This is a genomic window from Salmonella sp. 32020114201800008SM (assembly GCF_017572025.1).
In the GTDB taxonomy this organism is placed as follows: Bacteria; Pseudomonadota; Gammaproteobacteria; order Enterobacterales; family Enterobacteriaceae; genus Salmonella; species Salmonella enterica.
Map to the genome: position 1 here is coordinate 57672 of NZ_JAGEQM010000007.1, position 114568 is coordinate 172239.

The window sequence follows — 114568 nt, forward strand, 5'->3', positions numbered from 1 at the left end:
CTCCAACATCAATGCATTTAATTTAACTTGCTGATTAGATGAAAACGCTGCAGAAAAGTTCTCTTTAGTAACCTCTAACTCCAACAACCGAGTCTTAGCCATAACAATGGTTAACTCATTAAAATTATCAACAGCCTCTCTTCCTTTTTTAGCTAGCTCTCCAATCTCTAGCTCCACAAATCCTAATTTAGCTTTTGCCGTATTACTTTCAATAAATCTACTAAACAACATATTTATAGGACGATATAAAATACATAGACCAAAGATGAAAGCAAACGGCCATGTGGAAATAGTTTGTAAAATCTGAATAAACTGTTGCATATTGTCACACAGATGTACTAATTTTGAGCGAAATACTCTACTAATAATTTTTCTAAGTCAATGATTAATTGTTCATTAACTCCCAACAACTTTCTACATGGATACTTAATAGACATATTAATTCGTTGAATACGTTCTCGCAGGCCGTAGTGATGAACACGGGCAATACGCTGCACCTTGCCAGCAAACTGCACGCTGGCAGAATCGGCGCTGGCGGCAGTTTTCAGGTATTTTGTGGTGCGCAGCTTTGCAAACATCTGGCGTTTGATGCGGCCTTTTTTACTGCGTGCTGTTGCCCGTCGCGGCTCATAACTGCTGCCATCTGGATTGCGCTGCATCCTGATATTCTGCTGCTGTGTCCGGCGCAGTTCCTGCGCCAGCTGGCGCATCATGCGGCTTCTTGCGGCAGGCTCCAGATTCGCCAGCAAGGCACTCAGCCAGTCGTCCACCTTCTGCAATTCAGCCACGTTTCACCGTCCACATTTCTTCAGGTTCATCGGGTTCCGCTATAGCTTCAACGCTCGACACACTGCCGTCAGTGTTGACCACCACACGCTCTGTCAGCTGCAGGTTAAGGCTGATATCACAGACATCGTTGCGCAGAATATCCACCTCAAAGGTGAATAGCTTTTCCCGTAATGCCGGATTATTGATGGCATCAGGTTGGTTATCACGCAGCCACAGCAAAACCGGGGCCATCAGCAGATTCTGGTCGCCGCTGAAATCCTCTATCACCACGTTCAGGGTGTAACGATACTCCCATGACATGGAGCTGGCCCCGGTGGCAACCAGCGAACCATTATCTACAAACAGATGCAGTTTGTCCGGGTTATTACGGACATAAGGCACTGCTTTATTGAGGGCGTGGCGCAGGGATTGTGGTTTGTTCACTGTTTCGCTCCTGACACGCAATAATCATGTCCACTTTGTCTGCACAGACCGCCCAGGCGGCCTCCGTTTCATCCAGCAATGCGTTCAGATCACCGTTAGTGCGCGGCGCGGCCTGATCCAGCCGACACGGCGTCACTCGCGGACAACCACTGACGGTAAGCTGCACCTCCGGTGAATACCGGACGTTTTCGCAGCCGGATAATGTCAGCAGGCAAAGGAGTATCAGCCCAGCGGCGTAAATCCTCGTTCTCACGTTTCAGTTCCTCAATCCGGTGTTGTCGTTGTCTCAGCAGTGCGCTGGTTTGTTCAGCTTCGGCGTAGAGCCGCGCCTGCTCCCGGTTGTTGGTTTCAGCCAGAATGGACAGACCGATCAGCTGGCTGTTTTTCTTCGTCAGTTCCTGCGCTTTACTTTTCAGCGCCGCGCGCTGCGTTTCGATGGTGTGGCTGGCGCTGTTAAGCCGCCACGACTGCCAGCCCAGCGCAACGAGTGCCAGCGCCACCACTACTGCCAGCGCACGCGTCATAGTCCAGCTCCTTTAAGGCACCAGGCCATCTCCCGCGCACGGCGGTTATCCAGCCCCTGATTAAAAACACCTTTCACATAAACCCAGCGCGGCAACTGTCGGCACGCATCCGCCCAGCGCCGCTGATTGAGCAATTTCACCAGCGTGGAACTGCAGGCATTGCCCGTACCCACGTTGAAGGCAAACGACACCGCAGCGTCATACACCTTCTGCGGCGGCTGTTGCTTCATACACCTTTCCAGCGCCCGCTCCACACGCAGCACGTTGGAGATCAGCCCTTCTGCTGCCTGTCGCTCCGTAATGGTTTTGCCGGGAATGACGCCTGACGTATTACCAATGCCGTCGGTCCAGACACCCGCGCTGCACTGATACGGCTGCAGACGACAGCCTTCGTAATCGGCGATCAGTTTCAGTCCCTCCACGGAGGTGTGAAGCTGCTGAAAACCCGGCAGCGTGGCAGCAATAGCCAGCACAGCCCCGACAAGGCAGCGTTTAACGATTGATGGATTCATAGTCCTCCCGCGAGATCTGCCCGTCGCGCAGAAGCTGGTAGGCTTTGTGTTTGTAGTACCAGTTGATAGCCAGCATCAGCACACCGATCATCAGGCCGCCCAGCGTTGAGGCATCCTTGATGGACAAATCGCCCAGCCAGGCCAGCACAACGGCGATGCAATACGTGATAAAGGCGCTGATTCGCTCAAGCGTCATAATTCAGTCCCATAGCTGGACGGTCTGCACGGTGGTGGTGGTCGGAATGTCCGGCAGCTCCACCTGCAGCCCGTGAGGTAAAAAGGGGCCAAATTCGGCAAGCCCCGGATTTGCCTTCAGTACCTGCTCCGTGACACCCTGCGTGCGCCCGTAATGACGCCAGCAAAGCGCGTCCACCGTGTCATACTGATGCGCACGCACTTTCATCAGATAAGCTCCACTGTGCAGTGCGGCGCATCCTGTACCCGGCTGATGGCCCAGCGGGCGTCACGCCACAAATCACCGCTGGCTTCAGCCAGTTCCTCGCCCCGCTTCACACCCGATGCCGTGGCGTCATAGCCCTGGTAACGTTCGTTGAGCATGGCGCGTGCCCAACAGTAAACCGCGTTGAAATAGTGCTGAATGCGCTCACTTTTGCCGTCCAGCTGTTCCGCCGGAACCTCTGCCAGCGAGGCATACCCCAGCATCTGCTGGCGTCTGCGAAACTCATACAGCTCTGCGTTGACCTCCGAAATTGCCGACAGCGCAACCTGCTTTAAACGCGGCTGCGTCACCGTGCCGTCAGTGCGCATCACACTGCGAAACTCCGACAAGTCCACATCAGGCCAGAACGGCGTATTCCTGATGATTTCCGCCTGTTCCGGTGCCTGTTCTGGCGCAACAAACTTCATGCTGCTTTCTCCTGAAATAGAGGGCGGTGGACGGGGTTTTGATGTGGCAGCGCCTTTCGCCACCCCGTGCCGCCCGTGCGCGGGGGCACGTTCTGTCAGCGGCTGTCACTGCGCAGTCTGCGCTCCAGCTGCTGTTTGTCTTTTTTCACGCCACAGCGGGGATCGAGCTGTAACGCATGGTTGAGATGATTAAGGGCGGAAGCCGGATTACTTTCACTCAGGACAGCGCCAATCGCTTTATGCAGACGCGCCCGCGACTGGTCCGGCATATCCAGACCGTCTGTCAGCACCAGCGTCTGCAGCAACAGATCGGCATCAAAGCCGGTAGTGGCTAGCATTGCGCTCTGTGCCGCGTCTGCCATTTCCTCTGCCAGTACGGTCTGCACATTGCGGTTACCCAGCGGCATCACCCAGCCATGACGCAGGGCATGACGCCCGATCTCCAGCGCCCCTGCATAATCTCCGGCATCAATGCGCCACAGCATCACGTACATCAGCACGTCATCCTGTTGAGCGCCTCCGGCAGCCAGGACACCCTCCGCCCAGGCGGCGTACTTCGGCAGCAGCTCCACTTTGATTTCCGCTTTTTTGACCGTGGACTGAACGCCCTTGAGACGGCGGCGGTCTTCCGCCAGTTGCAGCAGCATCAGGTCATAGCCCGACGCGTGGCGAACGCTGCCGCCCTCGCGGGCGGCCTGTTCAGCCTGAACGCGCAGGCGATGCTGCCGTGCGGGACTCAGGCTCATGGGTTACGCTCCGGCTTCTGCTGCGGCGGCGCTGAAGTCGCCAATCTGGATGTTTTCCACCAGTGCAGCGCAGCGGTAGTCCTCAACCACATAGGCTTCGTTAACGGATTCAAAGTTTTCAATCCGGTCACGTTTCGGGTTGTCGATAACTGAACGGCGGCGGGTGTCTTCCTGCCAGTAGATGGACAGGTTATCCAGACGTGTGATCAGCAGCGCATTCGGCGGGAAGAACGGCGCACGCACGGCCTGCAGGCCCCCCATGCGCTTCTGACTGATGATCATATCAGCAGCCAGTTTTTCACTGTTTTCCTGTTCTTTGTTGACCAGCGGGAAATACTTGTCAGACAGCAGTTCACGACCGCAAATCACCACCAGATCGTCATCGTCCTGGTAGACCACGTCGATAAGCTCATTGACGGCATCCATCACCACGGCGTCCAGGTTGGCATATTCGCCACCTTTCCCGACTTTCACTGCACCCGGTGTGGTTTCACCGCCCGTGGTGGTGCTGCCCATAACATGATCCGGCGCGTCTTCGCGGATTTTCTGCAGCCAGCCTTTATTGACGTCCTGCAGCAGCGGGTTTTCAGCACGATTGGAGGTTTTGGCGCGCTTCACGCCGTTAAAGCCAATCATGATGCGGTCCAGCGCCTGACGTTTGACGATAGCGTTGCGGATACGCACCTGGAAGTCCTGGAATTTCGCCCACAGGTCCAGTTTTGCGTAGGTCAGCACCGTATCAAAGTTGGTCTGCTCGCATTTTTATTCCACGTCTTCCATCAGCGTCGGATCGGTAGGCTCGCGCTCTTTGGTGGTGGTATCGGTGGTTCCGGCAATGGTGCTGCCAACGCCCAGCCCCAGCAACTGCCCTGACTGCTCAGTGACCGGCGTGATGTTAATCAGCGTCAGGAAAGCGGCGGACTGCTGGATCTGGTCTTCCAGCGTCTGCTGCACGGACGGCTCCACGGTAAACTTGCTGGACAGTTCTTCAACCTCCACACTGTTCAGGCGCGCCAACTGCTGCAGATAAGCGTTAAAGGCAAAGCGGGTTTTCTTTTTCATCGGGTTTTATGCTCCATCAGCAATTGGTCAGGGTGCCTGTCGGTGCGTCACCGCCCGACGCGCGCTGGCGGTAGTCTTTACGGCTGTCTTCGCTGCTAAGCTTCTGCTCAAGCTCGGCAAAGGCGGCCAGCTGTTCTTGCAGGGAGGACTCCAGCTCAGAAAGGCGCTTGTCCTGTTCGGACAGGGATTTATCAGTGCGCTCGCTCAGGATCTGCTGCTCAGTAGCGACCAGCTCCACGGCTTTATGCACATCAGAAAATCTCGCATCGTCGGTCTGCTCTTTTTTGGTGAACAGCGCGGTGACGCGGGCAAAGAGGGACGGCTTTTCGTCCTGGACCTCTTCCAGTTCGATCAGCGTTTCGACAGCTTCCGAAAACAGGTTTTCGGGATTCTGCTTACGGTTCGCCAGCGGGTTATGCTCGGCGCTGGCGCTGAATGTCAGCATTTCAGTGCCCAGACTGGCGGGATCATCAGTGGCAGCCAGGCCGACCAGGTAGGCTTTGCCGGTGTCGGCAAACTTAGGGCTGACTTCCATAGATGTGAATAATTTCTGGCCTTTTTTCACCAGTTCCACCAAGGACTCCGTTGGCTCAACGTCGGCATACAGCGCCATCTTGCCTGCCAGTGGACCTTCCGTGATTTCTTCAGCAAACAGCGCCGTCACCTTGCCGTAGCGGTTAAAGGTGCTGTCCGGCAGATAAGACTTGATGTGCTCAAGGTTAATCAGCGCGGTATACACCGCCGGGTTGTAGCTGGCTGCCATCTGTTCCAGCCATTCACGCTGGATTTCGCGCCCGTCGGTGGTGGCACCCTCCACACCGATGCGGAAACGCTTTGCTTTCACTGTCATGAGCCGTGCTCCGTTAGAAAAAACTTACTGGAGCCTTATGTTTGCGGTGATGGGGGCGTGAAACAACGCGCGTCGCTTGTACGGTAGACCACACAAACCCCAGCCGGGGAAAGCCGTCAGGCAAGGCCGTATGTTTGGGCCATGAACACGACACTGACCCCCGCAGACCTCGATCCCCGTCGGCAGGCCATGCTGCTGTACTTTCAGGGATACCGCGTCGCCCGCATTGCTGAAATGCTGGGCGAGAAAGTTGCAACCGTTCACAGCTGGAAGAAACGCGACAAGTGGGGTGACTATGGGCCGCTGGATCAGATGCAGCTCACTACCGCCGCGCGTTACTGCCAGCTCATTATGAAGGAGCACAAAGAAGGGAAAGATTTCAAAGAGATTGACCTGCTGGCGCGCCAGTCTGAACGCCACGCGCGGATCGGCAAGTTTAACAATGGCGGCAACGAAGCCGACTTAAACCCAAACGTCGCCAACCGCAACAAAGGCCCGCGCCGTCAGCCGGAAAAGAATGTCTTCACCGATGAACAAATTGAGAAGCTGGAAGAAATCTTCCATTCCTCCATGTTCAACTACCAGCGCCACTGGTGGGAAGCCGGAAAAACCAACCGCATCCGCAACCTGCTGAAGTCACGCCAGATCGGCGCGACCTTTTACTTTGCCCGTGAAGCCCTGATTGACGCTCTGCTTACCGGACGTAACCAGATTTTCCTTTCCGCCAGCAAGGCACAGGCCCACGTCTTTAAGCAGTACATCATCGACTTCGCCAAAGAAGTGGAAGTGGAGCTGAAAGGCGATCCGATGGTGCTTCCTAACGGGGCCACACTGTATTTCCTCGGCACCAATGCCCGCACGGCCCAGAGTTACCACGGCAACCTGTATCTGGATGAATATTTCTGGATACCGAAATTCCAGGAGCTGCGCAAAGTGGCTTCCGGTATGGCTATTCACAAAAAATGGCGACAAACCTATTTTTCCACGCCATCCAGCCTGACACACAGTGCTTATCCGTTCTGGTCCGGTGCGCTATTCAACCGTGGGCGCAATAAAGCCGACAAGGTGGACATCGACCTGTCCCACAGCAATCTGGCTCCAGGCCTGCTGTGTGCAGACGGGCAATACCGCCAGATAGTCACCGTGGAAGATGCGGTGCGCGGCGGCTGTAGCCTGTTCGACCTTGACCAGTTGCGCATGGAATACAGCCCGGACGAATACCAGAACCTGCTGATGTGTGAATTCGTGGACGATCTCGCCTCCGTGTTCCCGCTCAGCGAGCTGCAGGCGTGCATGGTGGACAGCTGGGAAGTCTGGACCGACTTTCATGCACTGGCCCTGCGCCCGTTTGGCTGGCGCGAAGTGTGGATCGGTTATGACCCGGCAAAAGGTACGCAAAACGGCGACAGCGCCGGGTGCGTGGTGGTGGCACCGCCAGCCGTGCCGGGCGGTAAGTTCCGCATTCTTGAGCGTCACCAGTGGCGCGGGATGGACTTCCGCGCCCAGGCTGACGCCATCAAAAAACTGACCGAACAGTACAACGTGACATACATCGGCATCGACTCAACTGGCGTCGGCCACGGGGTTTACGAGAACGTGAAAGCGTTTTTTCCAGCCGTCCGGGAGTTTGTCTACAACCCCAACGTTAAAAACGCCCTGGTACTCAAGGCCTACGACATTATCAGCCACCGCCGTCTGGAGTTTGACGCCGGGCACACCGACATTGCGCAGTCATTCATGGCAATCCGTCGCGCCACCACCGCCAGCGGCAACCGCCCGACCTATGAAGCCAGCCGCAGCGAAGAAGCCAGCCACGCCGATCTGGCTTGGGCAACGATGCACGCATTGTTTAACGAACCGCTGCAGGGCGAATCCGCCAATACCAGCAATATTGTGGAGATTTTTTGATGGGAAAGAGTAAGAAGAACCGCGCTGCGTCACAGAACCAGACCCAGCATAAAAGCCAGACTTCAGCCGAAGCATTCAGCTTTGGCGATCCCATTCCTGTACTGGACCGCCGCGAACTGCTGGACTATGTGGAATGCGTACAGACAGATCGTTGGTATGAGCCGCCAGTGAGTTTCGACGGGCTGGCGCGCACCTTTCGCGCCGCCGTGCATCACAGCTCACCGATTGCAGTAAAGTGCAACATTCTGACCAGCACCTACATCCCTCACCCGCTGCTCAGCCAGCAGGCTTTTTCACGTTTTGTGCAGGACTATCTGGTATTTGGTAACGCCTACCTGGAGAAACGCACGAACCGCTTCGGTGAAGTTATCGCCCTTGAACCGGCCCTGGCAAAATACACCCGACGCGGGTTAGACCTGGATACCTACTGGTTTGTGCAATACGGCATGACCACGCAGCCGTATCAGTTCACGAAAGGCAGTATCTTTCATCTGATGGAACCGGACATCAACCAGGAGATCTACGGCCTGCCCGGTTATCTTTCTGCCATTCCATCCGCCCTGCTCAACGAGTCCGCCACGCTGTTCCGTCGAAAGTATTACATTAACGGCAGTCATGCTGGCTTCATCATGTACATGACCGATGCCGCGCAGAATCAGGAGGATGTGAACAACCTCCGCAACGCAATGAAAAGCGCTAAAGGTCCAGGCAACTTCCGCAACCTGTTTATGTACTCACCTAACGGCAAAAAAGACGGGCTTCAGATCATCCCATTGTCAGAAGTCGCGGCGAAGGATGAATTTCTTAACATCAAGAACGTGAGTCGGGATGACATGATGGCAGCGCACCGCGTGCCGCCGCAAATGATGGGGATTATGCCGAATAATGTTGGGGGGTTTGGGGATGTCGAAAAGGCGAGTCATGTATTTGTTCGTAACGAGTTAATTCCATTACAAAAAAGGCTAATTGAATTAAATGAATGGCTTAATGACGAAATTATTCGTTTTGGCGAATATAAATTAGGCAATACTTGATTAAAGCCTGTTTAAACTGGCTGTCGGAACAGCCAGTTTAAACACCGGCACCAATGAAATCGCCATATGAATCTTCTTCAAGGCTGATGTATTCTACCCTCCATTGATCCATCCGCCTCAATGCATACAGGGAGAAATGAGTATCAGCAACAGCTATGCACGTATTCAATTCTATAAGTTCTGAATGCCCCAAGGTTGGATCACCATAAAACTTATAAAACAAAGCCTTTAGATCAGAACATGTTTGTTCAGCCGCTCTTCTGGCATCGGGGCCACCTTCAGTTGCATCATAAACAACATTGATAGAAAGCTCATATGGTATGCCTTCCTCAAGATCGTTAAATCTTTCTTCGCCCAAATCGAAAAAAACTCCGATCAAATGCTCTGCGTTTGTGGCGATAATGTCCGCAACTTCTTTTTCGAAAATAAACTTTTTATCCTCGTCGTAAGCCCGCAAGCGCTCTTCAAACGAGTTAGGAAACGCTGGACGACCATACTTAGCAGCTAACCATTGCTTAAGAGCTTGTTTCTCTTCTGTGCTAATGGAGAATGCTGGATCGTTTTCCTCACAACAGAAAGCTTCTTTAGGAATGATGACTTTCCTTTCATGCCGGAGCTCTACTGCATTCTTCTTCGCACTTTCTGGATTTTCAAAACATAGATCGAGGATTCTCGGATGCTTAGCTCTTTTCATCCTGCTTGACCCCTTTTTCAAGGGGCCAAACATCAGTTCCACGTTTTTTTCTGAATTACTCTGTAAATCACAATCATGCGTTATAACTACAACTTTATGGTTCGTTTCATCAGGCTGCAGAATTCCAAGTGAAACGGCATCATCATGTTTAAGTACATGCCCCTGACGCCATGATGTTCCTCGTACCAACATAAATGTGATTTATTCCTCTACCGTTCCAGGAATTGAAATAGATGACTTCCAATCATCTGTCGGTTTCGCCTTGCTTGCTAAGTAATTGGCCGATTCAGCAGCAGCATTCATCGCTTTAGCTTCATCAATCAATACCTGAACTGCCCTATTCCAATCCTCACCTTCTTTTACTACGTCCATCAATGACTTACCATTAAATGCTTTCATTTTCACCAATAGCTTCGCATCATGGAGTCCAGCTTTGGAAAAAGAGTCAGCGACATTACTAAGGTTGGTAATGAATTGCACTTTTGAAGCATCATCAGGCTGGTTCTCCCCTGACAACCATTTATAGAGAGCCTGCCGAGTTATCCCCAAATCCTTTGCCAGTTCTGACATTGATGGAGACAGCACTTCTCGAATATTAGCTAAATGTTGGGCAACATTCCTGACATCAACCTCAGGAGAAATTGCAGGCGTGTACGTTGATTCTATGGAATCAAATGCAAACTGAACCCTTGGCTGAACATACTGACGCCATTGCTTATAAGCATTTACAGGGTATGAAGCCCCCGTACCAACTAATAGTAAAGATGCGGCGACAGCAACAACACCTGATACACATGAGCTTGACTGCAAATTTGGAGTATATCGATCTACAGAGCCTATGCTTCCGGTAGAAATTGCATACATTTTAGTCACCTCCGTTGTTTCAGTGCCATTTAGTGCGGGCAAAATCTGAAACCATGCCTTCAAATGCTTCTTTAACTTTACTATGCAACGAAAGAATCTGTTTTTCAATTAACTGCAAATCAGTTGACATGTTGCCTTCAACATAATGATCTGTATCAATTATTGCGTGCATACGATGCTCTGTGTTACTAAATCTCGGCAACGGCAGTAAACCATTAGGAATCATATCTGGCGGAAAACCTAGCTGACCATTCATCTTATGTATTCGTGAAACCATAAATCCATTAGGGATCAATGGCTCAACACATGTCTGATATACGGACTCTTGTATGGACTGTATTGGCGTCCATCCGAAATCAACACCATGAAGTTCCTTTACAAGATACTGCTCAATTGTTTCGCTTTTCTCAGGAAACACAGCATCCAAATATCGAAGCCCAATCCGACTTAACAGCGATGGCTTAGCAAATTCTAGAACTTTGCTCAGACCAAGTATCAATGACGAGATGAAAGATACATGGTTATCATAATATGTTGTATGGAACGTAATGAAATCGTTGCCTAAAACAAAACCAGATCTTCTATCTGCATCAATCATCAACCAACTTGTCACAGGCTCAAATGAATGTACCGGTGGCTCATTGGGGTTTTTTATTTCAAATTTCAACTGAGTTGTATTGGAAACCTCAAATAAAGGAAATCCCTCAACTCTTAGCGCATCTTGTATGTCTGGAACATACTTACTCATTGCAGCTATTGGAGTAAACTTTACTTGTACCAATGCATAGTAAACGGGCGCATTGGACATACGTTCGCTTTTAGTACTCATGCCGCCCTCCTTGAAATTGTTTCATCTCATATCTCTTTATCTTACTAACTGTAGTTTACACATAGGTTGACACTTTCTCCATCATTAAGTTCACTATGACATCAATAGCCAAAACTCTTACGTAATCGCTTCGGCGCGCGCTCGTATCCCCGCCACGCCTGCCCGCTTTATGTAGTGGTTTTCCTGCACCTGCATGACATAAGCAAAAGCCCGCCAGTTCTGGCAGGCCTCAGCAAAAACGATCCTCAAACGATCATGCGTTTTCATGCAGCATAGACATGCACAACATGACAATCAATCATGGGTGCTGCTATGACTTCATTTAGAAGCTAGTTGCTTCATCAAAACCTGAAATCACTGTATACGAAATAGACGAGTTATCAGCATTCGTTACCTTAAACTTAGCGCCTTTGTAAGTAATAACATCGCTGATTTTTGAATCTACAGAAAAATCAGTGGTAAATGCTGCACGAGCCATATCGTTTGCGAACTCACGGTAAGTAAACTTCATCACCCCGCCAGCATTACCATTATACTCAATTGTTTTTACAAGAGAATTATCTACTCGACACAGTCCATCAGGTACTCGTTTGATAGATATTTCAGCAGCCGTGTAAGATGTTCCATTTGGTGGTGAGATTTCATTTTTCGCAGAGTTATAGCTTACGTAATCAACATAGCCAGCAACTTGACCATAAATATTTTTTAAAGCCACAGACTGTGGGTTCTGATGATTACGGTATACGCCATTGCCAACATTACAGTAAGTACCCGCAGCAATAGATGACATAGCTCCATTAGCAGCCCCTAGCTCCAAAACATCAGTTTTTATCCCCGTTGCTGACTTGATGATTGGATTTCCCATATATGCCGTAGCTGTCTGCCCTACAGCTGGTTTGATAACCTCCACAGGAGTTCCCACAGGACGAGGTATATTTGGAGCGCAACCAGTCAAAGCCCCAGCAAGAGACATCGATAAAATAATCTTATTGGCTTTCATACATTCCCTATATATTTTTGATTTTACGGTACAACATCTTTGCTGATCATATGGTTATAGAAGGGCTTCATCAACATTTAGGTGAAATGTAAATCTTAAAACATTGGCTGGAATCACTAAACTAGTGCGCCAGCTGTCGTCCCCCAGACCTGCTGCATAATCTCCATCACTCGCTTTTTGTCTTCATCCAGTTTTAACCCACTCAGCTTGACGCCGTTGGCGCTGCCCTTGCGGATACGAATTGCTGTTTTTGGGTACAGAGGGCGCAAATTACGGTAAAGCTCGGTTTCAAGAGCGTCCAGTATGGACTGGCTAATCTTCTGCTCTTTATCGATCATTATTTCAATGCGCATACAGATTCCCTTTAACTGGTTACGTCCATAGACCTGATGTATTCATGGCTGCGAATTTTTGCCATCAGCTCGTCTGTCAGTTCGGATACCCACTGGATAGCCAGCCGCTTCTCTTCGTCGCTGCACTCACTAGCCGCCACAAGCTTGATAAAAAAATCAATGCGCTGGAGCTTCAACGACTCCAAAAGATAGTCCTGCATCTTCCCTCCTTTCACTGCTACGGAACACAATGCTGTATATATAACCACTGTTTATAATCACAGTATATTAGGAAGCTAGAAATGTAAAACTCTTTTTATCTGTCAATTAGATAGCCCTGACACCGATCAATAACAGCATAAATTATTAACCCGCGTCAGCCGTACCATTGCCGCCATCTATCATCTTCCTGCAACCGCTGGTTACGGTAAAAAATACGCAACCCAGCCCCGGATGGAATACTGCCGCCACGCAGAAGCAAATCAATCTCCGATGCACTACCTTCAAACCCTCTGGCAGTCAGTTCTGCCTTAAGCTGCAGGCGCTGCTGCTCCGAAATATTCTGTTTGTATACTGTTTTCCGCTTCGGTTTTACCAGTCTCAACCTGGCTGTAAGTTCCCGCCGTTCCTTCTGGCCCATATTGTGGAGATAATCCTGCAGTTCCTTCTCATTCATGGTTTTAATATCGGGCAGATCCCCCCCTGATTTGTTCAGATTTTCAACAGGGGGACAGTTATTGCCACGAGTCCAAGGGGCGCAAGCGCCCTGGTCGGCTGCCGCCTCCTGAACGTCAACGGCCTTACGAACCTTTTTCCACTTCATCGCGTGCGTGCAAATCTTGCCCTCTGCAATCGGGGACCAGATGCCATAGATACGGATACCGTGATCGCCGTAGGCGCTCGGTTCGTCGTTAAGCTCATAAGCTGTGCGGACAAGGTGATGTTTGCGGGGAACCAGTACACCGCCCTGTTTCATGATGTAGGTGGCAAAGCAACCTGCATCCGCAGCTGCCAGTACCGCATCCAGACGCGGATTATCCAGTACCGGCGCACCCGCTTTGCGTTCGCCTTGTACTCTCGCCGCCTGACCTGCCAGCAAGCGCAGCTCGCGGTATGCCTGACGCCCCGGAATACCAAAGAAACGAAATTGCTGGACACGGTGCAGCGATGCCCAGGCGCTGACATGCTCGGCGCTGTCACGCAGTGGTCTGCCGGTTTCTTTGCTGATTTCTTTAGCCAGCCCGCGCCCGTCGATGTTTTTGCTGATGTATTTGGCGATGTAGCTTGTCGGCGTGCCCTTGCGCGGGTTGATTAGCTCGGACTTGAAGCGCGGCCCGGTATTGGTGCCCAGCTCCTCGCGGTCTTCACGGATGGCAAACTTACGCAGCAGCGCGGTGATGGAACGACGGTCTTTTTTGCGCATAAAGCACAGAAGATGCCAGTGCACGGTGCCGTCATGGTGCGGCTCTGCAACGCGGACGCCGTACCAGCGCAGCCCGGTCTTGTGCATGGCCTTGCGGAAAGCGGCGAATGTATCAACCAGATAGTCACTGCTCTGCCGGACCGTGGCACTGGTCCACTTCGGATTAGGCCTGCCGTTGTTGAGAGTTGCGTGGAAGCGTGACGGGCAGGTGATGGTATAAAACACCGCGCAGTCTCCACGCATTTCCGCGATCAGCTCCAGCCCCTTAACACAGGCCATCATTTCATTACGGCGGTGCGCCGGGTTGCTGTTGCTGGCGTTCACCACGTCTTCCATGTCCAGCGTGTCGCCGTCTTCGTTGATCAGCTCATGCGAGCGGAAGAACTCCAGCGATTTGCGGCGCTGCTCGCGTTTGTGGATCACGGCTTCGTAGCTGACATACGGTGAGGCTTTCTTGTTGACCAGGCTGACGGCGCGCAACTGCTCCTCCCGCCACTCGCAGCGCATCTGCCACAATTTGCGACACCACCAGTCCGCGCACAGCATACGGGCCAGCGACGGTGGGATCAGTTCATAAGGCACCGGCTTACGGCGACGCTTTTTGCGGCGCAACTGCTCAAAGGCTGGCGGAATGACCTCAAGGCGCATGGCTTCTGCAGCAACCCTTTCCCATGCCTGGCGGATTTCTTCTGGTTTAACATCGTCACTGACAAACAGATCACCGCAGGCCGCATCAAGACACATGCTCATATGTGCCGCAACCAGCGTGGATAGGCGTTTGACCTGATCCTGATTCATTTCAGGGAGTACCAGCAGCCCCTCCAGCCCGTCGTCGCTCGCCATGAACCGGAAAGACGCAGACACCTGGCTGTGACGCACGCGCTCCAGCCGCTCAAGACACGGCCTGATTGTTTCGCGCAGGTAGCGGGAATAAGCTTTTGCTCTGCCCAGGCTATGGAAATATTTAATCCGTTCAAGTAGCGGCTTGCTGATATGCGCCGGTTGGGCGCCCACGTCGGCAATAATGACCAGATCGGGATTAAAACGCTGCTGCTCACGCGCCGTTTTGGCATGGCTAATCAGCCGATCCTGCTCTATTTCACGCTGGACAGGATCACGGGATTCATTGAAGAAATAGCGTTCCCAGACCTCATCGCTCAGCGTCTCACGGCGCAACTGCTCCTGCTCGTTATCCGCAGCGTAAAGAGCGATCAGGTTTGAAAGCGCAGACTCCGGCGCAACTTCCGCCGGGTCCAGATACGGGTTAACCGCTTTTTTTGGGGTATTCCATGGAAAGACCACGGCGGCCTCATTCGAACCGCCGGTGGTTGGTGCATTATGTAATGTGAATTTACTCACTGCCACGCCCGCACCTCAGTTTCCACCGAGATATCAGGACCAGACGCCAAATCAACACCAAACCAGCATGCTGATTTTGTGGCGATGATTTCTACTGCAGTTTTACTATCACCGGCAGCCACGCCCATGCTGCGCTTAGCGGTTATACGATGGCGAGTAAAATCACGATAAAGCGAACGGGTCAGAGACGTATCGCTGTTGGACACGATAACCGGATGACCTTCTGATGACCGGCGTTCAAGAATAGACGCCAGATGGAACTGATCATTCTCTGTAAAACCAGCTGTGTGATATCCGTTAAACGTGCCGTCATATGGTGGATCGCAATAGACAACATCACCCGTTTGCAGCAGTGCCAGTGTCTCGTCATAGCTGGCGCAGATAAACGTTGCGCGTTTTGCTTTTTCTGCAAATGCACGTATTTCGTTTTCAGGGAAGTACGGCTTTTTATAATTACCGTAAGGAACATTAAAATAACCGTCCAAGTTATAGCGACACAGTCCGCGATAACCATGGCGATTTAAATATAAGAAATACAATGCCCGTTCAATTGCGCCACCATGGCGCAAGTTAAACTCCTGTCTCGTCTTATAATATGCCTCTGGATCATTACGGGCTTCAAAAAGATATCTGCCCTCTTTGATGAAGTATTCAACATCATTCTTAATCACCTGATAGAGATTAATCAGGTCTGGATTAATATCCGCGACAAGATAATGAGGATAGTCTGTCTCTATCATCACAGCGCATGAACCCGCGAAAAGTTCAACCAGTCGCGGGCCTGCTGGGAGGTGTTTTTTCAGTTCTGCCATGATGGCGGTTTTATTACCCGCCCATTTCAGGATGGTGCTCATACAGCACCTCCGTTGTAGTGTTTGCCTTTCAGCTCTGCGATTTCCTGACAGGTGATGCAGCACTGCACGCCCGGAATGGCGCGGCGGCGTGCTGGCGGAATCGGTGCATCGCAATCAATGCAGAGAACACGGGAAACGCCCGGCGTTTTATTGCGGGCGGTATGGATGTGGCGCTGGCGTTCTTCTTCAACGCGCTGCTGTACGAGGTCCATTGAATCAGCCATCAGTGGATCTCCTGCGCTTCGTTCTGAATCTTCACCGCTTCTTGACGCAGCAGCTCAGCCGCTTCCGTGTGGTTAAGCTGACGTGACACGATATGGGCAGCCAAAGAGTCCAGACGTGCTGCCATCAAATCAGCGCGTCCACGGCGTTCTTCCATGCGCGCATCAGTCAGCAGCTGATTAAGGCCAGCATCATCTGGTCCGGTTTTAGTGATACGGGTTTCAATATTTCGCATTGTTGTTTCTCCTGAATTTGGGCAATAAGAAGCCCGGCGGGTTTACGCCATTAATTTCTGTTGTGGGTTAATTCGGCATGGTTAGCCGTTTTGGAAATAAGCTCACCACTGCACGAAAATGATTCATTGCTTTAATCAGTTCCCGCTTTTCGTCAGTAGTCAGATCACTAATATTGACGCTATGACGTTCTGCTGGAATCTTTGCCATATAGAATATGGCTGCCAGTGCCCTCTCATTTTGTTTATTGTTAACATCCCTTTGGTCGCGCATATCTTCAATGAACCTTTCAAGCTCCGACTCAATATTCAGGCCGAACACTTTTGCGCGTAATTCAGCAATATGATTCAACCCATCCAGGCGTTTGCCGGGGCTTAGTGGAACTGTCGCCACCGGGCCATCAATAGCCATTCTCCCTCCTATCTCGTCGTACATATACCTATTTGAAGTTGTGCCGGGAATTTTTTCACACGCCCGGCGCGTGCCTTAGTGGTAGACTATTTGCGCCAACAATCACCTACCCCTCGAAGGAGAAACCTGATGTCAGACTCTGACAACTTCCATGTATTGCCTCGTCCTGCCCCTGCACCTAAGCCAGAACCGGGGCAAGATAAAAAATAGGAATCCGGCATGACTAAACAAAGCTCCGAATATTTCCAGTTGCATTACTGCTATTACCTTGAGCTTATGACAGCGACACTTCACGGTAGGGCTGACAAATTGATGACTGCTATTCAGATTATTAGCGGTACTGCTGTCATAGCCGATACCGGGCTGGAATGGGTATTCGCTTTGCCCGTTGTTGTAATCGCAACAATTCAACTTGTGTGGCAACCCGCAATTATTTCCGAGCGTGCTAGCGTACAAAGCCGTCAGTACGGTGAATTGCTTTATGCTGGGGATGAATTGACCCCGGAACTGATTGCACAAAAATTGAAAACACTGCATCACTCTGATTCCGCACCTTTCGGTTCTTTGTTAAATCCAGCCTACAAAAGAGCAGCTATTGCATGTGGTCGGTCTGACGACACTAAGCTCAGCTTCCAGGAAAAGCTTTTCGCCTGGTTTGCAGGATGCCTGCCACGTTAAAACTTAGACGTTGTAGCAATCTCTTTTTACCTATTCCCCGGACAGCCTGCTGCCGGGGAGACAGTTCAATACATGGATGCCACTTTTTTCCGCAAGGTAAATAAATCCAGCCGTGACCGTAGTGCATTGCTGGGCTTTGCTTAACGAGAAGTGATGCAAAAGATGGTTCTCTAGTCAGCATAGCCACCTCAGATCAGACCGAATGAAGCGCCGAGGCCCGTCACGGTATCCACCGCGCTTGCCATCGCCGGGTTAGCCTGCAAACGTGCCTGTATGGAAACGGCAGCCAGTGCCATTAAGCGAGTAACAGAGTTGATGCTACTGATAACATCGCGGCGGCCTGCAGTAGTTTTCACATCACCCGATACAGCACCGGCAGCAATACGTCCGATTTCAGCAGTAGCGCTCATGACATAATGTGGCAGCTTCTCTTTTGCCACTTCGTTCATCGGTACGCATGGCAGGCAGTGAATCTGAGCCAAAAAACCGTCAACGAGCGTAGAGTCCTCAGTAAGATCGGTAAGCAGCCAGATCTCCGACGGCGTGAGCTGATGCGGTTGTTCCGGGTTCAGCTTGTTACGCAGCGTCTGGACTTTCATTCCCGCGCGTTCTGCCAGCTTCGCCATGTTGTGACGCAGCGCGAAAACCCGGCAGGCTTCGTCAAAGTGTGGATGTTTGGAAATCTTATAATCAAACATGCAAGCCCCTTAGAAAGTTCTCATAATCGAACTTACTAACCAACAATGACGCGGAAGTTGGAATGACCAAGAGACTCACGAACCTGGTCGGTTTTGTACATCAGGTACCGCAGGCTTACACGTCCTTTATTTTTTTCTTTCTTCACCATGTACTTAGCAAGCTGACCATGGTGAATTTTTTGATACACAGAGCCACGGGAGATACCTTCCCACTCCGCGAACTCAGCAGGCGTTGCCATCTCTTTTGGTACACGAATTGAAATATCAGTACTCATAGTGCAGTATCTCTTAGTTTGGGTTCGTTTTATCTTGTTTTATGTGGTTTGGTTTTGCTTTTCAAACCATGAATGGATATTAAGATCACTTTTTATATACATCAAGAGGTTTGATTATGAGTTTAATCAAGGCGGGGAATGATAGTGGTGGGCGCGATGCGATTAACAGGCTTATTAAGGCTTACAATTTCAGCTCACGACAGCAGCTCTGCGAACATCTGGAAGTATCAAAAAGCACTATGGCTAACAGATACTTAAGGGATAGTTTCCCTGCTGAATGGGTAATTCAATGCGCTCTTGAAACAGGAATTTCCCTTCTATGGCTGGCTACGGGACAAGGAGATATGTATGCGTGTGAGAACGAAGAAAGAAATCTCAAAAACGAAACCTCCGTCACGGTAAGACCACTTTCTAAAATTGTTGCTCCTAGCATCAAACATGTTGAACTGAAGAACGGTGAACTGCAGCCAAGTGATGAAATTCTTCTTGATAGCAGACTGCTCGATGGTGACTCATCCAACTCTTTATTTGTAAAAACAGCTACTGATAGCTTTGTTGTGGATACGTCTGTTAAACAAGTCAGTAATGGCTTCTGGTTAGTCGATATGGACGGAGTTAAAAGCATCGTCAAAATCGCTCGCATTCCAGGCAACAAAATTGTAGTTCACCAAGATGAAACATCATTTGAATGCTCGGTCGACGACATTGAAGCTATCGGGCGTGCAGTCAAAGTAATCAAGAGCCTCTAACTTATGAGCATCAGAAAACAGCCTAACGGAAAATGGTTGTGTGAATGCTACCCGAACGGACGGGATGGCAAACGTGTACGCAAGCAATTTGCGACTAAAGGCGAGGCCATAGCATTCGAAAACCACACCATGGATGAGGTGAACAAAAAACCGTGGCTGGGGGAGAAGGAAGATCGGCGGCATTTGTCAGAAGTGATTGATCAGTGGCATTCACTTTATGGGCAGACGCTGGCAGACCCCAAACGCCTGATGGCAAAACTCAGCATTATTTGTAATGGCTTGGGCGATCCCATTGCCTCAGAGTTAACCGCAGGCGATTTTACGAAATACAGGGAAGCACGGTTAAAAGGTGAAGTAAAAAATGAAGATGGCGTGCTTATGTCGCCAGTTAAGCCCCGTACGGTAAACCTTGAACAACGTAACCTATCATCTGTTTTTGGCACACTGAAAAATCTGGGCCACTGGTCAGCACCCAACCCGCTCGCTGGGCTACCAACATTCAAAATCGCAGAGGGCGAACTGGCGTTCCTGGCACCGGAAGAAATTAAACGTCTACTGGATGCCTGTGCTGATTCTCAGAGTCCCAGTTTGCTGATGATTGCAAAAGTATGCCTGGCAACTGGCGCCCGATGGAGTGAAGCTGAAAACCTGCAGGGCCATCAGCTATCAAAATACCGCATCACTTATACCAAGACGAAGGGCAAGAAAAACCGTACCGTGCCAATATCTCAGGATCTGTATGAAGAACTCCCCAAAAACAGAGGGAAGCTATTCACGCCATGCAGAAAAGCTTTTGAGCGTGCAGTAAAAAGAGCTGGTATTGAGCTACCAGAAGGCCAATGTACCCACGTGCTGCGCCATACCTTCGCCAGCCACTTTATGATGAACGGCGGAAACATACTGGTACTGCGCGATATTCTGGGCCACGCAGATATAAAAATGACGATGGTTTACGCTCACTTTGCCCCTGACCACCTCGAAGACGCAGTGACAAAAAACCCGCTTCACAACCTCAATTGGAAACGCTAATTTATGGCGGCATTTTGGCGGCAGGGCATTAAAAATGCGTAAAACGGACGAACACTGAATAATACTAACTCGCTGTTTTTAAACGCAATACACTGTTTTTACTATACTAAAAATGGTATGTAGGAATTTCGGACGCGGGTTCAACTCCCGCCAGCTCCACCACTTTTTAGTTGTTTGAAGTACAATGAAGTCTACTAAGCCCGCACAGCACAAGCTCTGCGGGCTTTTTTACGTCTATTGTCGTCCAGGGAGAATTGCTGAGAACTATCACTTATGGCACCCTGAATGGGACCCACTAAGAAGGGTCCAAAAACCGAGGGTCCCAAAATGGCAAAAATCGCTAAGAAGCTCACTGACACTGAAATCAAAAGCACCAAGCCAGCCGACAAAGAAATCAACTTGTTTGACGGAGATGGTTTGCTACTACGAATCGCTCCCCTCTCGAAAGGAGGAAAGAAGAATTGGTATTTCAGGTATGCAGTGCCAGTCAGTAAAAAAAGAACCAAAATGAGCCTTGGGACATATCCTCACCTTACACTGGCAAGAGCCAGAGCCTTACGAGATGAATACCTTTCCTTGCTTGCTAATGGCATTGATCCCCAAGTTCATAACAACGATAAAGCTAATGCCTTAAAGAATGCTACTGAACACACTCTCCAAGCCGTGGCAAGGAAATGGTTGGATGAGAAGGTAAAGACCTCAGGTATCTCACAAGACCATGCAGCAGACATCTGGCGCAGCTTAGAGAGAAATGTCTTTCCTGGCCTGGGTAATGTCCCTATCAATGAGATCCGACCTAAGCTCTTAAAACAACACCTTGATCCTATTGAGCAACGAGGCGTATTGGAAACTCTACGCCGCATCATTTCACGTCTGAATGAAATCTTCCGGTGGGCAGCCACTGAAGAACTTATTGAGTTCAATCCGGCTGACAACCTTGGTCAAAGATTCAGTAAACCAAAAAAGCAAAATATGCCTGCCCTTCCCCCAAGCGAATTGCCAAGGTTTATGGAATCTTTGACGAATGCGTCAATCCGGCTGGAAACACGTATGCTAATTGAATGGCAATTGTTGACATGGGTTCGTCCGGGTGAAGCCGTTCGCGCAAGGTGGTCTGATATTGATACAACCAACAACATTTGGAACATTCCTGCTGATTTTATGAAAATGAAAAAGCCTCACAAAGTTCCTTTGAGTAAAGAAGCTTTGCACATCCTTGAATTAATGAAATCAATAAGTGGGCATAGAGAATGGGTTTTCCCCAGCATTAAAGCGCCTCTTAATCATATGCATGAACAAACAGCCAACGCAGCTATTATCCGAATGGGGTTTGGAGGCGAACTTGTAGCTCACGGTATGCGTTCGATTGCAAGAACAGCGGCAGAGGAGTCTGGTAAGTTCAGAGCTGAAGTTCTTGAGGCAGCACTCGCCCACTCTAAAAAAGATGAAATTATCGCAGCATACAATCGTGCAGAATATCTGATAGAACGACAGAGTTTGATGCAATGGTGGAGTGATTACGTTCAAACTCAAAGAGTTAAAGCTATCGCTGCTTGACTGATACAGGGGATTAGCAAGAAGGATAGGGATAGCCTGGAAAGCCCATATACTGACGAATGCCCCTTAGCTAAAACATTCTCATCGGATTGAAAGCGCACATGTACATAAAACCAGTATAAAAACATAAGGTTATATAACTAAACTTTGATACGTATGCTTCCATATGTTTTTAGTGTTTGATATGGTGAAAAAAAGATACTGATGTTTTTTTATGCTTTCATTGCTTGTTTCCTTAGTGGGCTACCATATGGATTTCTTTGAAAAAACTAATGCTGACAAAAATTCAATAGGTTTTACCTATCAAGATTACGTTGCTTTAAAACATGCCTTAGAGCTTAAACCAGAAGAACACATTGGGATTGAAGTTTATGACGATCTCCATCTTGAGAGCATCGAGGGTCATAAAACTTTGGTTCAAGTTAAACATTCAATTAACAAGTCTAATATAACTAATAAAGACATAGACTTATGGAAAACATTATATAATTGGTCAGAGGCGATTAAGACCATAGGCGACAAAAGCATTAGCCTTATTTTTTACACTAACAAAGGTCTTACCTTAGAGCCTGGTATCGTGCAACTTTTGACTAACGACACTAAGGACATTGAAAAAATAAAAGATGAAATAGAAAAGATAGAACAAGATCATAAAAATAAGTCAGATGACCTCTATAAGTATATTTCTATCATAAACTCACTCGATAGCAATTCTTCTAAACGTTTATTTAATAGTATAAGTTTTCAACATAGCGAAGATGGGATCATCCGCCAAATAAAAACATTACTAAAAACATTAGCAATCCCTGATGATAAAATAGATGATGCTTTTAATTATATTTCAGGTGCTTTTTTTAAACATAAATATGATTTGGTTAAAAATCACACCAAAATAAATATAAGTTATGATGATTTTCGAAATAATTTAGGAATAGATAGGATTATTCAAATTTCAAGAAATTGTATAAATAATTTCGACCAATACTACGATTTTGAATCTGCATACCCAACTAACGTTGAATCAAAGATATCTTACAAACAACTTAAAGATTTGGATTTGAATAGCGATTCAATCGTAAAATATATAAATGAAATGGCCAAAACAGAAGCTTTCATTCAAAAATTGCAAAGCTCTGGAGATTTAACAACTCAAGAAGAAAGACTAATATATCTAAAAGCGCTTGATGAATGGCAATCACGTCATTCAGCAACGTATATACGAAGCCGTTTTACAGAAATAAATGAAGATCATCTTAATAAAGCCTTCTCTGTCTATACTGAATTGACAGGAAACTGTAATATTGTGTTGGATAAAAATCAATTACCTAAATCTATGACTACAGGAACGTTCTTGCTCCTTTCAGATAAGCCCAAAATAGGATGGCTTCAAAACTGGGAGTCAGTCTATAAATGAAAATATATAACAATGAACTTTTGGGTATATTCTCTTTGCAAGAGGTGTTATCAATAGCATCAAATATTGAAATAAGCAATGCAATGCTAATTTTACCAATTATATTTCATAAAAAAAGCTTAGATTACCTTGCACACAAGAGAACCAATACACTATCTTTTCAAGATCTACTATTAACCAAGCCCGAAATAATAGTATCCATAAATAAAAGATTCTATAATTTCCTTCCATCCTCAGTTAATTGTGTTTCATTGTGCCTTGAAAATGGAATAGCTGAATTAGAACACGGTAAATTAGCATTTAAAAACAAGTTAATATTAGATAATGCGATCCCGTTTATTGGCAAAAGAGCCGTAAAAATACAGGCAGCATCTATAAACGTTGCACGTTTATTATTAGAAGAACCACACAATATATATGACATTTGTGGAGTTAGATTATAATGCAGATTACTAATATTTTAATATGGCAAATTGATTCAACCTTGAGGAATTTAGAACTTGAGGAAAATAAGGTAAATGTAATAACAGGTGATTCTGGCAAAGGGAAATCCTCAATACTGGCTATCATTGATTATTGCCTTTTATCCTCATCATCTGATGGTATATCAAAAACAAATGTCGATAATTTTGTAAATTGGTATGGGATTAGATTAAGTATAAACGGTAAATATTTCACTATTTGTAGAAAAGCGACACACTTTGAAGAAGATGATCTAGTTTACTTTGACAAAAATGGAGACATTCCACAAATCCCTATTAACAATATCAAAAAGGATGTTTTAAAAGAACATCTGAATTATGAGTTTGGTATTAATAGTTCTCTAAAAATCCCTTATGGTGGTAGATTCATACAACAAGGGTCAAAAGTATCCTATAGATATTTTATCCCGCATTGCTTTATAGATCAAACAACACTAACTTCTTCAGAACATCTTTATTCGAAAATCTCTGATTTAAAGACAAGAGAGCGTATTGACCGAACCTTTGACATGGCTCTTGGCAGTGAAAACGCCGAAACTATGATAATGAGAACGCGGTTAGAAGAATTACAAAGGAATCTTGCTCGTATCGAATATAAACAGTCGGCTAGCAAAGACTCTTATTTCAATTTCGAAAGTGAAATAGAATCACTATACGACAGGGCGTATTATTTTGGTTTAATAAGTGAAAACAGCAAGAATGAACCAACTGTAAGTGATAAACTTGAAAATTTGAAAGCGATAGTTAATTACAAGGATATAAACGAAATCCCAGCAATTAATGAAAGAACAAAAATTGAAAAAGAACTTTTCCTCTTAAAAAAAGAACTGACAGACATTAATGAATATATAGAAACAAATACTGAATATAAGAAGTTTTTAAAAGATAACCAAGACTCTCTTTTAATAGCCAAATATCTAGATGATAATTATAGCGAAATTTTATATACAAAAAACATCTATTCAATCATTAAATCCTTATTGAACCAAAGCTCAGAGATAAAAAAGGCTATAGCCGAAAAAGGACAAAACTCACTCATATCAAAAACAAATGCTAAGAGAAAAGAGTTAGAACTTAAAATATCATCCTTGAGTAAAAAACTTGCAACTGTTAGTGATGAAAAAATCACACCAATCGAGCTTTATCGGTTCATGGGTGAACTCAGCTCTGAAATTAAACGGATAGTTGTTCTCCCTAAATATGATTATACTGATACTATAGAAAAGATAACTACTAAAATTAATGAGTTAGAAAGCAAGATAACAGATAATAATGCCTTTAAAGAATATACATTGAGTTTACTGAACGGAAAAATAAAGGAAATATTCAAACGGATGCCTTTAAAAGGATTTGAGGATGCAACTCCGATATTCAACAAGGCAAAAAAAACACTTGATTTGATAAATAAAAATCAAGTTGAAAAAATGATAGATATTGGAAGTGCTTCTAACTATATGTATGTACATGTAGCTTATTTCCTTGCACTTCACGAATTGGTAAGAGATAGAAAAGTACCGTGGGTTCCACGATTCTTAGTCATTGACCAGCCCAGCACTCCATATTTTAGTACTGCTGGTAAAAAAACTGATGACTTTGCAAGTCTTGATGCAGCCCTAAGTGAAATTAATTCTTTTGTTGAGAAAATGCGGTCTCATGGTGGTTTCCAAATAATACTGTTAGAGCATATTGAAGAGTCTTATTGGCTTGACAGAGAAATGACGAACTTTACTCTTGTTGATAATGAATTAAGAGGCAATTATGGTTTAATTCATTTCAAATAAAATCGAACAGAGATTATGAGGGCACTATGATTGCATACATAGTGCCACAGCTTATCAGCTACGAGGTTTATAACCAACATCCAGGATAAATTTTGAAAGTTCTGAACGTGTTATATCAATATCATATGCGCTGCATAACATAGCAAGTGCTTGAGCAAATTTTATTCTTATCTTTTGCAGATTTTTATACATCTTCACATTAGCATCAGCAGAATTAGAAATCTTATGAAGACTCATAAGTTCTTCACTCATAGTCAAAACCAAATTTAATAAAACTAATGAAACCGACTCATCATTGCATTTCAGCCTAACATTTTCCGTCTCTTTCTTTATTTCTTCCAGGCTTTTTATAACTGCATAAATAATTTCCTCGTCAAGAGGAGCTGTTAAGACTTTCTTTGGTTCAAGAAATTTTATATAACGTTCAATTTCAACTTTATTAGGGTTTTTCTTGATTAAATCCTTCAGGGTAATACCAGATATCGAAACACCGGAACCAATAACAGAGATAATATCCATTATGATCGACATAGATAACTCCTATCACACTCAAAATTAATTTCTCTCGAAGTATATTCCTTATCGTATTACTAAGCAAAATCAATGAGAAAAAAGTACTTTTTGCCCAAGAAAGCTGGACAGTGCTAGATAATCAAACGATAATATTATTATGATTGCTAAAACATCTACTTTCCCTTTATAAACAAAGAGTTAACTTAAATTATGGATATAAGAGAGTTTATCGGGAACTATCGAAATCATCCAGTACTGTTCATTGGAACTGGATTCAGTTTGAGATATCTGTCAAATTCCTTTGATTGGAATGGTCTCCTATCTCATATCTGCTTTGAGCTTACCGGTGATAAAGAATCTTATCTTGACATTAAATCAAAATGTCAAATAAATGGTGAGTATAAATATGAAAAAATTGCAAGCAATATAGAAAGATTATTTAACGAAACTTTATCTAATGACAGAAATGGTAAATTCAAAGAAATAAATGATATTTTCTATACTGAAATGGATAAAGGTGTTAATTTAAGTAGATTTAAAATATATATAACTAAAATATTATCAACCACTTTAATTAAAGAAGAAAAAAATGACGAAATAGCTGAACTGATAAAAATGAGAAAAAATATTGGTTCAATTATTACTACTAATTATGACACTTTGATTGAACAATTTTTTGAATTCGAACCCCTAATAGGTAATAGCATACTTTTAAGTAATCCTTATGGGTCTGTATATAAAATACATGGTTGTGTCTCTGCCCCTTCCGAACTAACGATTACAGAAGAAGATTATGACTATTTCGATAACAAATATGAACTAATTAGAGCACAATTACTCTCATTATTCATACATAATCCGGTTATCTTTATTGGTTATAGCATAAGCGATAGAAACATACAGCAAATTTTAAAGACTATTTTTTCCTATGTACCTACTAACTCAGATATAGCTAATAAAATAAGAAGTAATTTTTTACTTGTCGAATATGAAAAAGATTCACGATCTAATACTATATCTGAACACGATATATATATAGGAAATGCTACCACTATAAGAATAAATAAAATAAAGACTGATGATTACGCTTCTATATATGAAAGTTTGTCAGATTTAATCTTACCAGTTTCAGCAATGGATATTAGAAAAGTTCAAAAAGTCTGGAATGAAATAAAAAGTGGTGGGGATATAGAAGTAAAAATCACAGAAGATTTAGACCAGTTAAAAAATGGACAAATGGTATTAGCCGTAGGTTCTCATAAACGAGTCAAGTATGAGTTCCAAACCAAGCCTGAGATGATGCAAGATTATTTCAAGATTGTTGAGGAAGCAAATAAGCAATTAATTATATTGTTAAATAAACAGAAAATACAAAGTTCCCAGTTCTTTCCAATCTTTGCATTCAGTGAAATCTGCCCTGAACTTGATAATGTAGAAATTTATAAGGAACAACAAAGAAGGAAACTTGCTGATCATTTTGAGCGGACAACTGCAAACAATTGCAGCAATATTCACAATACTATTTCAGAAATTATTGAAGACAGGGCATTACCTATCTCAAAAAAAGATGACTGCATCTTTCATAGTTATTATCAAGATAGAATACAATCTGAGGATATTAAGAGTTATTTATTATCTTTCGAAGATAAAAATAGCACAGTATATAGACGATTATTATGCTTGTACGATTATAAATATTATGACATTTAAATTTCAATTAAAAAATTTGAGGCAAAAATGAATAAACTCTTTCCAATATTTTTATTATTACCTTTAGCTGTCTACGCAGAACCACCAAAGATTGTTTCTCCAATTGATCATGCGCCGTTGTTCCATGCCTGCTCCGAAAAGCAAGAAAAATTAAATATTTCAAGCAACCAATTAATTGATAAATTAGTTGCTATATATCATATAAATAGAAAGACAGCAGAAAGGGTAGTATCTCTATTAGATACAATACCTGCTGCTGCGCAACCAGGTTTTGACTGTTCGAATGTTGACACAGAATATAATAACATTCATAAATAAAGAGAAATAAAAGGCCTTCTTATTCATAAGCAGGCCTTTTACTAAAATTGACAACATGGTTAAAACATTGTAGTTATTTATCACATTAATAATAATTACAGAGGTTCACACCATGAAAATAACTAAATTACTTTTTCTTCTGACAAGCATAGCTTTCTCAACAAATAGTTTTGCTAATGAATCAAATAATCCAAGTGATGACGTGCAAGAAAAGCTTGGTTCTCAATATTCACAGATTGCTTATGAATATCTTACTTTACATAAAGATAATAATATTTTTATTGATGAGAAAAATATAAATGAAAAATATACGCAAGAAGAATTCAAAAGATTATACACTCGTCAATTTAACACGAATTACAAATATTACTCACTTATGATAAAAAATCATCCAGAAGAATTCAAAAAGAGAATTTCTTTATTAAATGAAATTAGAGAAACAAACAAACCATGTCCGCATAACGGTTTGATTAATCAATGTTTGTTTTCAAGATCTCAATTTTTAGACTTCAATATAAAATTATCAAGCATGATTTTAAATGGTGAATCAAAACCGGAGATCGACCGAATATTTAAATCAAAAAAATTAGAAGAAAAACAATTTCAATTATTGAAAAACATGTTAATTGAACAAGGCACAAGAACCAAGCTATAAGCAAGGGCTAACTCATCGAAGCGCTACGCTGCTTCTTCGAGTTCCCCTTGTTTTTTCGCCCTTTGGTTGAAAAAAATTAAAAGCAAAATCAACACACTGCGTTGACATTATTCGCATCTATTATATAAATAAATTAAGCATAAGGAGTATGCTTTTATTTAATTATATGAAAAGGAGTTCACATGACCGAAAATAATACTTTTAATAAGATCGTTGTGAGTAAGCATTCCCGTAATGGAAGCGTTAACGAAGCGAAGCTCTCACACAACCAGCTTCGTTCTCATTGCGTCAGTGTCAGATTTAATGATGAAGAGCTAACTCTTCTCAATAAGAGACGTGGCCGTCATCGTAAAGGCGAGTGGCTTCGCTTATCTTTACTTAATAAACTTCCTGCTGTCGTTCCAGCTATCAATATTGAAGCCTGGAAAATCCTTGGTGAGATTTCGCAGAAGCTAAACAAGCTTGTGGCTCATCTTGATAGCAAGAGCTATGAAAGCTCTCTGACGCAAACTGAACTCTTCGCCGTAAAGCGTCAGGTCTCAGAAATTCGCTTGCATTTAATTACCGCAGACCTGTGGAGAGCTTCCCATGAAGGGAATGCAGAAGATAAAGAGAGGTAAGAGCTTCGCTGGTGTAGTGCTTTACGCATTAAAACCAGCTTCTCATCATAAAAAAGATCCGATAGTGATTGGCGGGAACATGGATGGAAGCGCCGCTGAAGATCTGATAGTTGAATTTAATACCACAAAAGCGCTTCGTCGTGATGTGGTCAAACCCGTATGGCACAATTCGCTTCGTTTGCCGAAGAACGAAGCGTTAACAAATTCAGAATGGGCAATCATAGCTGATGACTACATGAAGCGTATGGGCTTCTCTGAAACGCATCTCAGATGCTACGTCCTACATGACGACGAAGATGGCCAGCACATCCATATCATCGCCAGCAGAGTGTCTCTTAATGCCGGAAAGCTCTACCTCGGCAGGAATGAGAACCTGGCAAGCACGAGAATAATTCAGCAACTTGAAAGAGATTACAATCTGACAAGAACCAAAGGACCGAAAGCATCTCCAGCAGCGCCCTCACCTAAACCGAAGCTCAAAAAATCCCGTAATGAGCTGATGATAGAAAAGAGAACTGGTGAGCTATGCCCTAAAACCATTATCCAAAACGCTCTGGAAGTACTCCTTGCCAATAAACTGTCAACCACTGAGTTTGTGCATCAACTTGTCGCACAAAACATCAGAGTAATCCCGAACATCGCTTCTACCGGACGCATGAACGGCTTCTCATTCGAATACGACGGGATTGCTTTCAAAGCATCTCAGCTTGGCAAAGGCTATTCCTGGACGGCTTTACAGGACAAACTCGATTATCAGCCGGAACGCGATAATGCTTTCCTGTTTAAACTGAAATCCTCTGTCAGAGAAACATCTGTTAGTGCAACTCATGATATGGCCATAACTACAGATGCTCCTGAAATCATGACAGAATACGTTAACCGCCCCATAGAAGCACTTATCCATGATAACCATAACCGTGCTGATCAGGACGAATACACTAACGCTTCTGTAAAGCAGCTTCACTTAGAAGCAGGTGCTGGTGCTCAAGAAGCGTTTGCAACCGAAGCGGTAAAAGAAGCCGCCAAGCGAAGCTATATGGTTTCAACATTCAGATGGTTAGAGACCATCCCCTATATCAATACCATTATTACCATCTTCAAAAACCTCAAAATCCCAACCCTTAAACGTCCAAGAAAACACAAAACTATCACTGGTGTGAAGATGATAGAGATAACACATCTCTCCCAAAAAAATCCTACCGAATCAGTATCCCTACCTAGAAGAGCGTCGCTTTCGATGTAAGGCTGGCAAGCCTTCTTTGATAGATACAGCACAACAGATTGATCGCTTATACCGATCGATAATCTAGCTCTGATAGTTTCAATCTATCATTAATCAGTAATCGATCGGTACAAGTGATTTGCGTTTCCTGCAAACTCAGTCAAAATGTCAATTTACAAGTGTTCATCTAATAGACTGATTTAACTAGTTTATTTTCTTATTCCAATATGAAGCAGGTTTTGAAATGGCAGATACCATCTCGTGTGTATTCCTTGATTTCTCCATAAAACGAATATGACTTCATTCAGAACACATAGGAACTTGTATGAGTATCTCCACTACGAAACACCATAACATTGGCCTGTCTGAGCACCAGCAACAAGAAATCATTACGAATGAATTCGAAGTGTTTGGTGAAACTTTCAAGTTTGCGGAGATGTTCTCTGCGACTGTCATCAGTTCCAACCCAACAAATGCTCAGATCTTGGTAAAAACAGATGATGGCGATGAAAAGCAGATTTCAGCTTATGGACTCGCGTTCAGGAACTCACACAGGATTCGTCTATATGAGCTTCGAAAGTATAGTAACGATAACTTTTGTGTCGTATATGCCGATGCGCTCATTGTTAATTTAAACACTGGTGAATATAAATTAAACTTAAACAGAAAAACTGTCATTATTCCAGCCTTTCTGACAATGCTGTTCCATAATGCTTCTACAGCATCGTATTACAGAGCAATGCCTGTTTCGAAACTATTCTCTATTATTTTCATTTTACTTTGTGCTGTTGCACTTATTTCATTTCTCACATTGCCTTGGGGCTTTAAAGATGGATATGTGTGGGATGAGCACAAGTATATGTGGTTCACATATTTCCTCTCAAGGATCGGAAGTTTCGTTTGTATTAAATGGATTAAAAGAAGAAGCGAGAGGTTTGATCATGAACTCAGAAATCTTATTGACTTACTAAAAAGTTAAAAATTATAAGCAACAAAGAGTTAGCCCGTAGATTCCTACTACGGGCTTTTAAAAGAATCACAATCCATATTTTCTTTTCTTCTCTTTGATGGATAAAGCTCTTTTTAGGGTAGAAGCCTCATGTTTCCTTCTCTCATTAATGTAGACTTTTTCGGTTCTACTGCCATTGCTCACAATGAAATCGATAAGTGAAGAACATACATGCTTCATACGCTCTTTGTTGATCAAATCATCATCCAGTTTATTTATATGACTATAATATGAAAGTAGCAGAAAGGTTAAAACAACCTCCCTGTTGGAGAAGGTCATTTTTTCGATACCACTTTGGTATTTGATATAAAATCCTGCACAAAAAAGATATGCGTTCTCTATAATTTCTTTCTCTTCAAAACCTGATTGCGTAAGTTTATCCACAAATCTATCAAGCAGAAGAAGATACCTTTCCATGAGATTAATATTTAATTTTTCCATAATATGCATCCTTGCAATTTGTTTTGTCATCCTGATATACAATAAATACCAGCATTAAATTAAAAATCAATAGTACAGTAAAAATATATTTACAGAATGTAATATTAAATTTACTTAATTATCGTTTTTTGCACGCAAAGGTTCATTTAGCTGATGTGGCTTAAGTCCATACTTATATGAATTGTACTGCCATAGTGTAAACTGTTCTTTATATCTGGTGTTTTGCTTCTTCAGAATTTCATTTTCCGCTTCCAGATTTTTTATCCTCTGTGCAGCAATTTTCAGGTTAGCAGGTTTTTTAAGAGGATTTTCATCGTGTTTTAATTTTTCCTTTTTCAATAGATATGCATTCACTATATCTTTGTGCATACTCAATGACTGTCGAGTGGGTTTCTTTCCAATATGTGGTTTTACAGATTCACATAATGAATCCCATGTTAACTTACCATTCCATGTCTGGATGGTGCTTTTAATTCTATTTATATCTTTTCTTGTTAAATGTTTTGCCATATCACCACCTATTTAATTCATTAATTTTTATAAGTTATTTTTTAATTTTTTTCGGGATCTTTTTGTCTAAAATGGACAACACTTCTTCGTAGTGAGCAACCCATCTATCGGCACCATAATGATCATCATCCACAGCATCTTTAGCCATTTGCCAGAGTGAGCGGATTTTTTTGATGCTTTGTTCTCTTTGCTGTTCACTCATTTTGCTATGCCCTACCCATCCATAATGGGCGGTTTCAGATAATTTCCTGCAAGGGGGGATGACGTAATCGTGAATACAATATCCATGAGGTGTTAAGTGAATAGCCCCACTCTCTGAATCATTAAACACTCCAGTCCCGACAGGCAGAATCTCACCAGGCTTGGGCTGGTAGCAATAACGATGATTCCCCAGCTTCAGTGTCCCGACTTTTTCAAGCATCTCTTCCTGCGAAGTATGGTTGTAGTCTCGGTTTTGCATCACACTGACTCTACCCGACCATTTTGCGATATCTAACTCTGATAATTCACCGAGATGAGCAAGTGTGTTTAGCAAATGTCTTGGCTGATGAGAACGCAGATATAACGCTTTGCCTGAATCATCCAGGTAGTCGTAACGCGCAAAGATATTTTTCATTACCTGTCTGTTTTTTCTTGCCTTCTCTATATCCTGCGTAAAGAAGTCATAGGTTGGCCTGTATAATACGTAATCAACTGTCATTTTCAGCTCATGGCACTGATGCAGATTCAAAAGACACAATGCATTGCTGTATTTCACTGATTTCTCTTCATCAAACCAGGGAAAATCCGCAGGTAATAATCCAGTTATCATTTTCCATAGTTTTCTCAGTGTGTAATGCCCGTCTTTTGGATTCAGGAACGAAGTGCCCCCGTCGAGACTCGTGCGCTTCAGTTTTTCAATACATTGCTTCTTATCATTTAGTGGATAACCAAGCGCGTGGCAAACCTGAATAGCATCAAGGGGTTTATCTTCACTTACTTCAGGGCAAAGCGAGTGTCTATAAAATTTATCCGGCGAGGATTCATACCATCCTGCAAGTGTGCGTGCGTTTTCAGACAGTCTGCGCAGTCTGCTAATGGCTTTTCTGGCAACGGGCACGATTACGTCAGGTATCCACTTGATAGTAGCACCATAGCCTTTTACGGAATAAAAACGCAGCCCATATCGCTCTACCCCGTTTTTATCATTTCGGGTAATTTCACAGTCAGCACGCAAGGCCAGTATTTCTGAGGCACGACTTGGTGAACACATCAGTAGCGCAAAAGCTGAGGCTGTAAACAGATCTCTCTCACTGAGTTCTTCATCCGGTCGGGAAAAAATTTCGGCTATAGCGAGTAAAGCTCGCTCATCCGGTAATTTATTTTTTCTGTCTTCATTTTCTTTCTCAGGAAGATAATTATTTTTAGTATGGGGTTTGACCGGATTGACCCACCCAAGGAAGCCACACTTCACAAAATGATATTCAGATAAAAACTTAGCCAGTTTTTCAATCTCATAGCCACATTTATACAGGAAATTTTTTCCATAATGCTGACCTGCAATCTGCAAAGCTTCATCAAGAACAATGACCGAAGTATTATAAACATAAGCATTCTGATGAACCTGTAAAAGTGCTTTTTCCAGGCACTTCAACACCGTTATTGCCGTACCAGGCTTTTTAACTGGGTTCAGTGCCTGCTGATATCGAATATAGCTTTTTGCAAAATCTACAAAGTTTTTATCTAACAAGTATTCATCTTTAAATGTGCCACAGCCAGTGTCCAATTTTCTAAAAATGGCAATACCTTTCCAGACAGGCGAATCCCATTTCAGCTCTGCTCCTAACACGGTTAATTTACCACGGCAAAAGCTGATAAATTCCTGAACATTTCTTTCTGCATCTAAATCGGAGTGAGATTTGAATACAATAACATTATTCATATATCACCTCTTTGTTATCAGCATTATTGTGTAATGGTCTGAAATAAATACAGCTATGACATGGTATTGTTGAAGTATCGACGCAGGATGAACATGTTTTTTTCGTCAATAAACCATGATTGCCATTGGCTCTATCCCCCTGCACTTTCCCAAGAAAAACATTAGCAAGAAAGGCCAGTTTCTTAGAAACTGCATGACTAATTTTTTCGGCATTATCGGGAAGGTTTTCAATATAAATTCCTGCACTGGCGATTGAAGAGTGATCTAACAGTTCGGCAATAACCTGTACGCTACATCCTTCACGGGCCAGTCTTGTCCCAATGGTATAACGAAGCCTGCGCGCACTCATTTTCATGGGCTGTGCCGTTTTTTCCGAAATTACATTTTCTTTTTTAATTATTTTTTTCAGGATAATATCAACAGTATGTTTTGATGCATGAAGTCTGTCAGAAACTAGTAAGTCTAAGATTTTCTCTCTTCCGACCAGCATCTTACAATGGGTTCTGTCAAGGAAAACGGGAACCTCATCTTTTTCTGCTGGCTTAAGTGCCCTGCCAATTTGAGATTCAATAAGTGCAACAGAGGCGCTGGCTTGTTGGTTGAGGATATCAAACATAGATTTATTAATATTCAATGACCTGAAAGACTGCCTGAACCCAAGACCTTGCTTAACTCTGGGAATATTTATAAGAAACCTCACTTCGCCATTGCGTGTCCTTTCTTTTACTATATCTTTCAATTTTAATGACATGATTTGCAATGGTCTTCGCCCTGAAAAACTCGCTAACAATGACGCAGAAAACTCATGCAGTGCTATTTTTTTATTTCTGTAAGCACTGTATATAGCCTGATTCAGAGTCTCATGCTCATTATCAGTCAATGCCCCTTTATCCGGGTTGTCCTGTCTTATGATATTCCCTGCTTCTTTAACTTTTAACCTTGTTGCTTTCAGAAGTGTTATTACTTTTTCATCAATGCCATAGTAGCCCAGAGAATGCCATCTGATGAAAAAACATCTCAAACTCACTAAATTCTGCATTTTCCATTTAGGCAGTGAAGCTCTGTAGTTTAAGATAACCGATTCATCAATATATTCAGGGGATACCTTACTAATAAAATCATTCATGGCATTATTTATTTTCGATACATAGCTGGGGCTATATCGGCAGGCATAAAAAGCAAGCGTATTCAGATATCCATCAATTAATTTTGATTCAAGGAGAAGTGATACTGCCTCAACATTAACAAGGCTATTTCTGTTTAATCTCCACTTTCCATCATTGATACAAAATGAATAGTCAGACTGTTTTGCTTTTAAAAATACTCTATTTTCCTGAAATTTTAAATCATTCATTAATGTATCCCTCCATCAGTTGGTTCTGCATGGCAAGAGAAGTTTTGTGAGCCTCTTCAACCAAATGCCTTCTGTTATAAATTTGCGCCGTTCCAGAACCCGTTTTCCATCCCATAAGATACGATCTGATTTGTTCTTCCTTTTCCTCCGAAAAAGTCTCATCCATCCCATCTACCACTGAGGAAAACTCATAATTCCATGTATGTCTTAATTTATGTCCTGTTAGTTCGGCCAGTTCAGGTGAAGTCTCGCTTATCATATTAATAATTTTATGATATGCAGAAAAAGACAATGGTTTTCCCTGTGAATATCCTTTTTTATATGTAATAAAGAGAAAATCGTTACCTTTTGAATTATTCACATGACGCCTATCCTGCATAATATAATTAAATAACTCAGCCATTAATGTATTGCCCACAGAAAACATTCTCTCACAAGTCTTCACAAGTGGTTGATTAACTCTTGGATCAAACTTATCATTGGGTCGTCTTTTTATTACAATCATTCCTGAAGAAAAATCGATATCCCTGATGCGAAGATTTAACAACTCTCCTGCCCTGATCCCAAAAGAAAAAAGCAGTAATATAATCAATCGGTTTCTTGACTGAACTTCATCAGCAAAAGGATTAAGTTCAGAGCCAGGTCTGACTATCTCAAATAAAATATCAAGCTGTTCTCTGCTTAATGTTTTCTCATGGATTTGATTTTTATATCCATTTTCATTTGATGGTCTTTTAATTTTTAGCTTATCAATAAAACTGTCCATTATTTTTTGATTATCTTTACTCTTAGTTCCGATTGTGTGAACTTCACACAGCCATTCAAGATAATTAATAATAACGGTCAACCTGAAATATTTTGTCGGTTCTTTAACAACACTACGCTCATGCAAAAATGTTGTTCTTTTGTCTTTGAAGTTTTTCGAAGCGAAATCAGCCAAATCATCAATTTCATTAAGATCCAGAAATTGCAACGTAGCTATTCTCTCTCTTATATCTATTCCCCTGAGAGAAAAAAATCGATATAGTAATGCCAGATTTCCACCAATAGCCTCCATCGTGTTGATCGACTTTGATCTGTTCCTGACTTGTGTAGTTATATAGAGGTTTGGATAATATAAAGGTTCTCCTGATATTTTATCTATCACATGGCAAAACCTTTCTCCACTTTCAAAAACAAAAGAATTAACGCTGTATTTTCTCATATCATCTCCTTTAAATTTTACATTTCTATATAGGTGATATATATTAATATGCAATGATATTATTTTTTGCAAAAATAATATTTTTTAATTTTATTATTTTTGTTTGAAATCAATAATGTATCAGTGAAAATTTTCGCACCTTATATAAGGTGAATCTAGTATATTTTATGTTTCCCTAATACTTACCAGTTAACCTCTGAGCCTTAGAAATACTAAGTTAACTTTAATCTGTAAATTTTACTGTAAAATATACATACCTTTTATTCATTTATTTTTTACATTATTGGTAAATTGCAGTTTTTTATATTCCAAAGAAAGGCCTTTATTAATTTAATCAGGCAACGTGCTTTCTTGAATTTTCGATAGTTAATTGAATCCATTCGTCTACTTCACTTTCAATGAAAGCAACTGCACGAGATCCAATTTTGACTGGTGATGGGAAACAGCCTTTGCTGATTAGATGATAGATCCACGCTTTACCATAACCGGTTCGATTTAGAACCTCTGGTAAACGAATAAGGCGAGTATTGTGCTGATTCATATTTTATTCCTCATTTCAGTTGCGATGGGAATTACTATATAAATGAATCAGCAGGAAAAAGACCGAAGCCGAGAACGCCAGAGCTAATGGAGGTTGGTCTTAGTCAGAATCAGCGATTTTCATCACGTCTGAAACTCTGATCTTTTTTAGGTGGTCGTTTTTGTTGATGAACAGATGAAACTGACGGATGAACGGTATACTCGCGGCCTTCAGAGCAAGGGGTCTGTCCGTATCCCTGATTTGGTGGTTCAGGCGGGTTTGTTCTTCATCATCATCATCCGTGTACAGGAGCCGGGAAAGGCGGTCTTCGGATACACGAACTTGGTGCAGGTTTGACCATACCAAGATATCAATAAGGGGTATAAGTCTGTAGTTGATGATTTTCTTAATCGTTCCATAACCAAAGCGAATAGCTTCCGTTACATCTGGTTCTATACCACGCACTTTACGCCATTGAGGAAGTGCAGCTTTGAGTGATTCAGCGATCTCTTCATCTGTCCCGTTTGCTAGGTCAATTTCGACCATGACCGTATCTCTGAACAATTTTGGCAAAACTTCCGATACAGGGCTATCGAGGAATTCTCTGTTAACAGAATACTCATCGCTTCCATCCCAGAAGAACAATGAATTTCGCAGTCCAACGATGCTGAGTTGTGCCAGTCGTTCGGTGGTTGTGAGAAAAAAGTGCGGGGGCTGATACAATGTGTCCTCTCTTGTGAGATAACCTAAATGCTTTTCTGTGATGAGAAAGGGATTTCCATTGAAGATCCTGTCGATGTAGAGGCTTACGGCCTTCGCTTCAAATTCTTCATGGTAAGGTTTGAAGAACAAGGTTCTTGCAAGTAGTTCATGATAAAGCTGCATGAGTGGAAGCTCTTCGAATCCGCGATATGTATCTATGTCCAGCCACTTCTTCACCTCTCTCGTATGCTCAACTGACCAGTTTTTCATAACAATCTCCAACAGGCGTTAGTCTTAATGTATGTAGCTAACGTAATCGACATGTTAAAGGAAGACCAATGAAATGAGTTCAGATGCCATTAGGAAGTTGAACCAAGAGGTTTGATATTTTTTGATACAGTTTGCCAACGGACTATTTTCAGGAGGTCATGCCGTTACGATTTATGGTTCCTTTATAGAACCAAAGGTAAAGCCATAAACAACAGGTATCTAGCAAATTCAATGAAATAGATATCTAGTTACAGGGACGCCAGCCCACCAAATATTGATGTACTGAAGTTCAGTAAAGTCTACTAAGCCCGTATAGCACAAGCTCTGCGGGCTTTTTTACGTCCATTGCCGCCTGGTGAGGATTGCAGAGAACCTTACGGACACTGGAGTCAAATGACGCGGTGGGTAAAGCGGCTGCGCGATGGGTGACAGGGCAAAACGCCAAAAGTCTCACCAATAACTCCTGAAAGAATTGGAATACGAGAGTCAAAGAAAATAGAACACTCACTGAGAGTCCTGCCTGGCTGGGGCAAAGCTCGCAGTCAGACTGTCGAGCATAAAGATAAGCAGTTGCCCGTGAGACGCCAGGATGTTGGGCTACGGTATCCATAGATTTGCGAAGATTCAGCAGACCTTCTTTGCGAAGCTTTAATGATCAATTCTTTTCTGTCAGCTGCTTTAAGCGTCCTGGCCGTAGTGGCACGAGCAGCGGCGAAACTATCTATGCGCTGTCGAATGGTCTCTGTTCCTCCAGGAGCAATATTTTCTCACGGAATTTTTTATTACCGTAGGCGTTATTCAGCGTAGTCCGAAGACGTGATCCTGCTCACCCAGTCAAACATAACTTGCATATGATTGCCATTGGATGTCCTCACACCAACCTGACACGCATTTACGCCTGTCGTTTTGCCAGTCAAAACCTGTCCATACTTCATATAGATTTTGATACCGACTCCCTGTTTATAGCACTTATTGCAAATCGAGAAATAATCTCTTCTCGATGGAGTATATTGCTGAAGATTAAATTCGTCAGTCGGCATCAGCGAAAGATTAAAAGCGTCATTACCTGATAATTCTTCAAGAATTGCCAGAGACTCTAATTTAACTTCAATGCGCTTATTTCCTTTAGGTTTATCCGAAGCCAGAATCAAATTTTCCCTCGGATTAAACTTCGCAATGTAGCCTATGATTATCCGGGCATTATTACTCACCAATCGAACAGGGATATCATTAAAACGTAGAAATTGAACTCGACGAGCAAGCATAGAATAATCCCGCGGCCATATTTCAGCCTCTCGCCCGTAGGAAATATCATTTACAGCCATACATTCCATAAATATATATTCATCTATGCTAAATGAAAAAGCCCCGAATTCACGGGGCTGAATAAAACGAAATAAATTAACGTAACAGAGACAGCACGTTCTGCGGGACCTGGTTAGCCTGCGCCAGAACGGAAGTACCGGCCTGCTGCAGAATCTGCGCGCGAGACATGTTGGAAACTTCGGTCGCGTAGTCGGAATCTTCGATACGGCTACGCGCTTCAGACAGGTTGTTTACGGTATTGCCCAGGTTGGTGATAGCAGAGTTGAAACGGTTTTGTACCGCACCCAGATCAGAGCGCAGCGCATCCACCTGCGCCAGCGCGGCATCAATTTTCTGCAGCGGGTTTTCGGTGGTTTTAGCGGCTGCTTCCGCCAGCTCTGGTTGTGCTTTGAAATCATGACCAGCGGCTTTGCTGGCATTGTAGGTTTTACCGTCGATAGTAACGACTTCGGTTTTACCGTCTACGCCACCCAGTTGGTTAGCCGCTGTTTTGGTAGTGCCGTCAGCAGCAGTATAACTTGTGGTTTTAGCTTTAATTGCTCCTGTCGCTTCATCGTAATCTGCGGCGTAATACTTATCGCCAGCTTTAAGCGCATAACCGCCTTCAATTGTCTTACCATTTTTATCGGTATAAGACATTTTGACCAACTCAGCGCCATTAGCATCGGTAGCGTCAACGCCGCCAGCAATTAAGGCATTTTTAGCATCTGCTGAAACAACTGCCGGTGTATCTTTTAACTCCTGTACTTCTGTTTTAGTTGTCGCACCAGCAGGCATTGTGGTTTTAGTTGCGCCAGCCGCAAGGGTTACTGTACCGTCAGTAGCAACGTTAACTTCATAATCGCCATTTTTGGCGGCATCAGCACCAGTAAAGCCACCAATAGTAACAAAGTACTTGTTATTATCTGCGTCAAATTTAACCGCACCACCGGTTACAGAAGCCGTACCATTCGTACCACCCGTAGCCGCTTTAATAGCTGCATCATCAAGACCCGATACATCCAGTGTAGTACCATTATTGGCATAAGCTTTCGTTGTTACTGCTGTATCTTTCACATCATACGCTTTCTGCACGTTCAGTGAGTCCAGACCCAGGGTCTGAGAGTTGATCTGCTTCAGATCGATATCGATAGTTTCACCGTCGTTGGCACCAACCTGGATGGTCAGGGTGTTGTCCTGCGCCAGGACTTTCACGCCGTTGAACTGAGTCTGGCCGGATACACGGTCGATTTCGTTCAGACGCTGGGTAATTTCAGCCTGGATAGAGTCGAGGTCAGACTGGGAGTTAGTGCTGTTAGCAGACTGAACCGCCAGTTCACGCACACGCTGCAGGTTGTTGTTGATTTCGTTCAGCGCGCCTTCAGTGGTCTGCGCAATGGAGATACCGTCGTTAGCGTTACGGGAAGCCTGAGTCAGACCTTTGATGTTCGCGGTAAAACGGTTAGCAATCGCCTGACCTGCCGCATCGTCTTTCGCGCTGTTGATACGCAGACCAGAAGACAGACGCTCGATAGCGGTGCCCAGTGCGGACTGGGATTTGTTCAGGTTATTCTGGGTCAGCAGCGACAGACTGTTAGTGTTGATTACTTGTGCCATAAAATTTTCCTTTTGGAAGGTTTTTGATAAAGCAATCCTCCATGAGAAAAGCGACTAAAATTCTTCCTTATCTGATGTAAAGGAGAAAATCATGGCTACTATTGGGTATATTCGGGTGTCAACAATTGACCAAAATATCGATTTACAGCGTAATGCGCTTACTTGTGCAAATTGTGACCGCATTTTTGAGGACCGTATCAGTGGCAAGATTGCAAACCGCCCCGGCCTGAAACGGGCGTTAAAGTATGTAAATAAAGGCGATACTCTTGTCGTCTGGAAATTAGACAGACTGGGCCGCAGCGTGAAAAACCTGGTGGCGTTAATATCAGAATTACATGAACGTGGAGCTCACTTCCATTCTTTAACCGATAGTATTGATACCAGTAGCGCGATGGGGCGATTCTTTTTTCATGTAATGTCAGCACTGGCCGAGATGGAGCGAGAATTAATCGTCGAGCGAACCCTTGCCGGACTGGCTGCCGCCAGAGCGCAAGGACGACTGGGAGGACGCCCTCGGGCGATCAATAGACATGAACAGGAACAGATTAGCCGGCTATTAGAGAAAGGCCATCCTCGGCAGCAACTAGCTATTATTTTTGGTATTGGCGTATCTACCTTATACAGATATTTTCCGGCAAGCCGCATAAAAAAACGAATGAATTAAAATAAAAATTACAACAGGATGGATATAACATTTTTGTAATACAGGCGTGTGGCATAAATAAACCGAAAGGGTATACAAAAAAGACAGCATCTAATTAAAAAGAGAAAAAATTCAACGTATTAACATATATAGTGTAACGCGCTCACGATAAGGCCTATGTTACATCCAGCTATAGACGACATCGCTCAAAACACTACCAGACACAGTATTCACCTGGAAAGGCTTTTTAATCAAAATGTTAGATGTAAGCAATTACGGACAGAAAAAATAGTAAAGTTTATGCCTCAAGTGTCGATAACCTGGATGACACAGGTAAGCCTGGCATAACATTGGTTATCAAAAACCTTGGTTTTCAAGAACCAATAAATCGTGTGGCTGATGCGCTATAAAAATCGCAGAGCGGTGACGATATCCGCATCAGGAGCTGTTCGTTCGCAACATTCGAACGGTAACGTAAAGCTGGTTTCATTGGTTAATGAAGACGAAGGGGACAAAATTACTACAGAGTTGATACCACAGAGATAGTCCAGGCTCGCAGGTGATACGGGATTTAACGCCGGAAAGTCTGCACAGAACACGATCTGCCGCCGGACACCAGTAAATTGCCCCGCAACGCGTTATCAATACTACTACCTACGTTTCCCGTTACCTTGCTGTCGGTACGTTTACCTCATTGTCTGAAAGGTTATTTACGAAGTTATCATTAATAATCCACGGGAGTCTGGTATGCGAATCCAGTTCCCCAATCCTGGCGCTTTGCCTGTGCGACCATACGCGCGTAAATAAGCCTGAAACCAAACTTCACCGCTTAACGCTCTCCTCTTTCCCGATTTTTACGCAAAAAATCATCACATGATCAAGTGTCATATTAGTTATTGCATTTTACAAATGATATTGGTAATTATTATCATTCTCATTAACGGCTTGTTCGATTTATGACGTGGAGAGAGAGGATTTCTCATGCGTATTCTGTTTGTCGGTCCACCACTGTATGGACTGCTATACCCTGTGCTGTCTCTGGCGCAAGCGTTTCGTGTTAATGGCCATGAAGTGTTGATTGCAAGCGGTGGACAATTTGCACAGAAAGCAGCCGAAGCTGGGTTGGTGGTATTTGACGCTGCGCCTGGTTTCGATTCGGAAGCGGGTTATCGCCGTCAGGAGGCATTACGAAAAGAAAATAACATTGGAACAAAAATGGGGAACTTCTCATTCTTCAGCGAAGAGATGACTGACCCGCTGGTCGCGTTCGCCGGGCAGTGGCGGCCAGATCTCATCGTCTACCCTCCTCTTGGGGTCGTTGGACCACTGATTGCCGCTAAGTATGACATTCCGGTAGTGATGCAAACCGTCGGCTTCGGTCATACGCCCTGGCACATCAAAGGCGTGACGAAATCACTTTCTAACGCCTACCGCCGCCATGGGGTCAGCGCGCCACCAGCAGATCTGGCGTGGATAGACGTCACACCGCCCAGCATGAGCATACTGCAAAATGACGGAGAGCCGGTTATCTCCATGCAATACGTCCCGTATAACGGCGGCGCCGTCTGGGAAGAATGGTGGGAACGTACACCTGATCGCAAGCGTCTTCTGGTTAGCCTCGGCACCGTCAAACCGATGGTGGATGGCCTGGATCTGATTTCCTGGGTAATGGATTCTGCCGGCGAAGTAGATGCCGAAATCATCCTGCATCTTCCGGCAAACGCCCGCTCGGATTTACGTTCGCTGCCGCCGAATGTCCGTCTGGTCGACTGGCTTCCGATGGGCGTTTTCCTTAACGGCGCCGACGGTTTTATCCACCATGGCGGCGCAGGCAACACCCTGACGGCGCTGCATGCCGGCATTCCGCAGATAGTCTTTGGCCAGGGTGCCGACAGACCCGTCAATGCCCGCGCCGTGGTCGAGCGCGGATGCGGCATTATTCCCGGTAAGAGCGGGCTTACGAGCAGCATGATCAATACCTTCCTCGGTAATCGCGCGCTTCGCGAGGCGTCGCAGGAGGTCGCGGCGGAAATGGCGGCCCAGCCTTGCCCGACCGAGGTGGCAAAAAAACTGATCGCCATGCTGCAACACGGCTAACCGCGGCAGCGCAATGACAATATGGCGGCTGAACCCAGCGTGTGTCGCCATATCTCATCTTTCACCGATAAGGAGGCTTAATGCCCGCGACTCATTCCCCCATGCCCGCTCGTGCCTGGATAGTTCGCCTTGCCCGCGTGTGTTGGGAACGTAAAACACTGAGCATCATTGTCATCGTAGCATCAGTATCGACCATTTTACTGGCTGCGCTGACGCCGCTAATAACGCGTCAGGCCGTCAATGACGCGATAGCAGGCGATACGACCCACCTGCCGTTACTTGCCTGCGGCCTGCTGTTAATTGCCCTTTTTGATTTTATCGGGAATTACGTGCGCCGCGGCTATGCCGGGGAACTCTCGCTGTGGGTTCAGCATACGTTACGTAGCCGTGCGTTCGATAGTATTCAAAAACTGGACGGCGCAGGCCAGGACGCCTTGCGTACCGGGCAGGTCATTTCGCGTACCAACAGCGATCTTCAACAGGTACACACCTTGCTACAGATGTGTCCGGTGCCGCTGGCGGTGCTCACTTACTATGTGGCCGGTATCGCGGTGATGCTATGGATGTCGCCATCCATGACGCTTATCGTGATTTGCGTACTGGCCGCCCTTGCCATTACCGCCCTGCGCGCCCGTCGCCGTGTTTTCGCGCAAACGGGGCTTGCCTCAGACCGGCTGGCGCACATGACGGAACATATGCGCGAAGTATTGGAACAGATCTCAGTGGTGAAGTCCTGCGTGGCGGAGTTACGCGAAACGCGTTGGCTCGATGGTCAGTCGCGGCAGATGGTGCGGGTACGCATCGGTGCCGCTATCTCGCAGGCGATGCCGGGCGCAACCATGCTGGCGCTACCGGTGATAGGGCAGATCGTCCTGCTGTGCTATGGCGGCTGGTCGGTGATGAACGGGCGCATCGATCTGGGAACCTTCGTTGCGTTCGCGAGTTTTCTCGCTATGTTGACCGGCCCCACCCGCGTACTGGCATCGTTTTTGGTTATCGCACAGCGCACACAGGCATCGGTGGAGCGCGTCTTCGCGCTTATCGACACGCGTTCTCGCATGGAAGACGGTACTGAGTCGGTTGAGGGTCAGATTATCGGGCTGGACGTGGAGAAGATGAGTTTCCACTACGGCAACGGTAACCGTATCCTCACTGAGATCTCGTTTTCCATTCACGCCGGTGAAACCGTGGCAGTGGTTGGCGCATCCGGCTCCGGGAAATCAACGTTGCTGATGTTGCTGGCGCGCTTTTACGATCCCACCTCCGGCGGGGTGTGGCTCAACACCACTGCGGGTCAACAGAATATTCGCGACCTGAAACTGACGGCGCTTCGTCGTCGCGTTGGCGTAGTTTTTGAAGACGCGTTTCTGTTTGCCGGTACGGTGGCGGAAAACATCGCCTATGGGCACCCGCAAGCGACTCAGGACGACATTCGACGCGCCGCCGATGCCGCAGGCGCCAGCGGGTTCATCAATGCGCTACCGCAGGGGTTCAACACCCGACTGACCGAACGCGGAAGCAACCTCTCCGGCGGCCAACGCCAGCGTATTGCGCTAGCCCGGGCACTGATTACCGCGCCGGAACTGCTGATTCTCGATGACACCACCTCGGCGGTCGATGCCGGTACTGAAGCGGAAATTAACACGGCTCTTGGTCGTTATGCCGATAATGAGCATATGCTGCTGGTGATTGCACGCCGCCATTCAACACTGCAGTTAGCCGATCGGATCGTCGTGCTGGATAAAGGCCGCGTCGTGGATATCGGTACCCAGGCGGAGCTGGATGCAAGGTGTTCGACGTTTCGCTCGCTGATGAGCGGCGAGGGGGATTTTCTCGCCCTTGCCCCGGCAGAACAACGTACGCTATGGCCAACAACGCAGGCGGTAAAATCCGACGACGCGCATGAGCGCCAGACACCCGCCGGAAAAGGTTTTGTCGACCGGATGACGCGCGTTCCGGAACGCGCCGTACAGATGGCGCTGGCAGGCCACGGGCGTCAAGTCTCATCGCTGCTGACGCCAGTAGCCTGGATGTTCGTCATCGCCGCCCTGCTTATCGCGCTTGATTCCGCCGCAGGCGTTGGCGTGCTGGTGCTTTTGCAGCGCGGTATTGACTCAGGCGTTGCCGCAGGGGATATGTCGACTATTGGCATATGCGCTCTGCTCGCGCTGTGTCTGGTAGCGATCGGTTGGTGCTGCTATGCGCTGCAAACGATCTTCGCCGCCCGCGCGGCAGAGTCGGTACAGCATACGGTACGCTTACGCAGCTTCAGCCACCTGCTACGCCTGAGTCTTCCCTGGCACGAGAAGCACATCGACTCGCGTCTTACTCGCATGACCGTCGACGTTGATTCACTCGCCCGATTTCTGCAAAACGGTCTTGCCAGCGCGGCCACCAGCATCGTGACGATAGTCGCTATCGCCGCGGCAATGTTCTGGCTTGACCCCATTCTTGCGTTAACGGCATTAAGCGCCGTACCTGTAGTGATACTGGCGACGTGGATTTACCGCCGTTTGAGCTCGCCTGCCTACGCCCAGGCACGGCTGGAAATTGGTAAGGTGAACAGTACGCTTCAGGAAAAGGTCTCCGGTATGCGGGTAGTGCAGTCACACGGTCAACAGAAGCAGGAAGCCGCCAGGCTACGGGCGTTATCAGACAACTTCCGCGCCACCCGCGTGCGGGCGCAAAAATACCTTGCTGTCTATTTTCCGTTCCTGACCCTCTGCACCGAGGCCGCCTATGCCGCCGTGCTTTTAATCGGGGCGACCCGGGTCGCCGGAGGCGAAATGACGCCCGGGATACTGGCGGCGTTCTTCCTGCTACTGGGACAATTTTATGGCCCGGTACAGCAGTTGTCAGGCATTGTTGATTCCTGGCAGCAGGCGACCGCCAGCGGCAAACATATCAATGCGCTATTGGCGACTGAGGAAACGGAGAATATTGAACCGTCCTCCATAACGCCTGGCACTGGCGGCGCGCTACGTCTGGAGGCATTGACATTCCGCTATCCCGAAAAAACGCAACCTGTGCTTGATAATCTCTCGCTCACCATTCCGCCAGGAACGGTAGTCGCGGTGGTCGGACGTAGCGGCGCCGGCAAATCGACGCTGATCAAGCTGCTGGCCGGGCTCTACTCTCCCGGCAGCGGGCAAATCCGTGTCGGTGAGCGCCTAATTGATGCCGCGTCGCTTAGTGATTATCGTCGCCAGACGGGGCTGGTCACTCAGGATGTCGCATTATTTAGCGGCGATATTGCCGAAAATATCCGCTATTCGCTGCCAGACAGCAGCGACACGGAGGTGGAGATCGCGGCGCGACAGGCGGGACTCTTTGAAACTGTGCAACATCTGCCGCTGGGGTTTCGTACTCCGGTCAATAACGGCGGCACGGATCTGTCCGCGGGCCAGCGTCAGTTGATTGCCCTCGCCCGCGCCCAACTGGCGCAGGCGCACATTCTGCTGCTCGACGAGGCGACAGCGCGTATCGACCGCAGCGCCGAGGAGCGCTTAATAACCTCGCTTACCGGAGTGACGCATACCGAGAAACGCATCGCGCTTATCGTCGCGCACCGGCTGACCACCGCCCGCCGCTGCGATGTTATTGTCGTAATCGATAAAGGATGTATCGCTGAATATGGCAGCCATGAGCAGTTGATAGCGGCTCATGGCCTGTATGCTCGTCTGTGGCGGGCCAGCGTCGGCCAGACACGCGATACGCAAGGAGAGGTCGTAGGATAGTTTTTATCGCCACGATTTACGCAAAAGAAAGCCCGCAAGCGGCTGTTCCTGTAACAGCCGCTTTAGCTATTGATACTGACCGAAATATAAACGAGATGGAATACAAAGAATGAGACTGAGCCCGCCCGTCGCTCCTGTCGCTATACAGACCGCTACGCGCCTTCGCCGCCAACTCGCCGCCGGAAGACAGGTTGACGCTTCTCACTTCTGGCGAGAAGTAAACTCGCTCGCGCTGCCGCTGGTGACAGCCATTAACGGCGCAGACGATGAACGGGAAGTCACCTTCCTGTGGCGTGCCGCCTCTCCTCTGCGGGGGGTTTATGTTCGCCTGAACCGTGTCACCGATAAAGATAACGTGGCGAAAGGTATGATGACGCAACTGCCCACAACGGATATCTGGCATCTGACGCTTCGCTTACCGGCGTCCTACTGCGGTTCCTATACGATGGTCGAAATACCACCGAAAACCCCGGACGAGACGGTGTTGCAGCTTGGAAGCCGTTTCGCCTCCCTTGTCGGGAGGGCGGACCCGCTGAACAGCACGCCGGGAATAAATGTTCGGGGTAATACGCAGGAGTCTGTTCTGGCGTTGGATCATGCCCCGGCACAGGAGGAGTGGTCAGGCTGTCGCGCTTACGCCGGGCAGCTTTTCACCTCAGAACATCGGCTTGCCGGACAACGTCGCCGTGTGCGGCTGTATCTTCCTGACGCTCCTGTCGTACAACCGCTGGGCTTACTGGTACTCACGGATGGCGAGATCTGGTTCGACCATCTTGGGGTAAGCGCCGCCATTGACGCCGCCATCCGCAGCGGACGCATCGCGCCGGTGGCCGTACTCGGCGTTGATAACATCAACGCGGGTGAACGCGTCGCAATCCTCGGTGGTCGCCGCGAGCTGGTGCTCGACATTGCCGAACGCCTGCTGCCAACCCTTCGCGCCAAATACCCGGAACGACAGTGGGCGGACCGTACACAAACGGTGCTGGCTGGGCAAAGCCTCGGCGGCGTGACCGCGCTGATGGCGGCCCGCCACGCGCCAGAGAGCTTTGGCCTGGTACTGAGCCACTCCCCCTCAATGTGGTGGACGCCGGACAACCGCAACCGCCCGAACCATTTCAGCGCAGAAGAGCGCTCATGGGTCAGCGAACATGTGTTATCCGCGCCCTCGCCAGCCGTACGTACGCATCTGTGCGTGGGATCGCTGGAAGGTTCGACGGTCCCGCAGGTCAAACAGTTGCATGAAAAATTGCGCGCCGCCGGCGTTGAAAGCCATTGCAGCGTGTACACCGGCGGTCACGATTATGCCTGGTGGCGCGGCGCGCTGATTGACGGATTACGTCTACTGCCCCGATAAAACTTCACCTGCCAAAAAGGAATCACATCCGATGTATGGTCGCCAGTACCACAACAAGTGCTATCGCATGGCGCTATTTTTAGTGAGTTTTTGTTTTAGCGCGCTGAGTTATGCGCAGCCGGATATGCAGCCATTAGGACCGAATATTGCTGATAAAGGTTCGGGATATTACCATTTTAGGGTCAATGACTTTCAATCTGCCGATGGCGCAAGACATTACCGGGTATGGACCGCTATCCCCAATAAAGCCGCCCCGCCGTCGGGTTATCCTGTCTTATATATGCTGGACGGCAACGCAGTGATGGACAGGCTGCCGGAGGCGCTGCTCAAACGACTGGCAGACCGCTCGCCGCCGGTGATTGTGGCGATTGGCTATCAGACTAACCTGCCGTTTGATCTTAACGGCAGAGCTTATGACTATACGTCGGTGCCGGGAATCGATCGCGATGACAGTGAAAATAGCCCGCGTTTTCATCGTAAGACCGGCGGCGGGCCAGCGTTCCGCCAGCTACTGGAGAGACATATCGCGCCGCAGGTGGAACAAGGAATAACCATCAACCCCGAACGGCGCGGGGTATGGGGACATTCTTATGGCGGCCTGTTCGTTTTGGACTCCTGGCTGTCGTCATCCTTCTTTCATATCTATTACAGCGCCAGCCCGTCACTCAGCAGGGATAACTTTGCCCTGTTGAATCGCCTTACGGCAGTGAAGCCGTCGCCGTTCTGCCATAAAAAACTCATCATAATGGAAGGTTCAGCGTCGAATGGGGATAGCAGGCAACGCCAGATGGCCGAGCTCCTGCAAAAAGTTCAGGAGACCGTGAGAACGCTTGAGAACAACGGCGTTAACGCGGCCCTGCAGCATTACCCGGGCCTGGGCCACGGGCCCATGTTTAACGCCTCTTTTCGCAGTGCATTGCTGGATATCAGTCGCGAACCGGCAAGCCAAAAACCACGCTGCCATTAACCCGCCGCCAGAATATGCCCGCCAGCGGCGGGCATAATCCATCAAAACGAGGCCGTCACACTGGCATAATAAGCCCGCCCCGGTTCGTTATAGGTATTTGCCCCTTCGGCGGAGCGATAGATCTGTTTATCGAAGATATTGCTGATACCGACATTAAGACGCAGGTTCTTATTGATATCGTAGTTAACGTTAGCGCCGACCAGTGAGTAAGCCCCCAGCGCTTTCCCGGACAATCCTTTGGTCTCTTCACTACGCGACTCCGCATGTGTTCGCGGTTTTTGCTTGCCGTATAACGTCCAGTTGACGTTAGCGGAGAGCGCGCTGGTGATAGTCCAGTCGAGGAAGGTATTCACCGTATATTTCGGGATTATCGATAAGGGATTACCGGTATCTTTTTGCTCAGAAGTGATCATATAAGTCGCATTGGTATTCCAGTTCAGACGGTCCGGCATCAGCGGAACAGCCATGCTGGCTTCAATACCTTCAATCAGCGCCTTACCGCCGTTCTGCCACTGCAATACATAAGCGCCAGATGCGCTTCTGCCAATAATTTTATCACCTGCGACAATCTTATTCTGATAATCGTTACGGAAATACGTGACGCTTGCGTGGTAATCGTCTACGGTAAATTCCAGCCCAATCTCTTTATTGATACTAATTTCAGGATCGAGGTTCTTATTACCAACCAGGTAACAGCCGCCCGACGTAATATCTTTTGGACAACCGTTGCCTTTCGAATAGAGTAAATACCCCTCACTGGTTTGATACAAGTTCGGAGCCTTAAAGGCCCGGGCAATACCGGCTTTCACCTTGACGTATTCACCTAACTCCTGGGAAAGGTTAAGACTGGGACTAAAATTACTCCCGGATTCGCTCAAATAGTCAAAACGCAGGCCCGGAATAATATTGGTACCGGCCATGGGTTCGATATTATCTTCAACGTACAGCGCACTGATTTCCGATTTATTTTTGCTGCTACGGTTAGCCGCCGAACCGGGAATCCCGGCGATATTGCTATCCTTAACCGTCAGACTGGTAGAGGAAGGATCGTTCAGCTCATCGCGGTTCCACTCCGCGCCGACGGTGAGCGTTTGCTCAAATAGCCATATCACCGGGACATTCACCTCGCCGCTGGTGCGATACGAGGTCAGGCGGTTAGTGGTAAACGTCTGGTCGTTGGTAATACGCCCCTCGCCGCCGCCGGAGAGCCCCTCATTCATGCGGGTGTTATCGGTTTTTTCATAGTAGAACCCCAGGCGGCTTTGCCCCCAGTCCCAGATGCCGTTATGAGTTAGACCGTAATTCTGCCGGTACAGGCGATTGGTCTCCCGCCCGGACTGCGCCAGACTTTTGGTAACCGCGTTTGAAGTACTGTTTTGTGTATCGCCGGCATAGATATTCCCCTGCCGACTGTATCCCGCTTCAAAATCAAGGATTTGCTGCGGGGTCATTTTCCATGAGAAGACGCTATTAATATCTTTATTGGTGACCCCCTCCCGTCCGGCGGCATTTTTGGTACCGGCGGAGGAGTTAATATCCCAGCTGTCGGCATCGGTTCTGTTGAGATTACCGTACAGGCGCATCGTCAACGTATCACCAGCCAACGGGCCGCTAAGGCTAAAGTTACCCCGCCTGGTGTCACCTTCTTTGCTGCTTTCCGGCTGGTTGGTATAGAGCGACAGCGAGCCGTGCCAGTCGTTAGTCGGACGTTTGGTGATGATATTCACCACCCCGCCAGCGGCACCGGAGCCATAGCGCGCGGCGGCGGGCCCACGGATCACTTCAATACGTTCTACCATCTCCGGCGGTACCCAGTTCGTATCGCCACGGGTGTCGCGTTCTCCGCGCCAGCTATAGCGAACCGAATTTCGCGACGTCACCGGCACGCCGTCAATCAGCACTAAGGTATTTTCCGGCCCCATACCACGAATATCAATTTGTCGGTTATTTCCGCGCGTCCCCGAGGCGCTATTGCCGGTAAGATTAACCCCAGGCATCTTACGAATAATATCGGCAAGATCGTTAACGGGAGGATTCTTTTGAATATCGTCACGAGTAATAATCGAAACGCCCGGCTGTTGCTTTAATACTTGCTCGGCGGTGGATTCAACCACCATCGTTTCGCCGTTGTCGTCAGTAGATTCTGCTGCTGATAATGGACTATTAACCCCTGTAGAAACCACGGTTATTAACCAGATGAACTTCTTAACTCTCATACCCATTCCCTAAATAATGTCTAAAGTAGCGCTGTTGCCCTCAAGCTCACATCCTTGCCAGGTTACGTCTATATAGTAATTATTATCATATGCTAATGATAATAATTATCATTCAATTAAGGAAAAGGCAATCTTTCGACCACAAAAATCTGGTAATAAAAAAACGGAAACGGGATTTTGCAATATGACTCTCTGTCCGGGCTCCGCTTTGCCAGTAAATCCGGGAAGGGGGGCATAATGCGCCTACTGAACGGAGGTTTTACAAAACAGAAATAGATAAAATAAAACTATTTTTCAGATCGTTAATCACAAGAAACACCCAGGTAAGATGGTATAGCACGGTTCAGGGTTCACCGCCGCTTCCCTGCCGACGGCGAACCATTCTTACAGTTTGCCAGCGACTTTCCGTCTGGGTAATGGTGGGATCGGATACGATTGTAGTCATTCGATATATGACGATGAAAGTGATGTTGGCGCCAAAATACAAAGCGCCTGGTAATATTTATCAGGCGCTTTGCAGACTGAAAACCATCAAACATCGGTTTCTCGTTCCCCAGGATCTACCGGGAAAAATGGCAACCCACAGTTAGTGGATTTTACTGTCGGGTCTTGCCAGGGATGTTGTGTTACCCCCAGATCTTTTAAAAGACCTCGTAACAGCACTAACTCGCTGGGTGTCATTTTTTGCTTTGATTCACCCCCTTTAGGTGGACGAATATCCTCCTGACTAGTACATGTAACACAATAACCTTTTAACTCTATCCATTTAGGCGCGGGGGGGCCCTTAGGATCGGGAGGCGTCGGGCTGGCAACGCACGAACAGGCACTTATACATCCAGGCATAACGTTTTCCTTTTCAAACAATTCACTTTAGTTGGAAGTTCTACTTGAGAAAATAGAAATAGTTATTCAGATATTTTTACCGTCGCATACTCCTGTAATAATAAAAGATACTGTAAATAATTTACTCCCAGCTACTATTCAGTAGCAGATTGTTATTCTTACATTGCTTTTATTTCAGATTTACGTCAAATAGGGCTAAATATTTTCACTATAAAATACGTTAAAGAGTGTTTGTGTACTCGTAGACATTGTGGCGTCTTCAGTACGCAAATCGGTTAGTGTACAATCTTTAAAACTGGTATTTTTTAAATTAGCTTCGGACAAATCAGCCTCGCCCAGGTTCGTAGAAATGAAACTCGCCTTTTGCAGGTTTGCCCGGGTTAAGATAGCGCCTTCCATATCAGCAGCCATTATAGTAGCACCCTGTAATGTCGCACCGCTCATATCGGCACGTATAAGGGTTGCGCCTGAAACATTAGCGTGATCCATATTTGCACCGGAGCAATTACATTCTATCATGCTACAGCCTAACAGACTCGCGTGTTGTAAATTGGCGCCAGTAAGATTAGCGTGATCGAGGGTAGCGCCACACATAATGCTATCTTCCAGACAGGCGTTCTTGAAATTACTGTCGCCTAGTGATGTTCCCGATAGATTTGCGCCCTTAAAATTTGCACCTTCACAATCCGCCATAAACAGCACTGCCCCCTCTAAATTTGCGCCGCTTAAGTCTGCGTCACATAAATTTTCTGACGTCAGATTTGCTCCGGTAAGGACAGCGCCTTTAAGATTCATGCCTCCCTGGGCAGTTAATATTACAGAATCCTGAGGGAGAGAAAATTCGCATCTGAATAGTAAAGCTCGGCATATTTTTTCAAAAGAGGCAAGCGGAATTTCTCTTGTCTCAGAATGGTCGCCTTTACTGACTCGTACAATAACTTGTCCAGCTTCGTTATTCTCACCAGGAAGATTAAATTCGACACGACACCCATCCATATCATCCAGGATGATGTTTTCTGGCAACGGAGCACCTCTGTCAGGCATTGTACTTTTCAATGTCTCAGCCATAGTCTCTATCAATTCCTGATATTGTGTTTCATTTCTCCGACGTATCCCACCACAGGTAAAAAAGTTAATGATATATTCCAGAATGGTTTTGGGCGAGGTAGCTTGCCGCATAGCAGCAGAAGTCCCCGCGCCAAAAGCAGATTTAGCCATACCAGCCAGACTATCGAGTGAACGCTCCATATATTTTCTCCCAGAGACAGCAACACAGTGCATGATAAAATTTATCATATAGATTTGCATTTAGAGATAAGGTGAATACCCCCTTTACGTCTGGTTACATAATAACGTATCACGACGCGTTGCTGTCTGGCTTACACAATAGCAGCCAAATAAATATATTGGCTTATACTCGTCATACTTCAAGTTGCATGTGCTGCGGCTGCGTTCCCTCACCCCAGTCACTTACTTTAGTAAGCTCCTGGGGATTCGCTCGCTTGTCGCCTTCCTGCAACTCAAATTATTTAGAGTATATAACATTATTTAAAATAATAAACACGGCATTCGTTTTAATACTACGTTCAGGACTCATCCCACTCATTAGCAGAAAACCTATTAAAAAGCGTGTTCAGGCGTTTTATTACCGCCATTGATAAACTGTTTAACAACATCGTCTGTACAGACCTTCTTCGTTGCCTTTACGTTTAACTCAATCAGGCTACCGTCTCGGTTATAAGTCTATCGAGTAGTAGGGACGTAGTATGACGATGCAGCAAAGTGATATGGAAAGATATAATCCATTATTAATGTTAAAAGAAGTCATGGCGCAGACGCCTTATCGCCATAAACGCTGGGGAGAGCGTAAGTTTCGCTATAAATTTGTATTACGTTGCCTTATTAACCCCGTAACGACAATTAAATACTTCAATGAATTATGCCATCTGTCTCAGCCCAGAACGCTGATCATTCATCGTCCACTGTTGCCGGCAAAAATCCAGCGGCCCTATTTGTATACCGGACTTAGCATACGTTGCCGGGCAAGGGCTATTCTGGAACACTACCAGTTCGTTCAGTCCTTTCCGGAAAGTAAAATTAAAAAGATCCTCCTGTCCGAGGAACAAATCTTACTCGCTCACCTGGAAGGAAAAAACGGTGCTCTGGTAGATATCTACTGCGGTCCCTGTGGCTATGACAGAGAAGGTGAACTGACATTAACGCTGTGTTTCAATGATACGCCGTTGGCACGTTTATCATTTTCCTTTATCCGCCATGAAGGGAAGCAAATAGCGCTGGTTGCCGGGTTACAAGGGCCCAGTAAACATGTCGGCCCACAAGTCATACGTAACGCCACCAAAGATTGTTACGGTCTCTTTCCTAAACGGATGCTGTATGAAGCTTTTGCAACATTGATGCAGGCCTGTAATGTCGACGAGATTTATGCGGTAAGTGAAAACAACCATGTTTATCGTCAACTCAGGTACTTATTCCAGAAGAAAAAAACTTTTGTGGCCAGCTATAGTGAATTCTGGGAGTCGCTAAACGGCGTTAAGAAAGGTGCCTTATATCATCTGCCATCACAGGTGATGCGTAAAGCGCCTGAAAGTATCCCCAGCAAAAAACGCGCAGAGTATCGGAAACGCTATCATATTCTGGATACAATAATACAAGAGGTTAACAGCCTCTCCCGGTAGAACTATTTCATACGCGGATGTGCAGATCCTGCTACCGTTCAGCGGATCTCTTTGAAATCTGTATCGCTACTGGATGGTTAAATACAGAATGGCTTGCGAGTGAAAAGCGCGGCATTAAACCGTCGCTTTCACTCATGCTATGATCAACATCTTAATCTTATTCCCTTCACCATAACGTCATCGATTAGCATGTTAACCATTAAATACAAGCTAAACATTTTTCACTTTTTTATTTGGTTGAGCGAAAAAATAATACAAAATAGAATTTTCAGTAAACCAAGTCAGGAGTTTTGGTGAAAATACAAGAAGTTAAGCGTATATTAACCCGCTGGCAACCGTCTTCCTTTTCCCTATACCGGGAGGTGTTTACGCAATACGGCGGTAGTATCAATATGCACCCAGATATTGTGGATTATTTCATGAAGCGCTATAACTGGCATTTTAAATTCTTCCACTATAAAGAAGATGATAAGATTAAAGGCGCCTACTTTATCTGTAATGATCAGAATATTGGCATCCTGACGCGCAGAACCTTCCCGCTATCTTCAGATGAGATACTTATTCCGATGGCGCCAGATTTACGCTGCTTCTTGCCCGATCGTACTAACCGACTTTCGGCGTTGCATCAGCCACAAATACGCAATGCCATATGGAAACTCGCCAGAAAGAAACAAAATTGTCTGGTCAAAGAAACGTTCTCTTCTAAGTTTGAAAAAACACGCCGTAATGAATATCAGCGGTTTCTTAAAAAAGGCGGAAGTGTAAAAAGCGTTGCTGATTGTTCTTCTGATGAATTGACTCATATTTTTATCGAGTTATTTCGGTCTCGTTTCGGCAATACTTCATCCTGCTATCCCGCTGATAACCTTGCCAACTTTTTTAGTCAACTGCATCACCTTCTGTTTGGGCATATTCTTTATATTGAAGGGATACCCTGTGCATTTGATATCGTATTGAAATCTGAAAGCCAGATGAACGTCTACTTTGACGTATCTAATGGTGCAATTAAAAATGAGTTCAGGCCACTCAGTCCCGGCAGCATACTAATGTGGCTAAATATTAGCCGTGCCAGACATTACTGCCAGGAAAGACAAAAAAAATTGCTTTTCTCCATCGGCATACTAAAGCCTGGATGGGAATATAAGCGCATGTGGTCGACCCCCTATTTTACCGGGAAATCGATTTGCTAAAAAGAAAGCCTGGAAGTAAATATGTTTTTTACGCCCAGGTTTTTCATAAACCCTGATAAAATGATAAAAAACGAAAATTTAATCAGAATTTAAAAAATAAGTTAACCACCATATAATCATAATGACAATTACTCGAAATTCACTTACACTATGCTCGGTTTTACGGAATTGATTAACACGGTATGTTACAGATAACGTGCTAAAAAGCGTGCAGCGGTTATACATTTTCATATGTGTGTGTCATTAACCTGGCGTCAGGAACAGATGATGATGACAACTACCCTTTTATCTCTTCTGGCCTGGCATACCGTCAGTAGATTAAAGGTGTAGCCTTGCTTTATGGCATTACAAAAATGTGGGTGAGGTCTATGCTCAATGTATACGTTATTTGTAACAACGCTCTTGTGCATAAACAATACGTTATTGCCCCAACAGCACTGAACGGGTACAGTGGTTCTTGCTGACAACAGGCTTAAAGATCGCCTTAACACGGGATACCTGATAACTGGATTATATTATGACACATGCAGACTGGCTGATTCTTGGGTATACAACTGTTATTATTATTTTTGGTATTGTATGTTATATCGGATTGCTTAAATTGATAACGAAAGGCAAGCATGAAAAATAACGCACTTACCGGGAAGAATATACTCTCAGGAGATAAAATGCTTCGGCAATGATATGACACCACTGCCGAAATGCTATTTTTACAGAAATCAATCAGGTATTGAGGGTGATTTTATCATAGCCGCGCCAGCGATAATTCAACAACGAGAGCAGCCAGAATAGCACAAAAGCACCCACTACCCAGAAGCCCACATTCCCCATATGATCGTTAAGCGTGCTGACGGTCTGCCAAAATGTTCCGCTTAACTGTAACGCATCATCAATCAACCCCAGCGCCTCAAGTCCGCCAATCGCCAGCGCGACAATGACGGATGCGGCGGTAATGGTCATATTATAATAAAGCTTACGTAATGGATGCGAGAAAGCCCAACCGTAAGCGCCGACCATGACAAAGTTATCCAGGGAATCTACCAGCGCCATCCCGGCGGTAAACAGCACAGGAAAAATCATCATTGACCAGAGAGATAGCCCCTGGTTAGCTGCTGAAGCGGAAATGCCCAGCAACCCAACCTCGGTTGCGGTATCAAATCCCAGACCAAACAGAAAACCGACAAAATACATATGCCAACTGGAAGTGACCAAACGAAACGTACGCTGAAATATACGCGTCATCAGCCCGCCAGGTATCGCCTCGTCATGCGCCCTCACTGACTCGCCGCGGGTAACCGAGCGAAATTGCCGCCAGACGTTGAACAAAATAAACAGGTTAAGCAGGGCCATCGCCAGCAGAAAAAAAGCGGAAACAGCCGTACCAATCAACGAACCATATTGATGCAAAACATCAATACGATCGCGAAATGCCATCGACGTCACAACAATCGCCAGACATGCCAGAACGACAATGGTCGAATGACCCAATGAAAAAAACGCCCCCACGCCTAAAGGCGTTTTACCCTGCTGCATCAGTTTACGGGTGACGGTATCGATGGCTGCGATATGATCGGCATCAACCGCATGACGCAGCCCAAAGCTATACGCCAGTATGGCTGCGCTTAGCATGACTGCATGGTGATGAAAAACACAGAACGCCCAAATCCAGGCCAGGATGTTAACCCCGACAAGAAAGACGGTTAATGCTATTCCCCGTCGTTTAGTATGATTATTCATGCCCCTGCACCCACTATAGTTTTAATTAACGCTACGGTTTGTAGGGGGAATGTATGATCATTTGATTAAAACGTCACACCTCAAGATGCGACTTTTTGTAAACGTGCTTTACCGCTGACACATTTGTGCGCATTACTGCGGGACAAGGCTTAAAAAGCGTATCCGAACGTATAACCCTCCCAACGCTTCGCTACGGGAAAAATGGGGATGAGTACGGTGCAGGCGTGCGATATCATTGACCAAAGCCAGACCAATGCCCGCCCCGGCCACATTTCCTACGTTATCGAGCCGGTGGAACGGCTGTAGCGCCAGATGGATGTGTTCATCATCAATGCCGGGGCCGCTATCTTCGACAACCAGCGTCACGGCATCGCCATCCCGTTCAAGCCGCGCGGTGACGATGCCTTGCTCAGGCGTGTATTTCAGCGCATTATCCAGCAAGTTTCCGCACAGCTCGCTAAGCAGTACCTCATCCCCCTCGATCCACATCGCTTCCTGTTCGCCTTCGTAGCCCAGGTCGATATGTTTACTTCGCGCCTGCGCCAGGCGGGTAAAACAGCCGCTCTGTACGATATCGTACAGATTCACCGGGGAAAAACGCCGCTCGCCCTGCTCTTTATGCTTTACCGCAGAAAGTTGCAACAATCTTTCCGTGAGCTGAATGGTGCTATCCAGCGTTACGCTCATCGCCTGCAGACTTTCGTACCAGTGATGAGGATGCTGGCTGGCTAACGCCACCGCCGCCTGCGTTTTTAACACCGCCAGCGGCGTTTTTAACTGGTGAGAAGCATCGGCGCTAAAGCGTTCCTGCCGGGAGAGGATGCCGCGGAGCCTGTCAATGTAGCGATTAAACGCCACGATTAACAAGCGTGTTTCCGACCACGGCAGCAGTTCCGGCAGCGGCGTTAACAGACCCGGTTCGCGGCGTACCATTAATGACGAAAGTTGACGCATAGGGCGCAGGATCCGGCGTAATAACCAGCCAACCAGCACCAGGGTTAGCAGCACCAGCAGACCCTGTGAGATCCAGGAAGAGAACAGCAGTTGGCCCGCCAGATAACGACGGGACTGCAGCGTCTCTGCGACATAAATCTCCGCCATGCCGATAATGCCGCCTTCGTTGACCGGCTGTAGCAAACGCGCCACGCGGATCGCCTCGCCGCGATACTCGGTATGATAGAACCACGCCAGCGCCGGATAAAGCCGGGTACGGGGCGTAGCGGGCGGCATGGCAGGCAGATCGTCATAACCGGAAATGACCTTTCCGGAAGGGTCGACGACTTTGTAATAGAGTCGATCATTCATATTAAGCTCGAAGCTATCCAGCACCACCCAGGGCACGTTAACTTCCAGATGGTTATTGCGCACCACCAGCCGTTCCGATACCGTTCGCGCCGAGGAGAGCAATGTACGATCATAAGCCTGAGTGGCGGCCTGTAGCGCATTGACATAACTGTTAAACGCCGACAGCCCCCATAGCAGAATCAGCGGCAACCCCAGGAACAGTAAGAGTTGCAGGTACAACGATTGCGGCTTAACCCACTTCATCGCCGCGCTCCAGCACATAACCCAGGCCGCGCAGCGTCGTAATTCGTACATCGCTTCCCTGGAGTTTTTTACGCAGTCGATGAATATAAAGTTCGATGCTTTCAGGGCTTACCTCATCGTTCAGGCTGAACACCTGTTCAAAAAGCTGCTGACGCGAGACCGGCCGCGTTCGTCGGTACATCAATACGGTTAAGAGCGCCTGCTCACGCGGCGTCAGCGCTAACGGCTGCCCCTGTAACAGAAAATACCCTTCATCATGAAAGATCAATTCCCCCAGTTGCTGAACTTCATGAACCTGCCCAGCGCTGCGTCGCAGCAAGGCCCGTAAACGGGCATCCAGCTCTTCCAGTTCAAAGGGTTTCGGCAGATAGTCATCCGCGCCGACGTTGAGACCTTTTACGCGATCCGCCACCGCGCTTCGCGCCGTGAGCAACAAAACGGGCAAGGTCTGACCGCGTTTACGCAGCCGTTGCACCACCTCCAGTCCATCCATTCCCGGCATATTGATATCCAGCACCGCCAGCGCGTACATTTCACTGTGCAGAAGATGGTCAGCCGCCAGGCCGTCAAATACGCAGTCCACGGCAAAGCCGTTTTGCACCAGCGCTTTCTCCAGCCAGTGAGCCAGCTCACGGTTATCTTCCGCCAATAAGAGACGCATATCACATCCTGTAAAGTTTCTGCCGCATTGAAAGGGAATTGAAAGGTTATTGTTTTAACAATCACGCAACCGAACTGCTACATGTCGGCTCACATAATCACAAAAATCTTCTTCCGAACCTGAAAAATCCGGACGTCCGGCGTGAGGATAAAAAATGAAAAAACAATTACTTCGTACCCTTACTGCAAGCATTTTATTAATGAGTACCTCTGTTCTGGCGCAGGAGGCGCCGTCGCGAACGGAATGTATCGCGCCAGCCAAACCTGGCGGCGGCTTCGACCTCACCTGTAAGCTGATTCAGGTGAGTTTGCTGGAGACTGGCGCTATCGAGAAACCCATGCGGGTAACGTATATGCCCGGCGGCGTCGGCGCTGTGGCCTATAACGCGATAGTCGCCCAACGCCCTGGCGAACCCGGGACTGTGGTCGCCTTTTCCGGCGGTTCGCTGCTCAACCTGTCGCAGGGGAAATTTGGTCGCTACGGCGTGGATGATGTGCGCTGGCTGGCAAGCGTGGGCACTGATTACGGCATGATCGCCGTGCGTGCGGATTCCCCGTGGAAAACGCTGAAAGATCTGATGACAGCGATGGAAAAAGATCCCAACAGCGTGGTCATTGGCGCTGGCGCCTCTATTGGCAGCCAGGACTGGATGAAGTCGGCGTTGCTGGCGCAAAAGGCGAACGTCGACCCGCACAAGATGCGCTACGTTGCCTTTGAGGGCGGCGGCGAGCCGGTGACGGCATTAATGGGCAACCATGTTCAGGTTGTCTCCGGCGATCTCAGTGAAATGGTGCCTTATCTGGGCGGCGACAAAATCCGCGTCCTTGCCGTCTTTTCAGAAAATCGTCTGCCGGGCCAGCTTGCCAATGTCCCTACCGCTAAAGAACAGGGCTACGACCTGGTGTGGCCGATTATTCGCGGCTTCTATGTCGGGCCCAAAGTCAGCGATGCCGATTACCAGTGGTGGGTGGATACCTTCAAGAAGCTCCAGCAAACCGACGAGTTTAAAAAGCAGCGCGATCTGCGCGGCCTGTTTGAGTTCGACATGACCGGCCAGCAGCTCGATGACTACGTGAAAAAACAGGTTACTGATTACCGTGAACAGGCGAAAGCCTTCGGACTCGCGAAATAATCGCGGAGGCAATGATGAGCGATCGTATCTTTGCGGGTATCTGGCTGTTGCTCTGTATCGCCGGGCTATTCATCGCCTGGCAGATCCAAAGCGAATACAGCTATGAACCCGTCGGCCCCCGCCCTTTTCCGCTGGGGATTATCGGCCTGATGGCGCTCTGCGCGCTGGCGCTGTTATTGCGCCATCCCGACACGGTGAGCTGGCCGCGCCGCCATGTTCTGCAAAAGCTAATTACCATGATCATCATCCTGCTGATGTATGCCTGGGGATTCGAATGGCTGGGTTTTCCCATCGCCACCGCGCTTCTCACCATGGTTATCGGGATGCTGTTCGGCGCCACGATTCCGGCGGCGGGTATCTCCGGCGCGGTATTGGGTATTCTGCTGTGGTATGCCTTTGACCGGCTGCTTGATGTCACCTTACCTCTCGGCGCCTGGCTGAGTTAACGGAGCAACGATGGATACCTGGATATATCTTTCTCAGGGCTTTGCGGTGGCGATGACGCCGGAAAACCTGGTTATCGCGTTGATTGGCTGCTTCGTGGGCACGATCGTCGGTCTGCTGCCGGGCCTGGGACCGATCAACGGCGTGGCAATCTTACTGCCGCTGGCCTTTGCGTTGCATCTGCCTGCGGAGTCGGCGCTAATTCTGCTGGCGACGGTGTACATTGGCTGTGAGTATGGCGGCAGGATCTCCTCCATATTGCTCAACGTCCCCGGCGATGCGGCGGCGATCATGACGGCGCTGGACGGTTACCCGATGGCGCAGCAAGGGAAAGGCGGCGTAGCGCTGTCGATTTCCGCAGTCAGCTCATTTTTCGGTTCATTAATCGCTATCGGCGGCATCATTCTGTTCGCCCCTTTACTGGCGCAATGGTCACTGGCCTTCGGTCCGGCGGAATATTTCGCCTTAATGGTTTTTGCCATCGCCTGTCTTGGCAGCATGATGGCGCAAAATCCGCTTAAATCATTTCTGGCAGCGCTGATCGGTCTTGGCCTTGCGACCGTCGGCGTGGACGCCAACACCGGGGTTTATCGCTTTACCTTTGACAGCGTTCATCTTTCCGACGGCGTACAGTTTATCGTCGTGGTGATCGGCCTGTTCTCGGTATCAGAAATACTTTTGATGCTGGAACATACCAGCAGCGGGCAAACAATGGTCCGCAAAACGGGTCGAATGTTGTTCAACCTGAAAGAAGGCGCGCAGTGTATCGGCACTACCCTGCGTTCTTCGGTAATCGGCTTTTTTGTCGGCGTATTGCCCGGCGCCGGGGCGACCATCGCCAGCGCCATTACCTATATGACCGAGAAAAAACTCAGCGGCAACAGCGATAGCTTCGGCAAAGGGGATATTCGCGGCGTCGCGGCGCCGGAGGCGGCAAACAACGCCTCTGCCTGCGGCTCCTTCATCCCGATGCTGACGCTGGGCGTTCCCGGTTCCGGCACTACGGCAGTGATGATGGGGGCGCTGACGCTGTACAACATCACGCCAGGCCCGGCGATGTTCACCGAACAGCCGGATATCGTCTGGGGACTCATCGCTGCGCTGCTGATTGCGAACGTGATGCTGCTGATCATGAATATCCCGTTGATCGGTCTGTTCACCCGTATGCTCACCATTCCGCTGTGGTTCCTGGTACCCGCCATCGCTGCCGTATCGGCGGTAGGGGTGTATGCGGTACACAGCACCACCTTCGATCTGGTGCTGATGGTCGCACTTGGCGTGTTAGGGTACATTTTACGTAAAATGCACTTCCCCATGTCGCCGCTGATCCTGGGATTCGTACTGGGGGAAATGCTGGAGCAAAACCTGCGCCGCGCACTCTCCATCAGTAACGGCAATATGGCGATTTTGTGGCAAAGCGGCGTTGCCAAAGCCCTGCTGATCATGGCGATCATGGTCATTGTCGTACCGCCAGTGTTACGTCTGATCCGTAAACACAGCCGTAAACCGCAGGTTGACGCCGGTTAATTGACTGCTGAAATACGTTGTACTTGTCCGGCCTACGCGCTCATGTGCCAGGCCGGGCAACCCCGCCAGCATCACTCTCCCCATAACTTGCTCATTTTACACCCCTTCTTGCCGTTGTCAGGCTCGTGGCGCCGTTAACCTCACCTTTCGCATTGTTAAATATTTGTTGTTTTTGATCACAATAATTAAACAAAAGCGGTTGTTTCATACGCGTTTCTGGAAAATGTCGATATTTTTAATTTATGGCTACGAAATGAGCATCGCCATGTCTCCCTGACCATCTTACCGAGAGGAATGATTCTGATGAATGCACTGACTGCCGTAAAAGCGAACACAGATGATTTAGCCCAACGCCATACTGGTTTCACCCTTGCCCCTTCGGCGCAGTCGCCGCGCCTGCTGGCGTTAACGTTTACGGCGGATACCACAAGACAATTTCTCCATCAGGTTGCGCAGTGGCCGGTGCAGGCGCTGGAATACAAATCTTTCTTACGTTTCAAAATCGGCAAGATCCTCGACGATCTGTGCGGCAATCAGCTACAACCGCTGTTGATCAAAACGCTCCTCAACCGTGCACAAGGCGCGCTGTTGATCAGCGCCGAAGGGATCGATGATGTCGCACAGGCAGAAGAGATGGTCAAACTGGCGACGGCGGTGGCGCATCTTATTGGTCGCTCCAACTACGATGCGATGAGCGGCCAGTATTACGCGCGTTTCGTGGTCAAAAACGTCGACAACTCCGACAGTTATCTGCGCCAGCCCCACCGCGTAATGGAACTGCACAATGACGGTACCTATGTTGAGGAGGTGACCGACTACGTATTGATGATGAAAATCGACGAACAAAATATGGAAGGCGGTAACTCGCTGCTGCTGCACCTTGATGACTGGGAACATCTGGAGTCCTTTTTTACCCATCCGCTGGCGCGTCGCGTCATGCGCTGGGCGGCGCCGCCAAGCAAGAATGTTAGCCATGACGTCTGGCACCCGGTGTTTGATGTCGACCAACAAGGCCGCCCGGTCATGCGTTATATCGACCAGTTCGTCCAGCCAAAAGACTTTGAAGAAGGCGTCTGGCTCAGCGAGCTTTCAGACGCGCTGGAAACCAGTCAAAACATCCTCTCCGTGCCGGTACCGGTCGGCAAATTCCTGCTGATTAACAATCTATTCTGGCTACATGGACGCGATCGTTTTACGCCGCATCCTGACTTGCGTCGCGAGCTGATGCGCCAGCGCGGTTACTTCGCCTACGCCGCCAGCCATTATCAAACTCACCAATAAGCGCCACGGCGAAGGAATTACGCGGATGTATGATTTTGTGATTATCGGCGGCGGCATTATCGGCATGTCGACCGCCATGCAACTTATTGATGTCTACCCGGATGCGCGCATCGCATTGCTGGAAAAAGAGTCCGCGCCAGCCTGCCATCAGACCGGGCATAACAGCGGCGTGATCCATGCCGGGGTGTACTACACGCCCGGCAGCCTCAAAGCGCGGTTTTGTCTGGCAGGCAATCAGGCGACCAAAACCTTTTGCGATCAAAACAACATCCGCTACGACACCTGCGGCAAAATGTTGGTCGCCACCTCGGAGCTGGAAATGGCGCGGATGCGCGCGCTATGGGAGCGGACGGCGGCCAACGGCTTAGAGCGCGAGTGGTTAAGCGCGGCGGAGCTGCGTGAACGCGAACCCAATATCATTGGCCTGGGCGGGATTTTTGTCCCTTCCAGCGGGATTGTCAGCTATCGCGATGTCGCGACGGCCATGGCGAACCGCTTTCAGGCCAAAGGCGGCGAGATCATCTACCATGCCGAGGTCAGCGCGCTAACAGAACATGCCGCTGGCATTGTTATTCGCACCTCGCAAGGTCGGGAAATAGAAACCGCTACGCTTATCGGCTGTGCAGGACTGATGGCGGATCGGCTGGTCAAAATGCTGGGCGTGGAGCCCGGTTTTATTATCTGCCCTTTCCGCGGCGAGTACTTTCGTCTGGCCCCGCGACACAACCGGATCGTTAACCATTTGATCTACCCGATCCCCGATCCGGCAATGCCGTTTCTCGGCGTCCACCTTACCCGCATGATCGACGGCAGCGTCACGGTCGGGCCGAATGCGGTGCTGGCGCTTAAACGCGAAGGCTACCGTAAGCGCGACGTTTCCTTCACCGACACCCTGGAGATTTTCCGCTCCGCCGGCATTCGCCGCGTACTGCAAAACCATCTGCTTTCCGGACTAGGCGAGATGAAAAACTCGCTGTGCAAAAGCGGCTATTTGCGGCGAGTACAAAAGTATTGCCCCAGCCTGACCGTCAACGATCTCCAGCCCTGGCCGGCAGGCGTGCGGGCGCAGGCGGTTTCGCCGGACGGCAAACTGATTGATGATTTTCTGTTTGTTACGACGCCGCGTTCCATTCACACCTGTAACGCCCCCTCCCCGGCGGCGACATCCGCGATACCTATCGGCGCGCATATCGTCAGCAAAGTTCAGGCGCTACGCGAAAGCCAGAGCAACCCCGGACGTGCGCTGCGTGCGGCACGCAGCGTGGACGCATTACACGCCGCATTTACCCGTTAACCCTTCAGACAGGAAGCAATTATGCAACTTAACGACTCTACCCTGTTCCGTCAGCAGGCCTTTATCGATGGTGACTGGCGCGACGCGCGCGGCGGCGATGTCATCCCCGTGAGCAACCCCGCCAACGGGAAACCGCTCGGCAATGTGCCCAAAATGGGGGCGGAAGAGACTCGCGACGCCATCAACGCCGCCAATCGCGCCCTGCCCGCCTGGCGCGCGCTCACCGCCAAAGAGCGAGCCAATATCCTGCGTCGCTGGTTCAATCTGATGATGGAACATCAGGACGATTTGGCGCGTCTGATGACGCTGGAACAGGGTAAACCGCTGGCGGAAGCGAAAGGCGAAATTAGCTACGCCGCCTCGTTTATTGAATGGTTCGCCGAAGAAGGGAAGCGTATCTATGGCGACACGATTCCAGGTCATCAGGCTGATAAACGGCTGCTGGTGATTAAACAACCCATCGGCGTCACCGCCGCGATTACCCCGTGGAACTTTCCCTCGGCAATGATCACCCGTAAAGCCGGCCCCGCGCTGGCCGCAGGCTGCACGATGGTACTCAAACCCGCCAGCCAGACGCCGTTTTCCGCGCTGGCGCTGGCGGAACTGGCCCAGCGCGCCGGAATTCCCGCAGGCGTATTTAACGTCGTTACCGGTTCGGCTGGCGATATCGGCGGCGAGCTGACCAGCAACCCGCTGGTACGCAAACTGTCGTTTACCGGCTCGACGGAGATTGGCCGCCAGCTAATGGAACAATGCGCCAAAGACATTAAAAAAGTATCGCTGGAGTTGGGCGGCAATGCGCCGTTTATCGTCTTTGACGATGCCGATCTGGATAAAGCCGTTGAGGGCGCGCTGGCTTCGAAGTTTCGCAACGCCGGGCAGACCTGTGTCTGCGCCAATAGATTGTATGTTCAGGACGGCGTTTACGATCGTTTTGCGGAAAAACTCAACCAGGCGGTAAATAAGCTCGCGGTCGGCGACGGTCTGCAAGCCGACGTTGCTATCGGGCCGCTGATTGATGAAAAAGCCGTGGCGAAAGTCCAGGAGCATATCGCCGATGCGCTGGAAAAAGGCGCCCGCGTCATTACGGGTGGTGAAGCGCACAAATTGGGCGGCAACTTCTTTCAACCGACCATTCTGGCGGATGTTCCTGATAACGCGAAAGTCGCCAAAGAAGAGACATTCGGGCCGCTCGCGCCTCTGTTCCGCTTCAGCGACGAGGCGGATGTCATCAGGCAGGCTAACGATACCGAGTTCGGCCTGGCAGCCTATTTTTATGCACGCGATTTAAGCCGCGTTTTCCGCGTCGGCGAAGCGCTGGAATACGGCATCGTCGGTATTAATACCGGCATTATCTCCAACGAAGTCGCGCCTTTCGGCGGCATTAAGGCCTCCGGATTAGGCCGTGAAGGTTCCAAATACGGCATCGAAGATTATTTAGAAATCAAATATATGTGCATCGGCCTTTAACAGGAGAGTCGCTAATGAATACCAATAACGCTTTAATGCAGCGCCGTCATAACGCCGTTCCTCGCGGCGTGGGCCAGATTCACCCAATTTTCGCCGAGCGGGCGGAAAATTGTCGGGTCTGGGATGTCGAAGGCCGTGAGTATCTCGATTTCGCGGGCGGCATTGCCGTCCTGAACACCGGTCATTTACATCCGGGCATTGTTTCAGCGGTCGAAGCGCAGTTGAAGAAATTGTCCCATACCTGTTTTCAGGTGCTGGCCTATGAACCGTATCTGGCGTTGTGCGAACGCATGAACCAGAAGGTACCGGGCGATTTCGCCAAAAAAACGTTGCTGGTCACGACCGGTTCAGAAGCGGTTGAAAACGCGGTGAAAATCGCCCGCGCGGCGACAAAACGCAGCGGCGCTATCGCGTTTAGCGGCGCTTACCACGGTCGTACCCACTACACGCTCTCTCTGACCGGGAAAGTACACCCGTACTCTGCTGGTATGGGATTGATGCCAGGCCATGTCTACCGCGCGCTTTATCCTTGCCCGCTACACAACGTCAGCGACGACGACGCGATCGCCAGCATTGAACGCATCTTTAAAAATGATGCCGCGCCGGAAGATATCGCCGCCATTATTATTGAGCCGGTACAGGGCGAAGGCGGATTTTACGCCGCCTCTCCCGCGTTTATGCAGCGACTGCGCGCGCTATGCGACCAACACGGCATTATGTTGATTGCCGACGAAGTGCAAAGCGGCGCGGGCCGGACCGGTACGCTGTTCGCCATGGAACAGATGGGCGTTGCGGCAGATATTACCACGTTTGCGAAATCGATCGCCGGCGGCTTTCCGCTGGCAGGCGTTACCGGCCGGGCAGACGTGATGGACGCTATCGCGCCGGGCGGGCTGGGCGGCACCTATGCCGGAAACCCGATTGCCTGCGCCGCCGCGCTGGCGGTACTGGACATTTTCGAGCAGGAAAATCTACTGCAAAAGGCGAATACGCTTGGCAAAACGCTGCGCGATGGCCTGATGGAGATAGCGGAAACGCACCGTGAGATTGGTGACGTGCGCGGACTGGGCGCCATGATCGCCATTGAGTTGTTCGAAAATGGCGACCCCGGCAAACCGAACGCGGCTCTGACCGCCGACATTGTGACCCGCGCCCGCGAGAAAGGGTTAATTCTGCTCTCCTGCGGTCCTTACTACAACATCTTGCGCATCCTCGTTCCACTCACTATTGAGGCCTCGCAGATTCGGCAAGGCCTGGAGATTATCGCCCAGTGCTTTGATGAGGCGAAACAAGCGTAATGTCCAATAAGCAGCGTCGGGTGGCGACGTAACTGTCTTATCCGGCCTACAAAAACCGTTTCGATTGTAGGCCGAATAAGCCAGGCGCCATCCGGTAAACGAGCGCAATAACAATAAAGAGGTTTTAGGATGGGGCAATTGTCAGAATCACATGCATTAGGGGGCGGGCTGAAATCACGCCACGTCACCATGTTATCGATCGCCGGCGTCATCGGCGCCAGCCTGTTTGTCGGTTCCAGCGTGGCGATTGCGGAGGCCGGCCCTGCGGTACTGCTGGCCTATCTGTTCGCAGGACTTTTAGTCGTCATGATTATGCGAATGCTGGCTGAAATGGCCGTCGCCACACCGGATACCGGTTCTTTTTCCACCTATGCGGATAAAGCGATCGGCCCCTGGGCCGGGTATACCATCGGCTGGTTATACTGGTGGTTTTGGGTGCTGGTTATTCCGCTGGAGGCCAATATTGCCGCCATTATTCTGAATTCATGGATACCGGGTATTCCGGTATGGCTATTTTCATTAGTGATTACGCTTGCCTTAACCGGAAGCAATTTATTGAGCGTCAAAAATTACGGCGAGTTCGAATTCTGGCTGGCGCTATGTAAAGTAATTGCCATTCTGGCGTTTATCGCGCTGGGCGCGACGGCGATTAGCGGTTTTTATCCGTATGCCGAGGTAAGCGGTATCTCCCGGCTCTGGGATCACGGCGGTTTTATGCCTAACGGCTTCGGCGCGGTGTTAAGCGCCATGTTGATCACCATGTTCTCTTTTATGGGCGCGGAAATCGTTACTATTGCTGCCGCGGAATCCGATACGCCGGATAAACATATCGTACGCGCCACCAATTCTGTTATCTGGCGAATTTCCATCTTTTACCTGTGTTCCATTTTTGTGGTGGTGGCGCTGATCCCGTGGAATATGCCGGGTCTGAAAAGCGTAGGTTCGTACCGTTCGGTACTGGAGCTGCTTCATATTCCGCACGCAAAATTCATTATGGACTGCGTGATTTTGTTGTCAGTGACCAGTTGTCTGAACTCCGCATTATATACCGCCTCCCGGATGCTCTATTCCCTTAGCCGCCGCGGCGATGCGCCTGCGATAATGGGAAAAACTAACCGTAGCAAAACGCCCTGGGTGGCGGTTCTCCTCTCTACTGGCGCGGCGTTTTTAACCGTTATCGTCAATTATTATGCCCCGGCAAAAGTGTTTAAATTTCTTATCGACAGTTCCGGCGCCATCGCGCTGCTGGTCTATCTGGTGATTGCGATTTCGCAATTGCGGATGCGTAAAATTCTGCTGGCGCAGGGCGGAGAAATTAAGTTGAAAATGTGGCTTTATCCGTGGCTCACCTGGCTGGTTATCGGCTTTATCTGCTTTGTTCTGGTGGTGATGCTATTTCGACCGGCACAGCAACTAGAAGTCATTTCAACGGGGCTGTTAGGGCTGGGCATAATAGGTACTGTCCCCATTATGTCTCGCTGGAAAAAACTGATAAGGTGGCAAAAAGCCCCCCTGCAAAACCTACGTTAGTTATTCCCGGCGTCAGCCGGGAAGCTTCTCAGGAGTAAAAGATGACCGCCCTTTCCCAACCGACGGCCATAGATGGCTATCGCTGGCTTAAAAATGACATTATTCGCGGCACTTATCAGCCGGATGAGAAACTGCGGATGAGTTTATTAACCGCCCGCTATGCGCTCGGCGTAGGGCCGCTGCGTGAGGCGCTGTCGCAACTGGTGGCGGAACGGCTGGTCACCGTGGTGAATCAAAAAGGCTATCGCGTGGCATCCATGTCAGAGGCGGAACTCCTCGATATTTTTGACGCGCGCGCCAATATGGAAGCGATGCTGGTACGCCTGGCGATTGAACGCGGCGATGATGCGTGGGAGGCGGAGATCCTGGCGCGAGCGCATATGCTCAGTAAACTGGAAGCCAGCGATGCCAGTGAACATATGCTCGATGAATGGGATCAGCGCCACCAAGCGTTTCATTCCGCCATTGTCGCCGGGTGCGGCTCCCATTACCTGCTACAGATGCGCGAACGCTTATTTGACCTGGCGGCCCGCTACCGCTTTATTTGGTTACGTGAAACCGTTCTGTCCGTCGAGATGCTGGAAGATAAACATATCCAGCATCACACGCTAACCGAAGCGATACTGGCGCGCGAGGCGGCACGCGCCAGCGAATTAATGCGTCAGCATTTGCTGACGCCGATTCCCATTATTCGCCAGGCGATGGCAGGGAAAATGTAGCCAGGCGCGGCTTGATAGCCATTATTCTTCAGGAATACGCAACACTTGTCCCGGATATATTTTTTCCGGGCTTTTCAGCATCGGTTTATTTGCCTCGAAGATTTTATTATACAGATTGGCGTTACCATACACTTGCTTTGAAATAGCGCTCAGGGTGTCGCCTGATTTTACGGTATAAAACTGACTTTCAGCCGCTGGCGTCGTGGTTTTAACCTGATCGTCAACGCTGCTAATCCCGGCGATATTCCCCACGGCAACCAGAATTTTTTCTTTTGCCTCCTGACTCAGCCCATCCCCCGTCACTGTCGCTTTTCCATCCGCAATTTGCACATTCACTTTGTCAGCGTCGGGTATTCCCGTTTTATTTAAATGTTCCTGGACTTTTTTCGCCTGATCGTCCTTATCATGGTTAGCGGTTACCGCGTCCCAGAGTTTTTCACCTGCATCTTTTACAAAATTGAAAAGTCCCATATTCACCTCGCTTGTCAAAAATACACACAAAGAAAAGTGTAGCAGAGGGAATGAGGTTATCCTGATAAGCGGCGCTTATGCGCCGCCGGTGGCCGGTAATTAATGACGCATCTGAACCCAAAATGCGTGGATAAGCCCCGGAATATATCCGAGTAATGTCAGCAGGATATTAAGGATAAATGCCCAACCGAACCCTTTTCCTAAAAGTACGCCGAGCGGAGGCAAAATAATCGTAAATACAATTCTCCAGAAACCCATATACACTCCATACAAGCAAAATTAGTCATTGTTTAAAAAGAGATTTTATCTCTAAGCATAGTCAGTTTACCTGAGCCTGCCAGTCGCGCGCCGCGCTTTTACCCTCCTTTACGCTTTTTACGCTGGCATTAGGTTGATGTTTATTTTAGAATTAACTAAATTTAGAAAATACTTAAATAACTATGACAGAGCTTGAACAACTTCAGGCCAGCGCAGAACAGGCGGCGGCCCTGCTCAAAGCGATGAGCCACCCAAAAAGATTACTGATTTTATGTATGCTTTGCGGTTCGCCAAAAACCAGCGCAGGCGAACTGGCGCGCATTACCGGGCTAAGCCCCTCCGCGACGTCGCAACATCTGGCGCGGATGCGGGAAGAAGGGCTGATTGATAGTCAACGCGATGCCCAGCGCATTCACTATTTCATTAAAAATGAGGCGGTTAATACGATTATCGCCACGTTAAAGAATCTCTATTGTCCATAAGGAGGCACGATGTCCATTGGGATAGTTTCCCCCCGTGAGGCGCAAGCGCTGATAGCGCAAGGCGCGAAACTGATTGATGTGCGCGACGCCGATGAATATCTGCGCGAGCATATTCCACATGCGCAACTGGCGCCGCTCTCCCGGCTTGAACAGGGCGATTTGCCCGCCAACCTGCGAGCGGAACAGATTATTTTTCACTGTCAGTCAGGTAAACGAACCAGCAGCAATGCAGCAAAACTACAGGCCATTGCCGCCCCTGCTCAGGTCAGTCTACTGGAAGGCGGTATCGACGGATGGAAAGCGGCAGGATTGCCCGTCACAGAAGACAAATCGCAACCGTTGCCGCTGATGCGTCAGGTGCAAATCGCCGCCGGTGGGTTGGCGTTGCTTGGGGTTATTATGGGCTATACGGTCCACGGCGGCTTTTTCCTCATTAGCGGTTTTGTCGGGGCCGGGTTAATGCTGGCAGGCATGACCGGCTTCTGCGGAATGGCGCGACTACTGGAAAAAATGCCCTGGAATACCCGTACTCATTAAGCGGTACCTTCACCACGCGTCGGTAAGTGTGTAGTAGACTGAAGGCGGGTTTATACCATTGTTCAACAGGAGGGCGTGATGTTCACACCAAGCGATATCGTACAGCCCCGAATGGGTGGGCCGAAACTGAAAGTGATTGAAGTCAACGAGGATCATATTGTCGCGGTACAGGTCGGTAATGAACCGGGCGAAAAATTGATCCTCAAAGCGGCAGATGTCACCCCCTATTGCGAAGAGGGCGATTTTGGCGTGTGCTGATTTATCAAAATGAGCATGGCGCAACGTTCCCTGAGTCCCGGTTAATAGAGACAGGAAACGAAGCGCCATCTGTTAAAAGCTATCCGTGATTAGATTAAGAAATCATCCAGAGATTTCCCCGCCGCCAGCGCCTGGGCAATCGGTTTAGGCGTACGACCTTGTCCGGTCCAGGTTTTTTCTTCGCCATTGAAATCAGTAAAACGATATTTTGCCGGACGCGGCTGGCGCTTTTTAGCAGAACGCGGCATTGCTGAATCCATGGCAAATAACTCTTCCGGGTTAATACCGTCTGCTTTCATCAGCTCCAGAAAGGCATTAATTTTCTCCTGCTTCTCGGCAAGCTGGCGTTGCTGCAATTCTTCTTCTTCGCGTCTTTCTTTAGTGACAACCCTGAATTTTTCGAGCATTTCTTCAAGAACGTCAATGGAGAATTCGCGAGCCATAGCGCGCAGCGTGCGGATATTATTTAAGTTCTGTAACATCAAATTCATATCAATAAAAACCTTTTAACGCAGAAAACAAAAAACTATTACAGGCGGTATTGTATGCGATTGTTGATTATATTTCCAGATCCTAAAGTTCATACAGATATACACAGCATAACTCGATTAATTATATTAATCTGTTAACCAGAAGGTTATATTCATTACCCCCTGCGTGTTTCAGGTTATTCTGCCTACGGTATATCTGTAGGTTTCCCGTTTGGCTGTTTATAGCGTATTGCGTATCTCAGTAACCGCGGTGACCCTCACGGTGGCTGACCTTATACAGAAGTGAATATTTCAGCACAATAAGAGATTAACCATTCAAAAATCATCATCAGAGCTTTATGCTAAAAATCAGTCTGCAATAGCTATAATTATGCTGAGAAAAGTAGAGCGCGTGCCGTTAGCCGAGAATACATCGCATCTGACAACATTTGGAATGTGGCTGAAAATCGCCAGAAAAACAATGCATTATAATGCATTGATTTAAAAGTAATTAATGACTAACAACAACGAAAATCTCGCCGCGAGCAAAAAACACACAATCACAGAGTATTTTATCGACAAAAAGCCTATAAATAAAAATATTACACTAGTTGATAGTTATTATATAGGGATATACTCTATGCAAAGACAAAAGTGCTTTATGATTTCACTACCAACCATCACCTCATTCTGATCGATACGCTACAAGGAGCATTAACATGTTCTCTCCACAGTCACGCTTGCGTCATGCCGTAGCAGACACGTTTGCGATGGTTGTTTACTGTTCTGTTGTGAACATGTTGATCGAGATATTCCTCTCCGGAATGAGCTTTGAGCAGTCGCTTTCTTCCAGGCTGGTGGCGATACCTGTCAACATTTTGATTGCATGGCCATACGGCGTTTACCGCGATCTGATTATGCGCGTCGCGCGTAAGGCAAGCCCGGCGGGATGGGCCAAAAACCTGGCGGATATATTGGCTTATGTCACCTTTCAGTCACCCGTTTATATTATCATCTTGCTGACCGTCGGCGCCGGCTGGCATCAGATAGTGGCCGCCGTGAGTTCAAACATTGTTGTTTCAATGTTAATGGGCGCGGTTTATGGCTACTTCCTGGATTATTGTCGCCGCCTGTTTAAAGTGAGCAGCTATCATCAGGCTAAGGCGTAAGTTAGCGTCGCGACTGGCATTGCCAGTCGCGCTTTTAGTCGGTTTTTTCGTCGCCAAAAAGCCCATTCAGATAACGTTCTAACGCTATTCGGGAGCTAAAGCCGTGGGGAATACCGTAATGTTCGTGGGTCTCGCCGCCTAAATAGAGCGGAAAATTTTGATAGTGATCGCAGGTTTTAATATCCGAAGCCGGGTCAGCCAGTGATGAGCTACGGTCTTTTAATCTGGGGTGAATGATCAGCGCGGTACGCCCCATACGCGCCTCGCGGTTAACATAAACATAATTCTCGCCGCGTCGATAACCATACGTCTTATTCGTCACCACATCGACGGTAAACCCTGCCTTTTCCAGTACCCGCGCCACCTCGTCAGGTCGTAAATACATATTTTATCCTCATTCTCTTGTACTGCGGGCTTACCTTACCCGATAGCGCGTTATCAACGCTTTCAGAAAAGTCCAGAAACGCATGATATCGCCGTAACAAGCCTCAGCAGGTAAAAATATGAACTACACTGAAAGCTACATCGAAATCAATGGAGGATCATATGCTTAACAAACCGAACCGAAACGACGTCGATGATGGTGTTCAGGATATTCAGAATGATGTCAATCGATTAGCCGACAGTCTGGAAGATGTCCTTAAATCCTGGGGAAGCGATGCGAAAGACGAAGCTGAGGCTGCGCGACGCAAAGCACAGGCGTTGCTGAAAGAGACCCGGGCGCGGATGCAGGGTCGTACTCGCGTAAAACAAGCCGCCTGTGATGCGATGGGGTGCGCGGATACGTTTGTGCGTGAAAAACCCTGGTGTAGCGTAGGAACCGCCGCAGCGGTAGGGATTTTTATCGGGGCGCTGCTTAGCCTGCGTCGCTAACGACGTGCGCTGCCGGATGGCGACATACTTTATTGGGCCTGCATCATTGCCGCAGGCCCAGGTCGCGCCATTCGGCGAAACGGTTACTGTATCGCCTGTCGAAGCTGCCATGCGACCTGTTTCGCCATGGCAGCGGAAGTAATATTGGTAAACGACAGTAAAATGCCCCCCTTTCCTGACGAAACCACTCGCCAACGGCTTAGCGCCTGTACCGCCAGTCCGGCCTGATTCGCTTTTGCTACCTGCGCTTTATCATCACCTTCAACCTCAATAACCAATTGAATACCGCCTTTCTGTAATGTCACGACAAATCCCTGTTCTGCCAGCGCCTCTTCAATCCATAACCGTCGCTGAGCATAATGTTGACGCATCTTTTTCAGATGCCGCCAGAAATGGCCATCACGGATAAAATCAGCCAGCGTGTGCTGCCATAACAACGGTACGCTACAGGGCATCAGCGACGCCTGCTGGCGGAAATGCTCAATCTGCTTTATAGGCACCACCAGCCAGGCGGTACGTAATGCCGGAAAGAGCGACTTACTGAACGTTCCGGCGTAAATCACTCGCTGCGGGGCATCCAGACTCTTGAGCGGCGGAAGCGGTTTACCGTGATAACGAAATTCGCTGTCGTAATCATCTTCAATAATCCAGGCCTGCACATTCGCCGCCCATGCCAGCAGTTGCCGTCGGCGAGTTAACGACAGCGCCACCCCCAACGGACTTTGATGGGCGGGCGTCACCAATGCAAAGCGTCCCTGCGGGCAATCCCGCATCCCCGCCGCGACATTCAGCCCATCGGCATCGACCGGAATCGGCGCCAGCGTAATCCCCTCCTGCGTTATCACCGGGCGAATTAACGGAAAACCGGGATCTTCCACCCACATGCTGTCTCCCGGCACAGACAATGTACGCAGGATTAGCCGCATAGAATCCGCATATCCGGAGGTAATAAATACCTGTTCCGGCAGGCATTCAATGCTACGCGAAACCCGCAGGTAATCGACTATCGCCTGGCGCAAAATCACCTCGCCGCAGACGTCGCCTAATGCCAGATCGAAGCGCGTCTGCGTGCGCAACCGACGTCCCATCACTCGCGCCCACTTCTCGCGTGGAAAGAGATCCAGCGCCGGTAACCCCATCTGAAAGGGTTTCGGTTCCGGACTTTCTCCGGCAAAAACAGCGGGTATCGGCGGCGCCGTCTCAAACCGTAGAGCGTTGCTCACAAACGTGCCTGCCTGGCCACGTCGCTCCAGCCAGCCTTGCGCTACCAGCTCGCCATAGGCATTTTCCACCGTGGCGCGAGAAACGCCCAGTTCCTGCGCCCACGTCCGACTGGAAGGCAAACGCGTTCCGGGCGCGAGTTCTCCTTGCTCAATGGCCGTTTTTAACTGACGAGCGATGTGCTGATAGCGCGGCATATGGTCTGCTTTTTCTGTAAAAATATGGCCCTCTTTTACAGACCATTATAGTGCTACAGTGCTCGTCATCAACACGAGGAGAAACATGATGACGACGTTACGCCAACCCTATTATGAACTGAGCCCGGAGGTTTACAGCGCTCTGGTGCAGGCGAAAAACGCGCTGGAAAAGAGCACGCTTGACCCCACGCTGATGGAGCTGATTTACCTGCGTGTTTCGCAAATAAATGGTTGTGCATTTTGCCTGGAGATGCACAGCAAAGCGCTGCGTAAGGCTGGCGTGAATCAAGCTAAATTAGATGCGCTGGCAGGATGGCGAGTAAGCCACCATTTCAGCGAGCAAGAGTGCGCGGCGTTAGCCTGGGCGGAATCGGTGACGCACATTGCTGAAACCCACGCTGAAGATAATGTTTACCTGCCGCTGCTCGATCATTTCAGCGCGCGTGAAATCAGCGATCTGACCTTCGCTATTGGTTTAATGAACTGCTTTAACCGTCTGGCGATCGGTATGCGAATGTGACGCATTGTTGCCGGTTGGCGCAGATGTCAGCCAACTCTGTTATGCGTCAACCTGCAGGCCGGATCGGGCGTTCACGCCACCATCCGGCAAAAATTAGCCATGCCGCCCCTACCCCGCTGCGTTCATCAGCGACGTTAAAATCAATCGAAAATTCCCATATCTTGTATGGTTGAATCTTAATTCAACTACATCTAGTATTTCCTGTATCAACACCCGACAATCCGACGCGTTTCATCGCGCCGTTTTCTCATTTTAAATGGAAATACGAATCATGAGCATTACTATTTACACTCGCAATAACTGTGTTCAGTGCCACGCCACAAAGCGGGCGATGGAAAGCCGTGGATTTGAATTTGAGATGGTGAACGTCGATCTGGTGCCGGATGCAGCGGATACGCTCCGGGCGCAAGGATTTCGTCAATTACCGGTGGTGATGGCAGGCGATTTGAGCTGGTCTGGCTTCCGCCCGGACATGATTAACCGTCTGCACCCGACACCCCACGCGGCAAACGCATGAGCGCGCTCGTCTACTTCTCCAGCAGCTCTGAAAATACGCACCGCTTTATGCAGCGTCTGGGGCTGCCTGCCACGCGTATTCCGCTCAATGAGCGGGAGCGAATTCGGGTAGACGAACCGTACATTCTGGTTGTGCCGTCATACGGCGGCGGCGGGATGGCCGGTGCGGTGCCGCGACAGGTGATCCGCTTTTTAAATGATGAACACAACCGGGCGCGCATTCGCGGCGTCATTGCCTCCGGTAATCGCAATTTCGGCGATGCCTGGGGATGCGCTGGCGATGTGATAGCACAAAAATGCGGCGTACCCTGGCTGTACCGCTTTGAGCTCATGGGCACACAACGCGACATCGATAATGTCCGAAAAGGAGTAAATGAATTTTGGCAACAACTATCCCGGAGCGCGTAATGCAGGAAACCATGGATTACCACGCCCTGAACGCGATGCTGAATCTTTACGATAAAGCAGGCCATATTCAGTTCGACAAGGACCAGCAGGCGATCGACGCCTTCTTTGCCACCCACGTCCGCCCGCATTCCGTGACGTTTGCCAGCCAGCATGAACGTCTGGAGACGCTGGTTCGGGAAGGGTATTACGATGACGCAGTCCTCGCGCGTTACGACCGCGCCTTCGTCTTCCGCCTGTTCGAGCACGCCCACGCCAGCGGCTTTCGCTTCCAGACGTTTCTTGGCGCCTGGAAGTTCTATACCAGTTACACGCTGAAAACCTTCGACGGCAAACGTTATCTGGAACACTTTGAAGATCGGGTGACAATGGTGGCGTTGACGCTGGCGCAGGGTGACGAAACGCTGGCCACCCAACTGACCGATGAAATGCTTTCTGGTCGCTTTCAGCCCGCCACCCCGACTTTTTTAAATTGCGGTAAACAGCAGCGTGGGGAACTGGTCTCCTGCTTCCTGCTCCGTATCGAAGACAACATGGAGTCGATCGGGCGGGCGGTGAATTCGGCGCTGCAACTCTCCAAACGCGGCGGCGGCGTCGCGTTTTTACTCTCCAATCTGCGCGAGGCGGGCGCGCCGATCAAACGCATTGAGAATCAGTCTTCCGGCGTGATCCCGGTGATGAAAATGCTGGAAGACGCGTTTTCGTATGCCAACCAACTTGGCGCGCGCCAAGGGGCCGGCGCGGTTTATCTCCATGCGCACCATCCGGATATTCTGCGTTTTCTGGATACCAAACGAGAAAACGCTGACGAAAAAATCCGGATCAAAACGCTCTCTCTCGGCGTGGTGATCCCGGATATCACCTTCCGGCTGGCGAAAGAAAACGCGCAAATGGCGCTCTTTTCGCCCTATGACATACAACGACGCTACGGCAAACCGTTTGGCGATATCGCCATTAGCGAACGGTACGATGAATTAATTGCCGATCCGCACGTGCGCAAAACCTATATTAACGCCCGTGACTTTTTTCAAACACTGGCGGAGATTCAGTTCGAATCCGGGTATCCCTACATCATGTTTGAAGATACGGTAAACCGCGCGAATCCCATTGCTGGTCGCATTAATATGAGCAACCTGTGCTCAGAAATTTTACAGGTCAATAGCGCTTCCCGTTACGACGATAACCTTGACTATACCCACATCGGGCATGACATCTCCTGCAATCTCGGCTCGCTGAATATCGCTCACGTCATGGATTCACCGGACATTGGCCGTACCGTAGAAACCGCTATTCGCGGCCTGACGGCGGTGTCGGACATGAGCCATATACGCAGCGTGCCCTCAATAGCCGCCGGTAATGCCGCCTCTCATGCCATCGGTCTGGGCCAGATGAATCTGCATGGCTATCTGGCGAGAGAAGGCATTGCCTACGGTTCGCCGGAGGCGTTGGATTTCACCAATCTCTATTTTTACACCATTACCTGGCATGCCGTGCATACTTCAATGCGGCTGGCCCGCGAACGCGGCAAAACCTTCGCCGGATTTGCGCAGTCGCGCTATGCCAGCGGCGACTATTTTACGCAGTATTTACAGGACGACTGGCAACCGAAAACGGCGAAAGTCAGAACGCTATTTGCCCGCAGCGGCATTACGCTGCCCACACGAGAAATGTGGCTAAAGCTGCGCGACGATGTGATGCGCTATGGCATCTATAACCAAAATTTGCAGGCGGTGCCGCCGACCGGTTCGATTTCTTACATTAATCATGCGACCTCCAGCATTCATCCGATTGTGGCCAAAATTGAGATTCGCAAAGAGGGCAAAACCGGGCGTGTGTATTACCCCGCGCCGTTTATGACCAATGAAAATCTGGACATGTATCAGGATGCTTACGATATCGGTCCGGAAAAAATTATTGATACCTATGCCGAGGCCACGCGCCACGTCGATCAAGGGCTGTCGCTCACCCTGTTTTTCCCCGATACCGCCACGACCCGCGATATCAACAAGGCGCAGATCTATGCCTGGCGAAAAGGTATTAAGTCCCTGTATTACATCCGGCTTCGCCAGTTGGCGCTGGAAGGTACTGAAATTGAAGGCTGCGTATCCTGCGCGCTATAAGGAAAGCCATATGAAATTATCTCGTATTAGCGCCATCAACTGGAACAAGATCCAGGACGACAAAGATCTGGAGGTATGGAACCGGCTGACCAGTAACTTCTGGCTGCCGGAAAAAGTGCCGTTGTCGAATGATATTCCGGCCTGGCAGACGCTGAGCGCCGCCGAACAGCAGCTCACCATTCGCGTGTTTACGGGTCTTACGCTGCTCGACACTATCCAGAACATCGCAGGCGCGCCGTCGTTAATGGCAGATGCCATCACGCCGCATGAAGAGGCAGTACTGTCGAACATCAGCTTTATGGAAGCGGTACACGCCCGCTCTTACAGTTCTATTTTTTCCACGCTGTGCCAGACGAAAGAGGTTGATGCCGCCTACGCCTGGAGCGAAGAAAACCCGCCGCTTCAGCGTAAGGCGCAGATTATTTTGGCTCATTACGTCAGCGATGAACCGCTAAAGAAAAAGATTGCCAGCGTCTTTTTAGAGTCTTTTCTGTTCTATTCCGGCTTCTGGCTGCCGATGTATTTCTCCAGCCGCGGTAAGCTCACGAACACTGCCGACCTGATTCGTTTAATCATTCGCGATGAAGCGGTTCACGGTTATTATATTGGCTATAAGTATCAGATAGCGCTACAAAAACTATCGGCAATCGAGCGTGAAGAGTTAAAGCTTTTCGCGCTGGATTTGTTGATGGAACTGTACGACAACGAAATCTGCTACACAGAAGCGTTATATGCGGAAACCGGCTGGGTTAACGACGTCAAAGCCTTCTTGTGCTACAACGCCAATAAAGCCTTAATGAACCTGGGTTATGAGGCGTTATTTCCGCCGGAGATGGCAGACGTGAATCCCGCAATCCTTGCCGCGCTCTCGCCGAATGCCGACGAAAATCATGATTTCTTTTCCGGATCAGGTTCATCTTATGTGATGGGGAAAACAGTCGAAACCGAAGACGAAGACTGGAATTTTTAACCTTGCGGGCATGGGAAATAACGTTACATTTCCCATGCCTTTATTTCAAACAATACCGGGTTAAATCGCGCAAATATTACAACATGTCCTACACTCAATACGAGTGACATTATTCACCTGAATCCCCCCAATTCAGGTGGATTTTTGCTGGTTGTTCCCAAAAATATCTCTCCCTCCCCATTCGCGTTCAGCCCTTATATCATGGGAAATCACAGCCAATAGCACCTCGCAATATTCATGCCAGAAGCAAATTCAGGGTTGTCTCAGATTCTGAGTATGTTAGGGTAGAAAAAGGCAACTATTTCTATCAGGTAACATATCGACATAAGTAAATAACAGGAATCGTTCTATTGCATGGCAATTAAATTAGAAGTGAAGAATCTGTATAAAATATTTGGAGAGCATCCACAGCGTGCCTTCAAATATATTGAAAAGGGACTATCGAAAGAGCAAATACTGGAAAAAACGGGGCTATCGCTTGGCGTTAAAGACGCCAGTCTGGCCATTGAAGAAGGCGAGATATTTGTCATCATGGGATTATCCGGTTCGGGTAAATCCACAATGGTACGCCTTCTCAATCGCCTGATTGAACCCACCCGCGGACAGGTACTGATCGACGGCGTTGATATTGCCAAAATATCAGACGCTGAGCTTCGCGAGGTGCGCAGGAAAAAGATTGCGATGGTCTTCCAGTCATTTGCGCTCATGCCGCATATGACCGTGCTGGATAATACGGCATTCGGTATGGAATTAGCGGGCATCGCGGCGCAAGAGCGTCGCGAAAAAGCGCTGGACGCCTTGCGTCAGGTGGGGCTTGAAAATTACGCTCATGCCTATCCGGATGAACTTTCCGGTGGGATGCGTCAGCGTGTTGGACTTGCCCGCGCGCTGGCAATCAACCCTGATATCTTATTAATGGATGAAGCGTTTTCCGCCCTCGATCCATTAATTCGTACCGAAATGCAGGATGAGCTGGTGAAATTACAGGCGAAACATCAGCGCACCATTGTCTTTATTTCCCACGATCTTGATGAGGCTATGCGTATTGGCGACAGGATTGCCATTATGCAAAATGGCGAGGTCGTACAGGTTGGTACGCCGGATGAGATCCTGAATAATCCGGCAAATGATTATGTCCGCACGTTCTTCCGTGGCGTGGATATTAGTCAGGTCTTTAGCGCCAAAGATATTGCCCGTCGCAGTCCGGTCGGCTTAATTCGTAAAACGCCAGGTTTCGGTCCCCGTTCGGCACTGAAATTATTACAGGACGAAGACCGTGAATATGGTTACGTCATTGAGCGTGGCAATAAATTCGTGGGCGTCGTGTCCATCGACTCATTAAAAGCGGCATTAAGCCAGGCGCAAGGGATTGAAGCGGCGCTTATCGACGACCCTTTAGTCGTTGATGCGCAAACCCCACTCAGCGAGTTGCTCTCTCACGTCGGCCAGGCGCCCTGCGCGGTGCCGGTTGTCGATGAAGAACACCAGTATGTTGGCATTATTTCAAAACGTATGTTGCTACAGGCTTTAGATCGCGAGGGGGGTAACAATGGCTGATCAAACGAATCCGTGGGATACCGCACAGGTGGCCGATACTACGACGCAAACGGCTGATGCCTGGGGAACACCGGCAGGCGTAGCCACGGACGGCGGCAGTACCGACTGGTTGAACAGCGCGCCCGCGCCAGCCCCTGAACACTTTTCTCTTCTGGACCCGTTCCATAAGACGCTGATCCCGCTGGATAGCTGGGTCACAGAGGGAATCGACTGGGTCGTCACCCATTTCCGTCCCCTTTTTCAGGGGATTCGTGTGCCGGTGGATTACATCCTTAACGGCTTTCAGCAACTGCTGCTGGGAATGCCCGCCCCTGTGGCGATTATTCTCTTTGCGCTGATTGCCTGGCAGGTTTCCGGCGTGGGCATGGGGATCGCAACGCTGATATCGCTGATCGCCATCGGCGCGATCGGCGCCTGGTCGCAGGCGATGATTACCCTGGCGCTGGTATTGACCGCCCTGTTGTTCTGCGTCGTGATCGGATTACCGATGGGAATCTGGCTGGCGCGCAGCCCGCGTGCGGCCAAAATAGTTCGTCCGCTGCTGGATGCGATGCAGACCACGCCCGCGTTTGTCTATCTGGTGCCGATTGTCATGTTATTCGGCATCGGTAACGTGCCGGGCGTGGTGGTGACGATTATTTTTGCTCTACCGCCGATTGTACGCCTGACGATCCTGGGCATTAACCAGGTGCCTGCCGACTTAATTGAAGCGTCGCGCTCGTTCGGCGCCAGCCCGCGCCAAATGTTGTTCAAAGTGCAACTACCGCTGGCGATGCCCACCATTATGGCAGGCGTTAATCAGACGCTGATGCTGGCTCTCTCAATGGTCGTCATCGCCTCGATGATTGCGGTCGGCGGGCTTGGCCAGATGGTACTACGCGGCATTGGTCGTCTTGATATGGGGCTGGCAACCGTCGGCGGCGTCGGCATTGTGATTCTTGCCATCATTCTGGACCGTCTGACGCAGGCCGTCGGGCGCGACTCGCGTAGCCGCGGTAACCGTCGCTGGTATACCACCGGTCCTGTTGGGCTAATCACCCGCCCTTTCGTTAAGTAACTCTCCTGACGCCCGGTGACATTGCGCTTACCGGGCTTACAACTCCCTACCATAATTAAAGGAACAACGATGCGACATACCGTGATATTTGCCTCAGCGTTTGCCACCCTTGTCACCGCCAGCGCTTTCGCTGCCGACCTGCCTGGCAAAGGCATTACCGTCCAACCTATCCAAAGCACGATTTCTGAAGAGACCTTCCAGACGTTACTGGTCAGTCGGGCGCTGGAAAAGTTGGGTTATACCGTAAATAAGCCGAGTGAAGTCGATTACAACGTAGGCTACACCTCCATCGCCTCTGGCGATGCGACGTTTACCGCCGTGAACTGGCAGCCGCTGCATGATGATATGTATGCCGCAGCAGGCGGAGACAAAAAATTTTACCGCGAGGGCGTCTTCGTCTCCGGCGCTGCGCAGGGCTATCTGATCGATAAAAAAACCGCCGAGCAGTACAACATCACCAATATCGCTCAGCTAAAAGATCCGAAAATCGCCAAAATCTTCGACACCAATGGCGACGGAAAAGCGGACATGATGGGCTGCTCGCCGGGCTGGGGCTGCGAAGCCGTGATCAATCACCAGAATAAAGCGTTTGATCTACAAAAAACCGTTGAGGTCAGCCACGGTAACTATGCGGCGATGATGGCTGATACCATTACCCGTTTTAAAGAAGGCAAGCCGGTGCTGTATTACACCTGGACCCCGTACTGGGTGAGCGACGTAATGAAGCCGGGTAAAGATGTCGTCTGGCTACAGGTGCCGTTCTCCTCTCTGCCGGGCGAACAGAAAAATATTGATACTAAACTGCCGAACGGCGCGAACTATGGGTTCCCGGTTAATACCATGCATATTGTCGCCAATAAGGCATGGGCGGAGAAAAACCCGGCGGCGGCGAAACTGTTCGCCATCATGAAGCTGCCGCTGGCGGATATCAACGCGCAGAACGCCATGATGCATGCCGGTAAATCGTCTGAAGCCGATGTTCAGGGCCACGTAGACGGCTGGATCAACGCCCACCAGCAGCAGTTTAACGGCTGGGTGAAAGAAGCGCTGGCCGCGCAGAAATAATATCGTTTTTTATGCCGGATAAGGCGCAGTTCATGCGCCGCTATCCGGCCTATTCAATCTCTCCTCAAAGCGCACGATTCATCACGTCACTGTTCCCCTTTATTCATCAACATCCGCTATGATTGTTTTCCCAGGAAATAATTATCTAAATCACGATTACCATAATGACGAAACCCACTCATGGGCTTAGCCCGGCGCTGATCGTTTTAATGTCTGTGGCCACGGGTCTGGCGGTCGCCAGCAACTACTATGCCCAGCCGCTGCTTGATACCATCGCGCATCACTTTTCGCTTTCCGCCAGCTCCGCAGGGTTTATCGTTACCGCCGCGCAGTTGGGCTATGCCGCTGGCCTGTTGTTTCTGGTGCCGCTCGGCGACATGTTTGAACGCCGAACGCTGATTGTCTCCATGACGTTGCTGGCGGCTGGCGGAATGCTGATCACCGCCAGCAGTCAGTCGCTTAGCATGATGATACTCGGAACGGCCTTAACCGGACTGTTCTCCGTGGTGGCGCAGATTCTGGTTCCGCTGGCCGCCACGCTTGCGACGCCCGCCACCCGCGGTAAAGTGGTCGGCACCATTATGAGCGGCCTGTTGCTGGGGATCCTGCTGGCGCGAACGGTCGCCGGACTGCTGGCAAACCTCGGCGGTTGGCGCACCGTATTTTGGGTAGCGTCGGCGCTGATGGCGCTGATGGCCGTCGCGTTGTGGCGCGGACTGCCAAAGCTCAAATCCGACACCCATCTTAACTACCCGCAGCTGTTGGGTTCTGTATTCAGCCTGTTTATTCACGATAAGCTGCTGCGTACCCGCGCGCTGCTGGGCTGTCTGACCTTTGCTAATTTCAGCATCCTCTGGACGTCAATGGCCTTTTTGCTCGCCGCGCCGCCGTTTAGCTATTCCGAGGGGATGATTGGCCTGTTTGGCCTGGCGGGGGCCGCCGGCGCTTTAGGCGCGCGTCCGGCTGGCGGATTTGCCGATAAAGGTAAATCTCACCTCACCACCACGTTCGGCTTACTGCTGCTGTTACTCTCCTGGCTGGCTATCTGGCTTGGGCATACCTCGGTACTGGCGCTGATTATTGGCATTCTGGTACTGGACCTCACCGTTCAGGGGGTACATATCACCAATCAGACGGTCATCTATCGTTTGCATCCGGATGCGCGTAACCGGCTCACCGCCGGCTATATGACCAGCTACTTTATCGGTGGCGCCGCGGGGTCGCTGATTTCCGCCTCCGCCTGGCAACATGCCGGCTGGGCCGGCGTTTGTCTGGCGGGTGTCACGGTAGCCTTACTTAATTTACTGGTCTGGTGGCGAGGTTTTCACCGACAGGAAGCCGTAAATTAAGCGGATAGTGAGCGTTTACCTTTGTTTAAGCTCCTTAGGGTGTTAAGGAGCTCCCCAGTCTGTTAAGGTTATGCTATTCATTTATCATGGTTATTTTTATACCGGTGAAGAATAATATAATTCTATGGAAAGCCCTGCATCCCCATCTGCTCCCAGGCCAATAGCGCCCGTTCAAGGATTCGAAGGTCGTTCACCGATAGCTATCCGTGATATTCCGGTGGCTTTTGCATCGGGTTGTAAGGCCGTTTACCCGGCTTTCGCCCCTCCCGCTTATCGTTCTCTCCTGATTTTTTCATGCAGGCACTCACGCTTTTCTCGTCATTCCTGGATTTGCCGCAGGCGGCGCTTTACCGGGCCCAATGTTCCCGCTGGCGTCTCAGTCTGCGTATCATTGGTTGCTTTATAGCCTGAAAGAATGATTTTGTATTAATAATACATTTACTTTATTTGTCACTGTCGTTACTATATCGGCTGAAATTAATGAGGTCATGCCCAAATGGATAGTTCGTTTACGCCCATTGAACAAATGCTAAAATTTCGCGCCAGCCGTCACGAAGACTTTCCTTATCAGGAAATTCTTTTGACTCGTCTTTGTATGCACATGCAAGGCAAGCTCCTGGAAAACCGCAATAAGATGCTGAAGGCTCAAGGGATTAACGAGACGTTGTTTATGGCGTTGATTACGCTGGAGTCTCAGGAAAACCACAGTATTCAGCCGTCTGAATTAAGCTGCGCGCTGGGTTCATCTCGCACCAATGCGACACGCATTGCAGATGAGCTGGAAAAACGCGGCTGGATTGAGCGTCGTGAGAGCGATAACGACCGCCGTTGCCTGCATCTGCAATTAACGGAGAAAGGCCAGGCATTTTTGCAAGAAGTGCTTCCGCCTCAGCATCATTGTCTGCATCAACTCTGGTCATCACTTAGCACAGCCGAAAAAGATCAACTTGAGCACATCACTCGTAAACTCCTGACGCGTCTTGATCAAATGGAGCAGGAAGGCACTGTTCTTGAGGCGCTGCGCTAAAGCGCCGACCCGCTCAAAAATCCAGATTAATAACAGGAAAGCGGACAGGCCGGCACGCATTACTGCTGGCCTTTCTGACAACAGGTCGGCTCAGCCGATGTGAATAATAAGATCGTGGAGAACAACATGAGCGCAAATGCGGAGATCCAAACCCCGCAGCAACCGGCTAAGAAGAAAGGCAAACGCAAAACAGCGCTGCTACTTCTTACCTTGCTCTTTGTTATTATTGCCGTGGCATATGGAATTTATTGGTTTTTAGTATTGCGTCATATTGAAGAGACAGATGATGCTTACGTGGCAGGGAACCAGGTTCAAATCATGGCGCAGGTGTCAGGCAGCGTGACGAAAGTCTGGGCTGATAACACCGACTTTGTAAAAGAGGGCGATGTTCTGGTCACGCTCGATCAGACTGACGCCAAACAAGCGTTTGAAAGAGCCAAAACGGCGCTGGCCTCCAGCGTGCGCCAAACGCACCAGTTGATGATTAACAGTAAGCAGTTGCAGGCGAATATCGACGTGCAAAAAACCGCCCTGGCGCAAGCGCAGAGCGACCTTAACCGTCGTGTGCCGCTGGGTAATGCCAATCTTATTGGCCGGGAAGAGCTGCAACACGCCCGCGATGCCGTCGCCAGCGCGCAGGCACAGCTGGATGTCGCCATTCAACAGTACAATGCCAACCAGGCAATGATACTCAACAGTAATCTGGAAGATCAGCCTGCGGTTCAACAAGCGGCGACCGAAGTGCGTAACGCCTGGCTGGCGCTGGAGCGTACTCGCATCGTCAGTCCAATGACCGGTTATGTCTCCCGCCGCGCCGTCCAGCCTGGCGCGCAGATCAGCCCCACCACGCCGCTGATGGCCGTGGTGCCTGCAACCGATCTGTGGGTGGACGCTAACTTTAAAGAGACCCAATTAGCGAATATGCGCATTGGGCAGCCAGTGACGATTATTACTGACATTTATGGCGACGACGTAAAATACACCGGTAAAGTCGTCGGTCTGGATATGGGGACAGGCAGCGCCTTCTCCCTGCTGCCAGCGCAAAATGCGACGGGTAACTGGATTAAAGTGGTTCAACGTCTGCCGGTACGCGTCGAACTGGACGCCCGCCAGTTAGAACAACATCCGCTGCGCATTGGTTTATCGACGCTGGTCACCGTGGATACCGCTAATCGCGACGGTCAGGTACTGGCCAGCCAGGTACGAACGACGCCGGTTGCCGAAAGTAACGCACGCGAAATTAATCTCGCGCCGGTCAATAAACTGATCGACGACATCGTACAGGCTAACGCGGGTTAATCCTGAGGTGCGTGTGATGCAACAGCAAAAACCGCTGGAAGGCGCGCAGCTCGTCATCATGACGATCGCGCTGTCGCTGGCGACATTCATGCAGGTGCTGGACTCCACCATTGCCAACGTGGCGATTCCGACCATCGCCGGGAACCTGGGTTCTTCCCTAAGCCAGGGGACATGGGTTATCACCTCTTTCGGGGTGGCGAACGCTATCTCGATTCCCTTAACCGGCTGGCTGGCGAAACGTTTTGGCGAAGTCAAACTGTTCATGTGGTCGACGGTCGCCTTTGCCGCGGCTTCCTGGGCCTGTGGCGTATCCAGCAGTCTGAATATGCTGATCTTCTTCCGCGTGGTGCAGGGCGTGGTCGCCGGGCCGCTGATTCCGCTCTCGCAAAGCCTGTTGCTGAATAACTATCCGCCTGCAAAGCGCTCCATTGCGCTGGCGCTCTGGTCAATGACCGTCATTGTCGCGCCGATTTGCGGCCCGATTCTGGGGGGCTATATCAGTGATAATTACCACTGGGGATGGATTTTCTTCATCAACGTGCCGATTGGCATCGCCGTCGTCCTGATGACGTTACACACGCTGCGCGGACGTGAAACGCATACCGAACGGCGACGTATTGACGCCGTCGGGCTGGCGCTACTGGTGATTGGCATCGGCAGCCTGCAAATTATGCTCGATCGCGGTAAAGAGCTGGACTGGTTCTCCTCACAGGAAATTATCATCCTGACCGTGGTCGCCGTCATCGCCATCAGTTTCCTGATCGTCTGGGAACTGACCGACGATCACCCTATCGTCGATCTTTCTCTTTTTAAATCGCGTAACTTCACTATTGGCTGCTTGTGCATCAGCCTTGCCTATATGCTCTATTTCGGCGCCATTGTTCTACTGCCGCAGCTTTTGCAAGAGGTGTACGGCTATACCGCAACGTGGGCAGGTCTGGCGTCAGCGCCAGTCGGTATTATTCCGGTAATTTTGTCGCCGATTATCGGACGCTTCGCGCATAAACTGGATATGCGCAGGCTGGTCACATTCAGCTTCATTATGTACGCCGTCTGTTTTTACTGGCGCGCCTGGACGTTCGAACCGGGTATGGATTTCGGCGCTTCCGCATGGCCGCAGTTTATTCAGGGATTTGCCGTCGCCTGCTTCTTTATGCCGCTGACCACCATTACGCTCTCCGGGTTACCGCCAGAACGGCTGGCGGCGGCATCAAGCCTGTCGAACTTCACGCGAACGCTGGCAGGTTCCATCGGCACCTCGATTACCACCACTATGTGGACCGATCGTGAGTCGCTACACCATGCTCAGCTCACCGAGTCGGTTACGGCGTATAATCCAAACGCTCAGGCTATGTACGATAAACTGGAAGGCTTAGGGATGACGCACCAACAGGCGTCAGGCTGGATAGCCCAGCAAATCACGAATCAGGGGCTGATTATTTCCGCCAACGAAATCTTCTGGATGTCGGCGGGGATCTTCCTGGTGCTGCTCGGCCTGGTGTGGTTCGCCAAACCGCCCTTCGGTGCGGGCGGCGGCGGTGGCGGCGCGCACTAACTATCTGATAAAAGGGATCTGCGGATCCCTTTTTTAGTAGACCAACAATCAGAAGAAATATTTGAATCTCAGACGCCCGCCGTAACGCGCATCTTCACTGTTATCGCCATTATTCGGATTGGCCTCTACCCATGAAGCATAGGCACCGAGGTAGATGTTAAAGTTTTTCATATCCATCACGTTGGGGAATAAATATGAGGCATGAATAGTGTGAATGTCATAATTGCCGGGATCGGTGACCCAGCAATCGTCCTCACAAACGGCATCGATATTGGTAGCATTAAAGGCTTCGATTTTGTTATGCGCATAGATATAACCCAGTTCAAATCGATGCCACAGCGCATTCACCCCAGCGGTAAAATCTGTCTCATCGGTCGCATCCATATAAGCGGTATTCAGGTTAATCACCGCGCCATCTTCCGGGTCAGTTTTTTGACCATTCCAGGTCATGGTAAAACCATAGCCCGTACGATCTGACTGATCGATCCACTTCCCATTCTCATAATAGCCATAGGCGTTGTTAACGACGTTACTTTCCATCGCTATCGCCGTTGAAAAACGCCCGTTTTGCCAGGCGATAACCGGACGGACGTAAGCCACATTTTTATCGTTGCTCAAATCCATTCCGTGGTACTGCTTCTCGGTATATAACGTACTGCCATTTTCCAGCAATGTGTTAACTTCGAAATACCAGTTGTCGATGGTTTTACTCAGCAGGAAGTTACCCCCACTGTCGCTACGTCCCCGTCCTTCTTTCATCATATAGATATAGCCGTAACCGTCACTGTAAAGATCGTTCGCTGTATTCCCCGAATATTCAATAAACGTATCCTGATTCAGTGGGAACATATCGTAGGCTTCAAAACGACCAACCTTAATTTTCCAGTCATTCTCACGACCAAAGAAGAAAACGGCATCATCAAGGTTCATTTTTCCGGTCAGGTCCGCCAGAGGCTGTACAGAGAATCCGGCAAAATTACCGTTGTCCAGCCGCTGGTAGCCATCAAAGCCCAGCAACAGGCGTCCGTTAATATCCCAGCGTTCATTGGTTCCTGATGCCCAATCTTTATTCGCTGACGTTCTCATCGAGGTCAGGCTACCGGAACGGCTTGCCGCATCCATATTAAATTCGACATCGCCATAGAACTTAATATCGCTGAATCCGGATAAGGTCAGCTTCGGCGGCGTTTTATCTGCTGCAATGGGCTCGGCGGACTGGACATTCACCGTCGGCGTAGCGGCGACCTGCTGCTGTTTCAGCGAGCGAATTTGCGCCTCGGCATCGGATGCCCGTTTTTCAGCATTAACAACACGTTGCTCCAGTTCAGCCAGACGCTGCTCAATAGTGATATTATTCGCTGCCCAAAGGTTATGAGAAAAGCAAGCACCTATCATCAGCGCCAAATATTTAGCCTTCATTTTTTATCCCTTAAGTTTGATGTATACCAGATAAGATTTGCTAAAAACCCCATCGACCGGCTATTAGTAGAGTCTTGTTATTACCTGGATATCTGGCGCATTCCATTATGTTTTTCTATTAATTATTTATGATTTTTAGTTTATGTGATCAATACACTCTGGCATCGTGAGTTATCCGCCTTTTCTGTTTACCAGATCACATTTTATTATTTAACAGGCCAGGCATTACTTAATTTAAAATGTATTCTTGCCGCAAATATAATAAATACAAATTATATTAAGCAATAAAAAACCCCGGTCATAAACCGGGGTTAATTTAAATACTGGAACCGCTCACCAATAAGACTAAATATGCAATTCCTGCAGTTTTTCTTTCGGCAGCGCCAGCTCTTTATTGCTGTTCACGCGCACATCACGCTCCAGAATATGACGGGCAATGTCCTGCGCTTCACTGAGCGAGTGCATCTGATACGTACCGCACTGGTAAACGTTCAGCTCCGGGATCTGGTTTTGATCCTGCACTTTCAGCACATCCGCCATCGCCGCTTTCCAGGCGTCGGCAACACGCTGCTCGTCCGGCGTGCCAATCAGGCTCATGTAAAAACCGGTGCGGCAGCCCATCGGCGAGATATCGATAATCTCAACGCCGTTACCGTTGAGGTGGTCGCGCATAAAGCCAGCAAACAGATGCTCAAGCGTATGAATCCCTTTTTCCGGCATCACTTCTTTGTTCGGAATGCAAAAACGCAGATCAAACACGGTGATTGCGTCGCCATGCGGGGTGTTCATCGTTTTTGCAACCCGGACCGCCGGCGCTTGCATCCGGGTATGATCGACTGCGAAGCTATCTAATAATGGCATTTAGTCACCTCCGATAATTTTTTAAAAATAAACTGAACTCTTTGTTCCGGGGCGAGTCTGAGTATATGAAAGACGCGCATTTGTTATCATCATCCCTGTTTTCAGCGATGAAATTTTGGCCACTCCGTGAGTGGCCTTTTTCTTTTGGGTCAGGCGTGTTTTGCAAGCCACGCGGCAAACGGCTCGGTATCCGCCGCCTCAATCTCCTGCTGACGACGTACTGAAGCGTCACGTTCAGCAATAAACTCTTCTTCCTGTAAAATCTCCAGCGGCTCTTCGCGTAACAGATTACGGTAAGCCTCACCGAACGCTTTCCCGGTGCCGCCAATGCCTTCATCAATCATAGACCGTAGGATCCGGGCGGAGAATGTCAGTTCAGGATTATCAAAGCAGGCGACCAACTCGTCACATACCTTTTGATACTCCTCTCCCCCGTGGATACTGTCCAGCGTTTGCGCCACGCGTTTCAGATCGCGGAAGAGATCTTTCCCGACTTTGGGCAGCGGGAACTGCGCAGTTTCACAGCCAATGCCTAACGTCAGGCCCGGCTTACGCCCTTCCAGAATAACGCGATTCCAGTTAGTACGCGTACATAACAGCTCATCGCTACTCATTTCCGGCGCATCGGCCAATACGCACCAGACCATAAACAGATCGAGGAAGCGCACCTGTTGCTCGTCTACGCCGATCGGTGAGAACGGATTAATATCGAGAGAACGAACTTCAATATACTCAATACCGCCACGCAGAAGCGCGTCAGAAGGCGATTCGCCGCTGCGCGTCACGCGCTTGGGACGAATGGGCGCGTACAGCTCATTTTCAATTTGCAGAACGTTGCTGTTAATCTGTAGCCGCTTACCGTCTTTTTCCACACCAATCCGTGCGTACTCCTCGGAAGGGGTTTTAATCGCGCGCTTCAGACCTGCAACGTATTCATGCAAATCGTTAAACGTAATTCCGAGATTGCTTTGCGACTTATTGGTATAGCCCAAATCACTCAAACGCAGCGACGTCGCATATGGCAGGTAGTACATGCCGCAGTCCGTTTTTTCAAACGGTAATGTGGTTGGCTTTCCTTGCAGGAAAGAGGAACAAATGGCCGGAGACGCGCCAAACAGATAGGGGATGACCCAGCCAAAACGGTAATAGTTGCGAATCAGACGAAAATAGCCGGCAGAAATTTTTTCTTTTGCCGCTTCGCCTTCCGTAACGCCGCATTTCGCCTGCCAGAACGCCATCGGTAATGAAAAATTGTAATGTACGCCGGAGATGGTTTGCATCAAGGCGCCATAACGATTTTTCAGCCCTTCGCGATAGAGCGTCTTAAAGCGCCCGGTATTGGATGTGCCGTACTGCGCCAGCTCTATGTCCTGCCCTTCCGCAATATAGCAGGGCATACTTAATGGCCACATCCGCTCATCGCCCAGTTTCCTGGCCGTATACCGATGGAGATCGCGCATAAAAGTGAGCATATGCTGGATATCGCCATCGACTGGCGTAATAAACTCCAGTAGGGCTTCCGCAAAATCCGTGGTAATCCATTTATGGGTCAGCGCTGAACCTAACGCTTCAGGATGACCTGTTGTCGCCAGCGTGCCATCAGCATTGACACGCAGCGTTTCGCGCTCTAACCCGCGCTGTATCCCCTTTAACGCCTGAGGATGTTTTTCCAGCCAGGCCAGAGCCTGTGATACGTCCGGGATCAAATTGACCTCCCGCCTGTCCAAATCGTTTTAATAAGCATAACTGTAATGGCGGCCATACATGCCAAACCTACAATTATTACCACCACATCATGCCCTGAACCGTCGCCGCTGCGAGCGCAACATAGCGCAGCGCCTTACCAAGACACAAAAAAAAGATCGTCCGCCCCCACGGGATGCGCATCCATCCCGCTAACAGGCACAACAAATCACCGATGACCGGCATCCAGCTTAATAATAGTGTGGCTGCGCCATAACGCTTTAGCCAGCCAGTCGCTTTTTCCTGCCAGCGCGACGTTTTGCGCAGCGGAAAGAAACGCCCAAGAATAACGTTAGTTACCCCTCCAAGGCTATTACCCATTGTTGCTGTTAAGACTAAGACCCAGGGATGGCTGACGCCGGAGACCAGCATAGCAACCAAAACCACCTCAGAATTACCGGGTAACAGCGTCGCGCTGAGAAAACTACTGGTAAACAGAGACAGGAGCGACAGTCCGTCACTCACAATAGTCGAACATCCACGGCATCCATTCCCGCCGCCCGCGCCGCCTGTAAACCAAAATCGGCATCTTCAAATACCACGCACTGCGTCGGCATGACGCCCATCCGCTGGGCGCACAATAGGAAGGTGTCAGGCGCAGGTTTGTGATGCTGTACGTGATCTGCCGCCACAACCGCATCAAAATAACGACGCAGCCCCAGATGCGCTAACAAGGCTTCCGCGATAGCGCTTTCGCTACCGGTACCGACCGACATGGGACGCCGCCCATGCCACGCTTTAACCACCTCAACCAGCGGCAGCGGTTCTACGCAGTCCAGCAGGATGCTTTTTACCGCGTCGGTTTTCTCACGCGCCAGTGACAGGGGATCAAGATCGGCATGGTTAAGCTCAATGATTGACTGGGCGATAAGCCAGGTTGGCGAACCGTTAAGCGCGACCATTGCCTGTTCATCAAAACGAAGACCATAGCGCCCCAAAATCTCACGCCACGCTTTGCGATGCGTGGGTTCGGTATCCAGGAGAGTACCGTCCATATCAAAAATCAAACCAGCATAACGTGCGTACATCGTGTTCTCGCAAACCGAATAACCAGACAGTACTTTATCGCAATTGGTTGATTTTGTCGCTAATAGAGATGAAGAGGTATATTCAGGATAAGGGGAAAAGCGATTGCGGGGCAGTGACGTATCCGGGAGGATTATTCGCCTTATGGGCCGTTGCTGACGCAACGTTATCCTTCTGATGCCAGCGGTGATTACCGCTATCTTATCTGCATTGCTGAAAGTACGGAGAATATGGTGCATCCGGGAGGATTCGAACCTCCGACCGCTCGGTTCGTAGCCGAGTACTCTATCCAGCTGAGCTACGGATGCATTGGGAAACTTGCTTTACTGCTGATATTGATACCGCGGTGAAAGCCGTATCAAGTAAGAGATGGTGCATCCGGGAGGATTCGAACCTCCGACCGCTCGGTTCGTAGCCGAGTACTCTATCCAGCTGAGCTACGGATGCATCGGAAAACTTGCTTTACTGCCGATATTGATACCGCGGTGAAAGCCGTATCAAGTAAGAGATGGTGCATCCGGGAGGATTCGAACCTCCGACCGCTCGGTTCGTAGCCGAGTACTCTATCCAGCTGAGCTACGGATGCATCGGGAAACTTACTTTACTGCAGATTTTGATACCGCGGGAAAGCCGTATCAAGTAAGAGATGGTGCATCCGGGAGGATTCGAACCTCCGACCGCTCGGTTCGTAGCCGAGTACTCTATCCAGCTGAGCTACGGATGCAAATGGCGGTGAGGCGGGGATTCGAACCCCGGATGCAGCTTTTGACCGCATACTCCCTTAGCAGGGGAGCGCCTTCAGCCTCTCGGCCACCTCACCACACGCCTCTTACGAGTGCTTCGAAGAACTTGTTCTGCTCATCGTCGCTGCGTGGCGCACATATTACTTTCTGGGACTTATAAGTCAAACAATTTTTCCAGAGCTTTTATCGTTTGCACACTTCACGCTCAATTAGTCTGTAAAAAAGCCAAAAAGAGTGTTTTATCAACAGATAATTTGATGACACGCTGGCCGCCAAAAGCGCACCATATCAACAGTGAGGTTGAAAAAAGTCATGAAGGGACAACGCGGGCGAGCGAGAAGAGAGGCTGCGTCTCACCCGAAAAGTGAGACGCGAAAACCTTAGTAACTGGACTGCTGGGATTTTTCAGCCTGGATACGCTGGTAGATCTCTTCACGATGGACAGAAACTTCTTTCGGGGCGTTCACGCCAATACGCACCTGGTTGCCCTTCACCCCTAAAACTGTCACGGTGACCTCATCGCCAATCATGAGGGTCTCACCAACTCGACGAGTCAGAATCAGCATTCTTTGCTCCTTGAAAGATTAAAAGAGTCGGGTCTCTCTGTATCCCGGCATTATCCATCATATAACGCCAAAAAGTAAGCGATGACAAACACCTTAGGTGTAAGCAGTCATGGCATTACATTCTGTTAAACCTAAGTTTAGCCGATATACAAAACTTCAACCTGACTTTATCGTTGTCGATAGCGTTGACGTAAACGCCGCAGCACGAGCTGCGGCGCCAACGAACGCTTATAATTATTGCAATTTTGCGCTGACCCAGCCTTGTACACTGGCTAACGCTGCAGGCAGAGCTGCCGCATCCGTACCACCGGCTTGCGCCATGTCCGGACGACCGCCACCCTTACCGCCCACCTGCTGAGCGACCATACCAATCAATTCCCCTGCTTTAACCCGGTCGGTCACATCCTTCGACACGCCCGCAATCAGAGAAACCTTACCTTCAACAACCGTTGCCAGTACGATAACGGTAGACCCCAGTTGATTTTTCAGATCATCAACCATGGTTCGCAGCATTTTCGGCTCAATACCAGCAAGCTCGCTGACCAGGAGCTTCACGCCGTTGAGATCGACCGCTTTACTGGAAAGATTTGCACTCTCCTGCGCTGCGGCCTGGTCCTTCAACTGCTGCAACTCTTTTTCCAGCTGACGTGTACGTTCCAGCACGGCACGCACTTTGTCGCCCAGATTCTGGCTGTCGCCCTTCAGCAGATGCGCAATATCGTTTAAGCGATCGCTTTGCGCATGAACGGTGGCCATAGCGCCTTCACCGGTTACCGCCTCAATACGACGAATGCCCGCTGCGGTGCCGGACTCAGAGATAATACGGAATAGACCGATATCACCGGTACGACTGGCGTGAGTACCGCCGCACAGTTCGGTAGAAAAATCGCCCATGCTCAGAACGCGTACACGTTCGTCGTATTTCTCGCCAAACAGCGCCATGGCCCCTTTCGCCTTCGCCGCGTCGAGATCCATGATGTTCGTTTCAATCGGCAGGTTGCGGCGAATTTGCGCATTCACCAAATCTTCAACCTCACGAATCTCCGACGGCTTCATCGCTTCATTGTGCGAGAAGTCGAAGCGCAGCACTTTATCGCTAACCAGCGAACCTTTCTGCGCAACGTGTGTCCCAAGCACCTGGCGCAACGCCGCGTGCATCAGGTGCGTGGCGGAGTGGTTCAGACGGATACGTGCGCGGCGCGCTTCATCTACGTCAGCCTGTACCGCATCGCCCACTTTCAGAGCGCCCGCAGACAATTTGCCGAGGTGACCAATCGCCTGACCATATTTTTGCGTGTCGTCCACAGCGAAAGTAAATCCAGCGCCTTTCAGCTCGCCTTTATCGCCAACCTGACCGCCTGATTCCGCATAGAATGGGGTCTGATCCAGCACGACAACAGCTTCCTGTCCCGCGTTAATCGCTTCAACCGCTTTACCATCGACAAACAGCGCAGTCACTTTGCCGTTCAGTTCCAGATGGTCATAACCTTTAAATTCAGAAGCGCTGTCAACGCGGATCATCGCGTTGTAGTCCGCGCCAAAACCGCTAGCTTCGCGCGCGCGACGGCGTTGCTCTTCCATAGCGGCTTCAAAACCAGCTTCATCGACTTTGATGTTGCGCTCACGGCAGACGTCCGCCGTTAGATCGACCGGGAAACCATAAGTATCATACAGACGGAAAGCGGTTTCGCCGTCCAGGGTGTCGCCCTGCAATTTCGCCAGTTCTTCATCCAGCAGCGCCAGACCGCGCTCCAGCGTACGGGCGAACTGCTCTTCTTCCGTTTTCAGAACCTGCTCGACCTGCGCCTGCTGACGTTTCAACTCTTCGCCTGCGGAGCCCATTACCTCAATCAGCGGCCCAACCAGCTTGTAGAAGAAGGTCTCTTTCGCGCCCAGCATGTTGCCGTGACGAACCGCGCGACGAATAATGCGACGCAGCACATAGCCACGGTTTTCATTCGACGGCAGCACGCCATCGGCAACCAGGAATGCGCAGGAACGGATGTGGTCGGCGATAACACGCAGCGATTTATTACCCAGATCGGTGGCGCCGGTGACTTTCGCTACCGCTTCAATCAACGTGCGGAACAGGTCGATGTCATAGTTAGAGTTAACGTGCTGCAGTACCGCGGCAATACGCTCCAGCCCCATACCGGTATCTACAGACGGTTTCGGCAATGGTTCCATAGCCCCGTCAGCCTGACGGTTGAACTGCATAAAGACGATGTTCCAGATCTCAATATAGCGATCGCCGTCTTCTTCCGGGCTTCCCGGAGGGCCGCCCCAGATGTGGTCGCCATGATCGTAGAAGATTTCGGTGCACGGACCGCAGGGACCGGTATCGCCCATCTGCCAGAAGTTATCCGATGCGTATGGCGCGCCTTTATTGTCGCCGATACGGATGATACGCTCGCGCGGGATGCCGACTTCTTTTTCCCAGATCTCATAGGCTTCGTCGTCGGTTTCATAAACGGTGACCCATAAACGCTCTTTTGGCAGAGCAAACCAGTTTTCACCGGTCAGTAATTCCCATGCGAACTGAATGGCGTCGTGTTTGAAGTAATCGCCGAAGCTGAAGTTGCCCAGCATTTCGAAGAAAGTATGGTGACGTGCAGTGTATCCGACGTTTTCCAGATCGTTGTGTTTACCCCCCGCGCGTACGCAACGCTGGGAAGTGGTTGCACGGGAATAATTACGTTTATCGAGCCCAAGGAAAACATCCTTGAACTGGTTCATCCCGGCATTGGTAAACAAAAGAGTGGGGTCATTGTTAGGCACCAGGGAACTGCTGGCAACTACCTGATGCCCTTTACTATGGAAAAAGTCGAGAAACGCCTGACGGATCTCAGCGGTGCTCTTGCTCATAATTATCCTGAAATCAAGCTACACTTCATCCTTCAGGCCGCCTCTGCGTTGGCTGCGAGTTTCCCGGTCACGCGTTCCCGAGGCTCACTTGCCGCTTTGATGCGGCTTGAATGATTTTGTGTATTTAAGGAATATTCGTCGCAGACGCTGTTCGCCGTTAAGCAACCCGCGTCCAGACGGAAAAAGTGGGAATAAGATAAGTTTTCTTTACCGGGAAGTAAAATCCCGTATGCGCTCAATCTGCAAAATTTCGCCATATTTGCTGGATATCGTCCATCAGATACCCGCGATAGAGCAAAAAGCGCTGTACCTTAACCTTTTCTGAAAAGTTTGAAGGGAGCGGCTCGCCATATTTGCGAACGGCCTGTTCATGTGCCATTTCACTCCAGTCAATTTCACATTCTCGCATCGCTTTTTCAGTCGATTCACGGGAAATGCCTTTCTGATTCAACTCCTGGCGAATACGCGCCGGGCCATAGCCTTTGCGGCTACGACTGGCGATAAAGCGCATCACGAAGCGCTCGTCATCAAGATAGTGATGTTCGTGGCACCAGGCGATCACGCGTTCATAATCGTCTGCCGTCGCATCAATCTCTTCCGGCCCATTTTTGCCCATCACCGGCGCGGAGAGTTTACGCCGTAATTCCTGCTCGCTGTGATCGCGGACAGCAAGAATACGTACCGCACGATCAAGGAGACGAGCATAAGCGGGACGGCGCGATGTGGGTTCACTCATAAAAAACCTTAACAGGGAGAAATGCCAAAAGGGCCGCATAAATGCAGCCCTTGATGGTAATTTAACGTTTTGCTGAATGGCGGCTTCGTTTTGTCCGACCCACCATCACCTGATGATTAAAAATCTTCGTTGGTTTCTGCAACGCCTTCGCTATCGTCAACGGCGAAATCGGGCGTGGCATTCTGATTACTCAACAGTAATTCACGAACCCTTTTCTCGATCTCTTTCGCTGTCGCCGGGTTCTCTTTCAGCCAGGTAGTCGCGTTCGCTTTACCCTGGCCAATCTTCTCGCCGTTGTAGCTGTACCATGCGCCCGCTTTCTCGATCAGCTTCTCTTTCACGCCCAGGTCAACCAGTTCGCCATAGAAGTTGATGCCTTCACCGTAGAGGATCTGGAACTCGGCCTGCTTAAACGGCGCGGCGATTTTGTTTTTCACCACTTTCACACGCGTTTCGCTACCCACGACATTATCGCCCTCTTTCACCGCGCCAATACGACGGATATCAAGACGAACAGAGGCGTAGAATTTCAGCGCGTTACCGCCGGTGGTGGTTTCCGGGTTACCGAACATCACGCCAATCTTCATACGGATCTGGTTGATGAAAATCAACAGCGTGTTGGACTGTTTCAGGTTCCCCGCCAGCTTACGCATCGCCTGGCTCATCATACGCGCCGCGAGGCCCATGTGAGAGTCGCCAATTTCGCCTTCGATTTCCGCTTTCGGCGTTAGCGCCGCTACGGAGTCGACCACAATGACGTCCACCGCGCCTGAACGCGCCAGCGCGTCACAGATTTCCAGCGCCTGCTCGCCGGTATCCGGCTGAGAGCAGAGCAGGTTATCGATATCGACGCCCAGCTTGCGTGCGTAAACAGGGTCAAGCGCGTGTTCCGCATCGATAAACGCACAGGTTTTACCTTCACGCTGCGCAGCGGCAATCACCTGCAGCGTCAGGGTCGTTTTACCGGAAGATTCCGGCCCGTAAATTTCGACGATACGCCCCATCGGCAGACCGCCCGCACCGAGTGCGATGTCCAGTGAAAGCGAACCGGTGGAGATAGTTTCCACATCCATAGAACGGTCTTCACCCAGACGCATGATGGAGCCTTTACCAAATTGCTTTTCAATTTGGCCCAGTGCTGCCGCCAACGCTTTCTGTTTGTTTTCGTCGATAGCCATTATTACTCCTGTCATGCAACTTGGTATTGAACCGGATAGTGAATTCGTACTGTTGAAGCAATTATACTGTATGCTCATACAGTATCAAGTGTTTTGTAGAAATTGTTGCCACAGGGTTTGTAGCGCGTACGTCGTCGCCTGTCGACGCACCGATTCACGGTCGCCGCTGAAGCATTCCCGACGCGTAATCCCTTCTCCGCTGACGCTGGCGAAAGCAAACCACACCGTACCAACCGGCTTTTCTTCACTGCCGCCATCCGGCCCGGCAATCCCGCTAATAGCGACAGCAAAATCGGCGCGGGCGGCCTTCAGCGCCCCGATCGCCATTTCGACCACTACGGGTTCGCTGACCGCGCCATGCTGCGCCAGAGTCTCTTCACGCACGCCAATCATCTGCGCTTTGGCTTCATTACTATAGGTGACAAAGCCGCGTTCAAACCAGGCGGAGCTTCCGGCGGTGTCGGTAATGGCTTTCGCCAGCCAGCCGCCGGTACAGGACTCTGCTGTCGTTACGGTCGCCCCGCGCGCTTTTAACGCCAGCCCGACCTGCTCGCTAAGCCGCATCAGTTCACTGTCAGTCATCATGACCTCTGTCAGTTAGAAATCCTGCCGCACAAGATAGCACTTTCTCGCCAGAGATGGGGACGAGCAGTCGATTTTACGAGTCGGATTCCGAAAAAATGCCAGCAGGTTATTTATGCAGAATGAAATGAGGTAGCACATGACTAAATAGCAGTACCATGTCGCTAAATTTACACGCACGGAGAGAAAGCAAGGATGTCACTCAAAAAAACGGAAAGCACACAGCACAAACTGAAACAAACCTGTCAACTACGGCTGTGGTTAATTGTGGGTGGAGTATGTTCATTAGGAATGGGAGTACTGAATATATTGTCGTCAGGCTATTTTGAACCGTATGATGGCGGTCAAATTATCTTAGGCCTGGGATGTCTGGGATATAGTCTGGCACTATCAAAGAAGATATCCCACTTGCAGGCAGAGAATCAGCCCAAAAAGCCATAATAATAGCGGAGGGGGGGCTCCCCTCCCTAAGCGTAAATTAGCGCACCCGCGCCAGCGCTACCGCCTGGCCCAGTTGCCAAACCGCCATCGCATAATGCGTGCTGTGGTTATATCGGGTAATGGTGTAGAAGTTCGGCAGGCCGTACCAGTACTGGTAGCCCGTACCGATATCCAGACGCAGCAGGCTGGCTTCCTGATGATTGCCCAACGATTGCTGCGGCGTTAAGCCTGCGGCGGCAAGCTGAGAGAGGCTGTATTTTGTTTTGAAACCATTCGCCAGTCCCGGCGCCTGACCATTCGCCGGCACCGCAACCGTATCGCCTTTCACCCAACCATGCGCCTTGAAATAGTTCGCCACACTGCCGATGGCATCTACCGGATCCCACAAGTTAATGTGCCCATCGCCATTGAAATCGACCGCATATTCTTTATAGGAAGATGGCATAAACTGGCCGTAGCCCATCGCGCCCGCAAAGGAACCTTTCAGATTGAGCGGATCGTCTTGCTCATCGCGCGCCATGAGCAGGAAGGTTTCCAGCTCACCGGAGAAATATTCCGCCCGGCGCGGATAGTTAAATGACAGCGTCGCCAGCGCGTCCAGAATCCGCGTTTTCCCCATGATACGTCCCCAGCGGGTTTCCACGCCGATAATCCCCACGATGATTTCCGGCGGTACGCCGTATACCTGCCAGGCGCGGTTCAGCGCGTCTTCATACTGATTCCAGAACGCGACGCCGTTTTGCACATTATCCGGCGTAATAAATTGTTTGCGGTAGCGAAGCCAGGCGCCATTTGGTCCGGCGGGCGGCTGAGTGGTCGGCGCTTGTCTGTCCATCAGACGCAGGACGTAATCCAGTTTTTTAGACTGCGAGAGGATCTCTTGCAACTGCTGACGGTCGAAACCGTGTTTACTGACCATTTTATCAATGAACTGCTGCGCATTAGGGTTGTTGGCGAAGTCGCCGCCCATTTGCATGACGTTATGCTGCGGCTCAAGCAGGAAGCCGCCGGAAGGCGTGCCCGTCGTCGCTTGAGTCTCGGAAGATTTTGGCGTGCTGCTACAGGCAGCAAGCAATACGCAAAGTGGAAGTAACGCTACATAACGACGCTTGAACATGAGACATCCATTAAACAAATTCAGCCAGGGAGAAGTATGGTAAAGCATCCCCCGCCGCACAAGGAAGCGGCACAAGAGAATAAATCACCTTTCTCCTCTTTTCAGTTTGTATCCGCTCCCCCACCCCGCAATCTTTCAACTTAAAATATTTTTCTTTTATTTTGCGATCACAATAACACTTTTGAATCTTTCAACATGATTACAATGAACAGGAAATTAGCAAGAAAACTAAAAACCCTACAGGAGAGAACAATGATCGAAACCATTACACATGGTGCGGAGTGGTTCATCGGGTTATTCCAGAAAGGCGGAGAGGTGTTTACCGGTATGGTGACAGGTATTCTTCCGCTACTGATAAGCCTGCTGGTTATCATGAATGCGCTCATCAATTTTATCGGCCAGCAGCGTATTGAGCGTTTTGCCCAACGTTGTGCCGGAAATCCGCTATCTCGTTACCTGCTTTTACCGTGTATCGGGACATTTGTTTTTTGTAATCCGATGACCCTGAGTTTGGGACGCTTTATGCCGGAGAAGTACAAGCCGAGCTATTACGCGGCGGCCTCCTATAGCTGTCACTCCATGAACGGTCTGTTTCCGCATATCAATCCCGGCGAACTGTTTGTTTATCTGGGTATCGCCAGCGGACTCACCACGTTAGGGCTTCCTCTCGGCCCGCTCGCGGTGAGCTATCTGCTGGTAGGTCTGGTGACGAACTTCTTCCGCGGTTGGGTCACCGATCTCACCACCGCTATTTTTGAGAAAAAAATGGGGATTCAACTTGAGCAGAAAGTTCATCTGACAGGAGCGGTATCATGACACGGGTTCGTATTGAGAAAGGCGCCGGCGGCTGGGGCGGCCCGCTTGAACTGGACGTTACGCCAGACAAAAAGATCGTCTATATCACAGCCGGTACGCGCCCGGCGATCGTCGACAAACTGGCGCAACTAACAGGCTGGCAAGCGGTGGACGGCTTTAAAGAAGGCGAACCGCCGGAAGCGGAGATCGGCGCGGCCATTATCGACTGCGGCGGTACGCTGCGCTGCGGTATCTACCCGAAACGCCGGATCCCAACCATTAATATTCACTCGACGGGTAAGTCCGGCCCACTGGCGCAGTATATTGTTGAGGATATTTATGTCTCCGGCGTAAAAGAAGAAAACATTACTCTTGTCGGCGAAACGCCTGCCAGTCCCCAGCCTGCCAAAACGACATTAGGACGTGACTACGACACCAGCAAAAAAATCACCGAGCAGAGCGACGGGCTGCTGGCAAAAGTCGGTATGGGAATGGGCTCCGCCGTGGCGGTACTGTTCCAGTCCGGTCGCGACACCATTGATACGGTCCTGAAAACAATCCTGCCGTTTATGGCGTTCGTTTCGGCGCTGATCGGCATCATTATGGCCTCAGGTCTTGGCGACTGGATCGCCCACGGCCTGGCGCCATTAGCCAGCCATCCACTGGGGCTGGTGACGCTGGCATTGATCTGCTCTTTCCCGCTGCTGTCGCCCTTTCTCGGCCCTGGCGCGGTTATCGCTCAGGTCATTGGCGTCCTGATCGGCGTTCAGATAGGCCTGGGCAATATCCCCCCGCATCTGGCGCTTCCCGCCCTGTTCGCGATTAACGCGCAGGCGGCCTGCGACTTTATCCCGGTCGGCCTGTCACTGGCGGAAGCGAAACAAGACACCGTTCGCGTCGGCGTACCTTCTGTGCTGGTCGGACGCTTCCTGACTGGCGCGCCCACGGTACTTATCGCCTGGTTTGTTTCCGGCTTTATCTATCAATAAGAGGTTCAGACATGAGCGTGATTTATCAAACCACCATCACCCGTATCGGCCAGAGCGCGAAGGAAGCGCTCGGCGAACAGATGCTGATTACGTTTCGGGAAGGCGCGCCGGCGGATATCGAAGAATTTTGCTTCATCCATTGTCATGGCGAACTGACCGGCGCGCTGCAGCCCGGCGCGCGGTGTGAATTGGGTCAACATTGCTATCCGGTCACGGCGGTCGGCAGCGTAGCCGAGCAAAACCTGCGTGAACTGGGGCATATCACTTTGCGCTTCGATGGTCTGCGCGAAGCAGAATTTCCCGGCACCGTACACGTTGCGGGGCCTGTACCGGACGATATCGCGCCGGGCTGTATTTTGACGTTTGTCGCTTAAGGAGAAAAAACATGAATCAAGTTGCCGTTGTCATTGGCGGAGGCCAGACCCTGGGGGCATTCCTTTGCCGTGGGCTTGCAGAAGAAGGATACCGCGTGGCGGTCGTTGATATTCAAAGCGATAAAGCCGCGAATGTCGCCCAGGAAATTAACGCCGATTTTGGCGAAGGTATGGCGTACGGTTTTGGCGCCGACGCCACCAGCGAGCAGAGCGTGCTGGCGCTTTCCCGCGGCGTAGACGAGATTTTCGGGCGCGTCGATCTGCTGGTTTACAGCGCGGGTATCGCCAAAGCGGCGTTTATCAGCGATTTCCAGTTGGGCGATTTTGACCGCTCGCTACAGGTGAATCTGGTGGGCTATTTCCTCTGCGCCCGTGAGTTTTCCCGCCTGATGATCCGCGACGGCATTCAGGGGCGCATTATTCAGATTAACTCTAAATCCGGCAAAGTGGGCAGTAAACACAACTCCGGCTACAGCGCGGCGAAATTCGGCGGCGTGGGGTTAACCCAGTCTCTGGCGCTGGATCTGGCGGAATACGGCATTACCGTACACTCGTTGATGCTCGGCAACCTGTTGAAATCGCCGATGTTCCAGTCACTGCTGCCGCAATACGCCACTAAACTGGGCATTAAGCCCGACGAGGTGGAACAGTATTACATTGATAAAGTACCGCTCAAACGCGGGTGTGATTATCAGGATGTGCTGAACATGCTGCTATTTTATGCCAGCCCGAAAGCGTCTTATTGCACCGGGCAGTCGATCAACGTAACCGGCGGTCAAGTGATGTTCTGACCGTGAATTGCCGGATGGCGCCGTAGGCCGGATAAGACGGTTACGCCGCCATCAGGCAAAACAACAGGAGCACATTATGGTTTCCACTCTGATTACCGTCGCCGTTATCGCCTGGTGTGCGCAGCTGGCGCTGGGCGGCTGGCAGATTTCCCGCTTTAATCGAGCTTTCGATAAACTTAGCCAACAGGGACGGGTCGGCGTCGGGCGCTCCGGCGGGCGTTTTAAGCCCCGGGTGGTGGTTGCCGTGGCGCTGGACGAACAGCAGCGGGTGACGGACACTTTATTGATGAAAGGCCTTACGGTATTCGCCAGACCGGTTAAAATTGCCGCAATGCAAGGAAAACATTTGCATGAATTACAGCCTGATGTGATCTTTCCCCATGATTCGCTCGCGCAGAATGCACTATCATTGGCGCTTAAACTGAAACATGGGTAATTTCGTTGTGAATGCGTATAGCTTGCGAAATTATCATTTTGCAACCAATACCCTAAATAATTCGAGTTGCAGGAAGGCGGCGACGCAGCGAATCCCAGGAGCGTACATCAGTACGTGACCGGGGTGAGCGAGGAAAGCCAACGCACATGCAGCGTGAAGTATGACGGGTAAATACATAAGTCAGGGTAATCACGCCTATGAAACCTCGTCAGCGTCAGGCCGCGATTCTGGAGCACCTGCAAAAACAGGGAAAATGCTCGGTTGAAGAACTGGCCCAGTACTTTGACACGACAGGCACCACTATCCGTAAAGATCTGGTCATTCTGGAAAATGCCGGAACCGTCATCCGCACCTATGGCGGCGTGGTGTTGAATAAAGAAGAGTCCGATCCGCCTATTGATCACAAAACGCTTATCAACACCCACAAAAAAGCGCTGATAGCCGCAGCCGCTGTGAAATATATCCATGATGGCGATTCCATTATTCTGGACGCCGGAAGTACCGTGTTACAGATGGTGCCGTTGCTTTCGCGTTTTAGCAACATCACGGTGATGACCAACAGCCTCCATATTGTCAACGCGCTATCGGAACTGGACAACGAACAAACTATCCTGATGCCCGGCGGCACCTTCCGTAAAAAATCGGCGTCGTTTCACGGTCAACTGGCGGAAAACGCCTTTGAGCAATTCAGCTTTGATAAACTTTTCATGGGAACTGACGGTATTGACCTGAACGTCGGTGTGACCACGTTCAATGAGGTTTACACCGTCAGTAACGCAATGTGCAATGCAGCACGCGAGGTGATTCTGATGGCGGACTCCTCAAAATTTGGTCGTAAAAGCCCCAATGTGGTGTGCAGTCTGGAAACCGTCGACAAACTGATCACGGACGCGGGTATCGATCCGGCATTTCGTCAGGCGCTGGAAGCAAAAGGGATTGAAGTAATCATAACCGGAGAAAGCAATGAGTGATGCACTACTAAACGCGGGCCGTCAGACCTTAATGCTGGAGCTACAGGAAGCCAGCCGTCTGCCGGAGCGTCTGGGCGATGATTTTGTCCGCGCCGCCAATATCATTATTCACTGTGAAGGCAAAGTGATCGTTTCCGGCATTGGCAAGTCAGGTCATATTGGTAAAAAAATCGCCGCGACGCTTGCCAGTACCGGTACTCCCGCTTTTTTTGTTCATCCGGCGGAAGCATTGCATGGCGATCTGGGGATGATTGAAAGCCGCGACGTGATGTTATTTATCTCCTATTCCGGCGGCGCAAAAGAACTCGACCTCATCATCCCGCGTCTGGAAGATAAATCCGTCGCGCTGCTGGCGATGACCGGTAAACCTCACTCTCCGCTGGGGCGAGCGGCAAAAGCCGTTCTGGATATTTCCGTCGAGCGTGAAGCCTGTCCGATGCATCTGGCGCCGACATCCAGTACCGTCAATACGCTGATGATGGGCGATGCGCTGGCGATGGCGGTCATGCAGGCGCGCGGTTTTAACGAAGAAGATTTCGCCCGTTCGCATCCGGCTGGCGCACTGGGCGCGCGTTTGCTCAATAATGTGCATCACCTGATGCGCCAGGGCGATGCAATACCGCAGGTGATGCTTGCCACCAGCGTGATGGATGCCATGCTGGAACTTAGCCGTACCGGGCTGGGGCTGGTGGCGGTTTGCGATGAGCAACATGTTGTGAAAGGCGTCTTTACCGACGGCGACCTGCGTCGCTGGCTGGTGGGCGGCGGCGCGCTCACCACGCCGGTAAGCGAAGCCATGACGCCCAACGGTATTACGCTCCAGGCGCAAAGCCGCGCCATTGACGCCAAAGAGCTCCTGATGAAACGCAAAATTACCGCCGCGCCAGTGGTCGATGAAAACGGCAAACTCACCGGCGCCATTAACCTGCAGGATTTCTACCAGGCGGGGATTATCTAATCCTTCAGTCCCAGACGCTTCGCCAGCCGATGCAGGTTGGCGACGTCGGTTTCCAGCGCCCGCGCACTGGCCGCCCAGTTGTGATTATTTTGCGCCAGCGCCTGGCGAATCATCTCTCGCTGGAAGTTCTCCGTCGATTCGCGCAAATTGCGGCAGGCCGGCAGCGCCAGAAAGCTTTCCGCAGGCGGCGCGGGTAAAACGTCCTCTGACAAGGCAAAATGCTGCTCCTCCAGTACCACCTCATCCCCTGCCCGGGTCGCTCTCGCCAGCACAACCGCACGGTGAATGGCATGTTCCAGCTCCCGGACGTTGCCCGGCCAGCCATAGTTGAGCAAATGGCGACGTGCGCCGGGACTCAGTACCACGCGGGACAGCCCCAGCCGCAGCCGGCACTGCTCGCAAAAATAGCCCGCCAGCAGCACCACATCATCGCCGCGCTCGCGCAGCGGCGGCACAAAGAGCGGGAAAACGCTCAGGCGATGGAACAGATCGGCGCGAAAACGCCCCGTCAGCACCTCTTCACGCAGGTCACGGTTGGTCGCCGCCAACACCCGCACATCCACGCGCAGGCTACGATCGTCGCCGACGCGCTGAATATCGCCATACTGCAACACGCGAAGTAGCTTGGCCTGTAGCGCCAGCGACAGTTCGCCAATCTCATCCAGAAACAGCGTACCGTTATCCGCCATTTCGAACTTACCGCTACGATTACTGATAGCCCCGGTAAAAGCCCCTTTTACATGACCAAACAACTCGCTCTCCGCCACGCTTTCCGGCAGCGCGGCGCAGTTGAGATAGACCAGCGGATTGACCGCTCTGGGGGAGCCCTGGTGAATAGCTTTCGCCACCAGCTCTTTACCGGTCCCCGTTTCACCGCCGATCAGCACGTTAAGATCGGAGCCCGCCACAATCTCGATCTCTTTTTTCAACTGCGTCATCGCCGGCGACAGGCCGATCATGTGCGTCTCTTTTATCGGTTCAAACACGCCTGACGACCCCGGCAGCATGTTCTGGCTTTCCAGTTGTTCAATTAACAGCGCATTACTCAATGCCCCGGCGGCCAGCGCGGCGACAAGCCGTAGTTCTTCATCGCTAAATACCTCGAACTGCTCCGGCGTCATAGCATCAAGGGTCAGCGCACCGATGAGGTTCTGTCCGGCAAACAGCGGCAGACCAACACAGGCGTGGACTTTCAGGCTTTCCTGTCCGGGAATTAACCCGTCATACGGATCGGGTAAATCGCTATCAGCCGGAAAACGCACCACGTCCCCCGCGCGGGCGATGGCTTCCAGGCGCGGATGCCCTTCCAGGGTAAAACGTCTGCCGAGGACGTCCTGCGCCAGGCCATCAATCGCCAGTGGAATAAATTGTCGTGATTCATAGCGCAGCAGCGCCGAGGCGTCGCACGCCAGCACCTGACGCAGCGTAGTAATCAGCCGCTGAAAACGATCCTGATGCCCAATGCCGCGTTGTAACTCAATGGCGATGCCCGCCAATACCTCCACGGAAAAACTCATGGTTACCTCATTGTCATTTTGACAACCTATAGTGTCATATTGACAGCATCATTTATAGTCTTTTTGACTACATCAAAAATACAAAACAAATATAACTCAATACAAATCAATAAGATGAAAAGTTGGCACACTAGCTGCAATAAGCAAAACAACTTTTTGTAAACGTTGAATGAATTGAGGTGGTTATGTCTATTCTGGTTAAAAATAATATTCATTGGGTTGGCCAGCGCGACTGGGAAGTACGTGATTTTCACGGCACTGAATACAAAACGCTGCGTGGCAGCAGCTATAACAGCTATCTCATTCGTGAAGAAAAGAATGTGCTGATCGATACCGTCGATCATAAGTTTAGCCGTGAGTTTGTGCAAAATCTGCGCAGTGAAATCGCCCTCGCGGACATCGACTACATCATCATTAACCATGCCGAAGAAGACCATGCAGGCGCGCTGACCGAACTGATGGCGCAGATCCCGAACACGCCTATCTACTGTACCGCCAACGCCATTGACTCTATCAATGGCCATCACCATCACCCGGAATGGAATTTTAAGGTGGTGAAAACCGGCGATACGCTGGATATCGGCAACGGCAAGCAGTTGATCTTCGTGGAAACGCCGATGCTGCACTGGCCGGACAGCATGATGACCTATATGACCGGCGACGCGGTGTTATTCAGCAACGACGCCTTTGGTCAGCACTACTGCGACGAGCGCCTGTTCAATGATGAAGTGGACCAAACTGAACTGTTTGAACAATGCCAGCGCTACTACGCCAATATCCTGACGCCGTTCAGCCGTCTGGTAACGCCAAAAATTACCGAAATCCTCGGCTTCAACCTGCCGGTGGATATGATTGCCACCTCACACGGCGTGGTATGGCGCGACAACCCAACGCAAATCGTGGAGCTGTATCTGAAATGGGCGGCAGATTATCAGGAAGATCGTATCACTATTTTCTACGATACCATGTCGAACAATACTCGCATGATGGCGGATGCCATCGCACAGGGTATCAATGAAGTGGACCCCAACGTGGCGGTCAAAATCTTTAACGTCGCCCGCAGCGATAAAAATGAAATATTGACCAACGTCTTCCGTTCGAAAGGCGTGCTGGTCGGCACTTCTACCATGAACAACGTGATGATGCCGAAAATCGCTGGTCTGGTGGAAGAGATGACCGGCCTGCGCTTTCGCAACAAACGCGCCAGCGCCTTCGGTTCTCATGGCTGGAGCGGCGGCGCGGTGGATCGACTGTCCACGCGCTTACAGGATGCCGGTTTTGAAATGTCCCTGAGTCTGAAAGCGAAATGGCGTCCGGATCTGGATGCGCTGGAGTTGTGCCGTCAGCATGGTCGCGACATCGCGCGTCAGTGGGCGCTTGCTCCGCTGCCGGAAACCACACAGAAAACCGCGCCAGTCGAAGAAACCACAACCTGCGCCGCCGCAGACCTCGGCCCTAAAATGCAATGCAGCGTATGCCAGTGGATTTACGACCCTGCGCTGGGCGAGCCGTTGCAGGATGTCGCGCCGGGTACGCCGTGGAACGACGTGCCGGATAACTTCCTGTGCCCGGAATGTTCATTAGGTAAAGACGTGTTCGACGTACTGGCGACGGAGGCAAAATGAGTCGGGGGATCATCATTATTGGGTCGGGCTTCGCCGCCCGTCAGCTCGTCAAAAATATCCGTAAACAAGATGCGCATGTGCCGTTAACTCTGATTGCGGCGGACAGCATGGATGAGTACAACAAGCCCGATCTCAGCCACGTTATCAGCCAGTCGCAGCGCGCCGATGATCTCACCCGCCAGTTAGCGGGGGAATTTGCTGAACAGTTTAATCTGCGACTGTTCCCGCATACCTGGGTTGCTGACATTGATGCCGATGCCCATGTGGTGAAAAGTCAGGATAAGCAGTGGCAGTACGACAAGCTGGTACTGGCGACCGGGGCGACAGCCTTTGTGCCGCCGATTGCAGGACGTGAGTTAATGCTTACTTTGAATAGCCAGCAGGAGTACCGCGCCTGTGAGACACAACTGCGCGACGCGCAGCGAGTGCTGATTGTCGGCGGCGGTCTCATTGGCAGTGAATTAGCGATGGATTTCTGCCGCGCCGGGAAAACGGTAACGCTGATGGATAACGCCGCCAGCCTTCTCGCCTCACTGATGCCACCGGAAGTGAGCAGTCGCTTACAGCATCACCTGACCGATATGGGGGTGCATCTGCTGCTGAAATCGCAGTTGCAAAAACTGGAGAAAACCGAAGCCGGTATCCGCGCTACGCTGGTAAGCCAGCATAGTATTGAGGTCGATGCGGTGATTGCCGCCACCGGCTTACGCCCGGAAACCGCTCTGGCGCGCCGCGCCGGGGTAGCCGTCAACCGCGGCGTCTGCGTGGACAGCTATCTACAGACCAGTCACCCGGATATTTATGCGATCGGCGATTGCGCAGAGATCAACGGTCAGGTGCTGCCCTTCCTGCAACCGATCCAGTTAAGCGCGATGTACCTGGCGAAAAATCTGTTTGGCGGCAACGCGCCGCTGAAGCTACCGGCGATGCTGGTCAAAGTCAAAACGCCGGAACTGCCGCTGCATCTGGCGGGAGAAACTCAGCGCCGTGATTTAAGCTGGCAGATTACCGCAGAATCTGACGGTATGATTGCCAAAGGCATGAGCGGAGAAGGCCAACTACGCGCCTTTGTGGTGAGTGAAGACCGCATGAAAGAGGCCTTTGCACTGCTGAAAACGTTGTCCGTATAAGCCTGTGATGCCGGATGGCGCCGCTTCGCGTCTTATCCGGCCTACGAGTGAGCATCTGTTTACAGGCCAGATAAGGCGCAGCCGCCATCCGGTGCCCTACACTTCCCTTAACGCTCGCGCTGCGGCAATCACGCCCTGTCCAAACGACAGTCCGCCGTCGCCCGCCGGTAACCGCTGCGGAAATAACAATTTAAAATCAGAAAGATAAAAGGCAAGACGCGCGCGAAGTAAGCGGTTGTGTATCACCCCGCCGCTGAAGACCAGAGTGGTTATCCCCCGCGCCGTAGCCTGCTGGCGCATTAGCGTGGCAAACCCGCACGCCAGCGCATCATGAAAAGCCCAGGCGCGTTGCGCGGGCGTGGCCTGCCAGTTCAACCATTGCCGCCAGAAAACAGCGACGTCCAGTTGAGCGCCGTTAAGCGGCATCGTTACCGGATGCTCAACGTTAGCGCATT

General features: G+C 49.5%; 116 protein-coding genes, 5 tRNA genes and 3 pseudogenes (2 of these 124 only partly in view). 58 read left to right on the forward strand and 66 right to left on the reverse strand.

Annotated elements, in window-relative coordinates; genetic code table 11:
* From J4613_RS18105 to J4613_RS18155, 12 genes and pseudogenes are all read right to left on the reverse strand, one after another.
* A protein-coding gene (locus J4613_RS18105) for a hypothetical protein (RefSeq protein WP_001183830.1) crosses the window boundary here: on the reverse strand, positions 1-321 show its 5' portion. The gene continues 63 nt to the left of window position 1, outside the view; the window shows 321 of its 384 coding nt (coding positions 1-321); its start codon is at positions 319-321; its stop codon lies beyond the left edge, outside the window.
* A 17-nt stretch (positions 322-338) separates the two neighbouring features.
* A complete protein-coding gene (locus J4613_RS18110) occupies positions 339-788 on the reverse strand; it encodes a phage virion morphogenesis protein (protein WP_000829112.1) in 450 nt (149 codons plus the stop codon).
* On the reverse strand, positions 781-1212 hold the full coding sequence (locus J4613_RS18115; protein WP_001039948.1) for a phage tail protein: 432 nt from the start codon (positions 1210-1212) through the stop codon (positions 781-783). Before J4613_RS18115 ends, J4613_RS18110 begins: the two co-directional genes overlap by 8 nt.
* A complete protein-coding gene (gene lysC, locus J4613_RS22740) occupies positions 1175-1423 on the reverse strand; it encodes an Rz1-like lysis system protein LysC (RefSeq protein WP_214672207.1) in 249 nt (82 codons plus the stop codon). The genes J4613_RS18115 and lysC overlap by 38 nt, the downstream gene beginning before the upstream one ends.
* Positions 1308-1736, reverse strand: a complete 429-nt coding sequence (gene lysB / locus J4613_RS18120; RefSeq protein ID WP_000196201.1) for an Rz-like lysis system protein LysB — start codon at positions 1734-1736, stop codon at positions 1308-1310. Before lysB ends, lysC begins: the two co-directional genes overlap by 116 nt.
* Entirely contained in the window at positions 1733-2248 is a 516-nt protein-coding gene (locus J4613_RS18125; RefSeq protein WP_010835371.1) for a lysozyme, read from the reverse strand. Before J4613_RS18125 ends, lysB begins: the two co-directional genes overlap by 4 nt.
* A complete protein-coding gene (locus tag J4613_RS18130; RefSeq protein ID WP_000171568.1) occupies positions 2229-2444 on the reverse strand; it encodes an HP1 family phage holin in 216 nt (71 codons plus the stop codon). Before J4613_RS18130 ends, J4613_RS18125 begins: the two co-directional genes overlap by 20 nt.
* 3 nt (positions 2445-2447) lie before the next feature.
* Positions 2448-2651, reverse strand: coding sequence for a tail protein X (locus J4613_RS18135; RefSeq protein WP_000868169.1), 204 nt, complete (start codon positions 2649-2651; stop codon positions 2448-2450).
* Positions 2651-3115, reverse strand: a complete 465-nt coding sequence (locus J4613_RS18140; RefSeq protein ID WP_010835372.1) for a head completion/stabilization protein — start codon at positions 3113-3115, stop codon at positions 2651-2653. Before J4613_RS18140 ends, J4613_RS18135 begins: the two co-directional genes overlap by 1 nt.
* A 95-nt stretch (positions 3116-3210) precedes the next feature.
* Positions 3211-3861, reverse strand: coding sequence for a terminase endonuclease subunit (locus J4613_RS18145; RefSeq protein ID WP_208293665.1), 651 nt, complete (start codon positions 3859-3861; stop codon positions 3211-3213).
* Positions 3862-3864: 3 nt separating this feature from the next.
* Positions 3865-4923 (reverse strand): annotated as a pseudogene (locus tag J4613_RS18150) (phage major capsid protein, P2 family).
* Between the two features lie 16 nt (positions 4924-4939).
* A complete protein-coding gene (locus tag J4613_RS18155) occupies positions 4940-5773 on the reverse strand; it encodes a GPO family capsid scaffolding protein (RefSeq protein ID WP_183052279.1) in 834 nt (277 codons plus the stop codon).
* A 141-nt stretch (positions 5774-5914) separates the two neighbouring features.
* Here J4613_RS18155 and J4613_RS18160 point away from each other — a divergent pair, with 141 nt between their 5' ends.
* Positions 5915-7681, forward strand: a complete 1767-nt coding sequence (locus J4613_RS18160; protein ID WP_080207156.1) for a terminase ATPase subunit family protein — start codon at positions 5915-5917, stop codon at positions 7679-7681.
* Positions 7681-8715, forward strand: coding sequence for a phage portal protein (locus J4613_RS18165; protein WP_079849045.1), 1035 nt, complete (start codon positions 7681-7683; stop codon positions 8713-8715). The genes J4613_RS18160 and J4613_RS18165 overlap by 1 nt, the downstream gene beginning before the upstream one ends.
* A gap of 37 nt (positions 8716-8752) precedes the next feature.
* On the opposite strand, the gene J4613_RS18170 is transcribed toward J4613_RS18165, so the two are convergent.
* From J4613_RS18170 to J4613_RS18220, 11 genes and pseudogenes are all read right to left on the reverse strand, one after another.
* Positions 8753-9601, reverse strand: a complete 849-nt coding sequence (locus J4613_RS18170; protein ID WP_000961024.1) for a hypothetical protein — start codon at positions 9599-9601, stop codon at positions 8753-8755.
* Between the two features lie 9 nt (positions 9602-9610).
* On the reverse strand, positions 9611-10273 hold the full coding sequence (locus J4613_RS18175; RefSeq protein WP_133217610.1) for an XRE family transcriptional regulator: 663 nt from the start codon (positions 10271-10273) through the stop codon (positions 9611-9613).
* Positions 10274-10292: 19 nt separating this feature from the next.
* Positions 10293-11102, reverse strand: a complete 810-nt coding sequence (locus J4613_RS18180) for a TIGR04255 family protein (RefSeq protein WP_058344351.1) — start codon at positions 11100-11102, stop codon at positions 10293-10295.
* A 322-nt stretch (positions 11103-11424) separates the two neighbouring features.
* Complete coding sequence (locus J4613_RS18185; protein ID WP_015406339.1) at positions 11425-12102, reverse strand: hypothetical protein; 678 nt, start codon at positions 12100-12102, stop codon at positions 11425-11427.
* A gap of 129 nt (positions 12103-12231) precedes the next feature.
* Positions 12232-12455 (reverse strand): annotated as a pseudogene (locus J4613_RS18190) (DinI-like family protein); the annotation flags it as partial.
* Positions 12456-12466: 11 nt separating this feature from the next.
* Positions 12467-12655 carry a hypothetical protein gene (locus J4613_RS18195; RefSeq protein ID WP_015406337.1) on the reverse strand — a complete coding sequence of 63 codons (189 nt, stop codon included), beginning with the start codon at positions 12653-12655 and terminating at the stop codon, positions 12467-12469.
* Positions 12656-12810: 155 nt separating this feature from the next.
* Positions 12811-15222, reverse strand: coding sequence for a replication endonuclease (locus J4613_RS18200; protein ID WP_208293666.1), 2412 nt, complete (start codon positions 15220-15222; stop codon positions 12811-12813).
* Positions 15213-16070 carry a DNA adenine methylase gene (locus J4613_RS18205; RefSeq protein WP_208293667.1) on the reverse strand — a complete coding sequence of 286 codons (858 nt, stop codon included), beginning with the start codon at positions 16068-16070 and terminating at the stop codon, positions 15213-15215. The genes J4613_RS18200 and J4613_RS18205 overlap by 10 nt, the downstream gene beginning before the upstream one ends.
* On the reverse strand, positions 16067-16294 hold the full coding sequence (locus J4613_RS18210; protein ID WP_000785509.1) for a TraR/DksA family transcriptional regulator: 228 nt from the start codon (positions 16292-16294) through the stop codon (positions 16067-16069). Before J4613_RS18210 ends, J4613_RS18205 begins: the two co-directional genes overlap by 4 nt.
* Complete coding sequence (locus tag J4613_RS18215; RefSeq protein ID WP_001244234.1) at positions 16294-16527, reverse strand: DUF2732 domain-containing protein; 234 nt, start codon at positions 16525-16527, stop codon at positions 16294-16296. Before J4613_RS18215 ends, J4613_RS18210 begins: the two co-directional genes overlap by 1 nt.
* Before the next feature lie 67 nt (positions 16528-16594).
* Positions 16595-16936, reverse strand: coding sequence for a DUF5347 domain-containing protein (locus tag J4613_RS18220; RefSeq protein ID WP_000963195.1), 342 nt, complete (start codon positions 16934-16936; stop codon positions 16595-16597).
* Positions 16937-17155: 219 nt separating this feature from the next.
* Between J4613_RS18220 and J4613_RS18225 the strand changes: the two genes are divergently transcribed.
* Positions 17156-17614 (forward strand): hypothetical protein, encoded by a 459-nt coding sequence (locus J4613_RS18225; RefSeq protein ID WP_000166366.1) that lies wholly within the window; start codon positions 17156-17158, stop codon positions 17612-17614.
* Here J4613_RS18225 and J4613_RS18230 read toward each other — a convergent pair.
* From J4613_RS18230 to J4613_RS18240, 3 genes are read right to left on the reverse strand one after another with little or no spacing between them, the layout of a single operon-like run.
* Positions 17562-17795, reverse strand: a complete 234-nt coding sequence (locus J4613_RS18230; protein WP_000957775.1) for a phage filamentation protein Fil family protein — start codon at positions 17793-17795, stop codon at positions 17562-17564. The two genes, J4613_RS18225 and J4613_RS18230, sit on opposite strands and share 53 nt — an antisense overlap.
* Before the next feature lie 7 nt (positions 17796-17802).
* Positions 17803-18312, reverse strand: a complete 510-nt coding sequence (locus J4613_RS18235) for a phage regulatory CII family protein (protein ID WP_000460862.1) — start codon at positions 18310-18312, stop codon at positions 17803-17805.
* Positions 18313-18347: 35 nt separating this feature from the next.
* Positions 18348-18587 (reverse strand): hypothetical protein, encoded by a 240-nt coding sequence (locus J4613_RS18240; RefSeq protein WP_000102104.1) that lies wholly within the window; start codon positions 18585-18587, stop codon positions 18348-18350.
* Positions 18588-18703: 116 nt separating this feature from the next.
* Between J4613_RS18240 and J4613_RS18245 the strand changes: the two genes are divergently transcribed.
* The 6 genes from J4613_RS18245 (at position 18704) to J4613_RS18270 (ending at position 25599) form a co-directional block, all read left to right on the forward strand.
* Positions 18704-19336 carry a helix-turn-helix domain-containing protein gene (locus J4613_RS18245; protein ID WP_000052559.1) on the forward strand — a complete coding sequence of 211 codons (633 nt, stop codon included), beginning with the start codon at positions 18704-18706 and terminating at the stop codon, positions 19334-19336.
* A gap of 3 nt (positions 19337-19339) precedes the next feature.
* Entirely contained in the window at positions 19340-20365 is a 1026-nt protein-coding gene (locus J4613_RS18250) for a site-specific integrase (RefSeq protein ID WP_208293668.1), read from the forward strand.
* 327 nt (positions 20366-20692) lie between these two features.
* The gene (locus tag J4613_RS18255) at positions 20693-21922 is read left to right on the forward strand and encodes an integrase domain-containing protein (RefSeq protein WP_053884584.1); all 1230 of its coding nucleotides are present in this window, start codon (positions 20693-20695) and stop codon (positions 21920-21922) included.
* A gap of 250 nt (positions 21923-22172) precedes the next feature.
* A complete protein-coding gene (locus tag J4613_RS18260; protein ID WP_223271244.1) occupies positions 22173-23336 on the forward strand; it encodes a hypothetical protein in 1164 nt (387 codons plus the stop codon).
* On the forward strand, positions 23333-23779 hold the full coding sequence (locus J4613_RS18265; RefSeq protein WP_000708540.1) for a three component ABC system middle component: 447 nt from the start codon (positions 23333-23335) through the stop codon (positions 23777-23779). The genes J4613_RS18260 and J4613_RS18265 overlap by 4 nt, the downstream gene beginning before the upstream one ends.
* On the forward strand, positions 23779-25599 hold the full coding sequence (locus J4613_RS18270; RefSeq protein ID WP_077516592.1) for a DUF3732 domain-containing protein: 1821 nt from the start codon (positions 23779-23781) through the stop codon (positions 25597-25599). Before J4613_RS18265 ends, J4613_RS18270 begins: the two co-directional genes overlap by 1 nt.
* A 54-nt stretch (positions 25600-25653) precedes the next feature.
* On the opposite strand, the gene J4613_RS18275 is transcribed toward J4613_RS18270, so the two are convergent.
* Positions 25654-26130 (reverse strand): hypothetical protein, encoded by a 477-nt coding sequence (locus tag J4613_RS18275; RefSeq protein WP_048990929.1) that lies wholly within the window; start codon positions 26128-26130, stop codon positions 25654-25656.
* Between the two features lie 192 nt (positions 26131-26322).
* On the opposite strand from J4613_RS18275, the gene J4613_RS18280 reads away from it, so the two are divergent.
* The 6 genes from J4613_RS18280 to J4613_RS18305 all read left to right on the forward strand — a co-directional run bounded on the left by J4613_RS18280 (position 26323) and on the right by J4613_RS18305 (position 31616).
* Positions 26323-27822, forward strand: coding sequence for an SIR2 family protein (locus J4613_RS18280; protein WP_048990928.1), 1500 nt, complete (start codon positions 26323-26325; stop codon positions 27820-27822).
* A 27-nt stretch (positions 27823-27849) separates the two neighbouring features.
* On the forward strand, positions 27850-28140 hold the full coding sequence (locus J4613_RS18285; RefSeq protein ID WP_136698985.1) for a hypothetical protein: 291 nt from the start codon (positions 27850-27852) through the stop codon (positions 28138-28140).
* Between the two features lie 112 nt (positions 28141-28252).
* Positions 28253-28795 carry a hypothetical protein gene (locus J4613_RS18290; RefSeq protein ID WP_077516590.1) on the forward strand — a complete coding sequence of 181 codons (543 nt, stop codon included), beginning with the start codon at positions 28253-28255 and terminating at the stop codon, positions 28793-28795.
* 182 nt (positions 28796-28977) lie between these two features.
* Positions 28978-29415, forward strand: coding sequence for a hypothetical protein (locus J4613_RS18295; RefSeq protein ID WP_048990926.1), 438 nt, complete (start codon positions 28978-28980; stop codon positions 29413-29415).
* Positions 29384-30658 carry a relaxase/mobilization nuclease domain-containing protein gene (locus tag J4613_RS18300; protein ID WP_048990923.1) on the forward strand — a complete coding sequence of 425 codons (1275 nt, stop codon included), beginning with the start codon at positions 29384-29386 and terminating at the stop codon, positions 30656-30658. The genes J4613_RS18295 and J4613_RS18300 overlap by 32 nt, the downstream gene beginning before the upstream one ends.
* 304 nt (positions 30659-30962) lie before the next feature.
* Positions 30963-31616, forward strand: a complete 654-nt coding sequence (locus tag J4613_RS18305; RefSeq protein WP_048990921.1) for a hypothetical protein — start codon at positions 30963-30965, stop codon at positions 31614-31616.
* A gap of 57 nt (positions 31617-31673) precedes the next feature.
* Here the strand turns inward: J4613_RS18305 and J4613_RS18310 are convergent, their stop codons facing one another.
* From J4613_RS18310 to J4613_RS18350, 10 genes and pseudogenes are all read right to left on the reverse strand, one after another.
* Positions 31674-32087, reverse strand: a complete 414-nt coding sequence (locus tag J4613_RS18310; protein WP_048990919.1) for a hypothetical protein — start codon at positions 32085-32087, stop codon at positions 31674-31676.
* A gap of 114 nt (positions 32088-32201) precedes the next feature.
* Positions 32202-32597, reverse strand: coding sequence for a hypothetical protein (locus J4613_RS18315; protein WP_048990917.1), 396 nt, complete (start codon positions 32595-32597; stop codon positions 32202-32204).
* A gap of 34 nt (positions 32598-32631) precedes the next feature.
* Positions 32632-34518, reverse strand: coding sequence for a DNA-binding protein (locus tag J4613_RS18320; RefSeq protein WP_077516586.1), 1887 nt, complete (start codon positions 34516-34518; stop codon positions 32632-32634).
* Positions 34511-35872, reverse strand: coding sequence for a site-specific integrase (locus J4613_RS18325; RefSeq protein ID WP_224481976.1), 1362 nt, complete (start codon positions 35870-35872; stop codon positions 34511-34513). The genes J4613_RS18320 and J4613_RS18325 overlap by 8 nt, the downstream gene beginning before the upstream one ends.
* On the reverse strand, positions 35865-37076 hold the full coding sequence (locus J4613_RS18330; protein WP_208293669.1) for a site-specific integrase: 1212 nt from the start codon (positions 37074-37076) through the stop codon (positions 35865-35867). Before J4613_RS18330 ends, J4613_RS18325 begins: the two co-directional genes overlap by 8 nt.
* A gap of 334 nt (positions 37077-37410) precedes the next feature.
* Positions 37411-37617 carry an AlpA family transcriptional regulator gene (locus J4613_RS18335; protein WP_001071601.1) on the reverse strand — a complete coding sequence of 69 codons (207 nt, stop codon included), beginning with the start codon at positions 37615-37617 and terminating at the stop codon, positions 37411-37413.
* Between the two features lie 99 nt (positions 37618-37716).
* On the reverse strand, positions 37717-38568 hold the full coding sequence (locus J4613_RS18340) for a DUF6387 family protein (protein WP_048990909.1): 852 nt from the start codon (positions 38566-38568) through the stop codon (positions 37717-37719).
* A 544-nt stretch (positions 38569-39112) separates the two neighbouring features.
* A pseudogene (locus J4613_RS22745) lies at positions 39113-39335 on the reverse strand (helix-turn-helix domain-containing protein); the annotation flags it as partial.
* Positions 39336-39362: 27 nt separating this feature from the next.
* Positions 39363-39902: a phase 1 flagellin gene repressor FljA gene (gene fljA / locus J4613_RS18345; protein WP_000388995.1), complete on the reverse strand. Its 540-nt coding sequence runs from the start codon at positions 39900-39902 to the stop codon at positions 39363-39365.
* 67 nt (positions 39903-39969) lie between these two features.
* The gene (locus J4613_RS18350; RefSeq protein WP_000079794.1) at positions 39970-41490 is read right to left on the reverse strand and encodes a FliC/FljB family flagellin; all 1521 of its coding nucleotides are present in this window, start codon (positions 41488-41490) and stop codon (positions 39970-39972) included.
* Positions 41491-41581: 91 nt separating this feature from the next.
* Between J4613_RS18350 and hin the strand changes: the two genes are divergently transcribed.
* From hin to J4613_RS18375, 5 genes are all read left to right on the forward strand, one after another.
* Positions 41582-42154 (forward strand): flagellar phase variation DNA invertase Hin, encoded by a 573-nt coding sequence (gene hin / locus J4613_RS18355; RefSeq protein ID WP_000190910.1) that lies wholly within the window; start codon positions 41582-41584, stop codon positions 42152-42154.
* Between the two features lie 960 nt (positions 42155-43114).
* Positions 43115-44230: a salmochelin biosynthesis C-glycosyltransferase IroB gene (gene iroB / locus J4613_RS18360; RefSeq protein WP_001619637.1), complete on the forward strand. Its 1116-nt coding sequence runs from the start codon at positions 43115-43117 to the stop codon at positions 44228-44230.
* An 80-nt stretch (positions 44231-44310) separates the two neighbouring features.
* Complete coding sequence (gene iroC / locus J4613_RS18365; RefSeq protein ID WP_111742258.1) at positions 44311-47967, forward strand: salmochelin/enterobactin export ABC transporter IroC; 3657 nt, start codon at positions 44311-44313, stop codon at positions 47965-47967.
* A 109-nt stretch (positions 47968-48076) separates the two neighbouring features.
* Entirely contained in the window at positions 48077-49321 is a 1245-nt protein-coding gene (locus J4613_RS18370) for an esterase family protein (protein ID WP_001239924.1), read from the forward strand.
* 31 nt (positions 49322-49352) lie between these two features.
* Entirely contained in the window at positions 49353-50288 is a 936-nt protein-coding gene (locus J4613_RS18375) for an alpha/beta hydrolase (RefSeq protein WP_111742257.1), read from the forward strand.
* 41 nt (positions 50289-50329) lie between these two features.
* Here J4613_RS18375 and J4613_RS18380 read toward each other — a convergent pair whose 3' ends face one another.
* The 3 genes from J4613_RS18380 to pipB2 all read right to left on the reverse strand — a co-directional run bounded on the left by J4613_RS18380 (position 50330) and on the right by pipB2 (position 54595).
* Entirely contained in the window at positions 50330-52504 is a 2175-nt protein-coding gene (locus J4613_RS18380) for a TonB-dependent siderophore receptor (protein ID WP_272709544.1), read from the reverse strand.
* A 531-nt stretch (positions 52505-53035) separates the two neighbouring features.
* Complete coding sequence (locus J4613_RS18385) at positions 53036-53368, reverse strand: hypothetical protein (RefSeq protein WP_077463764.1); 333 nt, start codon at positions 53366-53368, stop codon at positions 53036-53038.
* A gap of 174 nt (positions 53369-53542) precedes the next feature.
* Positions 53543-54595, reverse strand: a complete 1053-nt coding sequence (gene pipB2, locus J4613_RS18390) for an SPI-2 type III secretion system effector PipB2 (protein WP_001670212.1) — start codon at positions 54593-54595, stop codon at positions 53543-53545.
* A gap of 518 nt (positions 54596-55113) precedes the next feature.
* On the opposite strand from pipB2, the gene J4613_RS18395 reads away from it, so the two are divergent.
* Both J4613_RS18395 and J4613_RS18400 read left to right on the forward strand, forming a co-directional pair.
* On the forward strand, positions 55114-56043 hold the full coding sequence (locus J4613_RS18395) for a VirK family antimicrobial peptide resistance protein (protein ID WP_023231816.1): 930 nt from the start codon (positions 55114-55116) through the stop codon (positions 56041-56043).
* Positions 56044-56336: 293 nt separating this feature from the next.
* The gene (locus tag J4613_RS18400) at positions 56337-57233 is read left to right on the forward strand and encodes an antimicrobial resistance protein Mig-14 (RefSeq protein WP_080170143.1); all 897 of its coding nucleotides are present in this window, start codon (positions 56337-56339) and stop codon (positions 57231-57233) included.
* 723 nt (positions 57234-57956) lie between these two features.
* Here the strand turns inward: J4613_RS18400 and J4613_RS18405 are convergent.
* The 3 genes from J4613_RS18405 to tctD all read right to left on the reverse strand — a co-directional run bounded on the left by J4613_RS18405 (position 57957) and on the right by tctD (position 61179).
* A complete protein-coding gene (locus J4613_RS18405) occupies positions 57957-58970 on the reverse strand; it encodes a HoxN/HupN/NixA family nickel/cobalt transporter (RefSeq protein ID WP_001059351.1) in 1014 nt (337 codons plus the stop codon).
* Positions 58971-59102: 132 nt separating this feature from the next.
* Complete coding sequence (locus J4613_RS18410; protein ID WP_000872338.1) at positions 59103-60518, reverse strand: sensor histidine kinase; 1416 nt, start codon at positions 60516-60518, stop codon at positions 59103-59105.
* Positions 60505-61179 (reverse strand): transcriptional regulator TctD, encoded by a 675-nt coding sequence (tctD, locus tag J4613_RS18415; protein WP_001237934.1) that lies wholly within the window; start codon positions 61177-61179, stop codon positions 60505-60507. The genes J4613_RS18410 and tctD overlap by 14 nt, the downstream gene beginning before the upstream one ends.
* A gap of 154 nt (positions 61180-61333) precedes the next feature.
* On the opposite strand from tctD, the gene J4613_RS18420 reads away from it, so the two are divergent.
* From J4613_RS18420 to csiR, 9 genes are all read left to right on the forward strand, one after another.
* Positions 61334-62311 (forward strand): tripartite tricarboxylate transporter substrate binding protein, encoded by a 978-nt coding sequence (locus J4613_RS18420; protein ID WP_000744416.1) that lies wholly within the window; start codon positions 61334-61336, stop codon positions 62309-62311.
* 11 nt (positions 62312-62322) lie between these two features.
* A complete protein-coding gene (locus J4613_RS18425; protein ID WP_001574835.1) occupies positions 62323-62757 on the forward strand; it encodes a tripartite tricarboxylate transporter TctB family protein in 435 nt (144 codons plus the stop codon).
* A 10-nt stretch (positions 62758-62767) separates the two neighbouring features.
* On the forward strand, positions 62768-64282 hold the full coding sequence (locus J4613_RS18430) for a tripartite tricarboxylate transporter permease (protein ID WP_000382034.1): 1515 nt from the start codon (positions 62768-62770) through the stop codon (positions 64280-64282).
* A 303-nt stretch (positions 64283-64585) separates the two neighbouring features.
* Positions 64586-65563, forward strand: a complete 978-nt coding sequence (gene glaH, locus J4613_RS18435) for a glutarate dioxygenase GlaH (RefSeq protein WP_000993100.1) — start codon at positions 64586-64588, stop codon at positions 65561-65563.
* A gap of 25 nt (positions 65564-65588) precedes the next feature.
* Positions 65589-66857, forward strand: coding sequence for an L-2-hydroxyglutarate oxidase (gene lhgO / locus J4613_RS18440; RefSeq protein WP_000271919.1), 1269 nt, complete (start codon positions 65589-65591; stop codon positions 66855-66857).
* Positions 66858-66878: 21 nt separating this feature from the next.
* Positions 66879-68327, forward strand: a complete 1449-nt coding sequence (gabD, locus tag J4613_RS18445; protein ID WP_001176529.1) for an NADP-dependent succinate-semialdehyde dehydrogenase — start codon at positions 66879-66881, stop codon at positions 68325-68327.
* 14 nt (positions 68328-68341) lie between these two features.
* A complete protein-coding gene (gene gabT / locus J4613_RS18450) occupies positions 68342-69625 on the forward strand; it encodes a 4-aminobutyrate--2-oxoglutarate transaminase (RefSeq protein WP_023208891.1) in 1284 nt (427 codons plus the stop codon).
* Between the two features lie 129 nt (positions 69626-69754).
* On the forward strand, positions 69755-71155 hold the full coding sequence (gene gabP, locus J4613_RS18455; RefSeq protein ID WP_000531282.1) for a GABA permease: 1401 nt from the start codon (positions 69755-69757) through the stop codon (positions 71153-71155).
* A 41-nt stretch (positions 71156-71196) separates the two neighbouring features.
* Complete coding sequence (gene csiR, locus J4613_RS18460; protein WP_000126152.1) at positions 71197-71874, forward strand: DNA-binding transcriptional regulator CsiR; 678 nt, start codon at positions 71197-71199, stop codon at positions 71872-71874.
* A gap of 21 nt (positions 71875-71895) precedes the next feature.
* Here the strand turns inward: csiR and lysM are convergent, their stop codons facing one another.
* Both lysM and J4613_RS18470 read right to left on the reverse strand, forming a co-directional pair.
* The gene (gene lysM, locus J4613_RS18465) at positions 71896-72345 is read right to left on the reverse strand and encodes a peptidoglycan-binding protein LysM (RefSeq protein ID WP_000522406.1); all 450 of its coding nucleotides are present in this window, start codon (positions 72343-72345) and stop codon (positions 71896-71898) included.
* A 99-nt stretch (positions 72346-72444) separates the two neighbouring features.
* Complete coding sequence (locus J4613_RS18470; protein ID WP_000508175.1) at positions 72445-72603, reverse strand: YqaE/Pmp3 family membrane protein; 159 nt, start codon at positions 72601-72603, stop codon at positions 72445-72447.
* Positions 72604-72785: 182 nt separating this feature from the next.
* On the opposite strand from J4613_RS18470, the gene J4613_RS18475 reads away from it, so the two are divergent.
* The 3 genes from J4613_RS18475 (at position 72786) to J4613_RS18485 (ending at position 73880) form a co-directional block, all read left to right on the forward strand.
* Positions 72786-73085 carry a metalloregulator ArsR/SmtB family transcription factor gene (locus J4613_RS18475; RefSeq protein WP_000137432.1) on the forward strand — a complete coding sequence of 100 codons (300 nt, stop codon included), beginning with the start codon at positions 72786-72788 and terminating at the stop codon, positions 73083-73085.
* 9 nt (positions 73086-73094) lie between these two features.
* Positions 73095-73622 (forward strand): rhodanese family protein, encoded by a 528-nt coding sequence (locus tag J4613_RS18480; protein WP_000022009.1) that lies wholly within the window; start codon positions 73095-73097, stop codon positions 73620-73622.
* 78 nt (positions 73623-73700) lie between these two features.
* Positions 73701-73880, forward strand: a complete 180-nt coding sequence (locus J4613_RS18485) for a hypothetical protein (RefSeq protein WP_000494971.1) — start codon at positions 73701-73703, stop codon at positions 73878-73880.
* Between the two features lie 89 nt (positions 73881-73969).
* Here the strand turns inward: J4613_RS18485 and stpA are convergent, their stop codons facing one another.
* The gene (gene stpA / locus J4613_RS18490; RefSeq protein WP_001051100.1) at positions 73970-74371 is read right to left on the reverse strand and encodes a DNA-binding protein StpA; all 402 of its coding nucleotides are present in this window, start codon (positions 74369-74371) and stop codon (positions 73970-73972) included.
* A gap of 698 nt (positions 74372-75069) precedes the next feature.
* Here stpA and alaE point away from each other — a divergent pair.
* Entirely contained in the window at positions 75070-75519 is a 450-nt protein-coding gene (gene alaE / locus J4613_RS18495; protein WP_023201822.1) for an L-alanine exporter AlaE, read from the forward strand.
* A gap of 34 nt (positions 75520-75553) precedes the next feature.
* Here alaE and J4613_RS18500 read toward each other — a convergent pair whose 3' ends face one another.
* The gene (locus J4613_RS18500) at positions 75554-75904 is read right to left on the reverse strand and encodes a DUF2002 family protein (protein ID WP_000281305.1); all 351 of its coding nucleotides are present in this window, start codon (positions 75902-75904) and stop codon (positions 75554-75556) included.
* A gap of 161 nt (positions 75905-76065) precedes the next feature.
* Between J4613_RS18500 and J4613_RS18505 the strand changes: the two genes are divergently transcribed.
* Positions 76066-76392 carry a DUF883 domain-containing protein gene (locus tag J4613_RS18505; protein WP_001519557.1) on the forward strand — a complete coding sequence of 109 codons (327 nt, stop codon included), beginning with the start codon at positions 76066-76068 and terminating at the stop codon, positions 76390-76392.
* A gap of 83 nt (positions 76393-76475) precedes the next feature.
* On the opposite strand, the gene J4613_RS18510 is transcribed toward J4613_RS18505, so the two are convergent.
* The gene (locus J4613_RS18510; RefSeq protein WP_001138478.1) at positions 76476-77810 is read right to left on the reverse strand and encodes a PLP-dependent aminotransferase family protein; all 1335 of its coding nucleotides are present in this window, start codon (positions 77808-77810) and stop codon (positions 76476-76478) included.
* A gap of 88 nt (positions 77811-77898) precedes the next feature.
* Here J4613_RS18510 and J4613_RS18515 point away from each other — a divergent pair, with 88 nt between their 5' ends.
* From J4613_RS18515 to emrB, 12 genes are all read left to right on the forward strand, one after another.
* Positions 77899-78330, forward strand: a complete 432-nt coding sequence (locus J4613_RS18515) for a carboxymuconolactone decarboxylase family protein (RefSeq protein ID WP_000209815.1) — start codon at positions 77899-77901, stop codon at positions 78328-78330.
* A 271-nt stretch (positions 78331-78601) separates the two neighbouring features.
* On the forward strand, positions 78602-78847 hold the full coding sequence (gene nrdH / locus J4613_RS18520; protein WP_000028870.1) for a glutaredoxin-like protein NrdH: 246 nt from the start codon (positions 78602-78604) through the stop codon (positions 78845-78847).
* Positions 78844-79254 (forward strand): class Ib ribonucleoside-diphosphate reductase assembly flavoprotein NrdI, encoded by a 411-nt coding sequence (nrdI, locus tag J4613_RS18525; protein WP_001275410.1) that lies wholly within the window; start codon positions 78844-78846, stop codon positions 79252-79254. Before nrdH ends, nrdI begins: the two co-directional genes overlap by 4 nt.
* On the forward strand, positions 79227-81371 hold the full coding sequence (gene nrdE, locus J4613_RS18530) for a class 1b ribonucleoside-diphosphate reductase subunit alpha (RefSeq protein ID WP_000246180.1): 2145 nt from the start codon (positions 79227-79229) through the stop codon (positions 81369-81371). Before nrdI ends, nrdE begins: the two co-directional genes overlap by 28 nt.
* Before the next feature lie 10 nt (positions 81372-81381).
* Positions 81382-82341: a class 1b ribonucleoside-diphosphate reductase subunit beta gene (gene nrdF / locus J4613_RS18535; RefSeq protein ID WP_000777901.1), complete on the forward strand. Its 960-nt coding sequence runs from the start codon at positions 81382-81384 to the stop codon at positions 82339-82341.
* A 354-nt stretch (positions 82342-82695) separates the two neighbouring features.
* Positions 82696-83898 carry a glycine betaine/L-proline ABC transporter ATP-binding protein ProV gene (gene proV, locus J4613_RS18540; RefSeq protein ID WP_000985529.1) on the forward strand — a complete coding sequence of 401 codons (1203 nt, stop codon included), beginning with the start codon at positions 82696-82698 and terminating at the stop codon, positions 83896-83898.
* Positions 83891-84955 (forward strand): glycine betaine/L-proline ABC transporter permease ProW, encoded by a 1065-nt coding sequence (gene proW, locus J4613_RS18545; protein WP_000775022.1) that lies wholly within the window; start codon positions 83891-83893, stop codon positions 84953-84955. The genes proV and proW overlap by 8 nt, the downstream gene beginning before the upstream one ends.
* A 69-nt stretch (positions 84956-85024) precedes the next feature.
* Positions 85025-86020 carry a glycine betaine/L-proline ABC transporter substrate-binding protein ProX gene (gene proX / locus J4613_RS18550; RefSeq protein WP_111742255.1) on the forward strand — a complete coding sequence of 332 codons (996 nt, stop codon included), beginning with the start codon at positions 85025-85027 and terminating at the stop codon, positions 86018-86020.
* 164 nt (positions 86021-86184) lie between these two features.
* Positions 86185-87369, forward strand: coding sequence for an MFS transporter (locus J4613_RS18555; RefSeq protein WP_000165769.1), 1185 nt, complete (start codon positions 86185-86187; stop codon positions 87367-87369).
* Between the two features lie 496 nt (positions 87370-87865).
* Complete coding sequence (mprA, locus tag J4613_RS18560; RefSeq protein WP_000378431.1) at positions 87866-88396, forward strand: transcriptional repressor MprA; 531 nt, start codon at positions 87866-87868, stop codon at positions 88394-88396.
* A 126-nt stretch (positions 88397-88522) separates the two neighbouring features.
* Entirely contained in the window at positions 88523-89695 is a 1173-nt protein-coding gene (gene emrA, locus J4613_RS18565) for a multidrug efflux MFS transporter periplasmic adaptor subunit EmrA (RefSeq protein WP_001275605.1), read from the forward strand.
* Positions 89696-89711: 16 nt separating this feature from the next.
* On the forward strand, positions 89712-91250 hold the full coding sequence (emrB, locus tag J4613_RS18570; protein ID WP_001187298.1) for a multidrug efflux MFS transporter permease subunit EmrB: 1539 nt from the start codon (positions 89712-89714) through the stop codon (positions 91248-91250).
* Between the two features lie 48 nt (positions 91251-91298).
* Here emrB and J4613_RS18575 read toward each other — a convergent pair whose 3' ends face one another.
* The 15 genes from J4613_RS18575 to pncC all read right to left on the reverse strand — a co-directional run bounded on the left by J4613_RS18575 (position 91299) and on the right by pncC (position 102969).
* Positions 91299-92669 (reverse strand): carbohydrate porin, encoded by a 1371-nt coding sequence (locus J4613_RS18575; protein WP_000645134.1) that lies wholly within the window; start codon positions 92667-92669, stop codon positions 91299-91301.
* A gap of 345 nt (positions 92670-93014) precedes the next feature.
* On the reverse strand, positions 93015-93530 hold the full coding sequence (luxS, locus tag J4613_RS18580) for an S-ribosylhomocysteine lyase (RefSeq protein WP_001130194.1): 516 nt from the start codon (positions 93528-93530) through the stop codon (positions 93015-93017).
* 149 nt (positions 93531-93679) lie between these two features.
* Positions 93680-95236: a glutamate--cysteine ligase gene (gene gshA, locus J4613_RS18585; protein WP_000611821.1), complete on the reverse strand. Its 1557-nt coding sequence runs from the start codon at positions 95234-95236 to the stop codon at positions 93680-93682.
* A gap of 76 nt (positions 95237-95312) precedes the next feature.
* Positions 95313-95738, reverse strand: a complete 426-nt coding sequence (locus J4613_RS18590) for a YqaA family protein (protein WP_111742254.1) — start codon at positions 95736-95738, stop codon at positions 95313-95315.
* Positions 95735-96301, reverse strand: a complete 567-nt coding sequence (gene yqaB / locus J4613_RS18595) for a fructose-1-phosphate/6-phosphogluconate phosphatase (RefSeq protein WP_000271284.1) — start codon at positions 96299-96301, stop codon at positions 95735-95737. Before yqaB ends, J4613_RS18590 begins: the two co-directional genes overlap by 4 nt.
* Before the next feature lie 229 nt (positions 96302-96530).
* Positions 96531-96607, reverse strand: a tRNA-Arg gene (locus J4613_RS18600).
* 62 nt (positions 96608-96669) lie between these two features.
* Positions 96670-96746: transfer RNA gene (locus tag J4613_RS18605), tRNA-Arg, on the reverse strand.
* Positions 96747-96808: 62 nt separating this feature from the next.
* A tRNA-Arg gene (locus J4613_RS18610) sits at positions 96809-96885 on the reverse strand.
* Between the two features lie 61 nt (positions 96886-96946).
* Positions 96947-97023: transfer RNA gene (locus tag J4613_RS18615), tRNA-Arg, on the reverse strand.
* Positions 97024-97026: 3 nt separating this feature from the next.
* A tRNA-Ser gene (locus J4613_RS18620) sits at positions 97027-97119 on the reverse strand.
* Between the two features lie 303 nt (positions 97120-97422).
* Positions 97423-97608: a carbon storage regulator CsrA gene (csrA, locus tag J4613_RS18625; RefSeq protein WP_000906486.1), complete on the reverse strand. Its 186-nt coding sequence runs from the start codon at positions 97606-97608 to the stop codon at positions 97423-97425.
* A gap of 234 nt (positions 97609-97842) precedes the next feature.
* Positions 97843-100473, reverse strand: coding sequence for an alanine--tRNA ligase (gene alaS / locus J4613_RS18630; protein WP_079798506.1), 2631 nt, complete (start codon positions 100471-100473; stop codon positions 97843-97845).
* 235 nt (positions 100474-100708) lie between these two features.
* Positions 100709-101209 (reverse strand): recombination regulator RecX, encoded by a 501-nt coding sequence (gene recX, locus J4613_RS18635; RefSeq protein WP_001294861.1) that lies wholly within the window; start codon positions 101207-101209, stop codon positions 100709-100711.
* 116 nt (positions 101210-101325) lie between these two features.
* Positions 101326-102387 (reverse strand): recombinase RecA, encoded by a 1062-nt coding sequence (gene recA / locus J4613_RS18640; protein WP_000963150.1) that lies wholly within the window; start codon positions 102385-102387, stop codon positions 101326-101328.
* A gap of 84 nt (positions 102388-102471) precedes the next feature.
* Positions 102472-102969, reverse strand: coding sequence for a nicotinamide-nucleotide amidase (pncC, locus tag J4613_RS18645; RefSeq protein ID WP_010835022.1), 498 nt, complete (start codon positions 102967-102969; stop codon positions 102472-102474).
* A 195-nt stretch (positions 102970-103164) separates the two neighbouring features.
* Here pncC and J4613_RS22750 point away from each other — a divergent pair, with 195 nt between their 5' ends.
* Entirely contained in the window at positions 103165-103410 is a 246-nt protein-coding gene (locus J4613_RS22750; RefSeq protein ID WP_001519391.1) for a hypothetical protein, read from the forward strand.
* A gap of 37 nt (positions 103411-103447) precedes the next feature.
* Here the strand turns inward: J4613_RS22750 and mltB are convergent, their stop codons facing one another.
* Positions 103448-104527, reverse strand: coding sequence for a lytic murein transglycosylase B (mltB, locus tag J4613_RS18650; RefSeq protein ID WP_000476817.1), 1080 nt, complete (start codon positions 104525-104527; stop codon positions 103448-103450).
* A gap of 252 nt (positions 104528-104779) precedes the next feature.
* Here mltB and srlA point away from each other — a divergent pair, with 252 nt between their 5' ends.
* From srlA to gutQ, 7 genes are all read left to right on the forward strand, one after another.
* Positions 104780-105343 carry a PTS glucitol/sorbitol transporter subunit IIC gene (srlA, locus tag J4613_RS18655; protein WP_000573333.1) on the forward strand — a complete coding sequence of 188 codons (564 nt, stop codon included), beginning with the start codon at positions 104780-104782 and terminating at the stop codon, positions 105341-105343.
* Positions 105340-106311 (forward strand): PTS glucitol/sorbitol transporter subunit IIB, encoded by a 972-nt coding sequence (locus J4613_RS18660; RefSeq protein WP_000199033.1) that lies wholly within the window; start codon positions 105340-105342, stop codon positions 106309-106311. Before srlA ends, J4613_RS18660 begins: the two co-directional genes overlap by 4 nt.
* Before the next feature lie 11 nt (positions 106312-106322).
* Positions 106323-106685, forward strand: coding sequence for a PTS glucitol/sorbitol transporter subunit IIA (gene srlB, locus J4613_RS18665; protein WP_000111553.1), 363 nt, complete (start codon positions 106323-106325; stop codon positions 106683-106685).
* 11 nt (positions 106686-106696) lie between these two features.
* On the forward strand, positions 106697-107476 hold the full coding sequence (gene srlD / locus J4613_RS18670; protein ID WP_001077372.1) for a sorbitol-6-phosphate dehydrogenase: 780 nt from the start codon (positions 106697-106699) through the stop codon (positions 107474-107476).
* A 76-nt stretch (positions 107477-107552) separates the two neighbouring features.
* Positions 107553-107912 carry a transcriptional regulator GutM gene (gutM, locus tag J4613_RS18675; RefSeq protein ID WP_000255198.1) on the forward strand — a complete coding sequence of 120 codons (360 nt, stop codon included), beginning with the start codon at positions 107553-107555 and terminating at the stop codon, positions 107910-107912.
* Between the two features lie 197 nt (positions 107913-108109).
* A complete protein-coding gene (gene srlR / locus J4613_RS18680; protein WP_000804536.1) occupies positions 108110-108883 on the forward strand; it encodes a glucitol operon DNA-binding transcriptional repressor SrlR in 774 nt (257 codons plus the stop codon).
* Positions 108876-109841: an arabinose-5-phosphate isomerase GutQ gene (gene gutQ / locus J4613_RS18685; protein ID WP_001278206.1), complete on the forward strand. Its 966-nt coding sequence runs from the start codon at positions 108876-108878 to the stop codon at positions 109839-109841. Before srlR ends, gutQ begins: the two co-directional genes overlap by 8 nt.
* Here gutQ and norR read toward each other — a convergent pair.
* Positions 109838-111358 carry a nitric oxide reductase transcriptional regulator NorR gene (norR, locus tag J4613_RS18690; protein WP_021000689.1) on the reverse strand — a complete coding sequence of 507 codons (1521 nt, stop codon included), beginning with the start codon at positions 111356-111358 and terminating at the stop codon, positions 109838-109840. The genes gutQ and norR overlap by 4 nt on opposite strands.
* A gap of 185 nt (positions 111359-111543) precedes the next feature.
* On the opposite strand from norR, the gene norV reads away from it, so the two are divergent.
* The gene (norV, locus tag J4613_RS18695) at positions 111544-112983 is read left to right on the forward strand and encodes an anaerobic nitric oxide reductase flavorubredoxin (protein WP_000025991.1); all 1440 of its coding nucleotides are present in this window, start codon (positions 111544-111546) and stop codon (positions 112981-112983) included.
* Positions 112980-114113 (forward strand): NADH:flavorubredoxin reductase NorW, encoded by a 1134-nt coding sequence (norW, locus tag J4613_RS18700; protein ID WP_000086334.1) that lies wholly within the window; start codon positions 112980-112982, stop codon positions 114111-114113. The genes norV and norW overlap by 4 nt, the downstream gene beginning before the upstream one ends.
* A gap of 96 nt (positions 114114-114209) precedes the next feature.
* Here the strand turns inward: norW and hypF are convergent, their stop codons facing one another.
* A protein-coding gene (hypF, locus tag J4613_RS18705) for a carbamoyltransferase HypF (protein WP_000963444.1) crosses the window boundary here: on the reverse strand, positions 114210-114568 show its 3' portion. 1882 nt of this gene lie beyond the right edge of the window; the window shows 359 of its 2241 coding nt (coding positions 1883-2241); its start codon lies off the right edge, out of view; it ends in the stop codon at positions 114210-114212.

Excerpts from the sequence above, each read along its gene's own strand:
- pncC (WP_010835022.1), bottom strand. The coding sequence starts at position 102,969 with ATGACTGACAGTGAACTGATGCGGCTTAGCGAGCAGGTCGGGCTGGCG.
- J4613_RS18370 (WP_001239924.1), top strand. The coding sequence starts at position 48,077 with ATGAGACTGAGCCCGCCCGTCGCTCCTGTCGCTATACAGACCGCTACG.
- J4613_RS18210 (WP_000785509.1), bottom strand. The coding sequence starts at position 16,294 with ATGGCTGATTCAATGGACCTCGTACAGCAGCGCGTTGAAGAAGAACGC.
- J4613_RS18195 (WP_015406337.1), bottom strand. The coding sequence starts at position 12,655 with ATGCAGGACTATCTTTTGGAGTCGTTGAAGCTCCAGCGCATTGATTTT.
- gutM (WP_000255198.1), top strand. The coding sequence starts at position 107,553 with ATGGTTTCCACTCTGATTACCGTCGCCGTTATCGCCTGGTGTGCGCAG.
- J4613_RS18300 (WP_048990923.1), top strand. The coding sequence starts at position 29,384 with ATGAAGGGAATGCAGAAGATAAAGAGAGGTAAGAGCTTCGCTGGTGTA.
- J4613_RS18430 (WP_000382034.1), top strand. The coding sequence starts at position 62,768 with ATGGATACCTGGATATATCTTTCTCAGGGCTTTGCGGTGGCGATGACG.
- J4613_RS18205 (WP_208293667.1), bottom strand. The coding sequence starts at position 16,070 with ATGAGCACCATCCTGAAATGGGCGGGTAATAAAACCGCCATCATGGCA.
- J4613_RS18220 (WP_000963195.1), bottom strand. The coding sequence starts at position 16,936 with ATGGCTATTGATGGCCCGGTGGCGACAGTTCCACTAAGCCCCGGCAAA.
- alaS (WP_079798506.1), bottom strand. The coding sequence starts at position 100,473 with ATGAGCAAGAGCACCGCTGAGATCCGTCAGGCGTTTCTCGACTTTTTC.
- glaH (WP_000993100.1), top strand. The coding sequence starts at position 64,586 with ATGAATGCACTGACTGCCGTAAAAGCGAACACAGATGATTTAGCCCAA.
- proV (WP_000985529.1), top strand. The coding sequence starts at position 82,696 with ATGGCAATTAAATTAGAAGTGAAGAATCTGTATAAAATATTTGGAGAG.
- alaE (WP_023201822.1), top strand. The coding sequence starts at position 75,070 with ATGTTCTCTCCACAGTCACGCTTGCGTCATGCCGTAGCAGACACGTTT.
- proW (WP_000775022.1), top strand. The coding sequence starts at position 83,891 with ATGGCTGATCAAACGAATCCGTGGGATACCGCACAGGTGGCCGATACT.
- J4613_RS18420 (WP_000744416.1), top strand. The coding sequence starts at position 61,334 with ATGAAAAAACAATTACTTCGTACCCTTACTGCAAGCATTTTATTAATG.
- J4613_RS18180 (WP_058344351.1), bottom strand. The coding sequence starts at position 11,102 with ATGAGTACTAAAAGCGAACGTATGTCCAATGCGCCCGTTTACTATGCA.
- J4613_RS18160 (WP_080207156.1), top strand. The coding sequence starts at position 5,915 with ATGAACACGACACTGACCCCCGCAGACCTCGATCCCCGTCGGCAGGCC.
- srlR (WP_000804536.1), top strand. The coding sequence starts at position 108,110 with ATGAAACCTCGTCAGCGTCAGGCCGCGATTCTGGAGCACCTGCAAAAA.
- iroC (WP_111742258.1), top strand. The coding sequence starts at position 44,311 with ATGCCCGCGACTCATTCCCCCATGCCCGCTCGTGCCTGGATAGTTCGC.
- nrdH (WP_000028870.1), top strand. The coding sequence starts at position 78,602 with ATGAGCATTACTATTTACACTCGCAATAACTGTGTTCAGTGCCACGCC.
- J4613_RS18380 (WP_272709544.1), bottom strand. The coding sequence starts at position 52,504 with ATGAGAGTTAAGAAGTTCATCTGGTTAATAACCGTGGTTTCTACAGGG.
- J4613_RS18555 (WP_000165769.1), top strand. The coding sequence starts at position 86,185 with ATGACGAAACCCACTCATGGGCTTAGCCCGGCGCTGATCGTTTTAATG.
- srlD (WP_001077372.1), top strand. The coding sequence starts at position 106,697 with ATGAATCAAGTTGCCGTTGTCATTGGCGGAGGCCAGACCCTGGGGGCA.
- J4613_RS18285 (WP_136698985.1), top strand. The coding sequence starts at position 27,850 with ATGAATAAACTCTTTCCAATATTTTTATTATTACCTTTAGCTGTCTAC.
- J4613_RS18335 (WP_001071601.1), bottom strand. The coding sequence starts at position 37,617 with ATGAATCAGCACAATACTCGCCTTATTCGTTTACCAGAGGTTCTAAAT.
- J4613_RS18265 (WP_000708540.1), top strand. The coding sequence starts at position 23,333 with ATGAAAATATATAACAATGAACTTTTGGGTATATTCTCTTTGCAAGAG.
- J4613_RS18480 (WP_000022009.1), top strand. The coding sequence starts at position 73,095 with ATGTCCATTGGGATAGTTTCCCCCCGTGAGGCGCAAGCGCTGATAGCG.
- J4613_RS18325 (WP_224481976.1), bottom strand. The coding sequence starts at position 35,872 with ATGAATGATTTAAAATTTCAGGAAAATAGAGTATTTTTAAAAGCAAAA.
- J4613_RS18395 (WP_023231816.1), top strand. The coding sequence starts at position 55,114 with ATGACGATGCAGCAAAGTGATATGGAAAGATATAATCCATTATTAATG.
- J4613_RS18320 (WP_077516586.1), bottom strand. The coding sequence starts at position 34,518 with ATGAATAATGTTATTGTATTCAAATCTCACTCCGATTTAGATGCAGAA.
- J4613_RS18510 (WP_001138478.1), bottom strand. The coding sequence starts at position 77,810 with ATGCCGCGCTATCAGCACATCGCTCGTCAGTTAAAAACGGCCATTGAG.
- luxS (WP_001130194.1), bottom strand. The coding sequence starts at position 93,530 with ATGCCATTATTAGATAGCTTCGCAGTCGATCATACCCGGATGCAAGCG.
- J4613_RS18475 (WP_000137432.1), top strand. The coding sequence starts at position 72,786 with ATGACAGAGCTTGAACAACTTCAGGCCAGCGCAGAACAGGCGGCGGCC.
- J4613_RS18125 (WP_010835371.1), bottom strand. The coding sequence starts at position 2,248 with ATGAATCCATCAATCGTTAAACGCTGCCTTGTCGGGGCTGTGCTGGCT.
- J4613_RS22750 (WP_001519391.1), top strand. The coding sequence starts at position 103,165 with ATGTCACTCAAAAAAACGGAAAGCACACAGCACAAACTGAAACAAACC.
- norW (WP_000086334.1), top strand. The coding sequence starts at position 112,980 with ATGAGTCGGGGGATCATCATTATTGGGTCGGGCTTCGCCGCCCGTCAG.
- J4613_RS18250 (WP_208293668.1), top strand. The coding sequence starts at position 19,340 with ATGAGCATCAGAAAACAGCCTAACGGAAAATGGTTGTGTGAATGCTAC.
- J4613_RS18295 (WP_048990926.1), top strand. The coding sequence starts at position 28,978 with ATGACCGAAAATAATACTTTTAATAAGATCGTTGTGAGTAAGCATTCC.
- J4613_RS18340 (WP_048990909.1), bottom strand. The coding sequence starts at position 38,568 with ATGAAAAACTGGTCAGTTGAGCATACGAGAGAGGTGAAGAAGTGGCTG.
- hin (WP_000190910.1), top strand. The coding sequence starts at position 41,582 with ATGGCTACTATTGGGTATATTCGGGTGTCAACAATTGACCAAAATATC.
- J4613_RS18155 (WP_183052279.1), bottom strand. The coding sequence starts at position 5,773 with ATGACAGTGAAAGCAAAGCGTTTCCGCATCGGTGTGGAGGGTGCCACC.
- J4613_RS18505 (WP_001519557.1), top strand. The coding sequence starts at position 76,066 with ATGCTTAACAAACCGAACCGAAACGACGTCGATGATGGTGTTCAGGAT.
- gabT (WP_023208891.1), top strand. The coding sequence starts at position 68,342 with ATGAATACCAATAACGCTTTAATGCAGCGCCGTCATAACGCCGTTCCT.
- J4613_RS18255 (WP_053884584.1), top strand. The coding sequence starts at position 20,693 with ATGGCAAAAATCGCTAAGAAGCTCACTGACACTGAAATCAAAAGCACC.
- J4613_RS18290 (WP_077516590.1), top strand. The coding sequence starts at position 28,253 with ATGAAAATAACTAAATTACTTTTTCTTCTGACAAGCATAGCTTTCTCA.
- J4613_RS18500 (WP_000281305.1), bottom strand. The coding sequence starts at position 75,904 with ATGTATTTACGACCTGACGAGGTGGCGCGGGTACTGGAAAAGGCAGGG.
- J4613_RS18375 (WP_111742257.1), top strand. The coding sequence starts at position 49,353 with ATGTATGGTCGCCAGTACCACAACAAGTGCTATCGCATGGCGCTATTT.
- lysM (WP_000522406.1), bottom strand. The coding sequence starts at position 72,345 with ATGGGACTTTTCAATTTTGTAAAAGATGCAGGTGAAAAACTCTGGGAC.
- proX (WP_111742255.1), top strand. The coding sequence starts at position 85,025 with ATGCGACATACCGTGATATTTGCCTCAGCGTTTGCCACCCTTGTCACC.
- yqaB (WP_000271284.1), bottom strand. The coding sequence starts at position 96,301 with ATGTACGCACGTTATGCTGGTTTGATTTTTGATATGGACGGTACTCTC.
- lhgO (WP_000271919.1), top strand. The coding sequence starts at position 65,589 with ATGTATGATTTTGTGATTATCGGCGGCGGCATTATCGGCATGTCGACC.
- J4613_RS18175 (WP_133217610.1), bottom strand. The coding sequence starts at position 10,273 with ATGTATGCAATTTCTACCGGAAGCATAGGCTCTGTAGATCGATATACT.
- J4613_RS18425 (WP_001574835.1), top strand. The coding sequence starts at position 62,323 with ATGATGAGCGATCGTATCTTTGCGGGTATCTGGCTGTTGCTCTGTATC.
- csiR (WP_000126152.1), top strand. The coding sequence starts at position 71,197 with ATGACCGCCCTTTCCCAACCGACGGCCATAGATGGCTATCGCTGGCTT.
- J4613_RS18470 (WP_000508175.1), bottom strand. The coding sequence starts at position 72,603 with ATGGGTTTCTGGAGAATTGTATTTACGATTATTTTGCCTCCGCTCGGC.
- J4613_RS18310 (WP_048990919.1), bottom strand. The coding sequence starts at position 32,087 with ATGGAAAAATTAAATATTAATCTCATGGAAAGGTATCTTCTTCTGCTT.
- J4613_RS18575 (WP_000645134.1), bottom strand. The coding sequence starts at position 92,669 with ATGAAGGCTAAATATTTGGCGCTGATGATAGGTGCTTGCTTTTCTCAT.
- tctD (WP_001237934.1), bottom strand. The coding sequence starts at position 61,179 with ATGCGTCTCTTATTGGCGGAAGATAACCGTGAGCTGGCTCACTGGCTG.
- recA (WP_000963150.1), bottom strand. The coding sequence starts at position 102,387 with ATGGCTATCGACGAAAACAAACAGAAAGCGTTGGCGGCAGCACTGGGC.
- pipB2 (WP_001670212.1), bottom strand. The coding sequence starts at position 54,595 with ATGGAGCGTTCACTCGATAGTCTGGCTGGTATGGCTAAATCTGCTTTT.
- iroB (WP_001619637.1), top strand. The coding sequence starts at position 43,115 with ATGCGTATTCTGTTTGTCGGTCCACCACTGTATGGACTGCTATACCCT.
- nrdF (WP_000777901.1), top strand. The coding sequence starts at position 81,382 with ATGAAATTATCTCGTATTAGCGCCATCAACTGGAACAAGATCCAGGAC.
- norV (WP_000025991.1), top strand. The coding sequence starts at position 111,544 with ATGTCTATTCTGGTTAAAAATAATATTCATTGGGTTGGCCAGCGCGAC.
- lysB (WP_000196201.1), bottom strand. The coding sequence starts at position 1,736 with ATGACGCGTGCGCTGGCAGTAGTGGTGGCGCTGGCACTCGTTGCGCTG.
- fljA (WP_000388995.1), bottom strand. The coding sequence starts at position 39,902 with ATGGAATGTATGGCTGTAAATGATATTTCCTACGGGCGAGAGGCTGAA.
- J4613_RS18305 (WP_048990921.1), top strand. The coding sequence starts at position 30,963 with ATGAGTATCTCCACTACGAAACACCATAACATTGGCCTGTCTGAGCAC.
- J4613_RS18660 (WP_000199033.1), top strand. The coding sequence starts at position 105,340 with ATGACACGGGTTCGTATTGAGAAAGGCGCCGGCGGCTGGGGCGGCCCG.
- J4613_RS18330 (WP_208293669.1), bottom strand. The coding sequence starts at position 37,076 with ATGAGAAAATACAGCGTTAATTCTTTTGTTTTTGAAAGTGGAGAAAGG.
- J4613_RS18245 (WP_000052559.1), top strand. The coding sequence starts at position 18,704 with ATGAGTTTAATCAAGGCGGGGAATGATAGTGGTGGGCGCGATGCGATT.
- emrA (WP_001275605.1), top strand. The coding sequence starts at position 88,523 with ATGAGCGCAAATGCGGAGATCCAAACCCCGCAGCAACCGGCTAAGAAG.
- gutQ (WP_001278206.1), top strand. The coding sequence starts at position 108,876 with ATGAGTGATGCACTACTAAACGCGGGCCGTCAGACCTTAATGCTGGAG.
- gabD (WP_001176529.1), top strand. The coding sequence starts at position 66,879 with ATGCAACTTAACGACTCTACCCTGTTCCGTCAGCAGGCCTTTATCGAT.
- J4613_RS18230 (WP_000957775.1), bottom strand. The coding sequence starts at position 17,795 with ATGCTGACTAGAGAACCATCTTTTGCATCACTTCTCGTTAAGCAAAGC.
- J4613_RS18165 (WP_079849045.1), top strand. The coding sequence starts at position 7,681 with ATGGGAAAGAGTAAGAAGAACCGCGCTGCGTCACAGAACCAGACCCAG.
- J4613_RS18410 (WP_000872338.1), bottom strand. The coding sequence starts at position 60,518 with ATGAAGTGGGTTAAGCCGCAATCGTTGTACCTGCAACTCTTACTGTTC.
- stpA (WP_001051100.1), bottom strand. The coding sequence starts at position 74,371 with ATGAATTTGATGTTACAGAACTTAAATAATATCCGCACGCTGCGCGCT.
- J4613_RS18260 (WP_223271244.1), top strand. The coding sequence starts at position 22,173 with ATGGATTTCTTTGAAAAAACTAATGCTGACAAAAATTCAATAGGTTTT.
- J4613_RS18315 (WP_048990917.1), bottom strand. The coding sequence starts at position 32,597 with ATGGCAAAACATTTAACAAGAAAAGATATAAATAGAATTAAAAGCACC.
- J4613_RS18170 (WP_000961024.1), bottom strand. The coding sequence starts at position 9,601 with ATGTTGGTACGAGGAACATCATGGCGTCAGGGGCATGTACTTAAACAT.
- J4613_RS18405 (WP_001059351.1), bottom strand. The coding sequence starts at position 58,970 with ATGAATAATCATACTAAACGACGGGGAATAGCATTAACCGTCTTTCTT.
- J4613_RS18140 (WP_010835372.1), bottom strand. The coding sequence starts at position 3,115 with ATGAAGTTTGTTGCGCCAGAACAGGCACCGGAACAGGCGGAAATCATC.
- J4613_RS18240 (WP_000102104.1), bottom strand. The coding sequence starts at position 18,587 with ATGAGTACTGATATTTCAATTCGTGTACCAAAAGAGATGGCAACGCCT.
- srlB (WP_000111553.1), top strand. The coding sequence starts at position 106,323 with ATGAGCGTGATTTATCAAACCACCATCACCCGTATCGGCCAGAGCGCG.
- J4613_RS18215 (WP_001244234.1), bottom strand. The coding sequence starts at position 16,527 with ATGCGAAATATTGAAACCCGTATCACTAAAACCGGACCAGATGATGCT.
- J4613_RS18185 (WP_015406339.1), bottom strand. The coding sequence starts at position 12,102 with ATGAAAGCCAATAAGATTATTTTATCGATGTCTCTTGCTGGGGCTTTG.
- nrdI (WP_001275410.1), top strand. The coding sequence starts at position 78,844 with ATGAGCGCGCTCGTCTACTTCTCCAGCAGCTCTGAAAATACGCACCGC.
- J4613_RS18225 (WP_000166366.1), top strand. The coding sequence starts at position 17,156 with ATGACTAAACAAAGCTCCGAATATTTCCAGTTGCATTACTGCTATTAC.
- gabP (WP_000531282.1), top strand. The coding sequence starts at position 69,755 with ATGGGGCAATTGTCAGAATCACATGCATTAGGGGGCGGGCTGAAATCA.
- J4613_RS18515 (WP_000209815.1), top strand. The coding sequence starts at position 77,899 with ATGACGACGTTACGCCAACCCTATTATGAACTGAGCCCGGAGGTTTAC.
- J4613_RS18235 (WP_000460862.1), bottom strand. The coding sequence starts at position 18,312 with ATGTTTGATTATAAGATTTCCAAACATCCACACTTTGACGAAGCCTGC.
- recX (WP_001294861.1), bottom strand. The coding sequence starts at position 101,209 with ATGAGTGAACCCACATCGCGCCGTCCCGCTTATGCTCGTCTCCTTGAT.
- emrB (WP_001187298.1), top strand. The coding sequence starts at position 89,712 with ATGCAACAGCAAAAACCGCTGGAAGGCGCGCAGCTCGTCATCATGACG.
- J4613_RS18145 (WP_208293665.1), bottom strand. The coding sequence starts at position 3,861 with ATGAGCCTGAGTCCCGCACGGCAGCATCGCCTGCGCGTTCAGGCTGAA.
- mltB (WP_000476817.1), bottom strand. The coding sequence starts at position 104,527 with ATGTTCAAGCGTCGTTATGTAGCGTTACTTCCACTTTGCGTATTGCTT.
- mprA (WP_000378431.1), top strand. The coding sequence starts at position 87,866 with ATGGATAGTTCGTTTACGCCCATTGAACAAATGCTAAAATTTCGCGCC.
- J4613_RS18350 (WP_000079794.1), bottom strand. The coding sequence starts at position 41,490 with ATGGCACAAGTAATCAACACTAACAGTCTGTCGCTGCTGACCCAGAAT.
- J4613_RS18275 (WP_048990929.1), bottom strand. The coding sequence starts at position 26,130 with ATGTCGATCATAATGGATATTATCTCTGTTATTGGTTCCGGTGTTTCG.
- J4613_RS18135 (WP_000868169.1), bottom strand. The coding sequence starts at position 2,651 with ATGAAAGTGCGTGCGCATCAGTATGACACGGTGGACGCGCTTTGCTGG.
- J4613_RS18485 (WP_000494971.1), top strand. The coding sequence starts at position 73,701 with ATGTTCACACCAAGCGATATCGTACAGCCCCGAATGGGTGGGCCGAAA.
- J4613_RS18270 (WP_077516592.1), top strand. The coding sequence starts at position 23,779 with ATGCAGATTACTAATATTTTAATATGGCAAATTGATTCAACCTTGAGG.
- srlA (WP_000573333.1), top strand. The coding sequence starts at position 104,780 with ATGATCGAAACCATTACACATGGTGCGGAGTGGTTCATCGGGTTATTC.
- csrA (WP_000906486.1), bottom strand. The coding sequence starts at position 97,608 with ATGCTGATTCTGACTCGTCGAGTTGGTGAGACCCTCATGATTGGCGAT.
- J4613_RS18130 (WP_000171568.1), bottom strand. The coding sequence starts at position 2,444 with ATGACGCTTGAGCGAATCAGCGCCTTTATCACGTATTGCATCGCCGTT.
- J4613_RS18280 (WP_048990928.1), top strand. The coding sequence starts at position 26,323 with ATGGATATAAGAGAGTTTATCGGGAACTATCGAAATCATCCAGTACTG.
- norR (WP_021000689.1), bottom strand. The coding sequence starts at position 111,358 with ATGAGTTTTTCCGTGGAGGTATTGGCGGGCATCGCCATTGAGTTACAA.